Below are 115,343 nucleotides of genomic sequence, written 5' to 3' on the forward strand. Positions count from 1 at the left end.
TGGTAAAGAATGCGAAAGATATGGCTAGGATTGATGTTAATGGGCTTAACGATAATAACATTGCTGACCGCTGGAATGGCCTCTTGGGGCGCTACAGGGAAGATAGAACTGCGGCCGAAGGGGTATCAGCTCCAGAATGAGGCCTATGTTGTGCCTGTTGCCGATGGGCGCGATACGGTGGAGATGATAGAAACACAAAATGCCGAACTAGGAGCCCTCAGAAGGCATATAACTGTGCAGGACGGGATAGTTGATGCCATTAGCTCGGATATTGTGGCTCTGGAGGCCTCTGTGGCGGCTGAACGTGAAGCATGGGAGTCAGGTGTTGAGAAGCTGCAGAAGGCAAACAAGAGGCTGCGCTCTCCGTGGTCGCTAGGGATATTTGGCGGGTATGACGCTGTTGGCAGGGAATTTTGTATAGGTGCGGGGATTACGTATTCGTTCCTTAGGTTTTGAAAATGTTACTATAAAAATAGCTATAAATGGAATTCAATCTTATTTTAGTTAGTAATAGCATAGGTCTATTGTTGGAGTTCGATTCTCCGCGTCTCCACCAGACTTTATATCGAGCGCAGGCTCGTTGACATATTCCCCTCGTAAGAGGGGAATTTTTATTGCAGGCCTCAAAGTGTGCGCCGCACGCCAAATCTCTGTAAAATATACCTCAGCTCTCTAGCATTCCAATTAGTTTTATGTCATACTTAAATACGCACTTTATTGAAAGTCGGAGGTGACGGGGCGGCGCCCCTGTTATGAAGAAAGAGAATAAAATATTGATAATCGACTGCGGATCGCAGTATACGCAGCTTATTGCCCGCCGAGTGCGCGAGCTTGGCGTTTATAGTGAGATACTTTTTTGGGACTCGCCCGCTGAAAAGCTCATGGAGGCGGCTCCGTCTGGGATAATAATTTCCGGCGGCCCGCGCAGCGTGCTTGACGCCGACGCTCCGTGCGTGCCGATGGAACTGTTTGAGACGGGCGTTCCTGTGCTTGGCATCTGCTACGGTATGCAGCTGCTCGCCCATCAGTTTGGAGGCGCGGTCGAACGCGGCGAGTCCGCGGAATACGGGCGCGCCGAGGTGCTTGTCGACAAGGGTGCGCTCTTTGGCCGCATAAAAGACGAGAAGGCGCTTCAGGTGTGGATGAGCCACTGGGACGAAGTGAAATCGCTTCCTGCCGGCTTTAAGGTGACGGCGCGCAGTGAAAGCGGAGCTATGGCCGGTTTTGAATCTCCCGATGGCAAGGTCTTTGCCTTGCAGTTTCATCCAGAGGTCGCGCACACGCCGAAGGGACAGGATATACTTGCCGCGTTTGTATTTGATATATGCGGATGTGTGGCCGACTGGACGCTTGGCAGCGAATGGATAGAGCGCGAAATAGAAAAGATACGTTCAAAGGTCGGAAATGGGACTGTCATCTGCGGGCTCTCCGGCGGCGTCGATTCAACCGTGTCGGCCGTCATTACGCAGAGGGCGGTAGGACCTCAGCTTCACTGCATTTTCGTTGATCACGGGATGCTGCGCAAGGACGAGGGAAAACAGGTGATGGAGACCTACCGTTCGCTCAATCTTAATGTACATTATGTTGACGCCGCGGATAAATTTCTTACGGCCCTTGACGGCGTCACGGAACCGGAACGCAAGCGCAAGATAATCGGAGAACTCTTTATCAGGGTCTTTGAAGAGGAGGCGCGCCGTCTTGGCGGCTCCGACTGGCTGCTGCAGGGTACCATCTATCCGGACGTCGTTGAAAGCGGACACGGCGGCGGCGGCGTCATAAAGAGCCATCACAACGTGGGCGGACTTCCCGACGATATGAAGATGGGGCTGCTTGAACCGCTGCGCGACCTTTTTAAGGACGAGGTGCGCCGCGTTGGGCGTACGCTCGGCATCGCGCCGCATTTTCTCGGACGCCATCCCTTCCCCGGCCCCGGACTTGCAGTCCGCTGCCTCGGCGAGCTGAAAAAAGAACGCCTTGACGTCCTTCGTGAGGCGGACGCCATCTTTATTGAAGAGATACGCAAAGCTGGCCTCTACGACGATATATGGCAGGCCTTCTGCGCGCTGCTTCCCGTGCGCAGCGTAGGCGTCGTGGGCGACGTGCGCACCTACGGCGAAACGATAGCGCTGCGCGCCGTATCGTCGCTTGACGCGATGACCGCGGAATGGTCGCGGATGCCTTATGAACTGCTCGACACCGTTTCGCGCAGGATCTGCAACGAGGTGCCGCAGGTCAACAGAGTGGTGCTCGACGTTACGTCAAAACCGCCGGCAACTATTGAATGGGAATGACGGCGTCGTCGGAAAGCGACGGTGTTTTGATTGACTAAAGCGAGGTATATAGCGGCCGCCCAGAAAATACGTTCAAGCGTCGTGCCGTTCGTCGTGCTCTTTGCATTTTTTATGGCGATATCGTGGTATCTGATAAAGCCGCTTGCGATACCGCTGCTTTGGTCGATGTTGTTTTCCTATTTCGCCTATCCGCTCTTTAAATTTCTGCACGAGAGGCTTTTTTCCGGCAGATATAAAAATATCGCGGCGGCCATAAGCACCGGAGTTATTCTGGTCTTTATCGCGCTGCCGCTTCTTTTGCTTAGCATATTTGTTACAAAAGAGGCCGTCCGCATCAGCCGTCAGTTGGTGGAAAGCGGCATCCTTACCGGCTCATACCGCGAGATATTGGTGAATATCAAGGGGCTGCCTATTTTCGGCGGCTTTGTCAATGAGCTTGACCTCATTACGGAACTGCCAGTCGTCGATTCGCTCATACGCGACAGCGCGCGCATAGTCACCTCTTTTCTTACCATTGTCTCAAGCCAAGTGCTGGAGAGCCTCTTGAAGCTTCTCTTTATAATAATGATAGTGGCTATCACCTCCTTCTTTCTTGTCCGCGACGGAAAGAGCATGATAAATTACATCTCTGATCTGCTGCCGCTGCGAGATGAGGAGCGCGGCGCTTTCGTGCGCCGCACCGCCGTGATGCTTCGCGCCGTCGTCTGCGGCATCATTATGACGGCCGCCGTCCAGGGAACTTTGGGCGGCTTGGGCTGGTGGTATGTCGGGCTTTCGCACCCGGTATTCTTTGGTTTCTGCATGTTCATGACGGCGATGATACCGTTCGTAGGCACGCCTTCTATCTGGATACCGGGCGCAGGCGTGCTGTTTTTGCAGGGAATGTACATGGAGAGCTTCGTGCTCTTTATGTGGGGCCTTTGCGTCGTAAGTTCCATAGATAATTTTATAAAGCCCATCTTTATCTCTGAGGGCAGCAAAATACACATGCTCATTATTTTTATAGGTCTGTTTGGCGGCCTCTACGCCTGGGGGTTCCTCGGCGTCTTCGTAGGGCCGCTCATACTTTCGCTTGCGCTCTTCGTGCTTGACATCTATCACAGCATCGTTGCGGCGCGCTGCGACGACGGCGGGGAAGATGATGAATGATACGGATATTTTCTGTCTGCGGCTATAAAAACAGCGGCAAGACGACGCTCTGCCGCGCGCTTTTGAAAGAACTTGCGCTTATGGGAGTACGCGTGGGCTACATCAAACGGACCTCCGAAGAGATAATGGAGACGCGCGCTACGGACACAGCGTCCGTTCTGGCGATGGGGATAACCTCCGCGCTCTGGGGGCAGGACGGCCTTCGCGTCGAAGAGGGCGACGGTGTGGAACTCACGCCAGAGCACATAGTGGCGCGCTATTTTCCAGACGCAGAGATAGTCATTATTGAGGGCGGGAAGAGGCTTAATCTTCCGAAGATCTGGGTGGAAAATGAAGAGCCTAGAAATGGTGTAGACGGGGTGTTTATGGTCTACGACCGCGCCGCCGCGGGCGACGGGAAACTGCGTTTTGGCGCGGGCGACGAGCCGCTGATGGCTCAAAAACTTGCCGCCTCTGTTCGCGGGAAATTTTATCGCAGCTCAAAGATATATATCGGCGACCGCGCTCTGCCGATGAAAGATTTTATTGCGGATTTCGTGCGCGGAGCGGTGCTTGGTATGCTGGCCTCTTTGAAGGGCGGCAAAGACCCGAAGGCTCCGATTAGGATATATCTGGACGGCGATAAAAAAGAGTGACGTGTAAAAACCTAGCGGCGATCAATGATATCCGCAATAAAGAACGGCCCCGCGTAAAAGCGTGGCCGTTTGCGTTTTAGCCGCGCTGCAAAATAGCGCAGGAAAATGGTTGCGCAGTTGAGATTGATTGTGTTAAAGTAAGCATGTGTACTCTTGTAAGGTTGGCAGCTCTTTTGACGATAAGGATAAAAGAGATGGAAGGACTTGCTCTTGTATGAAAAAACGCTCCGCCGCCTTGTTGCTTGTTTTTTTGTTTTGCCTTTTAGCATCGCCGCTCTATGCGGCCCCCCCAAAAAACCTCTCCCTCTCCACGGAGGAGATGGAATATTTTCAACAAAAAAAGGTGCTGCGCGTTTCTATGCTGGAGGACTGGAGACCGTTTTCCTTTCGTGACGCGAAGGGCCGTTGGTATGGACTTCCGGCCGCCATCATAGAGCGTCTTGCGAAGGCCGCCTCTGTTTCGGTCGATTTCGTTCCGGCCCGCAGCTACGCCCAGTCTCTTGAACAGCTTCGCGCCGGCTCCGTTGACATGGCCGGGGTGCTGATGCTCTATCCTACTGAGTCAACACAGACCGCCGCACGCGGCATAGTGCCGGTATGTCACTATCTCACCTCGCAGACGATGCTGCTCATGCATAAAGACGCCGAGCGGGCGCCAAGCGCTGTAAACCGCTTGGCCGACGTGAGCGGACGCATCGGCTACACTCACAACAAAAAAAATCCTACCGTTTTTTACGAGACAATGGAAGAATGTCTGGACGCAGTGCGGAGCAGGCAGGCGGATATCGCGGCCTGTGATTTTTTCACAGGCTCCTATATGATGCGGCAGTACAAATCGCGCGAACTCATCTCCATACCCACCGTCGTAATGATGGAATTCTGGATGGGCGTGCTGCCGGGAACCGACGCAAGGCTTGCCTCTGCGCTTGTTAAAACGGTGGCGAGCTTCCCACGGAGAGATTTTAACAACGCGCTTGTCTTGGGGCAGATGCTTGCCGAAAAGGCCCCTCTAGATTTTATATATTCCTATCCTTTTGAGATACTGTGCTTTGGCGCGTCTGTCATGTTCGTCATAATCCTATGCCTTGCAACCTATACGAAAGTGCACGTGAGGCAGCATCAGCTCCTTCAGGGCTATGAGGAAAGCTACAGGCTGCTTGCCGACACCTTTGGCGAAGCGGGGATAGAATATGACTATCTCAACGACCGCCTCACGGTCTTTGGCAAAAAGTCGAACCTTGACATCGACGACGTTGTTGATGATTTCAAAGACAAGCTGAAAAACAACAATATCCGCCTTTCGCTGACGCCCGAACAGTTTGAGTCGCTTTTGCACGACGGCGCGGCCGGAAAATCTTTCAGCGCCGAATTTGAATGCGGCGTCAAATCCGGCGGCTGGATATGGTACAAACTCATCTATACCGTCATCTGCACGACGGAATCGCACAGCCGCCCGACGCGTCTTGTCGGCTGTCTTACGAACATTGACATAGAACACGCGGAGAGGGAGCGGCTGCTTGAGCTAAGTTCAAACGATCCGCTGACGAAGCTGTACAACAGACGCACAGGGGAAAAGCTCGTCAGCAATCGTCTGAAAGAGGCGGGCGACGCGCTCTCGGGGCTTTTCATAATGGTCGATATAGACTATTTTAAAAATTTCAACGACGAGCGAGGCCATCTATGCGGCGACGGCGTGCTGCGAGCCTTCGCCGACGCGGCGCGCGAATGTTTTTCCAGCGACTCAATCCTCTGCCGCTGGGGCGGAGACGAATTTTTCTTTTTCCTGCCAGAAGAGGAACGAAACGGCATAGAGCCGCTCGTCCGGCGCATAGACCTGCTTCGTGAAAAGCTGCGGTGCTATTGCTATCAAGGCGACGCCTGCCCCGCCTCCATCAGCGTGGGCGCGGTAAGGGCATATCCCGGATGCAGCTTTGAAACGCTCTTTGAAGAGGCGGACAAGGCGCTCTACCTTGCGAAAAAGAATGGCAGAAACAGGCTCTGTTTTGCGGACGGGACGGGCGCAGGACCGGACGCGGAAAACGGGGGCGGGCGCAGCTGATGTCGCGCGGGGAAAGCGAGCGCCAGCTCTTCGGCTCAGGCCTCTACGAATACGCTTTTATTCCTGTGCCGCAACAGCAGCGCAAAAATTCTACGGGGCTTTTTTATGTGCTGGCCGGATACACCAGCGCGCTTTCATGTCTTGTGCTTGGCGCGAAACTCGGCGCCGCGATGCCGTTCTGGCAGGCGGTGGGCGCCTGTTTTGTCGGAGACGTTATGCTCATCATGCTAGGGGCCGGCATGGGGATACTATCTGCGCGCAGCGGCTGGTCGACGGCCTTTCTTGCAAGAGAGGAGCTAGGGCAGGCCGCCTCCGTCATTTTTTCTCTGCTCATCATCACATGCAGCATCTTCTGGATAGGCTTTAACGGAAAATGTTTCTCTTCCATGCTGATCGCGGTATTCCCTGAGTGGCGCCTTCCCGAATCTGTGACGTCGCTCATCGTGATCGCCCTTTGGGCGGCCTCCGCCTCCGGCGGCTGGCGCACTCTGGAGATGGCGAGCCGCGTCGTCGTTCCGTGCTCACTAGTTCTGCTCTTCTACACGATGTTTCTGCTTGCAAAACAGATGGACGGCGCCGCGTTTTTGAACGCCGCGCCGGTCAACGCCCCAGTGACCTTTGCCGCGGCCTCCACAGCGGTCATCGGAAACTTTATCTTCGGGTGCATCATCACGCCTGATACCTGCCGTTTCGCCCGCTCCTCCAGATCTGTCGTCGCAGTCTGCTCAAGCGGCTACGCGCTAGGCCTTTTTTTGTTTAACGTCTGCGGCGTAGTGCTTGCGAAAGCGGGCGGTTTTGACGACGTCACGCGCTGCGCCTCCGCACTTTCGCTCCTCGTTCCGCTCTTGCTTTGCTCTATATTCTGTCTTGGGACGACGCAAAACATCAACATATACGGAGGCAGTCTCGCGCTGCAAAATATTTTTCGCGGGACGGCGCTTGAAGGCAACGTCTCTCACAGAGTCTCAGTCTATCTTATAGCGGGGTTTGCGTCGGCAATCGCCGTCTCAGGCGTCACCGCAAGCCTGCTTTCGATGGTCTCATATTTTTCCATCCTGATGGTGCCGCTGCCGGCCATGCTCTTTTGTGAGGCGCTGTTTTTCCGCGGCAGAAAAAAGACACCGGGCTTTCAGATGCGTGCGGCCGCCGTGTGGGGGACGGGAAGCTTCGTCGGCTATATTCTTCTGCACAGCGGCGTGGCGGCCGTTCCCTTCTGGGAACTGCTTTGGACCGGCCTCTTGTATATTTGGTCCGACCGTTTGAGGCTGCTGCAAAAAATCTAAGAAAACACTGTTTTATATGTTGAAATGCCGTATTTATTGTTTATATGCCCAAATCACGGCGCTTAATTAGGTTGCTTATTGTCGCTGTTGCGGATATAATAATTGACTGATTCGACGGATCGTCGATAAATAAAAACACCTTCAAGGGGGTCGCTTCAACAATGAATATTTTAGCCATTGTAGGAGGAATAGGAGTAATTGCACTGCTCTACGCCGTATACGCGTCGAACAAGATCAATAGTTTTACGATTGAGAACGAACGCGTTCGCGAGCTGTCGCATATCATTCAAAGCGGAGCAATGGCATTTCTCTACAGAGAGTACAAGGCTCTCGTTCCTTTCGTCATTATCGTAGCCGCGCTGCTGGCCTGGAAAATCAGCGTTCCCAGCGCAATCTGTTTCGTAGTTGGTGCTCTTTGCAGCGCCTTTACCGGATATGTCGGCATGAAGGTCGCCACAAAATCCAACGGTAAGACCGCGTCAGCCGCTATGCACGGCATGAACCAGGCGCTTACGGTCGCCTTCACGGGCGGCAGCGTCATGGGTATGACCGTCGTAGGCGTCGGCCTTATCGGCGTAGTCGCAATGTTCTTCCTCTTCCACAACGCTGAAGTCATCACCTCGTTCGGCTTCGGCGCAAGCTCCATCGCGCTCTTCGCGCGCGTCGGCGGCGGCATCTACACCAAGGCTGCCGACGTAGGCGCAGACCTCGTAGGCAAGGTTGAGGCCGGCATTCCCGAAGACGACCCGCGCAACCCCGCCGTCATCGCTGACAACGTAGGCGACAACGTAGGCGACATCGCTGGCATGGGTGCGGACCTTTTTGAGTCATACGTCAACTCCATCATCGCCGCAATGGCGATCGGCGTGGTAGCCTTTGAAGTGGCCGGAGTCGTTTACCCGCTCCTGCTCGCCGCGATAGGCATCATCGCCTCTATACTCGGCACATTCTTCGTCCGCGTCAAAGAGGGCGGCGACCCTGCGAAAGCGCTTCGCTACGGCCTCGGTTCAACAGGTATCTTCATGATAATAGGAACATTCTTCCTCACAAGATGGATATTCGCAGACCTCACCCTCTTCTATGCGGTCGTCTCCGGCGTCGTCTCCGGCATCCTTATCGGAGCCGCGACTGAATACTACACATCCGGCGACTATCCCAGCGTAAAAGAAATAGCCGCAGCCTCAGAAACCGGAGCCGCGACAAACATCCTGGCCGGACTCAGCGTCGGCATGAAATCAACTGCTATCCCCGTAATACTGGTCTGCTGCGCCATCATTGCCGGCGTCTACTTCGGCGGCCTTTATGGAATAGCCTGCGCGGCCGTTGGCATGCTTGCCATCACAGGCATGGCGCTTTCAGTTGACGCATACGGCCCCATCGCGGACAACGCGGGCGGCATCGCCGAGATGGCGGACCTTCCTGAGGAAGTCCGCGTCATCACAGACAGACTTGACGCCGTAGGCAACACGACGGCGGCAGTCGGCAAAGGCCTCGCCATTGGATCCGCGGCGCTCACAGCCCTTGCGCTCTTCGTCGCGTACGCCTCCGCTACGCGTCTTCAGGTCATCGACCTCAGAGACCCGTACGTAATGGTCGGCCTCTTCCTCGGCGGTCTGCTTCCCTTCGTCTTCAGCGCGCTTTCAATACAGGCTGTCAGCCGCGCCGCTGAAAAGATGATAGAAGAAGTTCGCCGTCAGTTCCGTGAGATCCCCGGAATCATGGAGGGTACAGGCAAGCCTGAGTACGAACGCTGCGTAGACATCTCCACGGCGGCGGCTCTCCATGAAATGATCCTTCCCGGACTTATGGCGGTCATCGCCCCCGTCCTCGTCGGATTCCTGCTCGGCCCCGCAGCTCTTGGCGGACTTCTCGGCGGTTCCATAGTCACGGGCGTCATGATGGCTATATTCATGTCAAACGCCGGCGGCGCTTGGGACAACGCGAAGAAATACATTGAGTCCGGCAACTTCGGCGGCAAAGGCACACCGGCGCACGGCGCAGCCGTCGTAGGCGACACCGTAGGCGACCCGTTCAAGGATACAGCCGGCCCCAGCCTCAACATCCTCATCAAGCTGATGTCGGTCGTTGCGACAGTTCTTGCTCCGCTCTTTGCGCTATAACGCAATAAAAACAGAAAAAATGTGATAATAGTTTAGAGGGAGAGACAGATACGATCTCCCTCTAAATTTCTTTATCGAAACGGGGAGAGCCATGGCCGCTGACGAAATACATGAAATAAAATCCAGGCTTGACATCGTTGAGATCGTCGCTGAATATGTAAAATTGAAAAAAAATGGGCAGACCTTCTGGGGCTGCTGTCCGTTTCATAATGAAAAGACGCCCTCGTTCAGCGTATCGCCTCAGAGGCAGTCCTTTCACTGTTTCGGCTGCGGAAAGGGCGGAGATATTTTCACCTTCATAATGGAGATGGAACATCTCGAATTTAAAGAGGCGCTTGAAAAGCTCGCAGAACGCGCCGGAGTTACGATCACAAGACGCGCGGAAAGGCCGAAGACGGCGGCGCTGGACATAGGCGCGGCGGCGCTCGAATATTTCCAAACGTCGCTTACGGGCGCGGGCGGAGAGGCCGCAAGAAGTTATCTTGAGCGCAGAAAGCTCACGCCGGAGGAGTGCGCCAGATTTGAAATAGGCTGGTCGCCTACCTCGTGGGATGGGCTGGTGCGCGCGCTGCAAAGAAAAGGCTTCACCGGGCCGCAGCTTGCGGAAAGCGGGCTTGCCTCGCCTGGACGCGACGGAGGATATTTCGACCGTTTCCGCGGTAGGGTCATCTTTCCCATCCGCGCCATAACGGGAAGGCTCGTCGGTTTCGGCGGCAGGATACTTGACGGTGAAGGCGCAAAATATTTGAACAGCCCGGAAAGCAGGCTCTTTAACAAAAGGCACAACCTCTACCTGCTTGATAAGGCAAAGACTGCTATGAATGCTAAAGGGTGCGCGATACTTGTCGAAGGATACATGGACGCGATACGCGCGCATCTTTTTGGATATACAAACGCGGCGGCCTCATTGGGGACCGCCCTTACAAATGAACAGGCGTCATTGATAAAACGGATGACCGGACTCTGTTATGTGTGCTATGATTCAGATTCCGCCGGACAGGAGGCGGCGCTTAAGGCAATGTACATTCTCCACGCCGAGGGCGTCACGGCCAAAAGAGTTCTCTGGCAGGGCGGAAAAGACCCTGATGAAATACTCCTGCTTCCAAACGGCGTCGAGCTCTTTGAAAACGCAATAAAAAACGCGCTTCCGCTTCCGCTCTTTCACGCGCAGCTGCGGCGCGAGGCGTTAAAAGATCCTCTTAGAGCGCCTGAGGCAAGACGTGACCTCTTCGACGGCCTCTCCACGCTATCCGTCTTTGACGTAATGCCGTACATGGACGAGCTTAGCGCGGCGCTTTCGGTCTTCCCGCACGAAATGCAGCGAATGATCGAGGAACAGAGAAAGTCCGGCGGGGGAGAGCGCGTCCTGGAACGCCCGCGCTATTTCACGAACGACGAGGAACCAAACGCGCAGTCTGAGCCGGTGCAGTTCGGAGACGACCTTGAATATATGCTGTGCAGCCTGCTCTGGGGAAGGGGCGAGCTCCGCTCCGAATATGACGCGGAAGAGATAATGCGCTATATAAAGGACCCCGGCGTGCAGAATATAGTTTTCGCGCTTTTGGGAGGCGAAGAGCCCTCCGATATGGAGCGGCGATGGCAGCAGATGGGGGACCGGACGGGGCTTCAGATAATCGCAAGAGGCGACGGCCTGCTCTCAAAAGAGGGCATCATAGATGAAACCGCCTCGAAATTGATAGAAACGATGCGTCAGAATTTTTTAAAGAGAAAAATCTCCTCTTACGTAAAAAAGATAAAGGTCGGAGCCATCTCCGAAGAGGAATACAGCGATTATCTAAAATACAACAGATTATTAAAAGGAGGGAACATTAAGGCATGAAAAAAACAAAGGTAAAAAAAGAAGAAGCAATGCCGAAAGAGAAGTCCCCTGTCAATGAGAAGATGCCGGAGATGTTAGAAAACGACCCTGCGGTGGAAGAGCAGGAAAACGATGTTGAGGTCATTGAAGACGCGGATATCGAAAAAATAAATCTTGAAGACGAACCGGTGATCGACGAACCGGACCTGCTTGACGCGATAGCTCCCATCGACGACCCTGAGCCCATTCCGCAGGCCGTAGCCGGAGACGATCCTGAAAGCGCCGACTACAGCGCCTACATAGACAACGTCCGCGACCTCCTTCACGAAGGCAGGGAAAAAGGCTTCGTCACCTACGAAGATATAGAAAAGAGGATGCCGAAAGACTTCCTTACTGCAGACATACTCGACAACCTCTACATGAACCTCATGGAGCTGGGAGTCGACGTGCTCGACGAACCGAAGACCAAAGTAGAGCCCGGAGACGGAGAGACGGCGCTTCCCACTTCCGCGAACACGGAGGATATGGGCGACCTCGAAGACCTTCCGCTCTCCGACCCTGTGCGTATGTACCTGAGAGAGATAGGCAAAATACCGCTGCTCACCTCGGAGGACGAAGTCTCCCTTGCGAAGGGGGTAGAGGCGGGCGACGTTGCAAGCAAAGACGCGCTCGTTGAGGCAAACCTCCGCCTCGTCGTAAGCATCGCAAAAAAATATATCGGACGCGGAATGCTCTTTCTCGACCTCATTCAGGAGGGCAACCTGGGACTTATCCGCGCGGTCGAGAAGTTCGACTATCACAAAGGATATAAATTCAGCACATACGCCACGTGGTGGATACGCCAGGCGATAACGAGAGCAATAGCTGACCAGGCGAGGACCATCCGCATCCCGGTCCACATGGTAGAGACTATCAACAAACTGATACGCGTATCGCGCCAGTTGGTCCAGAGGCTGGGACGCGAACCAACAGCAGAAGAAATTGCGGCCGGCATGGAGATACCGTCCGACAGAGTGGAAGAGATCCAGCGCATTGCGCAGGAGCCGGTCTCGCTTGAAACCCCTATCGGCGAGGAAGAGGACAGCCAGCTCGGCGACTTCCTCGAAGACAAAGACCTGCCAAGCCCGGAAGAGGCGGCGGCAAGCCAAATACTGCGCGAACAGCTCGACGAAATGCTCGACGACCTCACCGACCGCGAACGCGAAGTGCTTCGCCTGCGCTTCGGCCTTGAGGACGGACACGCCCACACGCTTGAAGAGGTGGGACGCCGTTTCGGAGTAACGCGCGAACGCATCAGGCAGATAGAGGCCAAGGCGCTGCGCAAACTGAGGCACCCAAGCCGCAGCAAGAAACTTAAAGACTTCCTCGAATAAAACATAATGACAAAAGGCATCCGTGCGTCAGCCGGATGCCTTTTTAAGAAGCTTCATAAATATTGCGCTTAGTAAGATAAAGCATTATACTTCTTCAAAAGCGCACTTTTAAGCGTTGGGGACGGATTTACATGAGAATAGATAAATATTTAAAATTATCACGGCTGATAAAGCGCAGGACTGTAGCTCAGGAAATGGCCGAAGTGGGAGCCGTCCGCATCTGCGGCCGCCAGTGCAAGCCGGCCTCTGAAGTGAAGCGTGGCGACGTCGTTGAGATAGCTTATCCGCGCCGCATCCTCACCATCAAAGTCGAAACGGCGGAGGAGCAGGAGCTGAAACATGGAGTTCCCGCCTACAGCGTCGTTGAGGAGAAAGAGGCGGACAAGAGTGAAAGGCCCTGGTAGCCAGCGGCATTTTTTATCAAGGAGGAATAATGATGGCACGTATTGAGAATATCCACGCCAGAGAGATATTGGACTCCCGGGGTTATCCCACGGTAGAGGTCGAAGTGAGGCTCGACTCCGGCACAATAGGCGGCGCGAGCGTGCCGTGCGGCGCGTCGACGGGAAGGTACGAAGCCTTTGAATTAAGAGACAAAGACAACGGCCGCTACGGCGGACGCGGGGTCCAGAAGGCGGTCAAAAATATAAACGAGGCCATAGCTCCCGCGCTTAAAGGCGTAGACCCGTCGGAACAGGCTCTGGCCGACGGCATAATGACGGAGCTTGACGGCACGATGCACAAGGTGCGTCTTGGCGCAAACGCCATACTCGCGGTCTCCCTGGCCTGCGCGCGCGCCGCGTCCAATGAGCTTGTCATCCCGCTTTGGCGCTACCTCGGAGGGCTCAACGCCTCTTTGATGCCCGTGCCTATGATGAACATAGTAAACGGCGGAGCGCACGCCGACAATAACATCAACATCCAGGAATTTCTCATCGTACCGCACGGAGCGCCCTCCTTCTCCGAATCCCTGAGAATGGGTTCTGAGACCTACCACGCGCTGAAAGCGATCCTAGCGCGCGGCGGCAAGCCGACCGGCACGGGAGACGAAGGCGGCTTTGCCTGCGATTTCCGCGACCCGGACGAAATACTCGACACTATAATGCTTGCCATCAGAGAGGCCGGCTACCAGCCCGGAAAAGAGATCTCAATAGGGCTCGACGTGGCGGCGACGCAGTTCCTAAAGGACGGCGCCTACTGCTTCCCCGATGTCAAATGCCGATACACATCGGGCGACCTCATCGACATGTATGAAAACATTTGCTCAAAGTATCCCATCATCTCGATAGAAGACGGACTTGCCGAAGACGACTGGCAGGGCTGGGTCTCGCTCACGGAGCGCCTCGGCAAAAAGATACAGCTCATAGGCGATGACCTCTTTGTGACGCACACCGACAGGCTCAAAATGGGCGTTGAAAAGGGCGCGGCAAACTCCATACTGATAAAGCCGAACCAGATAGGCACTCTTACGGAAACTCTCAACGTGGCCGAGCTTGCCGCGCGTTCCGGATACAATATCATCATATCGCACCGGTCGGGTGAAACCTCCGACTCGTTCATCGCTGACCTTGCGGTGGCGACCGGCGCGGGACAGATAAAGGCCGGTTCTCCGCACGGCATGGACAGAGTAAGGAAGTACAACAGGCTGATACGCATAGAAGAAGCTCTTGGAAAGCGCGCCGTCTTTGCCGGCAAGCCTTCCTTGAGGGGATAGAGGAAGAATAATGAGGGTAGCGGAACCAACTGTAGAAAGACTGATCCAGTACTATCGCCTGCTCACGCTGATGAAGGAAGAGGGGCGCAAAGTCGTTTCGTCGCTTCAGATGGGCGAGATGCTTGGAATAAAGGCAAGTCAGGTGAGGAAAGACCTTTCCTATTTCGGAGAGATAGGAAAGCGCGGCGTTGGTTATCATGTGAATCGTCTCTGCGCGCACATCGAAAACATACTTTCATCTCCGCGCGTCTGGCACGTGGCGCTCGTAGGCGTCGGCAACCTTGGAACGGCGCTCATGGGACACACGGCCTTTCAGAGCTACAAGTTCACTGTAGAGGCGCTCTTTGACGTCGACCCTGACAAGGTCGGCAAAAAGCTGATGGGCGTCGAGTGCTTCCACACCGACGACATCGCCGCTGTAATGGAAGAAAAAAATATCGAGGTGCTGCTGCTGGCAGTTCCCGCGGCCGCGGCTCAGGCCTGCGTCGACAAGGCCGCGCTTTCGCCGACCTTAAAAGGCATATTGGCCTTTACGCCGGCCACGGTAGTCGTGCCCGACCGTATCTTGTTTTACAGAGTTGACATCTTCGTCGAGCTTGAAAAGCTTCTTTTCTTCTTGAAGGAGCAGGAAAAAACACCGTTAAATTAAAATGAGATAGGCACAAGCGCCCATCTCATGATAAAATAACCGTTGTGGCGGCAATTAAGCTAATTGAATATCAAGATTTGTAAGGAGGAATTGTTTTGGGTCAGCAGGGCGGTTTGATGGGGATGATGTTGCCTCTCGCAATGTTTGCGGCGATTTTCTATTTTATGATTATCAGGCCGCAGAAGAAAAAGCAGAAGGCTCACGATGACATGCTTGCCAATATCAGCAAAGGCGATACAGTCATCACGGCCGGAGGATTTTTCGGCGTAGTTCGCGAGGTGCTCGACGACAGCTATATCATTGAGCTTGACGAAGGCGTGAAGGCGCGTATCCTCAAGAGCTCCATATCAATGAAGAAGTCCGACGGATCTGCGGTAAGCGCGCAGCCAAAGAAGAAAAAGGCGAAGAAGCAGGACGGCGCTCAGGACGATGTGAAACCGGCTGAACTGGAATCACAGGCCGGCGATGCTCAGGCCATAGAGGCCGCGGCGACAGACGGCGCTCCCGCCGAAGCCGTTATAGAAGATCAGATCATCGATTCAGAAGCAAAAGCTGATGAAGCAAAAAAAGAGGCTTAACTTCAGCCTGAGCTAAAAAAGTACTCTGTATCCAGCGGAGAGGACATTATTTTTATAACAGTCCACTCCGTTTTCTTTGTAAGGAGGCGCGTGTGAATGCTAAAGAGAGACAAATGGCGGCTTATATTTGTCATAGCAGTAATTTTGATTGCCGCGGCAGTTGCATTTCCAATAAAAGGCAAGGTCCGTCTCGGGCTTGACTTAAGAGGCGGTGTACATATCATTCTGCAGGCAAAGGGGACTCCGGAAAATCCGCTTACCCCCGACAGCCTTGAAAGGCTGCTCGTAGTTCTTCGTTCCCGTATCGACCAATATGGCATAGCGGAGCCCGTTATCCAGCGCGAAGGCGACGACCGTATAGCTGTCGACCTTCCCGGCATCGAAGACCCGGAAGCGGCGCTTGATCTCATCGGACGCACCGCGGTGCTGCAATTCCGCCAGGTGCTCGGAGAATCTCCGCACGTTCCCGCAAAACCGGTGCGCTCAAACTACGACAGCGACGAACAGTTCAAAACTGCGCAGGAACGTTGGACCAAGGCTAAAGCTGAAGTCGACGTTTACATAGACCAGATGAAAGAGGCCGTCAAAGGCAACGCTGACATGATGGTCGCAAAGGGCGAAAACAGCGGAGCCTACCTCCTCGGCAAGCAGTATGTTGGAGGCGCGGAGCTTACAAAGGCCGAAACAAACTTCGACCAGTTCGGCAAAGCCGCGGTATCGCTGAAATTCAACACGGACGGCGCAAAGCTCTTTGACGAAGCGACGGCGGTCAACATAGGCAAGCAGATAGCCATCGTGCTTGACGGCGTAGTGATCTCAGCGCCGGTCGTACAGCAGCGCATCTCCGGAGGAGAGGCTCAGATAACAGGCTCCTTCTCAACGGAAGAGGCGAACAGGTTGGCCATCATGCTCCGCGCGGGCGCACTTCCCGTCAACGTCGAGATACTTGAAAACCGCTCTGTTGGGCCGACGCTCGGCGCGGACTCCATCCATGAAGGCGTGAAGTCCGGCCTCATAGGCGCTGCGCTCGTCGTAGTATTCATGATAGTCTACTACGGACTGCTTGGCATCGCGGCCGACATCGCGCTTGCAGTCGCAATGCTCCTGGTCGTGGCTACGCTCATCGCGCTTAAATCGACGCTTACTCTGCCAGGCATCGGAGGCATGGTGCTTACGATAGGCATGGCGGTCGACGGCAACATTCTCATATACGAAAGAATGAAAGAGGAGTTCCGTTCCGGCAAGACCCTTATGGCGGCGCTTGACGCCGGCTTCCGCAAGGCGCTTGTCGTCATTCTGGACTCAAATATCACGACCCTCATCGCAGCCGCGATACTCTTCTACTTTGGAAGCGGCCCGATCCGCGGTTTCGCTGTAACACTGAGCATTGGCGTCGTGGCCTCCGTCTTCTGCAACACTGTGGTGACACGCACGCTGCTTGGCATAGTCCTTTCAGCGCGCAAGAATCACACCTTATAAGAAAGGGAGGCAGTAAAAAATGGCTACATTTGACGCTTCAAAATTACATTTCCCATTTATGAAATACCGGATGGTGCTGCTTGGCATCAGCCTTGTCTGCATAATCGCGTCCCTTGGGCTCTTCTTCGCCAAAGGGCTGAACCTGGGAGTCGACTTTACCGGAGGACTTGTCCTTCAGGTGAAATTTGAAAAGTCCGTAGACGTAGCGGAGGTCCGCGCGGCGTTAAGCGGCATCGGACAGGGCAACGCGACGATACAGGCCTTTGACAACAGCGACATACTCCTGCGCTTCCAGGCTCAGGATGATAACGTCCGCAAGCAGGTGCTTGAGACGCTGAAAGAAAAAATCGGCCCCTACAAGGTGCTGCGCATCGACAAAATAGGCCCGGTGGTCGGAAAAGAGCTTCGCGCTCAGGCGGCCTACTCGCTTCTGCTCGCTCTTGCCGGCATCCTGCTGTACATGGCCTATCGTTTCCGTTTCCGTTTCGGAGCCGTGGCGGTAGCCTCGCTCATGCATGACGTCATAATCATGCTTGGCGTCTACAGCCTCACAGGAAAAGAGGTCTCCGTCACATTCATCGCGGCCATCCTCACAGTCGCGGGCTACTCGTTGAACGACTCCATAGTCGTCCTCGACCGTATCCGCGAAAACTGGGGCAGCATAAACAGCAAGGGCATCGTGGCGCTCGTCGACAACTCCATCAACCAGACGCTGTCGCGCACCATCAACACCTCGCTCACGACGCTGCTTCCAGTCATTTCGATGTACATCTTCGGCGGCGAGGTAATAAGCAACTTTGCCTTCGCCTTCCTGATAGGCATCGGCGTCGGCACCTACAGCTCCATCTACATCGCAAGCTCGCTGCTTGTGGAATGGTATATAAGGTCGCCGAAATATAAATAACCGCATTACGCTTTACTACTAAAAAATCTCTCCCTCGTAATTTGGGAGAGATTTTTTTTATTTTATGTTGTATCATATTGAATGTAAATGAAGATGGGCGGGGCCTCAAAGGCCTTTGCCGCGGGAGGAATTTTTTTGAAAAGCTATATTCTTGCGATCGTTGTTACTATGTTTCTCTCTGCGCTTTTTGCCTTTCAGAACATCGGAGAGGTGACTGTAAGGTTCCTGTTTTTTGAGTGGACTTTGCCGCAGGGGGTCTGGGAGGTAGTGCTCTTCTCGTCGGGCGCCGCCATAATGTGGTTCTTCTCGCTGTTCTCTGTATTTGAAGTTCGTTCCAAGTATAAAAAAGAATTAAAGGCGAAAGACGAAAAGATAGCCTCTTTAGAACAGGAAAAGAAGACTATCCTTGAATCGCTGACAATGAAGGCCCACACGGCGCCGCTGGATGAAAGCGAAACGCAGCAGACGGGCTCCGCCACGGGAACTGAAACGGCAGAATAAAATTGGTAGTTCGCTGCACCAGAGATGAACTGAACATTTTTACCCAGTCCGAGGTCTCAGCGGAAATAGCGGCGAAATTTAATTGTTCTCCATTTCAGGCGTCATTGCTGGAAATGCGCGGCCTCACAGCCGATGTAATGCCGCGTGAAGTAGAAAATTGGCTTTCTCCCCATTTACCGCACCTGTTGGAGAAACTTGACCTGGGCGCAACAAACAATAAGGCGGCAGAGCTTGTGAGAAAACTTTCTTCAAGCTCCGATGTCGTTGTATACGGAGATTACGACGTTGACGGTATCTCATCCACCGCCATAGCTATGGAACTTGCGCTTTCCTACAAGGCGCACGTAAGATATTTCATCCCTCACCGCTTCAATCAGGGTTACGGGCTTCATAAAGACGTGGCGGAGACGATCGCAAAAAGAAAGTGCGACCTCGTCATCGTCGTCGACTGCGGCTCTCAGGACGCGGAGGCCGTAGAGATATTAAAAAAACACGGCATCCCCGTCGTAGTATTCGACCATCATCTCGTTGAGGGAACTGTGGCTGCGTGTGACACGATAGTGAACCCGCAGATAGCGGGGGACGCCGCGGCAAAAAGGCTCTGCGCCACCGGCGTGATATGGAGCTGGATATGGCAGAACGAGCTTCTTCCGCAGAAACAGCTTTTAAAGCTGCTCGACGTGGTCGCGCTTGCTACCATCGCGGACTGCGTTTCGATGGCCTCGTCGCTGAACAGGGCGCTAGTTCGTGAAGGACTGAAGTCCATACGCGCAAACGCAAGGCCCGGCCTCAACATATTGATGGAACAGCTTGGGATAACTCCCGCCGCTATCGACACGGAAGACCTCGCGATGAAGATAATCCCGTGTCTCAACGCGGCGGGCCGCCTCTATCTGGCAGACCTCGCGGTCGACATACTCTTTCCGAGCACACATCTGGAAACCAACGTAGGACGCCTCATTGCGTTAAACCGCAAAAGGCGGGAGCTTTCGTCGAAGATTCTAGAACAGGTGGACGAGTTCAGCAGCGGCCGCTTTAAATACGTGCTGACAAACGACGATTGGTCTGTCGGCGTATTGAGCAGCGTCGCAAGCAGGATATGCGGCGAAAGGAACACTCCCGTGGCTCTTGTAGCCGCGGTCGGCGAAATAATGCGCGGAACGCTGCGTATGCCGGCGGGCGGAGACGCGGTCGGCGTTTTAAAACGCCTCGCCCCGATGCTCAACACATGGGGCGGACACAGGCTCGCCGCAGGCTTCAGCGTTAAAATGGAAAACTGGGAGCCTCTGCGCGAACAGATGGAGCGGATGCTCTCTGAGATAAAGGTCGTCAACGAAAAATGCGACCTGCTTTACTGGAACCCGGTAAATTTGAATATAGAGACATGGCATGAGGCTGTGGCGCTCGGCCCCTTCGGAATGGAAAACCCGGCGCCCCTGCTTTACGCGCCCTACGGCGGGCAGATGAAGCTGCTGCCGCTTGGTAAGACAGGAAAGCACGTCAAGATAGAGCTTGGCGCCGCTTCGCTTCTGGCCTTCGGCGCGGCCGACATGCTGCGCGAAGAGCGTCCTATCGACGGATGGGTCTATAAACCCCGTTTGGATACGTGGCGGAATGTGACGTCGCTGCAATTCGTACTTGAAAAAATCGTCACACACGATGGATAATATGCGCGGCGGTGATGAAAAGATGAATACGGAGAACAATAACAAAAAAGCGCCGGCACCTAGCGTGCGATCGGCGCACCTCACAGAGATCGCGAACATGAGCGGTTTTTCGATGGGCGAAAAAGAAAGCCGCGCGTTGATGGAGAGCTTCTGGGGCCGCATCGCCGAGGAGCAGCGCGTCCCGTCGCTGCGTCTTGCGTGGCAGGACCTCTGGAGCAAGGCCGCGCTCTACCTGACAAAAGAAGATATGATGACAGTAGGCGAGACCTTCGTCTATTCCTCAGTGGCGCACGGCGCGCAGCGCAGGTACACAGGCGAACCGTACATAATACACACGGTGAGCGTCGCCGCCATCCTGTGCAGCATGGAGATAGACCGAGTCACAATAGTGGCCTCGCTGCTCCACGATGTGCTCGAAGACACGCCCATCACGCCGGAGCAGCTCAAAGAAAAATTCGGCGAAGAGGTCGTCACTCTTGTGGACGGCGTAACGAAGCTCGGCAAGCTGCAGTTCAAATCTCTTGAAGAATATCAGGCTGAAAACATTCGCAAGATGTTCGTCGTCATGGCGAAGGACATCCGCGTCGTCCTCATCAAACTGGCCGACCGCCTGCACAACATGCGCACCATCTCCTCCCACAGGCGCGAAAAACAGCTGGCCATAGCGCACGAAACGATAGAAATATACGCGCCGCTTGCGCACCGGCTTGGCATCTATCACGTAAAAAGGGAGCTCGAAGACCTCTCCTTCCGTATACTTGACCCAGAGATGTATTACGACCTCAAACGACGCGTGCGCAAAAAACTTCCCGAACGCGAGCTAATCATAAAAGAGGCGATGGACATCCTTACAAAACGCCTCATGGAAGACGGGGTGGAAGTCTCCGTCAAAGGCCGTCCGAAACATTTTTACAGCATCTACGAAAAAATGCGCCGCAAGAACCTGTCGCTCGAACAGCTCTACGACCTGCTTGCTCTGCGCGTGGTGGTGAAGACCATCGGCGAGTGCTATCAGGTGCTTGGCATAGTACACACCATCTGGAAACCTATCCCCGGGCTTTTTGACGACTATATAGCAAATCCGAAGAGCAACATGTACCAGTCGCTCCACACCACGGTGGTCGGGCCAAACGGCGACCCGCTTGAAGTGCAGATACGCACGCGCGAGATGCACTACCTGGCGGAGTACGGCATCGCCGCGCACTGGAACTACAAAGAGGGCGGACAAAAGGTCGACAACCTAGACAAAGGGCTTACCTGGATACGCAAAGCGCTCGAGACCGCGCCCGACAGCCACGACGGGGAGGGAGACGGCGTCCAGTTCCTCGACAACCTCAAAACGGACGTGCTTTCAAGTGACGTCTTTATCTTCACGCCGCAGGGCAAGGTCGTTTCAATACCGAACGGATCCACCTCGATAGATTTCGCCTACGCCGTCCACACGCAGATAGGCCATAAATGCGTAGGTACGATGATAAACGGCCGTATCGCGCCGATGGACCAGCAGCTTCAAAACGGCGACATCGTGCGCATCCTCACCTCGCCGCAGGGCAAACCGTCTCGTGACTGGCTCAAAATAGCAAAGTCAAGCCGCACAAGGTCAAAAATAAAATCATGGTTCAGGCAGCAGGAGAGGCAGGAGCGCGAAGAAAAACTAAAGCGCGGCCGCGAAATGCTCGAAAAAGAGGCAGCCCGCCGCAGCCCCGCCACGCCGAACCCGCTTGAAGCGATAACATCGCAGCTTACGCACGTAGCCCGCGAACTTGGCTATCTGAACCTTGAAGAACTGATAATCTCAGTAGGTTCAAGCGCCCATTCTCCTTCAAGCGTGCTTGGGCGCATCTCGCCGGAAGAGCCGAAGCCTTCGCCCGAGACGCTGCCGCCGGCCCCGCCCCAGCGCAAAGAGGCGGATTCCGAAATCATAGTTGAAGGCACGCAGGGGGTGCTCGTAGCCTTGGCCCAGTGCTGCCGCCCGATACCGGGAGACCCGATCACAGGCGTAGTCACTCAGACGCACGGCATCTCCGTCCACAGAAAAGACTGCAAGAACATTGAAAAGGCCGACCCGGCAAAACATGTCACAGTCTCGTGGGGCATCGCTAAAAACACGCGATACACCGCGCGCATCAAGGTGGAAGGCATCGAAAAGCAGTCGCTTCTTGGCGACATAGTGCAGACCATCACGACGATGGACGGCCTCATCGCAAACGTCAAGGCGAACGTCGTCAACAACACGCGCACGCGCGTAACGGCAGACCTGCAGGTGAAGGACTTGGAACACCTCTACCGCATCATAGCGAAGCTCAATAATATTTCAGGCATTTTAGAGATAACCAGGGGGTAGATTTTTTAATGAAGGCGCTCTTGCAGAGAGTGACGAAAGCCGGAGTATCCGTAAGCGGAGAAGTGATAGGCGAGATCCAAAAAGGCATAGTCGTGCTTTTGGGAGTTTATCCTGATGATACGCAGCAGGATATAGATTGGCTCTCAGAAAAAATAATAAATCTTCGCATTTTTGACGACGAAGATGGTAAAATGAATCTTTCAGCGGCAGATATAAGAGGGGAAATTCTTGTAATATCTCAGTTCACCCTCTGCGGCGAGTGTAAGAAAGGCCGCCGTCCGTCATGGGCCAAAGCGGCCGCGCCGGAGTTTGCCAATGAGATGTACGAAAAATTTATTGATTCGGTCAAAAAGAGCGGGCTTTTCGTCGCGCATGGACAGTTTCAGGCCTATATGGCCGTAGACATCCACAACGACGGGCCTGTGACCCTAATGATAGATACTAAGGAGTGAATCAAATGAACATTAAGAGATTTCCGCTGGGGGCTCTGTGGACCAACTGTTATCTGATATGGGACGATAAAGGCGACGGCTTCATTGTAGACCCTGGCGGCCCGGCGGAAGAGGTGGAAGATTTTATCCGCAGTCACGACATCAAACTCCAGTGGATACTTTTGACGCACGGGCACAACGACCATATCGGCGGCATTCCCGGCCTGCGCAACCTCTCGGATAACGGCGTAGCGGTCCACGCGGACGACGCTGAGTGCCTGACAAGCGCCGAAAAAAATCTCTCCACCTACATGGGAGCCTCTGTTGAGATGCCGTCAGCCGACAGGCTGCTGCACGACGGAGACAAACTCAAGGTGGGCAGCATGACGGTCGACGTCGTCCACACGCCGGGCCATACGCTGGGAGGCGTCTGCCTGCTCGTCACAGACACCGCGAAGGACGAACAGTTCCTCGTTTCAGGCGACACGCTCTTTGCCCGTTCCGTAGGCAGAAGCGACCTTCCCGGAGGAGACGAGAACGTCCTCATCGAATCGCTGAAAAAACTTGACGGGCTTCCCGATAAAATGCGCGTCTTCCCAGGCCACGGCCCAGAGACGACGATAGGAGCCGAAAAGCGTTATAATCCCTACTGGCCTAAATAGAGGCGCCGCGTGAACATCTCCCAGATCCCCTCATGCGAGCGTCCGCGCGAGAAGCTGATCGAGCATGGAGCGGAGTCGCTGTCGCTTGCGGAACTTCTCGCCGTTCTTTTAAGGACCGGCCTTCCGGGTGAGGACGTCGTCACGATGTCGCAGAACCTGCTGAATAAAATGGGCGGACTTGAAGGCATGGCAAGGGCGGGAATGGCAGAACTGATGCGCGAAAAGGGACTTAAGGCTGCTAAGGCGGCGTCGCTTGCCGCGGCGCTGGAACTTGGAAAGCGCATGGTGCTGCAAAACGACGCGGAAAAGGGAAAATGGGAGCACAGGCTGCGCACTATAGCCTTTGAAACTAAATACATGGAACGCGAGGGGATATACGCGCTCTTTTTAAGCGCGAGGGACAAGCTGCTTGGCGAATCCCGGCTCTCTTACGGGGGGCTTTCAGGCGCGTTCCTCGACCTGCCGGTCTTTTTCAGGCAGGCGGTGCGCGTCGGCGCGGTGAAGGTGGTGCTGCTTCACAACCACCCTGACGGAATAAAAGACACAAGCGCGGACGACAGGAAACTTACGGAATATGTGGAAAAGGCGCTTCGTTTTTTGGGAATAGAATTAAAGGCGCATTACATCGCAGCCGACGGCGAACTTTTTCTGATAGGACGCGCAGTTTGCGAACCGGAAAAAGGAACGCCGCTACGCGCGGCGGATTAAGAGGCACTTGCAACTTGCAATATATTTGAAAGCGGGGGTTAAATTTGTTCAATTTCAGACCGAACCTTTTCAATAACGAAATCGGCATTGACATTGGAACGGTAAATACAGTCATATATGTAAAGTCGAAGGGCGTAGTCATAAACGAACCTTCCGTCATCGCGGTGCGCAACATAAACCGCAAAGGACAGAAGGAAATAATAGCACTAGGCTCAGAGGCAAAGAAAATGGTCGGACGCACGCCGGTGGACATCACCACGGTGCGCCCTCTTTCCCACGGCGTCATTGCGGACTTTGAGATGACGCAGCACATGCTGCGCCACTACATGCAGCTCGCGGTCGCATCAAGCGGGATGTTCTCGCACCCGCGCGTGGCCGTCTGTGTTCCGGCAAGCGTCACAGAGGTAGAAAAACGCGCCGTTGTAGAGGTTACGCTCGCGGCCGGCGCAAAAGAGGCCTTCGTAGTCGAGGAGCCGCTTGCCGCGGCGCGCGGCATAGGGCTGCCGATTGACGAAGCGCAGGGCAACATGGTTGTAAATATGGGCGGCGGCACCTGCGACGTGGCGGTGCTTTCTCTTGGCGGCATCGTCATAAACCAGTCCGTCCGCGTGGCGGGAGACGCCATCGACGAGGCTATCATCATGATGCTTCGCCAGAATTACACGCTTGCCATCGGCGACACCACCGCCGAAGAGATAAAAATCGCAATAGGTTCGGTCATTCCTATTGATCAGGAACTTAAAATGGACGTAAAGGGCCGCGACCTCGTGGACGGCCTGCCGAAGGTCATAAGCATCTCCTCCGAAGAGGTGCGCGAAGCGATAGAGCCCATCATCATGCAGATAGAGGACACCATAAGGTCTACCCTAGAACGCACTCCGCCGGAGCTTGTCCGCGACGTCGTCGATCAGGGTATAGTGCTCTCTGGAGGCACAGCGAATTTAAGAGGCCTCAACATCCGCTTTGCTGACGCGCTCAACGTGCCGATACATCTTGCGGAACAGCCGCTCTTTTCTGTGGCGCTCGGCCTTGGTAAAATACTCGAGATGCCGCAGGATAAAAAGCGTCTCTCCATCGCCGTTGAGAAACAGGGAGCATGAGGGGATTAAAAAATAAATGCGTCTGTTAGTCAGAGGCGTCCGTCCGGGCGTGAGCGGATTCATCTCAGTGATCGCCGGCATGGCCATACTCTTTTTCATGACCGCCGCGCCTTCTGTCAAATACGCGGCCATTGAGGTGGTAAACGCCGCCCTCACCTATCCTGAAAAGCCGGTGCTTTACGTCCGCAACATCGTAAAGATAAGCGGCAACTGGGTGCTGGAGAGGGCGAGCCTTCAGGAACGCGTGGCGAAGCTCGAATTAAAAAACCAGGCGTTTGCGGAGGCGCTCCAAAAGGCCGGCATCGCGAAGCCCGCGCCCAAGGTCTCCTACATAAGGGCCGTAGTGACGCTGCGTTACCCGCAGGACTGGTGGCAGGAGTTTCGTATCGACAAAGGAGCTAAAGACGGCGTGCTTGAAAAAGCGGCCGTCACCTCGGAGGGCTATTTCGTCGGCCGCGTCACGCGCGTCGGCGATAATTACGCGTGGGTCGAGCTGATCACCTCCGCCTCATTTCTTTTGGCGGCGGCGGTCGACCAGACGCGCGACCTGGGCGTCGTAAACGGCGACGACTTCGGACGCCTGAAACTGCTCTACGTGCCGGAGGAACGCCAGCTTAAAAAAGGCATGACCATCTCCACCTCTCTTATGAGCGACCTCATCCCGCCGGGGCTTCCCATCGGCACGATAATAGGCGCGGAGGACAACAAAGAGGGCTATACGGAGATGCGTCTTTCGGCTGGCGCGCATTTGACGCAGCTCTACAATGTAGAAGTCTTTACTGGAAAGGGCGTGGAACGTCAATGACCTTCCTGTTCGTTATATGGCTCCTTCAGGACTTCGCGCAGCTGCTTTTGATGGGCATCTGCATGGTGCCCGACGTCTTCTTGCTTGCTATACTCTTTATGGCGCTTCTTCCCGACACCACGTGCAACAGGCAGACTGCGCTCGTATGGGCGGCCTTCATAGGCGGCGTAATATGGGACCTTAGGTGGACCAACCTGCCGGGGCTTACGGCGGCTATCGGCGGCGGCGTAGTCGGCCTTGCCTGCTTTCTGTGGCAGAAGACGCCGGCGCAGGGACGTTCCGCCGGGCTCTTTGCCACGATGTGCATCTTCTGCGAACTGCTCTACGCCGGAGTTCATTTCTTTTTCTGGACGATTCCCAGTCAGACGGCGATGCGCCAGTTTATCGTGCAGCAGCTTATGGCGGTACCGCTTATAATCCTTTTCTCGTGGCTGTTCTGGAAGGTCTCTTTAAGACATGCATAACCCGCAATACACAAAATTTGACGCCGTCCGCCGTCTGCGTTTTTTGCAGTCGGCAGTCTTCGTCTCTTTTTTGCTGCTTGCTTCAGGGCTTTTTTTCTTTCAGATAATACAGGGCAACGACTACATAAAACTTGCTTCCAACAACAGGCTTCGCATACTTAGGATAACGCCTCCGCGCGGCAGCATCGTAGACGTAAACGGCGCTCCTCTTGCCGTAAACGTCAGGACCTTCAACATCAACGGCTATCCCATAGATTTGCAGAAGGAGGAAAACATCGCCTCCATCACGTCGCTGCTTCAGCGCAACGGCATCCCGATGACGCAGGAAAAATTCCGCGAATTGGTCGCAAAACAATACTCCGCGCCATACCGCGCCATCACCGTCGCCACAAACCTCACCTTCGCGCAGGTGGCTGAGATAATAATGGACAAAGATTTTAAAAAGACGCTCTTTCTAACCTCCGTCTGGCGGCGCACATATCCCGCTGCGCAGTACGCGGCGCACGTCGTGGGCTACGTCGCAGAGATAACCAAAGAGGAGCTGGAGGCAAGAGATTCCGAGTCCTACATGGGCGGAGACATGATAGGCAAGAACGGCATCGAGGGAAAATACGAGGAGCGGCTAAAGGGCGCGGCTGGCGAAGAAGTCATAGAGGTCGACTCCAGAGGCCGCAAGCTTCGCAATGTGAGCTACCTCAAATCCACCAAGGGCGACGACATGACGCTCACCATCGACATAGCGGCGCAGCGCTACGCGGCGGAGCTTTTGGGTGATTTTCGCGGCGCCGTCATCGCGATGGATGTAAAAACCGGCGCGGTGCGCTGTCTTTACTCGGCTCCAAGCTACGACCCGAACCCGCTCACCTGGGGCATAACAAACGAAGAATGGCGCGCGCTGAACGACAAAACGAAGCGCCCCATGATGAACCGCGCCATATCGGGGGCCTATCCTCCCGCCTCCACCTTCAAACTTATAACAGGCTCCGCAGTGCTTGAGACTGGAACGGTAAATCAGTACACGAGCGTCTACTGCCCCGGCTACTACGAACTGGGCAACAGACGTTTTCGCTGCTGGAAACACAGTGGACACGGGCGCGAGACCATAGTGACCGCGCTCAGGGACTCATGCGACGTCTATTTTTATCACTTCGCCTACCAGATGGGCATAGACCGGCTGCTTAAGACCGCCGAAAAATACGGCGTCGGAGAAAAAACGGGGATAGACCTTCCCGGAGAGGTATCGGGCACTCTTGCCGGTCCCGACTGGAAGAAGAAAAGAATAAAAGAGAACTGGTACGGCGGAGATACTGTAAACTATTCGATAGGGCAGGGATATGTGCTGATGACGCCGCTGCAAGTCCTCAGGGCCTACGCAGCGGTGGCGAATGGTGGTAAACTTTTAACGCCCAGGCTGAATGCCGCGGCTCCAGTGGAGAGCGCTCCTCTTGATATATCGTCAAACGTCATGAAACTCATACAGGGCGGTATGCAGGAGGTAACAAAGAGCGGCACCGGTAAAAGGGCCAGCTCATTTGGCGTGGCCGTCGCTGGAAAGACCGGCACGGCGCAGAACTCGCACGGCGAGGACCACGCGTGGTTCGTAGGCTTCGCTCCCGCCGACGACCCGAAGTATGTCGCCGTGGCAATAGCGGAGGCCGGCAAAGCCGGCTCGTCTGTAACTGGGCCTATAGTAGGTAAAATGCTGAATTTCTTGATAAACGGCAAAAAATATGCACAGCCGTCCGATACGGCGGGGGTCGCCTACCCCGCGCCCGCCGGAGGCCAAAGCAGAGGTGCTGAAAGATGATACAATTAAAGGGCAGGCAGGCCGGTTCTCTGAAATGTATAGTGCCGGCCGACATGAGCGAACGTCAGATGTTCGATGGATTTGCTTCGCTGCTTTCTACGGGCAGCAGCCTGTTGAACGGCAGCGAGATAGTCATCGACCTGCAGGAGCGCAGATTTTCTCCGTCCCTTCTGACGAAGATATGGAAAAGTTTCATCGAGCCAAGCGGTTCTTCGATATCGTACTGGATTGTGACGGACAATGATTCTCGCGCCTCTCTTGAACGGATGGGCTTCAAGGTCTCTCCAGAGGACGCGACTCCCGTGGCCGTCCCAGTAAGGTCCGACGCTTTGGGTGTAGACGCGTGCGTCTATTTTGGCACGCTGCGCGGCGGCCAGAAGATATCGCACACAGGCGACGTCATCGTCATAGGCAACGTAAATCAGGGCGCGGAGATTGCGGCCAAAGGCGACGTCACGATAATAGGCCGGCTCAACGGCCTTGTTCACGCCGGCTGCTGCGGCGACGACGCCATGATAATTCTTACCAGATCGCTTGAAGCGGGGCAGATAAGAATCGGGACGAAAGTTGGTATAATAGACAGGGATTCTCCGTACTGGGGCAAAGAGGTATCTATCCAAATATCAAATGGAAACGTGCAGGTGCTCCCATGGCCGGCACTATAAAGGAGGACAACGGTTTGGCTTGCAGAACTATAGTCATCACTTCAGGTAAGGGCGGCGTCGGCAAAACGACGACGACGGCAAACCTCGCAGCATCGCTTGCCGCGGCGGGCCTAAGAGTGGTCGCCATCGACGGCGACGTGGGGCTCAGGAATCTCGACGTCATTATGGGCCTTGAAAACAGGATAGTGTATACGCTCATCGACGTCATTGATGGCAACTGCCGCCTGAATCAGGCGCTCATCCGCGACAAAAGGTTTGACAATCTTTTTCTCATTCCCACCGCGCAGTCAAAGACAAAGGACGCCGTATCCTCCGAGCAGATGATAAAGCTGTGCGCCGACCTGCGCCGCGATTTTGATTTTATTTTGATAGACAGCCCCGCCGGCATAGAATCCGGTTTCAAGAACGCGGCGGCCGGAGCGGACGAAGCGCTTGTCGTGACGACGCCCGAAGTCTCCGCCGTGCGTGACGCTGACCGCATCATAGGGCTGCTTGAGTCTATGGGCAAAGCGCCGATACAGCTTATTGTAAACAGGATACGCCCCGACATGGTCAAGCGCGGAGAGATGCTCACCATACAGGACGTGCTTGACATACTGGCGGTCGACTTGGTCGGCGCCATTCCTGACGACGAATCCATCGTCATCTCGGCAAACCGCGGCGAGCCGCTTACGCTCTCTGGCGAATCACGCGCGAGCGCGGCATACGGCAACATCGCAAAACGCCTTTGCGGTGAAGAGGTCCCCTTCTTGGACCTTTCAAAGCCCGAGGGCGGCCTCTTCGCCTCTCTGCGCAGATTCTTCACAAAGGGCTAGGTGTGAACTATGGGCATTATTGACGTTATCAGCGGCCTTTTTGGAAAAAACAAGAGCAGCTCGGTTGCGAAGGAACGCCTGCAGCTTGTGCTCATCCACGACAGGAACGACATTTCGCCTGAGGTGCTCAACGCGCTGCGCGGCGAGATGATCAAAGTGATAAAAAAATACCTCGATATAGACGAGACCGGAATCGAACTGGATCTGAACAGGGAAGACCACTCCGTGGCGCTGCTTGCCAGCATCCCGCTGAAAAACCTTCAGCGACCGGCTAGGGGACACAAAAGGACAGGCGAGACAAAGAATCAATGATTTTCGCCGGAGGAACCAGGTTTGCAATAAATGGCTGAAAAATATTCAACGAGCTGGGCCGACATCAGATCCTACATGGACTGGAGCCTGCTCATTTTTACGCTGATACTGTTTGGCTTCGGGCTGGTCGCCATATACAGCGCAAGCGCCTCGTTTGCGCGCGGCGGCGCGCCCGTCTCGGACTTTGTCGTAAAGCAGACGCTCTGGGGCGCGATGAGCGCGCTGCTTTACGTCGCCGTCTTGAAAACGGACTACCGCAACATCATAAAATATGCGTGGTTTTTCTTTGCCGCCATCATTGTTATTTTTATAGTGCTGCTCGTCATAGGCCATACGGCTAAAGGTTCTCAGCGGTGGTTCAACCTGGGCTTCATTCGCTTCCAGCCCTCGGAGCTGGGAAAGGTCGTATTTGCGCTCGCTATTGCGAAACTTTGCTCAAACCTCCCGCCGAACACCGTGCGCGGCATCGGCACGGCGCTGCTCATGGCGGGCTCCGTCATCGGCCTCATCATGATACAGCCGGACCTTGGAAGTTCGCTCGTCTACGCGGTGATGCTCTTTGCCGTTTTTATCGCGGCTGGCGCGCCCGTCAAGATACTGCTGGGGATGGTCGGTTCTTTGCTTGCGCTGCTGCCGGTGGGCTGGATGATATTAAAGCCGTACCAGCGAATGCGCCTGCTTGTCTTTCTCGACCCGACTGTGGACCCGCAGGGCGCGGGCTACAACGTCATCCAGTCGCGCATAGCTGTAGGCTCCGGCGGCATCTTTGGAAAGGGCTTCATGCACGGCACTCAGGGAAAGCTGCATTTTCTGCCGGAGCCTCATACAGACTTTATATTCAGCGTCTTTTCGGAGGAGTTCGGCTTCGTCGGATGCTCCGTCGCCCTCATCCTCTTTGGGCTGCTTCTTTGGAGGATACTCTCCATCTCGCAGTACACCAAGGAGATGGAGGCAAAACTTCTGTGCGTCGCGATAGCCGCGTGGATATGGTTTCAGATAGTTGAAAGCGTCGCCATGAGCATGGGGCTGGCGCCTGTGACGGGGCTTCCGCTTCCTCTTTTCAGCTACGGGGGAAGCTCGCTGCTCGTCATCTCCATAGGGCTCGCGCTCGTTCAAAGCGTGAACATCGTAGCAAGGCGGGAGCGCTTTTAATACGGCATGGCGCGGTAAATAATTACTTTTAATGTTGAAATTACGGCGGGATTATTTGCAAACCTGCCTTTTTATAAAGATTTAGGGGGATATTTTTATGTATGCAGCACTAGATGAGACGCGCCTAAAGAGGCTTTTGTCCTCTGTAAAGCGTCCGTCGCGCTATATCGGCGGCGAATGGGGGAGCGGCCCTGTAAAAGAAGAGGCCGGCCTCGTTCGTATATGTTACGCCTTTCCAGACCTCTACGAGGTCGGGATGAGCTATCTTGGCTTTCAGATACTCTATCAGCTTACAAAATCGCTGCCCTACGCCGACGCGGAGAGAGTTTACACGCCGTGGCCCGACATGGAGGCGGCTATGCGCGACAGCAAAACGCCTATATGGGCGCTCGAGAGCAAACGTCCTCTCAAAGCCTTCGACGCAGTAGGCTTCACACTTCAGTACGAGCTTTCGTACACGAACATACTGACTATCCTGGACCTCGCCTCCATTCCGTTCCGCGCGGCGGACAGAACGGAAGAGGACCCGATAATTTTGGCGGGAGGCCCCGGCGCGCTTGCGCCTGAGCCGACGGCGCCGTTCATCGACGCCTTCCTTGTAGGCGACGGCGAGGCGCTGATACCCGATGTCTTAAAATGCCTGCACGAGCTTAAGGGCGCGCCGCGCGCGGAAAAACTTGCGGCGCTTGCGAAAATTGAAGGCGTATACGTCCCCGCGCTTTTTTCCGGCGGAAGGATACGCCGCCGTATAGTGGAGCGGCTTGACGAGGCCTTCTACCACACCTCGATGATAGTTCCAAACACGGGCATAGTGCACGACCGTGCTACGATGCAGGTCTTCAAGGGCTGCACGCGCGGCTGCCGCTTCTGTCAGGCCGGCATGATAGACAGGCCGCTGCGCGAAAGAAGCGCGGAATCGGTCTGCGCTCAGGCGCGTCAGATACTCGCCTCGACTGGCTGGGAGGAGACGGGGCTGCTTTCGCTCGCCACCTGCGACTGGCAGGGGCTCGCTCCCACCATGGAAAATTTAAAACCTGTGCTTGCGGAGAATCAGATAAAACTTTCCCTGCCGAGCCTGCGCGTAGACGCCTTTTCCGTAGAGCTCGCCGCGGGGCTTGAAAGCATGAGAAAGGGCGGCCTCACCTTCGCGCCCGAGGCCGGCTCGCAGCGTCTGCGCGACGTAATCAACAAGGGCGTCACGGAAGAGGCGATAGAGGACGCGCTTTCTTCGACCTTTGAACACGGATGGGACCGCGTGAAGCTCTATTTCATGATGGGGCTTCCGACGGAAACTCAGGAGGACCTTGCCGGCATACTCGACATCTGCAACAAGGCCGTCTCTATAGCGAAAAGAAACAAACGGCGCGGCGACGTCAACGCCTCTGTGGCTGGCTTCGTCCCGAAGGCTCATACGCCGTTTCAGTGGGAGGCGCAGGCGACGATATCCGAGCTTCGCGAGCGCGGACGGTGGCTCAAAACGACGCTGCGCAACCGCAAAGTTTCTCTCTCCTACCACGAGCCGGAGCAGACGTTCCTTGAAGGAGTCTTCGCGCGCGGAGACTCGCGCCTTGCCGCTGCAATCGAGGAGGCGTGGCGCCGCGGCGCCCGCTTTGACGGATGGAGCGAATTTTTTAACATCGAACGCTGGAACGAGGTCTTCCGCGATCTGGATATAGACGCAGCCGCCTACACGGGCGCGCGCGGTGTGGACGACGTTCTTCCGTGGGACCATATAGACAGCGGAGTTTCAAAAGAATACCTGCTGCGCGAACGCGCAAAGGCGCTTGCGGGCTGTGTTACGGAGGACTGCCGCCTTTGCTGCAACGGCTGCGGCTGGCAGGGAAAAACGGAGGTGTGCCGCAATGCCCAGGATTAGGATAATTTTTGAAAAGTGCGGCCTCTTTACCTTCGTAAACCACATGGATCTGCCAGTCATCTTTGCGAGGGCGGCGCGCCGCGCGGGGCTTTCGCAGGAGTTCACGCAGGGTTTTTCTCCCCATCCGAGGATAAGCCTGGCCGCTCCTCTTGCCATAGGCGTAGAAGGCTTCTGCGAGCCGGCGGATTTCTGGTTTGAAAAATGGGAGGCCGGCTCTCTTGAACTCTGGAATGAAATGCTTCCCGAAGGCTTGAATATATTAAAGGGCGCGGAAGTGCCCGACGGCGCGGCTCTTGCAAAGTTCGTTGACGCCGCGCTGTACCGCGTGACGTTTTGCCGCGGAGTTCTGCCGCTTCTGGCAAAAGAGGCGGCGGAGAACGCGGCAAACGCCATAGGCGCGCTTCGCGGCTGCGAATACAACGACGGCGTCCTGCTCATATCGGTAGGCGACCTGGAGCGCTGCGGAGGCGGCTTTTTTGTAAAGGTATTCACCGAGGCCGGTCTCATAGAGGGTTGGTCCGACCTTTGCATTGAGAGGCTTGTGACGGGCGCCTGGGACGAAGAGACGAACTCCGTCAGACCGCTCTTATAGGAGGCGTAAGATATGGCAGGTTGGTCAAAAAAGATAATAGCAAATCTTATAGACCCTGAAGAGATCAGGATAGCCATAATTGACGAACAGGGTAAACTCTACGAATTTTTTGTCGAACGTATGCTTGAACACCAGCGTACCGGCGAGATATATAAGGCGCGCGTGGACAGCGTCCTTCCCGGGATGAACTCCGCCTTCCTGAACCTGGGCGACGGCAGAAACGGATTTCTCTATCTGGACGACGTCAGATGCGGCGAGGTAAAGCCCGGCATGGAGATGCTGGTGCAGGTGGTGAAGAACGCGCGCAAAGGCAAGGGGGCGCGCGTCTCCCCGCGTATATCCATCGCGGGCCGCTACATGGTGCTTATACCCGGCGGACACGAGACGGGCGTCTCAAAGCGTATAGAAAACGACGACGAGCGCGAAAGGCTGCGCCTCATCGCAAAGGAAATTCGCCCAAAGGACTTCGGCATAATCATTAGGACCGTGGCCGAAGGCTGCGACGCGGAGAGCCTGCGCTGCGACGTGGAGGACCTCGTTTCGCAGTGGCGCGCCATAGAACACAGTGCGAAGCAGAACAGCGCGCCCTGCCTCATCCACCGCGACCTTGGGCTGATAGAGCGTGTGCTGCGCGACGAACTGACGGAAAACATCGACGAAATTGTCGTCGACAGCGAGGAAGAGGTTGAAAATATCCAGGCCATCGTCAGGAAATTCTTCCCGGAACGCGACCCAGAGGTCAATTTCTTCCGAGGAAAGATACCGCTCTTTGACGTCTACGGCCTTGAAAGCCAGCTCGCGGAGCTTATGGACAGAAAAGTGTGGCTCTCATCCGGCGCCTACCTTGTAATAGACCAGACGGAGGCGCTCACAGTCATTGACGTGAACACCGGTAAATTCATCGGGTCAAAAAATTTGAACGACACCGTGCTTCAAACAAACCTGGAGGCCGCCGTTGAGATAGCGCGTCAGCTCAGGCTTCGCGCGCTCGGCGGCATCGTAGTCGTGGACTTCATAGACATGGAAAACGAAGCGGACAATCAAGCGCTGGTGCAGAAGTTACAGGAGCTGTTCAAAAGCGACAGGTGCAAGGCGCGCGTCTACGGAGTGACGGGCCTCGGACTGGTCGAAATAACGCGCAAACGCGCGCGCACGGACATTCGCGCGGCCATGTCCCGTGGCTGTCCCTTCTGCGGAGGGCTTGGCTCCGTCGAAAAAGAAGAAAGCGTAGCCATCCAGATAAAGCGCTTCATCCGTAAAATAGTGCTCTCGTCAAAATCGGAGGCGCTTTTGATAGAATGCCACAAAGCCGTAGCTGACTACATCAGCGAGACCTTCCTAAGTGCGTGGCAGGAGGAGTTTGACAAAAAAATCTTCCTGCGCGGCAGCCAGGAGATATTTTGGAGCAAGTACCGTTTGGAATGTCAGGGCACGCTTGCCCAGGTGGAACATAAAATAAACGCACTACAGAAAAGAGAGGGCTGGGCAGTTGTATATCGGTCGCCTTCAGCTTAAAGGTTTTAAGAGCTTCGGCGGCTCGCACGACCTGATACTCTCATCAGGCTTCACCGCCATAGTTGGGCCAAACGGCAGCGGCAAGAGCAACCTTCTTGACGCTCTGCGCTGGTCGCTGGGCGACACCAGTGCAAGCAGCATCCGTGTGAAAAAACAGTCTGACCTGCTCTTCAACGGCTCCCAGAGCCGCGACGCGGCGAAGGAGGCAGAGGTGACGCTCCACCTCAAAGAAGAAGACCGTCTCTGCGTCATAAAGCGCCGAGTGACCGCGCCGGACGGTGCTACCAGCCTCTTCGTAGACAACTCGCGCAAGACGCTCATTGAACTGGACGAGGTCAAACGCGGCTGGAAACTCGAGGGCGCGCGCTTTGCCTTCATAGGGCAGGGCGAGATACAGGCGGTGCTTAAGCAAAGCCCCTCCGAACGCAGGATGCACCTCGAAACGCTCTTTGGCATAGATATATACAGGAAAAAAAGGATGGATTCGCAGAACCGCCTGCAAACGGTAAAAGAAGAATACGACCAGCTGCGGCATCTTATGGGCGAATTATCGGCGCGCCGCGAGGAGATAGCTCCGGAGGCGGCGCGCGCGGCGCAGATGCGGGCTATACTCGACAGCATCGAGGACGACCGCAAAATGCTCTATTGGCTGCGGCGCGCCTCGTGCGAACAGGCGCTTGCTTCGATAGTCCGCGAGATAGAGGCGGCGAACGCGCTCTGCGAGGGGACGATTTTCTGGTCGCGCTTCTGGAAGAGCGCGGCGCAGGAGATAGAAAGAAGAATAGGGCAGGCGGCGCAGCAGCATCAGCAGCAGAGCTGGGAGCTGGAACAGTGCCGAAACCGCTTTGCCTCCCTCACTAAATCCGGTTATTCGTCGGCCGCCACGCTTCGCGGCGCGAACGCGCGCCTCATAGAGGCGGGAAAAGAAAACGCGGAGACGAAAAAGCATTACGAAGAACTTTTGGCGGACCAGAAAAAAGGTCTTGCGGAAAATAAAAAGGCGCGCGAAGAGGTTGAGCGCGCGCAGCGCACACTTGAAGAGGTCGATAAAAAATGGGCGCTCTACAACGAACGCCTCGAACAGACCAAGACGGAACGCGAAAACTGGAACAAAGAAAAGGGCCGTCTTGACGGAGAGCTGCAAAAATGCAAAGCGAAGCTCGGCTTCCTTGGCAAAGACCTGCTTGAACTTCGCACGAAAAAGACAGACGCGCCGGAAGAACGCAAAGATATAGATTTACAGATAAAGCTGCTGGAGGCCGAATGCGAAAAGGCTAACGCCGAGCAGGAGGTGCTCGTAAAGGAGCATACGCGCCTTTACGCGCTCTGCCAGACGATAGCGCAGGAGATGCAGCGCGCGAAGCGAAATGCCGTGACGCTGCGCTCAAAGCTCAACGACACGGTTGAAGCGCTGCAGGCGGGCCTTTATCCCGGCCCCGTAAAGCATCTGCTCTCCGCGGCGAAGCTCAAAAGACTTGACGCCGACCCGCACGCGGTGATAGACGTCTTCTCTGCGCCTGCCTCGCTTTCCGCCGCACTTGAAGCCTACCTTGGCGGACGCCAGTTTCAGCTGCTCGTAGAGAATATGGACGAGGCGGGGCGCTGCATAAACAGGCTCAAACAGAACGCGGCAGGAGTCGCCTCATTCCTTCCGCTTGAACGCGCGAGGCCGCGTTTTCCGAACAAGGCCGCGCGTCTTCCGTCACGCGGCGTCGTCGGCTGGGCCATCGAACTTATCCGCGTGGAGCCTCACTGGCTTCCCGCCATAGAACACATCATGGGCGACCTGCTCATAGTAGATTCCTACGACGTCGGCAAAGAGCTAGTCCGCGGCGGCTTCAAAGGCCCCATCGTCACAACGGAGGGCGACGTATTCCAGCCCGGCGGCACAGTAAGCGGCGGCCGCAGCCAGAAGAGCGGGCGCGTGCTTGAAATGAAGGCGCAGGCGGCGAAGCTTGAAGAAGAGGCACAGGCGGCGCAGCGCGAGGCCGACGAACTCTCAAAGAGCTTCAAAGAGGCGGAGGGCAAAGAGATAGCGGCCTCCGAAAGTAAGGAAACATATACAAAAAAAATACGCGAACTGAACGGCAGAGTGGCGCTTCTTGAAGACCAGCGCGAGTCCATCGCAAAAGAACAGCGCAGAGCCGCCGGAGAAAAGAGCCGCATTCTTGAATCTATAAAGCAGGAGGGCGCTAACTGGACCTCCATCCTGAAATCACTGGAAGAGCTAGAGGTAAAGCGCGACAGCGCGTCGGACGTCGAGGACGACCGCCATCTCATTGAGGAGCGCGAAAGATGCAAGTCCGAGGCCTCCGTCGCCGCAGGGAAACTCTCTTCCGGTTTTGCGATAATGGAGCGCATCAGAAACGAAGTAAAATCCGCGGAAAACAAGCTGCGCCGCCTCGAAGAAGAGATGAGCGAGCTTGACCAAAACTGCGTGCGCGAACGCGCGAACCTTGCGCGCGTAGGCGGGAGCTGCCTTGAAATACACCTTCGCCGCAAAGAGCTGCTTGCGGAGATGGAAGAACACGGCGGCCTCTACGCGAAGCTTGAAAAGGCGCGCGGCTACATAAGCGACAGAAAAAGCGGCGCCGACGCAAGAATGCGCGGAGAGTCCGAAAAATTCTCGCAGGCTCAGGCAAAGAAAAACGAAAACGAACGCGAGATAGACGAACTTATAAATACCTGGGAAGAGCAGTATCCGTACCCCGGCGCGGCAGAGCTGCCGACGGACCGCGACATGGAGGAGCTGCGCCGCAAGATACGCGACGGCGACAGAAAAATAAAGGCCTTCGGCGACGTCAACATGGGTGTGCTCTCCGAGGATCAGAACCTAAAAGACAGGCTCGCCTTCCTCGGCGAACAGACCGACGATGTGCGAAAAAGCGCGCAGGAGCTGGAACGCCTCATAAACGAAGCCGACGCGATGGCCTACAAACAGTTCTCCGAGTCGCTTCTTAAAGTTGACGAACGCTTCTGCTTCCTCTTTAAAAAACTTTTCGGAGGCGGCGAGGCGCACCTTGTCATGACGGAGGGCGAGACCATTTGGAACACTGGCGTTGAGATAGACGCGCGGCTGCCCGGAAAACACGCGCAGGTGCTGAGCCAGTATTCCGGCGGCGAAATATCGCTCATCTCCGTCTCGCTGCTCTTTGCGACGATGGAGGTCGCCGGCTCCCCGATAGCGGTGCTCGACGAGGTAGACGCCGCGCTTGATGAATCGAACCTTCGCCGTTTCAGCGAGCTTACGAAAGAATACGCAAAAAGCCGCCAGATACTTGCCATGACGCACAGGCGCGCCACAATGGAACGCGCCGACGTGCTCTACGGCGTCACGCTCCAGGAGCCGGGGCTTTCGCAGGTTGTCGGCGTCAAGCTAGACGACTGGACCAACTGATGACAGCCTGCCACGACCTTCTGTACGGCGTTTTAAAAATAATCCAGCCCGAAGAGGGGCGCGGGCTTCGCGTCAACGTCGATACGATATTGCTTGCGCACTTCACGCGGCCCAGACGCGGCGAACGGATACTCGAAATAGGCTGCGCACACGGCGCGATTTCGCTCATCCTTGCAAAAAGAGGTTTTGCCGTGGAAGGTATAGACATCCAGCCCCATCTGATAGAGCTTGCCGTGGAAAACGCAAAACTGAACGGCCTTGACGCAAAATTCCGCACCGCTGACATTCGGTGTTACAAACAGATCGCCGAAGCTCAAAGCTTCGACCGGATAGTGGTCAACCCGCCCTACGACGAGGCGGCAAGAAGCCGCCCAAGCCCCAAAGAGGCGCAGGCGGCCGCCATGCACGGCGCCTGCTGCGCTTTGAGCGATATAATAGAGGCGTCGCACTACCTGCTGAAAAACAGGGGACGGCTAGACATCGTGATGCGCGAAGACAGGATAGGCGAACTTTTTGAGCTGCTGGGACGCGCCAAGACGCCGCCTAAAATAATGCGCTGCGTCCACCCGAAGCCGCATGAAAGAGCCTCCGTAGTGCTGGTGGAGGCGATGCGTTCAGGGCGGCACGGCATCGTAATAGAGCCGCCGCTGTTTATAACGGCAGAGGACGGCGAAGAGACGCCGGAGCTCAAAGAGGCCTACGTGATAAAGGAGGATGCGCAATGCCGCTCATAATCGTACCGACGCCCGTCGGGAACCTTGAAGACATGACGCTTCGCGGTCTGCGCGAACTGCGGGACGCGGACGTCATTGCCTGTGAGGATACGCGGCATACGCTGCGACTGCTCAACCATTTTGAGATAAAAAAGCCGCTATTTTCGTGCCACGAACACAACGAAAGCGAACGCGTCGAAATGATGCTGGCCCGTCTTGAGGCGGGGGAGCGTGTCGCGCTCGTCTCTGACGCGGGCACACCGGGGCTTTCAGACCCAGGCGGCATCATAATCAAGGCCGCGATGGAACGCGGACTGCCCTGCTCCGTGCTGCCGGGCGCAAACGCGCTTTTGCCTGCGCTTCTGCTATCGGGCATGGATATGACCTCATTTGTGTTTGTCGGCTTCCTGAAAGGAAAAGAACAGGAAAAGAAAAAACGTCTGGAAGAACTGAAAGATATAAAAGAGACGCTGGTCTTCTACATGTCCCCGCACCGGCTACTGAAAGAGCTGAATCTTATAGGCGCGGTGCTGGGCGACAGGCGCGCTTCGCTCGTTCGCGAGATAAGCAAGATACACGAAGAGACGCTTTCTGGCACGCTGCTTTCATTTTGTGATACAATTCCAGAGGAAAAAATACGCGGCGAGTTTGTCTGCGTAGTAGAGGGCGCGCCCGCGCGCGAAACGCCTCTCTGCGAAGACGACTGGAAAGAAGAGGCGCTCCACCTTGCCGCGGAGGGCGAACCCGTGAAGAAAACGGCCGTGCTGCTTGCCGAAAAATACGGCGTTCAGCCCAATAAAGTCAAAAAGTTTTTAATAGAAAATCGCACTGGGGAGGAAGCATAATGTCAGATAACAATTTTTACATCACTACGCCCATTTATTATGTAAACGACGTGCCTCACATAGGCCACGCATACACGACGATAGCGGCGGATGTGCTGAACCGCTGGCACAAATCTGGAGGGGACAAGAGCTATTTCCTGACCGGAACGGACGAACACGGGCAGAAGATACAGACCGTCGCCGAAAAACGCGGCATCACGCCGATTGAGCTCTGCGACGAGGTCGTACAGAATTTCCAGAAACTCTGGACGGCGCTTGACATCAAAAACGACGACTTCATCCGCACCACTGAGCCGCGCCACGAAAAGGTCGTGCAGGAAGTTTTCCGCCGCCTGATGGCCACAGGCGACATCTACAAAGGAGAATACGAAGGCTGGTACTGCGTGCCCTGCGAGACCTACGTCCCAGAGGCGCAGATGGGCGAGGGAGAGACCTGCCCCGACTGCCACAGGCCCCTTACAAAAATGACGGAGGAGACCTACTTCTTCCGCCTCTCAAAGTTCCAGGAGCCGCTGCTCAAATTCTACGAAGAAAACCCGGATGCCATCATGCCCAAGAAGCGCTACAACGAAGTTGTCAGCTTCATAAAGAGCGGCCTCCGCGACCAGTCTATATCACGCACCACGCTCAAATGGGGCATACCTCTTCCCGGAGATGAGGCGCACGTCATATATGTTTGGTTTGACGCGCTCATCAACTATCTCTCCGCTATGGATTTCCCGCAGCCCGGCGGCAAATGGGAAGATTTCTGGCCCGTAGTGCGCCACCTTGTAGGCAAAGACATCATCCGCTTCCACTGCGTCATTTGGCCCGCGATGCTGATGGCGCTCGGAGTGAACCCCCCAGTTCGCGTCTTCGCGCACGGCTGGTGGACGGTCGAAGGCGAAAAAATGTCAAAATCGCTCGGCAACGTAGTAGACCCGTTTGAAATGGCGAAGCTCTACGGCATCGACGCCTTCCGCTACTTCCTGCTCCGCGAAGTTCCCTTCGGCCACGACGGAGACTTCTCTGAACTGGCTATGGTACAGCGCATAAATTCCGACCTCGCAAACGACCTTGGCAACCTGCTCTCGCGTTCGCTGCAAATGGTTGAAAAATTCCGCGCGGGCGACGTGCCTGCGGCCTACACTGCAACTGCGCTCGACAAAGAGATAGAAGAGCTCGCCAACAAAACCGCCGCCGAAATGGATTCGCTCGTCGATCGCTTTGCCTTTGACGACGCGCTGAAATGCCTCTGGAACTTCATCAGCCGCGCCAACAAATATATCGACGAGACGGAGCCGTGGAAACTTGGCCGCGAAGGCGACGTAGAGCGTCTTGACGCCGTGCTGCGCACCCTTTGGGAATCGCTCCGCCTCTCGGCCGTGCTCATCGCGCCCTACATGCCGCAGACGGCTGACAAAATCTGGCAGCAGCTTGGACTTTCCGGCGATCCGCTTGACGGCGGACGCGCTTCGTGGAAGTGGGGAGAGATGCCGGCACCCGTCAAAGCGGCGAGAAGCGGTATACTCTTCCCGCGCATTGACATAGAAAAATGGAAGGCCGAAAAAGAAGAGCGCGACATTGAAAAGCGCGCCCAGGCAGACCCGACCGCCTATTTCAAATATCTTGAGCCGAAGCCGCAGATAGAATACGACGATTTCGCTAAGCTCGACCTGCGCGTGGCGCTCGTTGAGAAAATAGAGGTAGTGCCAAAGGCTGACAAGCTCTACATCCTGAACCTCGACCTCGGCTATGAAAAACGCGTCATCGTTTCAAGCATCCGCGAATTTTACAAGCCCGAAGAACTCGAAGGTAGAAAGATACTCGTCCTCGTAAACCTGAAGCCCGCGAAATTCCGCGGAGTGCAGAGCAACGGAATGCTGCTCGCCGCCGAAAGCCCCGAGACAAGACAGGAAATATTGACGCTCGTCACCGTAATGGACGACAGCATCCCGGTAGGTAGCCGCATAAGCTAAAGGCCGAAAGCCGCGCGATAAAATAATAAAAAAGACGGGAGAAAGCCGAAGCGAGCACGCAAGCCGGCTTTCTCCCTATTTATTGAAAAGTTCAGCGTGGGCAAAAGAGATCTCCCCGCGGCTGCGGCTCTATCTCTGTCTTTATTGTATAATAGGCGGGTATATTTTATTTTTGCATTGAGAGGAATACAAAATGTTTTTAACGGACGCACATTGTCATTTAAATAAAGAATATTTTCCTGACGGACTGGACGGGGTCTTTACCCGCGCTGCGGAAAACGACGTACGCAGGATGCTCTTTGCCGCGTCGGACGTCGCCTCAAGCCGCGAGGCGCTCTCGCTTGCCGAAGAAAAACGCCGTTTGCCTGAGATATACGCGCTTGTCGGAGTGCATCCACACGAGGCGTCGAAGGTCTCTTGCGGCTACCTTGACGAGCTTGCGCAGCTGGCAAAAAGCGACAGAGTCTCCGCGATAGGCGAGATAGGGCTTGACTATTTTTACGACAGCTCGCCGCGCGACGTGCAGAGGCGGGTATTCTCGGAGCAGGTGGAGCTTGCTAAAAAAATCGGCAAGCCGATAGTGATACACGTGCGCGACGCGGCAGATCGCGCCGCCGGCCCCGCAAACGAAGAGCTGCTCGCTATGCTCAAAGAGCAAAACGCGGCCTCCGTAGGCGGCGTCATACATTGCTTCTCCGGCACGGAGGAGGACGCGGCGGCGGCGCTTGCGCTTGGCTTTTACATCTCCTTCGCCGGCCCCATCACATACCCAAAAAATCAAAGGCTGCGCGAGATCGCTATGAGCGTGCCGCTAGACCGCCTTCTCTGCGAGACGGACTCGCCCTACCTGGCGCCTCAGGGCTTTCGCGGCAAGGCGAACGAGCCGCGCCACGTCCGTTCCGTCTACGAGTATCTTTCGATGCTCAAAAAGATGCCGCTTGAAGAATTCAGCGCGGCGGTCAAGGAAAACGGCGAAAGACTATTTGGATGGAGCAGATGATATAAAATGTTTGAATATAAATTGATTGCGGAATGTCCAGAAACCGGCGCGCGCGCGGGAGAGTTCACAACGCCGCACGGCGTTATCAAGACGCCCGTCTTCATGCCGGTCGGCACTCAGGCTACTGTAAAGTCGATGACGCCGCCGGAGCTTGAAGAAATGGGCGCGCAGATAATACTGGGCAATACCTACCATCTGAACATGCGGCCCGGTGAGGATATCGTGGCGGAGGCTGGCGGCCTCCACCGCTTCATGGGCTGGAATCACCCGATACTGACCGACAGCGGCGGCTTTCAGGTATTTTCGCTCTCAAAGCTCAACAAAATCGGCGAAGAGGGCGTTGAGTTTCGTTCGCACATCGACGGCAGCAAACATTTCATGCGCCCCGAGGATTCTATGGCGATACAGGAGAAGCTGGGAAGCGACATAGCGATGGCCTTTGACGAGTGCGTCTCGCTGCCGACGACGGAAAAATATTCGCGCGAGGCGATGGAGCGCACGATACGCTGGGCGAAGCGCTGTTCAGATTTTCACAGCCGCACCGACCAGGCGCTCTTTGGCATCGTACAGGGCGCGCTATACGAGCACCAGCGCATTGAATGTATAGAGCGGCTAGAAGAAATCGGCTTTCCGGGGTACGGCATAGGCGGGCTTTCCGTCGGCGAGAGCCACGCGGAGATGTACCGCGTGCTTGACGCGCTTTCGCCGCACATGCCGAAGGCAAAGCCCCGCTACCTTATGGGCGTGGGGTTTCCGACCAACCTCGTTGAGGGAGTGGCGCGCGGCATAGACATGTTCGACTGCGTCCTGCCTACGAGAAACGGGCGCAACGGCCAGGTGCTGACGCGTCTTGGAAAAATGAACATAAAAAATCAGGGCTTCGCGCGCGATTTCACGCCTGTAGACCCAACATGCGGCTGCTACGTCTGCCGCAATTTCACGCGCGCCTATCTGCGCCACCTATACACGGCGGGCGAAATGCTCTCAGCGCGCCTGTGCAGTTGGCACAACCTGCATTTCTTGGTCAACCTCATGCACGACGCGCGGGCCGCCATTATTGACGGAAGATTCCCCGCCTTCCGCCGTCAGTTTATGGAAAATTTCATGGAGGGCGCCTATCTTAATGAGTGATATCGAAAGCCGCGTAAAGAAAAAAATCAATACGCTCACCGGCGAACAGCGCGAAATAATAGAGCGCGGTTCTAATATCATAAAATCAGGCGGACTTGTAGCCATCCCGACAGAGACAGTCTACGGCCTTGGCGCAAACGCGCTTGACGCCGCGGCCGCCTCACGCATATACGAGACGAAGGGACGGCCCTCGGACAATCCGCTCATACTCCATGTTTCAAGCATCGAAATGACGGAGCGCCTGGTTGAGATAACGCCGGGCGCGCGCAGGCTCATGGAAACATTCTGGCCCGGCCCGCTTTCGATCGTTTTGACCGCAAAAGAGATAATACCGCTTCGCACTAGAGGCGGCCTTGCTACAGCCGCCGTGCGTATGCCGGACAACGCCTTCGCTTTGGCCCTCATAGAGGCGGCGGGGCTTCCGATAGCGGCGCCCTCCGCCAACATAAGCGGACGTCCCAGCCCGACGGACGCCGCCACAGTGTGGCAGGAGATAGGCGGTAAAATCCCGCTCATAATAGACGGCGGCGAAACGAAATTCGGCGTAGAGTCCACAGTGCTGGACATGACGGGAGAAAACCCAGTGCTGCTTCGCCCCGGCGGCCTTGCGAAAGAGGAGATAGAGGCGGCGCTCGGACGGCCGGTGCTGCTCCCGCAGGATCAGAAAATGATAAAACGTTCCCCAGGCACAAGATACCGCCACTACGCGCCATCCATCCCGCTGCGCCTTTGTGCGCCGGAGGAGGCGCCGCAAAACGCGCAAAATTGGGCGTGGATAGGGACTGCCGTCCCCAACGGCACGCCCGCGGTAAAAATAATATTCAAAGACGACGCGGAGTACGCAAAAGAATTATTCCGCGCGCTGCGCTCCATTGAAAAAAGCGGAGCGGAGATCATCTACGCGCAGAGGCCCGACGAAAAAGGCATAGGCCTTGCGCTCAAAGACAGGCTGGCAAGAGCCGCCGGAGCCTGACGCAAATGCTGATAATAGAAGAAAAGAAGGATAAGACGCGCTTTCTGCCGATTCTTATAATTGGCGATGAACAGCTCAGCATGATAGAAAAATATATCAACACAGCGTCGCTTTTTGTACTCTATGACGACGAACCGCGCGCCGCAGCCGCAGTATGCGACAACGGCCACGGCGTTTACGAGATAAAAAATATCGCCGTCAAGCCTGAATATCAGAGACGGGGATATGGGAGCGCGCTTATAGATTTCATCTGCCGTTGTTATGCGCTGGAGATGCAAAAACTCATATTAGGCACAGGAGCTGGCACCTCCGTAGTAGATTTTTACAAAAAGCTTGGGTTCTCAGAATACGGGCTTATCAAAAATTATTTTTCTGACAACTACGATCTTCCAATCATAGAAGACGGCATACTCCTTCGCGACATGGTGTTAATGGAGCGGACGGCAAAAAGTCTATAGCACCAGACGCCCCATTTGTTCTTTATCCGGTAGAGGGCCGTCGTCGAAGGCTCTTGCCGCCGCAATGAAGGCTTTGAGTGAGTCTGTAAGATATTTGTTCTTGTGATAGGCGAGCGAGAACACCCTCTCCCAGTCGCTGTGCGGGCCGCAGATGGCGCGCACTCTGCCGCTTTTTAAGTGCGGGGCGAGCAGCCGTATAGAGGCCACGCCAAGACAGCCTTCCTCTGTCACGGCGCGGAGCGTCGCGTCAAAACAGGCCACCTCCCATTTTATCTTCAGCTTGCCTCCGTGCGCCATTACGAAATCTTCAAAAATGGCGCGCGTGCCGCTGCCGTGCTCGCGCATGACGAAATATTCCGCGCAGGCCTCATCCAGCGTCACCGTCTTCTGCTTTGCGAAGGGGTGAGCCGCCGCGCAGAAGAGCACGGTAAAATCGTCCATCAGCCTCTCCGTAACGAGGTCGGGGCTTTTGACGCGTCCCTCGACCACCGCTACGTCCAGTTCTGACGAAAGAAGCATCGACTCGATAGTCTCCGTGTTGTTGACGAAGCTGTATATCTCCGTCTCGGGCATCCCAGCCGCGAAATTCTTTAAGACTTCGGGCATCACGCACATGCCTACCGTGACGGAAGAGCCGACGCGCAGCCTGTGCCTGCGTTTTTCAGGCAGCATCGCGTATTCAAGCTCCTCAAAAGAGAGAAGCACACGGCGCGCCTCCTCCAAAAATTTTTTGCCCTCTTCCGTTATGTATATTTTTTTTGCCAGCCGTTCAAACAGCCTCACTGAATAATGCTGTTCAAGCTCCGCGATTATCTGGCTCACCGCCGGCTGTGAAAGATGCAGCTCGCGCGCGGCGGCGCTCATCTGTCCGCTTGCGGCGACTGCTGCAAATACCCTTAAATGGTTGAGCGTCATAGTTTCTACCTGCCTTGATATAAGTATAAATTATATCTATCATTATATTTTATAAATATTAATAATCAATAAGAGGAGCTATAATCTTTTCAACAACTTATTTGAAGGGCGTGAAAGAATGAAAATTTTAGTCATCGGCGGAGTGGCGGCTGGCACAAAAGCGGCGGCGAAGCTCAAACGCGAAGACAGGTCGGCGGACGTGCTGATACTTGTAAAAGATGAAGAAATATCATACGCGGGCTGCGGCCTGCCCTATTATCTGAGCGGCGTCATAGAAAACAGAAGCTCGCTCATCGTAAACACCCCTGAAAAATTTTCAGCGCTGACGGGCGCTCGGGTGCTCACCGGCAAAGAGGCCGTGGCTCTAGACAGAACGGCCAAAAAAGTCACCGCCGTTGACGTAAAAAGTGGTCAAAATGAAGAATATTTGTACGATAAACTTGTCATAGCGACGGGCGCTTCCCCGATAGCTCCGCCCGTTCCCGGCCTCGACCTTAAAAACGTCTTCTTCATGCGCCGTCCCGACGACGCAGAGGCGGTACGCTGCGCTATGGCGGGCGGAGAGATAAAACGCGCCGTCGTCTGCGGAGCCGGCCTCATCGGCCTTGAAACGGCGGAAAACTTGGCGGCGGCTGGAATAAAGGTGACCGTCATCGACATGGCGCAGCAGATACTGCCCGGCTTTGACCCTGAGATAGCGGGGTACGTTGAAAATCATCTGGCCGCTAAGGGAGTCGTCTGCCTCACAGGAGCTAAACTGCTGGAGATAACGGGCGCGGATAAGGCCGAAAAAGTTGTCACCGACAAACGCTCGCTCAAAGCCGACGCCGTGATCCTCTCGCTCGGCATCCGTCCGAACACCGCTTTTTTGAACGACAGCGGTATAGAGCTGCTGCCCAATAAAACCATAAAGGTGAACCGCCAGCTCATGACAAACGACCCTGACATCTACGCCGTCGGAGACTGCGTCAGCGTATCCAGCCGCCTCACCGGAGCCTCCGCGTGGTCGCCGATGGGCTCCTCCGCAAATATAGAAGGACGCCTTGCCGCGCAGAGCCTGGCCGGAAAAGAGGTGGCATACGCTGGCGTGCTCGGCACCGGCATTTGCAGCCTGGCCGGCCTCAACGTCGGGCGCACGGGGCTTTCGGAGGCCGCAGCAAGGGCCGCTGGCTGGGACGTTGTATCCGCTGTGAGCGTTGTGGACGACAAAGCCCACTACTATCCCGGCGCGTCAAACTTTATAATAAAGCTGACCGCCGACAGAAAAACTGGAAAATTCCTGGGCATACACGCGCTGGGCACAGGCGCGGTCGACAAGCTGATAGACATGGCTGCGGTGGCCCTCACAATGAACGCCACCCTTTCGGACCTTGAAAACATGGACCTCGCCTACGCGCCGCCGTTCTCCACGGCGATACACCCGTTCGTACATGCGGTCAACGTTCTTATAAACAAAATAAACGGCGACTTTGAGACCTTCACTCCGCTTGAATACGCAAACGGAGCCGCCTCCGACTACAGGACGATAGACGTATCCATCCAGCCGTCGCTCAAAAACGCGCCGTATCTGGACCTGTTGAAGATAAACGGCCCGCTTGAAGAATATAAAAAAGATGAAAAACTGCTGCTCGTCTGCGCGAAGGGCAAGAGGGCCTACCTTGCGCAAAACAGGCTCAAATTTTACGGATACGTAAACACAAAGGTGCTTGAAGGCGGACACACCTTCAACGAAATCAAAAACGAAGACTAAGGGGAAATGACGATGGCAGCGTGCATAGTGACGCCTGAACAGGAAAAGGCCGTAAAGGCGTTAGGTTTTTTAAGGAACAAGGGGACGGATAATTTTTCAGCCAGGATAATCACCGTCAACGGCAAAATAACAGCCGACCAAAACATCCGGCTCTCTGAGGCCGCAAACAAATTCGGAAACGGCGTCGTCACCATGACCACGCGCCTGACGCTCGAATGTCAGGGCGTCCCATTTGAGAAGATAGAGGACTTCCGCGCCTACATCGCCGAGGCCGGACTTGAGACCGGCGGCACCGGCTCCAAAGTGCGCCCAGTCGTCTGCTGTAAAGGCACCACCTGCCAGTACGGTTTGATAGACGCCTTCGCCCTCTCCGAAGAGATACACAAACGTTTTTACAAAGGATACAGGAGCGTGAAACTGCCCCATAAATTTAAAATAGCCGTCGGCGGATGCCCCAACAACTGCGTCAAGCCGGACTTGAACGACTTTGGCATAATCGGACAGCTTGTACCGGCCTACGATGAGGACGATTGCAGCGGCTGCAAGAAGTGCGCGGTAGAAAAGGCCTGCCCGACGGGTGCGGCAAAACTTACGGACGGAGCGCTCAAGATAGATAAAACGCTCTGCAACAACTGCGGCCTCTGCGTTGGCAAGTGCGTCTTTGACGCAATAGAAGACGGCGCGCGCGGCTTTAAGGTGTATATCGGCGGCAGATGGGGAAAGAACGTCGCCGTCGGACGCGCGCTTTCAAAAGTTTTCACCACAAAGGAAGAGACGCTAGAGGTTCTCGAAAGAGCGCTTCTGCTTTATCGTGAGCAGGGCAGAACGGGCGAACGCTTCTCCTCGACAATAGCGCGCCTTGGCTTTGACTACGTGGAAAAGGAAATCACCGAGGGAGAGATCCTCGCAAGAAAAGATCAGATAATAGAGTCCGAGCTGCACGCAACGGGCGGCGCCACCTGCTAAAATAAAAAGCATGCGAAAAGGGGACCGCGCAGGCTGCGCGCCGCTCTTTTCGCATGCTCTATAAATGGGCCGCGCGCCGTTTATGTGTCGGCGCGTTCAACCACTCCGCGCTTGGCGCAGCCGTCATAATCTTTTCCTTTGAACGTCAGGACGGAGCTGTATTCATTCTCAAATCCGTTGTCGTCCTTTGATTTGGTGAAAATTATCTTAAGCCCCACCTCGGCCTCTTTACTTGCCTCATTCGCTCCGGGCAGTTTACCTGTAAAAACTTCGCCGTTTTCTATGCTTTTACGTTCAACTGTCAGCTGTTCAAGCGGGGAAGTCCCAAACTCAAGCTCCATAATGTCTCCGCTTATCGTGGCGCGCCACAAAAATTCCCCGCTGTAAGCGGTGTAGGCCGCAGGCGCAGCAACGCCCGCCTCTTTGCCCGCCTCCTGAGTGCGGAAGAAACAGAAAACCGCAAACATCAGCGCAAGCGCCGCCACGATCCGCAATATCTTTGTTTTATACATCGTACACCTCCTTGACTGTTTATTTATTATTATACGTAAAAGTCAAAGAGCGTCAAATGCTTTTAAGCTGCTTTTGTCTCTGTATTTTATATATTAAAGTTTTCTAAAGCTTTTGCGATGTTAAGTATAAGAATCATATAATACTTGCTGTACTGGAGCTTTTGGGCCGCTCTATAAATTAGAGCGGCCCAAAATGAACTTAATTATTTAAACCGGACGCAGGATTTCCCATTATCTCGTTTGCGATTTTAAGAATAACTTCATCCCCGCCTACGTGCCCCGTGTATGTGGTGTAATCTGCGTCCTTAGTAGTGGTCTCCCACATTCCATCACTATCGTTACCAAGCAAATCAGTCAACTTTACAGCATCACCGTTCTCTCCGTTGATTGTGAGGGTATGGCCGCTGTCCGTCATGTCAAGCACATCTTTCGCGGAGAGGTGGTCTAAGGTATGGTCTCCATTTCTTAAGTCTATTACCTCGATGTTTTTGATATTTACACTGCCGTTGAAATCGATGTTGTTATTAGTGAGGTCAGTATGATAATTCGGCATCACTAGAGTATCACGGCCTTCGCCTCCGTCATACGCAGCGGCAGCTCTGCCTTTATATATAAGCATATCGTCTCCATTTCCGGGAGCGGCGTTTGATATTTCAACATCAAATTTCTCATATCCGCTATGAGTGGAGACAGAGGTGCTAGATCCTTCTACAGTCCAGATATCCATATACGCCTCTTTTACGCCACCAGTTGCTGTATGCAGGAATTGGAGATCGCCGAGTCTCTCGTGCTCTATGCCTGAGACTGTGTAAGCGTCAGTTGCTGAATCATAGGTTGCGGTCAGAAATACATCGTCATGCGAATTATAGAAAGAGACTCCATCGCCAAGCCCCTTTATGCTGATGCTGACCGTTTCAGAGCCGTCGGTGTCGATGACTGTAGCGTTGGGGTTTAAGTTTATAAAGCTGCCCTCCATGCCTACGGCGCGCGTTGGCGCAAACGATGAGATACCGTCGGCGACCGCTTCAAATGTAATCTGAAAGTTATCAGAATGTGCAGAGGCTGCGGGGAGCAGAGCTCCTTCGCCGGAGAGCACGGAAAGCGTCAGATTTTCCACCCCGCTGTAGTTGTCAAGCGATTGGACAAAGACGTTTGGAATAGAGCCGTCTGCGTTTAATTTTATTGACCATACATATTCAGTGCCGTTCCACATCTTTGAGGCAATTGTCGCGCCTGCGCCGTCGTCCGAGTCGCCGTACCATACGGTATACTTATCGGCATTGTCGCTGAATCCGGAGAGCACCGCGCTGTACGCTTTTTCTGAGCCGTCGTTGTCTATGAGTCCAGTGCTTGTGATATTGAGCTTTATAAGCGCGTCTTCTTTGCCGGAGGCATCCGCAGTATGAATGTCATAGCCGCTGTCGATTGGTGCTACTTCGATATTCAGCTTGTTGCTTATTGAGGTCACAATATCAGTATTTGAAGCTCCCTGTTCCTGTACGAGCAGCATTGCCGTAAGCACAAACGACCCTGAATAATAATCGGCCGGCTGGTAGGTAAAGTCAATGGAGCTTCCTTTTGTGACGCCCTCAATTACATAATACGAGCCGTTAGCAATGCCGGATACGCCGGATACTGTCTCAAGAGCATATATTGTGCCGTTATAGACAAGCGTGTCTGAGGCGCCGGCTCCGTCCATCTTGATATATAATTTTCCCCCGTTCACTATATTGCTATGCGTACCGTCGGGGCCGTCCTGAAGGTTGAGCGAAAAATCAATTTGGTGATTTTCGCCTTTTTGGTTCTCAGCAACAGATGTGTTTGTTGATGTGAGTTGAAGTATCATGGCGTCGGTGACGGGGGCGACGTCAGGTTGTATAACAACGCTGCCGCTCTGTTCCAGTCCTCCATTGTTGGCGGTATCTCCGTCGTTATCCCAGCCATGAGTGGACCATTCGATATTTAGGTTTGTAGCGCCGTTGTTTGAGTTGAAATCTTCAGGCAGGGTCACCTTCAGATTTTCAAGAACGCTCTGTAGATCGGCATTGTTTCCGCATCCCGTGATAATGTATTTGCCGCCGGTGACAGCGCTGCCGTTGATCTCCGAGCCGGTCGGCAGGCCGTTCACAGTTATTTCAAAACGGTAGACTCCACTGTTGTCAACGTCGGTTGTTCCGTCTTTGACAAATTGCGCTTGGAAGAGAGTCCACATCGTGGTATCCGATGAATCTTCGATTGTTCCGGTGCCTTTGATGAGCATGACGTCTGGAGCCTGGATATCAACGCCCTTGTCACCAGTGGGGAAGTTGATATGCAGATTCCACGATGCGTCCGTGCCTGTATCCAGTTCCGCTCCCGTAAGCGAGCCGGAGCTGTCCTGCGTCACGCCTGTCACCGTGATCGTCGCATCTTTGCCGTTCCAGGCCCAGAGGTTTCTGTTGCTTTCATCGACAGCAAACTGGAGCGTTTTTTCTATTGAATCATTGCCATTAAATTCGTTTCCAGTGCCTTGGTACTTCAAGACCCAAACGCCGGTATTTTTTCCGCTGCCGTCGTCGCCAAGATATGTACCGCCAACAAGTCTTACGCCGTCTGGTATGCCTTCAACGCGTATCATCACGAGCCGTTCGCTTCCGTCTTGATCGACAGGCGGCTTCACGTCTACAGTGATATCAAACGACGCGGAGCCAGTGACGGTGACGTCGTTGTCTGTTGCTGTAGCTTTGCCTGAGCTAACAGTGATGTCGCCGTCATTGATGACATCCATATTAGCTTCGTCCGTTACCGGTTTGACTGTGACCTTGTATCCGTCGGTCAAATCAGATTTGATGGTCACAGAATCAATAGTCGCTGTTTGCTCCGCATTTTTGAAGTCGGTGATGCCGTACTTTACTTCAAATGTTTCCGAGCCGGACCAGTCCTGAGCGCCCTTAATAAATATCTTGCCCATTGCGTCGCCGGATATTTTATAATAGCCGTTCTCTATGGTTATTCCTGTTATGTTGCCTGCGGCGGCAGCGGCAAGGCTTTGGCCTGTCGTTCCGTTCTCGGAATATGAAAGAGTAAAATGTTTGCCGCCGTTTCCGTCTACATCCGTTATCTTTAGGAGCACATAGGCCACTGTTTCATCCGTATCGCCATTGTTATGCACTACGTCAAACGATACTTGCGTCAGCACATCCTCCGACGCCTCGACAGACGAATGTATCGCTGCCTCCGGCGTTGGAGTTACAACCACTGTCACGTCGGTCATGCTAGATTGTTTCGAATTACCGTCGTTTTCTGTGGAGACTGCCTGGGCCTGGAATTTTATCTCTCCGCTGAAGTTTGGAGGGGTCGTAATGAAATCCTTGTCTGTAGGATTGGTGACGAGCCATGACCTGCCAGCTCCTGTACCGCCGAGGAACTGAACGTTGGCTCCCGAAAGAGAAAAGCCCTCCTGAAGCCCCGTGATCCTCACGGTCACTATTTCTGACGTATCCGTTTTGTCCGCCTGCTTGACGATGAAGCTGCTGATAGGGATGCCGCCGGTCTCAGCCTGAGCCTCTGTAAACGCTGTGGTTCCGGACGCGACGGGGTTATTTACGACAGTAACATCGTCGGCCACGCCTACTACGTCAACATGGAGCGTTATGCCGCCAGTTGCAGGGTATGGCGTGGAGGTTGCTGCGCCGTCCACAGATACGCCCGTTACCGTAAGATCAAAATCTACGTTGCTGTCCGTTGGCGGCCTGATAAAAAGCTTAGTGGTATCAAAGTTGTCGATAGTTATTTTAAACGAACCGTCTGCGTTTTTAACAACCGTTATTCCACTTCCGCTTACATTTGGGCTTGTGGCAGTATACTCAACGCCGTCGTATTTAATGGTCGCGTCTTTTGGTACTCCGTCTATCGTCACATTGAAAGTCTCCGACGGGTCTACGCTGGCGGGTTTGATGGAAAGGTTTATAAAGGTGTCCTCTTCGCCTTTGGCCTGCGCCGCCGCTATTGTATAAATGCCGTCCGGAACAGGGGCAATGACGATGTCAGTAAGTTCTGCGGCGCCCGAAGTGTTTGTCACTTTGGTTCCAGTATCCGCGTCGAAATCTTCCGTATATGCCTGCATTCCGATTTTAAAGGTTCCAGAGACGTTATCGGGAGCCTTGAATTCAACGGTGTCCAGATATTGTGACTCTATTTTGATCGGCTCGCCTGTATATTTTATTTCTATCCATGTTATCCCGCCGTCTGTGCTGTATCGAAAAGAGGAGCCAATAGCGCTCTCTCCGGCAATTCCGTTGGTTAGAAGAACAGGAGTAAACAACGCATAAGTCTTTTCCGCCCCAGAGTTATCGGTATCTAGGTTCTTCCACGGAGTTTTTAAATCCACCCCGTCAGTCTTAAGGTCAAACCATGTGTCTTCAGTGCCGGGAGTGGTGTATGCGTGGTTGCCATTCATCGTAAGCTCATGATTGCTGTCAGCCGGCGTCGGGTCGCCGGTTCCTTGCACCCTTTCGGCTATCGGCGTGACAGTGACTTCGATATCAAGAGCTTTGTCCGCTGTGTCCGTTTTGCCATTTCCGGTGTCTTCTGTGCCCACTGTGATGTTAAGCTTGGCGTCGGCGCTTGAATTTTTGGGCGGCAGGATCTTATAGTCGGCGTATTTATTTCCGGTTATATCTGCTGCGGCAATGGAATAATTTTTTGCGCCGTCACCAGTAAACACAAGATTCCCGGCGCTATCATATATTGCCCAGCCAGCGGGCACATCATTGACGGTTATGGAGGTTATTTTTTCGCTGTTGTCACCGTCGGTGAGTTTCAGGTTTTTCAGGAAATCAACGGCGGAATCTTCTGTTGTTGTCACATCGCCTGCGCTGACGTCGCCTGCCACCGGATCAACATGGATAACCAGCGTTATAGAGTCTGACTCTGTAACTGTCGTCACGGTTGAATCGCTGTCGGTGTCTTTTGCACTAAGCGTAACTGTTATTTGAGAGAAGTCGCCGCTGAAATTTTTCCCGGGCGTAACTTGGATATCTGGCATAGCGCCATCTTTGCCCAGGGCGGCACTCCATGTCCCGTTGTCTATGTTTATTGTGGTTCCGTTGATGGCTGTTCCTTTCGGGATGCCGCTTAGTGTGATGGTGCGGCCTTCGCTGCCGTCGGTATCGTTGAATGTCTTTGTAAGAAGATCTTTTAGGTTGAATGTCGCGTCCTCTTTTATAGTCAATATGCCCTTATCGGAGGTGCTGGAGGCATCTATGACCACGCCGCTACTTGTAGCTCCTGGGTTAAAGTCAAGTGCAACGTCGTCCGTTACAGCCTGCACTTCAACGTGGATGTCGATGGTCGTATTTGCGCTGTTTGCCGGAGCGAGCGGATTTCCGCTTTTGTCGACTTCGTAGCTGTCCACTTTGAGCTTCATGTCTACATCATTATGGCTATCTGCCGCTGGGATGAATTTTAGAGCTGCGAACTCCTCCCGCGTCAGGAAGATTGCACCCGTCGTGTCTATGCCGCTGTAATGCAAAGTTGTGTCCGCGGCCGTTGTGCCTGATGTCCCGACGATGATTATCTTCACAGAGCCGTTATCTGAGGGGCTTGTATATAAAGAAGTTCCGTCAGCCTTTGTCAGCTTGCATCCGTTGTCTATGCCGTCTATGGTTATAGCTCCAAGCCTTTCTCCGTTCAGAGAATCGGAGACGGAAGGACATGTGAGGCCTAGCGCGACAGCAGTATCTTCCGGCGTCGCTTTGTCGATATCAACAAGGCTAGGTGCATCTGCCTCGGGATTTATCGTTATTGTCAGCGTTGAATCAGCTGTGTAGTAGGTATCAACAGAGGCGGAAAGGCCGTTCGTCACCGTATAGGTCACTACAGGCACAGAGCCATGATAGTTTTGGACTGGCGTAAAAGTCCAGCTTCCGTCTGCCTTTAATGTGAGGCTGCCAACCTTATCTATTGTGACCGTCTCTCCGGGAGCATGTTCGTTTAAGTCGCCTTCAACTCTAAACTTTGTGACCACAAGCCCTTCTCCATAATCAGGGTCGTCCGTGTCATTGGTCAACACGTTGCCGCTTTGAGTGACATCCTCATCGGCGTTGCTTGTATCTGGCGCTACGGCGGGCGCGTCATCTGTTCCGGTTATCGTTATGGTTATGGTCTGCGCGTCATTGTTATTTGCCGCGCTGGAATCATCCGTCGCCTTGACTACATATTCAATGACGATAGTTTCACCCTTCGGAAGGAAGTTAAAGGTCTCCGTTCCGGAATTGAAATTCCAGTTGATAGTCCCGTCGTTGGCAGTATTTCCAATGACGGCCGAATTATCCACAGCAAGCATCGACAGCAGTTTGTTTAGTGTCTCCTGCGGTATTTTTGTAGCGTCGAAAGTTCCGCTGTTCGCAATTTTGACCTCTGTCACGGAAGGTGTGACGCTGTCTTTAGTGTCCACATCGGAGACGGAGAGCGTGCCTGCTGTAGTGAGAGCCGCGTTTGTTTCTGTAAGGCCCGCACTGTCGCTGTCTGTTCCGGACAGAGAAATCACAGGCGCGTCGTTTGTCCCTGTTATGGTTATAGTAAGAGTCTCGCTTGCCGTGGCGCCATGTTCGTCTTTTATCACTACATTGAACGTATCTGTTATAGTCTCTCCAACGCGCAGAGCCTGTACATTGGCGTTTGCGTTGTCGAGGTCGTATGTGTATGTTCCGTCAGCTTTTATAGTGACGGAGCCGTAGACGCCCGTAACGGCGTTGTTTACGTTGGCTTCACTGTCTGCAACTTTGAAGACCGTTAACGTATGCGCGTTGTCTACGTCCGCGTCGTTTTTAAGAATGTTCCCGTCGGAGGTCGTATGACTTTCGTTTGTTATGGTTCTCGTATCCTCGACTACCGAGCCCTCGTTGTTGACAGCGGTAGGCGCGTCGTTGGTGCCGTGTACGGTGACGGTTATTGTCTGGTCTGTGGTTCCGCCGTGGCCGTCCGAGACTGTGACCGTAAATACCTCGTCATGCGTCTCGTTTTCAGCTAAAGCCTGAACGTTGGTGTCGTCGTTGCGCAGGGTGTATTTATACGAGCCGTCAGCGCTGATTGTAATATCTCCATACGCTCCATTGACTACGGAGCCGACTTTTGCAGCCTCGCCGTCAACGGCGCTTATAGCATGTATATCGCTTACGTCTACATCCGTAACGTGGTCTGTTATTACGTTTCCAGAGACGAAGAGCGCATCGTTTTGCGCAGCCGTTTTGTCTGCGTCCTCTGCGACCTCTCCTGTAATAGCGGAGACAATCGGCGCGTCGTTTGTGCCGGTTATTGTGATTGTTATTTGGTGGGTGTCGGAGGCGTTTTGGCTGTCGGTGGCCTGGACTGTGTATGTTAGTTCGAGCGTTTCACCGTTCGCTAGATAATCGAATTTTTCGTTTCCGGCGTTGAAGTGCCATGTGAACTGTTTGTCTGTATCTCCGTCCCCGAGCACCGGCCCGGAGGGCAGTCCCAGCATTGATTTAAGGGCGTCGTTATCTGACGGCAGGCCGTTCGTTACGCCGTTTGCCTTTACTTCAATGACTTTGACATGTACTATATCTTTTACATCTACGTCTTTAAGCGTCAGCGTATGGCTGGCGGTCAGAGGCGCGTCCTCTGTCAGGGCGTCCGAATCGTTGTCTGTGGTGGCAGGTTCTACTGTGATTTGCGGCGCGTCGTTCGTGCCAGTTACTGTTATGACGATGGGAATGTCTACAGAACCGCCTTTGCCGTCTGAAATCGTCGCCGTGAAGATATCATCTGTTTTTTCTCCCTCTTCCAGCGCGTTGATTTTTGCGTTGCTGTCGCCTGTGTCCGCTTTGTATGTATAGTTTCCGTTTTGATCTATGGTCAGCTTTCCGTATGCGCCTTGTAAATAGGTGCTGCCGTCTACGACCCCATCAGTGGCCCCGTATTTTATTCCAGTCGTGGTGAAGCTGTTGTCGCTGATGTCCGCGTCTGTAAAGTGTTCGCCGCGGGCAAGCGTCCCTGTAGTTGATGCGCTTGCCGCCGCGTCCTCTTTTACTGCGCCGACAGCGTCCGATTTCCATAGCGGCGCGTCGTTTGCTCCGTCGTAGGTTACCGTTACGGTGGCGGTCTCTGTGTTTCCGGCTATGGTCGTTACTGTGTAGGTGAAGCTGTCGGTCTGCGATTCTCCTGCGGCGAGGCTTTGGTCCGTCGGCGTGTATATGACTTTGTTGTCGGCGGTTATCGTTATTGTGCCGTGGCTGCCCTGTGTCACTTCGGTGATTTTGGCGCCGTCCGCGAAGGTGTCGTTTTTGAGGAGGTCTATTGTGATGGGGGTGTTTTCGTCGGTGGAGCCCGCGTCGTTTGTCGTGTCGGAGACGGAGCCTACGGTGACGCTGACCTCGGAGGTGTATGTCCTGTTTGACTGGTCGTGGAAGACGCAGGTTATTGTGTCTTCTCCGTGGAAGTCGGGGTTTGGCGTGTAGATGAGCGCGCCGTCCGCGCCTATGGAGACTTTGCCGTGCGCGGCGTCGGCGGTGGCTGCGGTGAGGCTGAAGCCGTCCAGCCGTTCGTAGTTTTCAAGCGGGTTTATCCTAACGAAGCCGTCTTCCAGCGTGCGCACGGCCATGCTGTGCGGCGTCGGAGGGTTTATTCCCGTGTCTGTGGATATGGGGCGTTCCAGTTCTTCGTATGAGGGGCGCATTTTTTCGCCGCTGTGCCAGCCGTCGTCGCGTCTTCCCTCAAAGTCGCGTATGGGGTCGTGGTATGAGGTGGTTTCTTCTGTTATGGAGGCGTTGTAGGCAAATTTCACGCGCGGGTTGAGGGTAGCGCGGCCCGCCAGCTCTTCGGTGGTGTTTACGTCGCGTCCGTAGCCCAGGTTGAAGTCTTCTTTGTATTCTATGCGGGGCGTTTTTACAAATGAGTGCGCGGTGCCGTCTTCCATGGTTTGCGGGGCGCCATCCTGCTGCGCGTCGTCTGTTTTCTGCCGCTGGTCTGGTTTGTCGGGTATCTCGGGTGCGGTTTTCGCGTCGATGTCGTCTGGCACGGTTTCCTGCACGCCTGCGTCGCCAAGGATGACGTCGGCGTTTGGCGCTATTTCGCGCGTGGCTCCGTTAGGGTCTTCAAGTTCTATATGGCCGTTTTTTGTGATTATTTCGTCGCCGTCTTTGAGCCTCTGTCCTGCTGTTATGCGTGAGATGCGCCCTGTTTCGTCTTTTATAAAAACTTCGCCTGTTACGATTTTTACTACGTATTCGTTTGCCATGTCAATTCCTCCTCAATTTTAATGTTCTCTGAACGCTTTTTCTTTCGCCCTCATAAGAGGCTTGAGGAGGTACGAAAGTATTGTTTTTTTGCCTGTGATGATGTCGACCTGCGCCACCATTCCCGGAAGTATCGGTTTGTCCGCGCCAAATTCTTTTTTTGTGGTCTTGATGCGCACCGTGTAGTAGGTGTTGCCTCGTTCGTCTGTTATCGTGTCTGGGCCTATGTATTCTACTGCGCCGTCCAGTCCGCCGTAGACGGCGTACTCGTAGGCTGTGAATTTGACTATGACTTTTTGTCCCGCGCGTACGAAGGCTCTGTCGTTTGGCGAGAGCTGCGCTTCGACTACGAGTTCGTCTTCGTCTGAGACTATTTCCGCTACGGAGCCTCCCGGCATTACGACCGCGCCGGTGGTGTTGACGAAGAGCCTTTTTATTGTGCCGCTTATGGGCGCTTTTATTTCGGCCTGTGAGACGCGGTCTACGAGCGCTTTGTTGCCTTCGGTGAGGCTTTCAAGTTCGCGCAGCGTCGCTGTCAGTTCGTTGCGCCACGCGTTTGTGAAGCGAAATTCGGTTTCGCGCAGTTGTCCGTCGGCTTCGTTGATGGCGGCTTTTGTTCTGGTGAGCTGGGCCTGCGCCTGATTTCTGTCGCCTATGGCGCGCGCGCTTTCTTTTTGGAGGCGTATGACTTCCAGTTCGGAGACTGCGCCTGAGGCGAGCAGGTTTTTTGTGGCTTTGAGTTCGTCTTTGGCCAGTTCGCAGGCGCTTGTGAGCTGCGAGAGGCGTGCCGCGGCCTCTACGAGTTCCTGTCTTCTTTGGTTTGCCTGTTCCCGCGCGACGCGGAGGTTTGAGCGGAGTTCGTCTATGCTTGTCTGGTACAATTTTCTTTCGTGTTCGACGATGTTGGGCACGGCTTTTATCACTTCCTGCGCCGGCTCGAAGGGATGGCCTTTTGTGAGCGCGTCGAGGCGCGCGGCTTTTGCCATGAGCGACATGACCTGCGCCTGGCGTTCGCCGAGCGAGGAGGTGAATCTTGTCGGGTTTATTTTTATTATGACGGCGTCTTTTTGGACTACGTCGGATTCATGGACAAGTATCTCTTCTACCATGCCGCCGTCTACGGCCTGTATCACCTGGGTGCCGGAGGTGGGTTTTGCCTTGCCTGTGCCGTGGACCACTTCGTCAAGCGGCGCAAGCGCGGCCCAAAGCAGCAGTATGAGGAATATGGCGCATATTATGTAGATGAGGAATCGGGTCTTGACCGGTTCCTGAAGGCTTTTCGCAAGTCCGGCCTCCGCGGGCCAGTCTTTGCGGCTTCCGTCGTCGGCTGCGCCGAAGAGGCGCGCGAATATTTTTCCCGTCAGCATCTCTCCGAATCGCTCGGCTTTTGATATGGCTTTGCCTGTTTTTTCATAGGCTCTTTTTTCCATCAGGCAGGCCTCCTTATCTGTCCCTGTTTGAGCGCCGCAAGGACGGCCTCTTTCGGCCCGTCGGCTATGACGCGCCCTGAGTCAAGGATGATTATTCTTGTAGCGAGGTCGAGCAGAGATGATTTATGCGTTACCAGAAAGAGCGTTCTGCCTTGCAGATAGCTCATGAGGTTGTGCTTTATCAGCTCTTCGCTTGTTGAGTCCATTGAGGAGGTCGGTTCGTCGAGTATGAGCAGGGGCGGCTTTTTCAGCACGGCGCGCGATATTGCGACCGCCTGCCGCTGTCCGCATGAGAGGCTTGCGCCTCTTTCGCCGACCTGCATCTCAAAGCCTTTTGGATGGCCGCCGACGAAGGCGCCGAGGCCGCCGATGCGCGAGGCTTCAAGCAGCTCCGCGTCGCTTGCGCCGGGGCTGCCCATTAGCAGGTTTTCTCTGAGCGAGCCGAAGAAGAGCATGACGTCCTGCGGAACGACGCCTATGTTTCGTCTGAGTTCCGCCGGGTCTAGCTGGCGCGTCTCTATGCCGTCGACGAAGACTCCGCCTTCTGCGGGCTGGTAGAAGCCAAGCAGCAGTTTTGTCAGCGTTGTTTTCCCTGAGCCTATGGGGCCTATGAAGGCGACGCGCTCTCCGGGGTTTATTTTGAAGCTGACGCCTGTGAGCGCCGCTTTTTCCTGTTCAGGGTAGGTGAAGGTGACGTTTTTAAATTCCACGGCGCCGGTTATCTCCGGTTTGCTGAGGAAGGAGGAATCATCAGGATGTTCAGTTTCTTTGTTCATGATGTCGTCGAGCGCGGCAAGCGATCTTGCGGTGGAGTAGTACTGCATGAGGAGCCCAGCCACGCGGCTGATGGGCGCCATTGCGCGCGAGGAGAGCATGTAGGCGGCGATTAGGCTGCCCATGCTTATGGTGTTTGTCTTTATTTCGTATACGCCTATTATCATTGTCGCGATGGAGACGGTGAGCTGCACCCACTGAGTCCAGTTGACGACGGAGGATGAGAGCAGGTGGAGCTTGATGTTGATATCTTCAAGGTATTCGACGGTCTTTTCCCAGCGGTTCTGCATCTGCCCTTCGGCGCCCTGAGTTTTTACTGTGTCTATGGCGACGAGGCTTTCTACGAGCGTTGAGTTTTTGAGCGAGCTTGCGCGGTTGGTCTTCTCGGAAAGTTCGCGCATCTGTTTCTGTACGAGGACGGCGTGCAGCAGTATGAGCGCGGAGCCTATGAGCAGCGGCACTGCGAGCGGCCACGCTATTATGGCGATGACTGCGAGGAAGAATATAGCAAAGGGAAGGTCTACGTAGGCGAATACGGTGGCGGAGGAGATGAAGCTGCGCACGCTTTCGAAGCCCTGCACGCTGTGTATGAAGGAGCCGACGGAGGCGGGGCGCTCTTTTGTGCGGAGGCCGAGCACCTGCCGCATCATGTCCCCGGAGAGGCGTGAGTTTGTGCGGGCCGCGGCTACGTCCACAAGATACCCGCGCGCCATGTGGAGCACGAAGTCGGCCGTCACCATTATGAAGACGCCGACCGCCATCACCCAGAGGGATTCTATGGCGTTGTTCGGCACGACGCGGTTGTAGACGTTCATTACAAAAAGCGGCATTGCAAAGGCAAAGAGGTTGCTGAGGACGGAGGCAAGGATGATGTCGCGGTAGAGCGGCCTTTGAAGGGATATTTTCTCCCAGAACCAATGGCCCTTCTTCTCTTTTTCGTAGCTTGGCGCTCTTTCGTCAAATTTGAAAAGCGGAGCCATGTAGACGGCGTAGCCGCTGAAGCGGGAGGCCAGCTCTTCAAGGCCGACTGAGACCTCTCCGTCTTCGACCTCTGGGAATACGACGCGGGCCGCGCCGCGTTCGGTGTCTACGGAAAAAAGCACGCACGACGAATCTTCTTCGAGCAGCAGCACTGCGGGCATGAGCAGGGGGTTGAGCCGTTCTATCGGCCCCTGGACGAAGCGCGCGGTCAGCCCCGCCTTTTCCGCGGCGCGGCAGAATGACGACGGCGTAAGCAGGCCGCCTTCAAGAGGGAGGCCCGCCAGCATCGCGTCAAGCGATATGCGCCTGCCGTGAAAGCGCGCGACGGCCAGCAGCGAGGAGGCAAGCGGGCCGCCGTATTGCGTGCGGCACTTGCCTCCTTCTGCACAGCCGCTGTTGCTCACTTCGGCCCCTGTGGTAGGAAGTTCTTCATTTGGCATTATTTAATCCTTGTTTCCCAGCTCTCTCACTATTCTGTCCATGTCTATGCCGGCCTTTTGCGGCTCTGGCATTTCGACTTTTTTGATGTCGTAATAGGAGAGGAGGCGGCCTACCGAAGTGAGATAGTCCGCCTTCATTGAGGAAAGGTTATAGAGAGCGTTGACATAAGCCAGCTCCGATTGAAAGGACTCGTTTTCAGCGTCGAGGACGTCGAGCAGCGTGCGTCTGCCGGCCTCGAACTGTTTGACATAGGCTGTGCGCATTACCTGCGCCGCCTTTTTATGTTCCTCAAGGTTCGGGATCTGAAGTTCGATATTTTTCACGTCGTTATACGCTATCAGCACGGCCTGTCTGACGTCGCGCTCTATTTTTTTGAATACCTCTTCGGATTCCTGATACTGTTCCTCGGACTTTTTTATATTGGCTTTGTCTATGCCGCCGTTGTAGAGGTTGTAGCGGAACATGAGCTCCACCCATGATTTATCGCGGCGTCCCTTGTTGCCGTCTGTGTCGTGATCGAGATTCACTCCGGCGCGGAAATCAAGCTTCGGCCTCATGCGCGACGCCTGCTCCTGTATGGCGTGCCGCATTGAATTGGTGTTTTCTTTGTACGACGCGACCTGCGGGTTGCCGGTCAGCGCCTCTGTCACGCAGGCCTCTGGCTGCTCGGGCAGAGTCACTTCGATGACGGCCTCTTCCATCTGCTCTGCCGGCTCTATTCCCGTGACGCGCACATACTGCGTTATTGTGTCGTGCAGGTTGCTCTCCTCCGTCAGGCAGTTGACCTTTGCGAGCGCCAGACGTCCCATCGCGGTCTCAAGGTTGACCTTGCTGTCTACTCCGGCGATGGCTCTCTTTTTGACCTTTGCCAGCAGTTCTTCGTGGCGCGCGACGTTGTTTCTGGCCATAGCGACCGCCTTGCGGTATCTGATGACGTCCTGATGACAGCGGAAGCCGGCGTAGGCCACCTCTTCAAGCTTTGCCGAAAGGTCGAAGTAGCGCATGTTTTTAGCGTATTCGTAGCGCCGCACCTGGCTGCGCGTCAGATTGCCGTCGTAGATCGGCTGGGTGAGGATGAGCGAAGCGCCGTCTCTTGTATAGTCGAAAAGGTCGCTCCCGTTGTATCCCTCGCCGTCGAGGTTCTCTCTTCCGATGCCGGCGTAGGCGTCCAGCTTCGGCCTGTATCCGCCGAAGGCGGCCTGCCAGTCCCGCAGCGAGGCTCTAAAGGCGTGAAGCTTCGCCTGCGCCTCGGGATTTGTATCAACGGCCCTCTGTATAGATTCCTGCACGGAAAGGCCTTCCGCGGCGGCCGGAGCGGGGCAGCTCAGAACAAGAGCGGCGGCGCTAAAAACGCCCAAGAACAACGCAATTTTTTTCACAGTGACAAACATACGGCAACACTCCCACAGAATTAAATAGCACTATATAGATGCGGCGACGCCTCTAGCGGCGGCACCAAAATAACGTCTCGCGTAACGAGACATAAAAGACAATATAAACAACACTTCGCAGCGAACTGGGCAGATAACAAAAAAACAATGCCGCCACAGCCGCGCTGTGTCAGGGATACAATATGGGGTTTTTGGGGGGAAGGGCCGTCCTTATGAGGACTCCCTTAATTCAAACAACAGTTAAGCCTAACTATAACTATCGTTAGTAAGGAAGTATATCACTTTAGGCACTGATAAACAAGATGATGTCTATAAAATAAATGTTATTTTATGTTCTGACGCACAGAAAACACGTTGTTTTTTAACTTAGGCGTCACCGACGCGCGCGAATGAAGTGCACGAAACTGATACGGATAAAATGAAGGATATTTTTTACAATTTTGCGCAAACAGTATATAAAAAACTAATTTATATGCTAAAATACCTGAAACATAAATTTACGGGGAGTGAAAATATTGGAGAACAATAGCGTCAACGCGGTCTATGATTATGATGATTCGATACTGAGACTGCCGTGCGCTATTGCCGTCGTCGCCATCGAACGCGGCGGCCCCGCGCTGCGCTCTGTAAGCGACGGCTTCTGCCGTATGTTTGGCTTGCCCAGGGACGCGATATTCGCGGCCTGTAAAACAGATTTTTTTGCGCTGCTGCATCCCAACGATAAAGAGGCCATCCGAAAAAAATTTACCCTGCACTGCCGCGCAAGGGAAGATTTCAGTATGCAGCACCGGATACTGGACGGGCGCGGCCGCTGCGTATGGCTTTTGGTGAGCGCTCAGATCCTCCCAAATGCTGACGGCGCGGTCTATTTTGTCAACTTCGCCGACATAACGTCCGACAAAGAGCAAGAGGACTCCACGCTGATGACCCAGAAAAAATACCGCACGGCGCTTCAAAAGGCGGAGGTAGATATCTGGGACTATGACATGGAGCATCGCAGCGTCACAAGAAAAAGTTATACGCAGGACGGCTCCTGCGTTGACAAAGTGATATGCGACGTGCCGGAATCCGTAATAGGATATGGGTGGGTTCATCCCGACAGCATCGAAAAATATCGAGGCCTCTACGCGAGGCTGCACCTCGGCGAAAAAGAGCCGTTTGTCGACATATTGGGTAAAAACGATGGAGGCGCCGGCTTGGAGTGGCGCTGGAAACGGCTCAGATACATGACCGTATCTGACGGCGGCCCTGTAAAGCACGCGATAGGCGTTGGGCTGGACATCACGGAGCAAAAGGCAGCGGAGGATCGCTTTCAGAGCGAACTTGCCTATCGCGAAGAAATGTTCAAGGATAAAAATATCATGTCGATGAGGCTCAACCTTACGGCAGACGTCATAGAGCACGCCTCGCAGCAGTATCAGCCGATACTTAAAGGCAATTACAGCTACGACAACTTCATCAGCAACGTCATATCCAGTTCTATTCCCGAAGAGACGCAGAGAGAGCGTTTTATCGAGACCTTCGCCAGAGAAAATCTCCTTAACTCCTACAACGCGGGGGGGGGGGGGGGTATCCTCTCTTATTCAGTGCGAATATCAGAGATTCATGCCGGACGGCACGCTGAAATGGGTGACGACGGTCATCAAAATACTTACAAAACCGTACACCAACGAGGTCATCGCGTTTACCACGACCGCTGACACAGACATGGAACATATCTCAAAGGAACTTCTTGAGAACGTGGCAAGCCATGATTATGACTATGTGATATATCTTGACGCTAAAAACAACAGCTACCGCATGTTCGCCTCAGACAGCAAAAACACCCCGCTGCCGCCGCAAATATGTTATGACTACGAAAGCGCGCTGAAAGTCCACGCCTACAAGTACGTGATACCTGAAGACATTGAATATACCATCCAGTGTATGCTGCTGAAAAACCTCTTTGAACAGCTTGAAAAGAACGACGTCTACGAATTCACCGTGAGCTCGGTAGAAAAAGACGGCTCCGTGCGCATGAAAAAGGTCAAATATTCCTACCTCGACAAGAAAAACAAGATAATGATCTTAAGCCGCACGGACGTCACCGATCTGTACCACCAGCTTCAGGAATACAACAAACTTAGGGAGCTGGCAAACAGAGACAGCCTGACCGGGCTTTACAACAAGAACTATTTTTACGCGAACCTTGCGCGTGAGGTCGGCACACCGGACGCCAAATGGATATTCTTCATCGACCTTGACGATTTCAAACGCGTGAACGACAAACTTGGACATTTGATGGGCGACAGGATCATCAGGGGCGTTGCCAATATACTGCGCGGAATATTCGGCGAAGAGGCCGTCGTTGGACGCTTCGGCGGCGACGAGTTTTTCGTCCTCCTAAAAAATGTTTCAGAGAGGATCGTCAGAGAACGCGCGGAAGAAATTTGCAGCAGCCTGTGCTTCCGCTACGACAATAACGCAAAACGCGTTGAAGTCCACGCAAGCGTCGGGGTATTCATGTTCAGCGAAAAAATGGAGGTCGAAGAGGTAATGCACTGCGCCGACGAGGCGCTCTACCACGCCAAGGCCGAAGGAAAATCAAAATACGTCCTTTATCACGAAATAACGAACCACGTCCCAATAGGGAACGCCCCGCGCCTCTCCAGAGGACAATAACGGGCGTCACGCCAGCGCGCGTCTTGGCGAATACTGTCATGCGCCCGCGGCCCTTACGTACTGACGCAGTGATATTACTGATGACATTAACGATAAAAATGTATAGTCATTTGAGAAATTAGCATAGCCGGTATGGAGGCAATAAAGTTAAAACTAATGTATAATCTATTTTAACGAGCATTGGTCATCATCGTATTGCGTGGGTTTAGCAATGTCGATATGATAGGTTTTTTTTAGATAAAGGGGTAGGATACGGTGATAAAAAAGTTTTTTTCGATAAATTTAATAATTTCCGTCATTATTATAAGCGGCTTTCTGTTGTCGGGACTGTCGTCGTTTTTTTCGTTCCAGGAGCTTTTTAAAAAGGATATAGAGGCCGTCTCGGAGCTGACTTCCGAGAATATTTTTGTAAATATAAACAATCTGATGGACAGACCCATCAATGTCTCTACCGCCATGGCGCACGATACGTTCCTTCGCGACTTTGTCAAGAAGGAGCAGCCGGGAGGGCTTTCACGGGAGCATCTGCTGGAGATGAAGGATTATCTGGCCTCGTACCAGAAGAAGTATAATTTCGATTCTGTCTTTTTCATTTCCACAAAGACGCACGCCTATTATCATTATAAAAACGGGCTGGACCGCCTGATGGGCAAGGGCAACCCGGAAAATATCTGGTATTACGCTTTTTTGAATGATCCCGCGGAAGTTTCTCTGAACGTGGACAATGACGAGTCGAAGAACGACGTTATTACGATTTTCGTCAATTATAAGCTCTACGACGAGGAGAAAAATCTGCTGGGCGTGGTGGGCGTCGGTATGGAGACGCCTTACATCCAGAAATTTTTGATGGAGAATGAAAACAAGTTCGGGGTGCACGCCTATCTGATAGACGCGGCGGGGAACGTGCAGCTTTCGTCGACGATTACGGAGTTTGAGGGCGTCAATCTTTTTAAAGACAAGGTGTACGCGCCTATGGCGGCGGCGATAAATACGCTCGGGGCTGGGAGCGATCATCGATGGTATCACACGAAGCAGTCTGACGGGTATATTATCACGCGCTATGTGCCCAATCTGAACTGGTATCTGGTAGTTGAGAAGAGCACGATGGAATTCCAGAGGAAGATGCTTACACAGTTTGCGGTGAGCCTTGCGTTTATGCTTTTCGTCATCTTGGTGGTCATAGGGATAACGACTGGGCTTATTAAAAAGTACAGCCTGAAGCTCTCGCATCTTGCTGAGATGGACCAGCTGACCGGCATAAAGAACCGCAGGAGTTATGAGAGCGAAACTGCGGCTTTTGCGGCGCATTTGGATAAGTTTAAAAGTTTTGGCATCGGTGTGCTGGACCTGAATAATCTAAAGGCGACGAACGACCTGTACGGCCATCAGGCGGGGGACGAATATCTTAAGATTTTTGCAGAGCTGCTTTGCGAGACTTTCCGCGGCTGTCCCGTTTACAGGATAGGCGGAGACGAGTTCGCGGTGGTTTTCCGCGATGTGCCGGAAGAGACGGTGCGAAGCGACTGGGACGCTCTGCGTCGCAGGATAGAAGTCATTAAGAGCGAGCAGGGACATTCTATAAGCGCGGCTTTTGGATACGCTTTCTGGGACGCAAGCGGCCTTGATACGATAGAAAAGGTCTTTAAAGAGGCCGACGACAGGATGTATCTTCACAAGAAACAGATACGCGGCGAGGCGAAATAGCGAGCGCGCCCTATAGCCGCGCCCGCGGTTTTTGCGCGCGTGCGGTAAGAAGAATAAAAAACGGGTCCAAGACTTCACCGCCACGGTGCTCCGTCTTGAACCCTTATTGATTCTTCTCCTGCGCTGTTGTGAGTTGAGCCTCAAAATACTGGAAAGATTTAACTCTGAGCAGAGCCCAGCAGTGGAGGCTCTTTACCGTCAAGACGTCTTTGTCTTTTAATAAAAGCGTCGGCTTCTAACCTAATAATCTGTTGTTGCAGTGGCAGCGTTATAGCTGCTCTCACCGACAAACAGGGCACGCCGTGTATTTCTTGGTCAGGCATATTGAAGCAGACAGCCCGAAGGCCGCTTAGTTGTCATTCGTAATGTTCCCACAGGCTCAGTATCTTGACTGTTCGCTCCTTGGCGTAGACCTGATAGACAAGCCTGTGCTGGATGTTGATACGCCGTGAATAGCCGCCTTTAAGGTCGCCCACCAGCTTCTCGTAGGGCGGATAAGGTTCAAATGGATCATGCTTCAATAAAGCGATAAGCTCTGATATTTTTTCACCGTACCCCGCCGCTGTCGCGGTCCTCTTGTCTTTTAGCCCTTGCTTAGTGTAGAGGATTTTCCAGGGCTCATTCATCGTCAGGGTCTTCCACGCACTCTTCAAGAGGAGTCTTCAAGCCTTCTATCAGCTTTTCTCTCATGCCCGGAATAGATAAAAGGAAGAGGGTTTCGTTTATTGCTTTATAGTCGCTCTCTGACAGCATGACGACGTTGCCTTTTTTTGTTGTGATGTACGCCGGTTCCTGCGTAGCTATAACATCGTCTATCACACTATAAAGATTCTGGCGTGCGTTGGTTGCGTTTAAGATCAAAAAATCATCCCCTTTCACTTATGGCATTATCGTACGCTATAACGTACGTGTCAAGCGACTAGTAAGAGCACTTGAACCTGCTATGTAGGTTTACCATACCTCTGTTACAGACTCAATAAAAAAGCAGCAGACCGTACAGCTAACTGTTAAGATTAAAGCGCTAACAATAATCGACAGGGGACTGCGGGTCTGCATGAAGAAGTTAACACAGGATGTCAAGTTTAGGCAAGCACTGATTTTAACGCTCAAAAGCACGGAGTAACAAAGGCCGCTATACGCTATAAGACTAACAGGCAATACGTTTACCGGTGGAAAGGAAGGTACGACGGCACATCTGAATCTCTAAGAGACAGGTCGAGCCGCCCCAGACATCACCCAAACGAGCATCAGGAGTCTGAATTGAAACTGATAAACGACATGTACAGACGGAATCAACAATGCGGCCTTGTGGTCAAGCTGAGAAATCGCGGATACTCAAGAAGCATCTCTGCACTTTATCGTGTTCTGAGGAAAAGGGGACTGACAAGGAACAAACCGGAGAATCCGAAATATATACCTAAGCCTTATCAAACTATGACGCATCCTGGAGAACGTATTCAGATAGACGTTAAATGCGTGCCAGCGGTATGTATGGCGACTGGCGTGTCTGACAAAAAGTTCTTCCAATATACGGCCATAGACGAGTGTACGAGGTTCCGGTATTTGGAGGGTTTTGATGAACAGAGCCAGTATAATTCATCCGTTTTTATAAGTCATCTTATAAAGCGCTTCAAGTTCAGGATAGAGTGCGTACAGACGGACAACGGTGTTGAGTTCACTAACAGATTCACTTCAGACAAAGACAAGCAGAGCTTGTTTGATAAGACGCTTGAGGCCTTCGGCATAACCCACAAGCTGATAAAGCCCTTTACTCCGCGTCATAATGGCAAGGTAGAAAGATCTCATCGCAAGGACAATGAATATTTTTATGCAACGCATAAGTTTTACTCTTTAAGTGACTTTAATAAACAGCTGGCTGTCCACTGTGGTAAATACAATAACTTCCCGATGAGACCTCTTAAATGGAAATCTCCACGGGAAAGCTTAAAAGCTTTTTTGGTTGCCGTGTAACAGAGGTTTGACAAACCTACAAACTTTTCTCAAATGGCCGCAGAGCCGTTCTCGTCTCTGCGTTCAATGAATTTTCTATATGGCAAAAATATATTTCGCAGCGGCGGTAGCGGCTATCTCTGTTATAATTTTACAAGGGAGTGATTGTTTATGAAAAATAAATCGTTGAGATACTTGCTTACTGCGGCTTTTTTGATCTCTTTATTTGGAGTGGCTGACGCGATGTCGATTCGGATAACGGCGCCTGCACAGCAGCCTATTGCGCCTTTAAGAGATTTTTACGTCACGGGCGACATTGACAGAACAGGCGCGCCCGTATCATTTGACGTAAGCGTAAAGCTCTTTGACGTCGCTGGAAATCTGATACGCATTGCCAAGAGCCCCGGCGTCACTGACGCGGGCGTCACCGGCACGAACGCCGTTTCTATGGATTATCCCAATCACGGCTATTGGTTTGACTCGGTGGCGGGCAGCCGTGATTTGCTTGGAAAGAACCCTCCTCCGGATCTTATCTTTGACCCAACCGACGCCTCCTCCTTTTATAAACAGGAATGCAAGGTGGCGGTGACGGATAAAACATTCGGCGCGCTCATCTTTGGCGGCGTTTCTAAAAGCTTTGACGTCGACTACGCAGCTCTTGCTCGCTCGGGCGATATCGGCGCGGGAAGCTATACAATAGTTGCAAGCGCACTGTCAGGCGGCGTGGTGCTTGCAAGCGACGACAAAAAACTTACCGTCGCGGTGGTGCAGGACAAAATGCTGACTCGCTTCTCCCCCGCCGCGCATACGCAGGCCTACACCGCATTTGCTGACGCACGCGGATACAGGCTCTATATGGATTACTTTCCAGGCTACTGGCCTCTTGACGCAAAGACTAAATACGAGATACCGGCGCGATGGCGCCAGAATGACTCGCTGGAATATGACGGCGGCAATGTGCATACGATCCTCTATAACATCGATAACAAACGCTGCGCTACGCAGAAGGTGGAGATTGGATATCTTGTAAAACGAGGCGACATATACGCAGAGCGCCTGCATTTTTACGTCTATGATATCGGAGAACCCTACGTTTGGTCGGGCGGAACGAAGCTTTCTGGGAAGCTCAAAGAGGTCGACAAAGAGAAAAAATTCGTCCTGCTGCGCGCAGAGACGCGCGAGCCTGGAATATCTACGGAGGACAATGTCTGTTATGTATACGACATGTCAAAAACTGTAATGCCCATAGAGGGTGGGGTGATCCGCGCGAAGCCGGGAACGACTCTCTCTCTTTTTGGTGCTACAATGCCGCAGGCGGCCAATGTCACAGTAGGCTCTGTGCTTAGCGACGACGTAATGACCTATAATGTTGATAACCTTATAGAGACCGTCCGTTATGAACTATACGATGGTACAAAATTGATTGCGCGCGCGGAGAAAAGCGTTGGGCTTGACCGCTGGCTTTCTCCGCCCTCTGAGACTAATAAATGGCCCGAATATAGGTCAGTATACGAATACAAGCATGATTTTATAATTCCGGCGGATATGGCGGGCAAGAGGCTGACTATGACTATGGCCGCCTACGCCTCAAACGATAAAATAACGCCGGTCGCACTACGGCAGCTTGACATCAAGGTTGACGGAGCCTCTTCCTCGGGCGGCTGCAATGCCTCGGTACCTTCCGGTTTGGGCGCGGCTGTATTGCTTCTTGGATTTATGAAGAAAGTTGCGGCGAAGTAGAGACGCCGCACCGTCGTACCTTTGGACCGCATAAGTTCCATGACTATCGCGTATAATGGGATGTAAACTGTTTATAGGGAGGCGGAATTTTGTCATTTGGACCGGAACTTATCTGGATTTGGACGCGCAGGCTGTCGTCGCTTGCAGGAAGGCGCGCCCAGCGCGTTGACGGCGTGAACAATTCCGCCCTTATCTCATTTGGGTCGAGCGATCTGCTTCTTTCATGGGGCGCGCAAAACTGCGGCGCCGCTTTGATCTCGCCGCGCGATAAAAAGGCGCTTATGGCCTCGTCCACGCAGACGCCGCCAATCACCAACGCAATAAAAAGCCACCTGACCGGCGCTCAGCTTTGCGCAGTAGAACAGCTTCGGCGCGACCGTGTGATGCGTTTTGCTTTTCAGAAGACCGTAGGGGCGGGTTTTACAACGACGAGACATCTGATACTAGAGGTGATGGAGCGCTACAGCAACCTATTGCTGACGGACGAAGATGGCGTCATTATCGAAACGGCGAAGCACATCCACCCGGCGGACAACGCATTCCGCACAGTGCTTCCCGGCCTCTTGTATCATTTGCCGCCAGAGTTTGAGGGAGTTTCACTAGAGGAATGGCTTGCCGCGCCCTCTTCTGAAACGCTGCCAAAGGTGGCGGGCTTTGGCCGGCCGCTATTGAAGATGCTTTCCGCATGGGAACCGGAACGCGCCGCCGCTCTGCTTGCCGGTTTTTATAAAGACGGCGGTACGGAGGCCTATATAACGCAGAAGGTCGGCAAATACTTCACAGCGCTGCCGCTGCTGCTTGATGGGGCGGAGGCGGTGGACGAAGATTCAGGACGCGCCGCGGCGCTTGCGCCTCTGAAAGATTCCGCAATAGAAGCCAGGCTGAAAAAAATAAAACAGCATCTAAACAAAGAGATCGTTAGGCGGGAGCGTCAGTGCGCGGACATAAAGGAGCTGCTTTCCTCCGAAGGTGCGGAAAAATACAGGCGCTGGGGTGAACTGATCGTGGCGAACCTATGGCAGATCAAGCGCGCGGAGCCAGAGGTGCTGCTGGAAGGCTATGACTCGGAGGGCCGCAAGATTGAGGAGACGGTGCCGATAGAGGCAAGGTATTCAGTCGCCCAGAACGCGGAACGGTACTTCGCTAAGTATAAAAAAATGACCTCCGCCAAAGAGCACGCGGCAGAACTGCTCGTTGCGGTGGAGGCGGAGCTTGACGATTTAAACGAAGAGTACGAACTTGCCTGCTGCATGAACGAGGCGGCCGATATAGAAATGATGGAAGAGGAACTGGGGCTTGCGAAGCTAAAGCCGCAGAAACGCGGGGGTGCGAAGAAAAAAGAGACGCTGCCTCCGCACAAGCGGTTTGAGTTTGAGAATGCGATAGTATTCGCCGGCCTTTCCTCAAAGGGCAACAGATACGTTACCTTTAGGCTTGCGCAGCCCGACGACGTGTGGTTCCACGCACAGGGCGTACCGGGTTCGCACGTCATCCTGCGCCTTGCCGCAACCCCCTCCGATGAAGAAAGAGAACGTCTCTATCTGTTCTGTGCCTCTGTAGCCGCCTATTACAGCAAGGCGCGTGCAAACACGCGCCAGAGGGTAGATCATACTCTTAGAAAACATGTGAGCGCTATACGCGGCGGAGAGGCCAATGTGACCTATAAGGAATTTTCCACGATAATTGCAGACCCTGACGAATGGACTCGTGAAACCAAAGAGGAATAAAGATATAAAAAACTGCCCGCCGCCATATCAAGTATGGCGGCGGTTTGTTATTTCCTTGCCTCTTGCAGGAAATCGCTCAGTTCCTTTGGCAGAGGCTGCGTAAAAAGCATCTGTTCTCTTGTGCGCGGATGAGTGAAGCCGAGCTTCCACGCGTGCAAAAAGAGCCTTTCCGGGCCGAATGGCGACTGCCGGGACGGCACGTAGAGCCTATCGCCAACCAGAGGACATTTTATCGCCTGCATGTGTACGCGTATCTGATGCGTGCGTCCGCTGTGAAGGATACATTTGACGAAAGAATAGTTGTTTCTGCTCCATAACTGAACGTAGTCCGTCCAGGCCTCGCGGCCGTCCTCCACGCAGGCCATGCGCAGCCTGTTGTGCGGGTCGCGGTCTATCGGGTATGTTATCGAGCCCGCTGCGGCGGGCGTCTTGCCGTAGGCCAGCGCAAGATATTCTTTTCTTATGCGGCGCTCTTTAAAGTCGTTGAAAAGCCCCTCCTGCGCGAGGCCGTTTCTTGCGACGACCATCAGGCCTGAGGTCGTTGCGTCAAGCCTGTGTACGATGCCGGGGCGTTTTACGCCGTTCAGCGTCCCCAGGTCGGGATACCTGAACAAGAGCCCGTGAACCAGCGTGCCGGTCCAGTGCCCGGGCGCGGGATGGACGACGAGGCCGGCTGGTTTGTTTATAACGATGAGGTCTTCGTCTTCGTAGACCGTTTCAAAGGCGACGTTCTGCGGCTCGAGATCCAGCGTCTCCGCTGGCGGAATTACTACTGTCAGAACGTCTCCTTCGTTCACCTTTATAGACGGTTTTATCCGGCGTTCTGGCGAAAGCAGCGCATGTCCCTCTTTGATAAGTTTTTGCGCAAATCCGCGGCTCAAACCCATAACGCGCGAGAGCGCGAAGTCAAGCCTGTGGCCCTGCATCTCCGCTCCCAGCTCAAAGCGCTGAGGCTCGGAAGAGGGGGCGGCGCAGAGCCCCTCCCCCTCTTCCGGAATAAATATACTGCCAGGATTACAGATTGTGGACGACATCGGCGCAGCGGGCGCAGATACCTTTCTCAGCTACTTCGGGGCGTCTCTTCCAGCAGCGGGGGCACTTTTCCCACGCCGATTTAGAAACCCCGATGACAAGGCCGGTCGTCTCGTCGTTGTAGACGATCTCGGCGTCCTTCACCTCGTCGACCACTCTCGCCGACGAAACGATCAGTATCTCTTCCCATGTAGTGTCGCTGATTTTTCCGGCAAGCGGATTGTAGTATTCGCTAAGCTTGATCTGAACGTCCGCGTCAAGAGGATGTCCTATGATGCCCTTGCCACGCGCGGATTCCAGTCCGCGCTGGACGCCCTGACGCGCAAGCATCACCATGTCCCATTCGGTCTCTACGGCTGGGTCGATGCCCTCGCTGAGTTTTTCGGGCCATTCTGTCAGAAGCACGCTCTGGACCAGTGAATCGTCCATTTTGCGCATGTTCTGCCAAATCTCCTCGGCGGTGAATGAGAGTACCGGCGACATCATCTGCGTGACGGCTTCAAGCACCTGCCACATGACGGTGCGGATGGAGCGGCGGCTCTTGTCGTCCTTCGCGTCAGCGTAGAGCTTGTCTTTGCTTACGTCGATGTAGAATGACGACATTTCCGTATCGCAGAACTGATGGATGAGCGTCATCGGCTGATGGAATTCGTATTCGTCAAAGCCCGCCGTTACGCGCGCGCGCAGGCGTTCCAGCTTCAGCATGACATACTGGTCGACCGGTGCGAGCTGGTCGTGCGGCAGGATGTCGTTCTTCGGGTCAAAGCCGTCAAGGTTGGCAAGAAGGAATCTCGCCGTGTTGCGGATACGTCTGTATGACTCTATGAGGTTGCGGAATATCTCTTCCGAGATGCGGACGTCGCCGCGGTAATCAGAGGAGGCTACCCAGAGGCGCAGGATGTCCGCGCCGTTTTTGTCGATTATTTTTTCGGGTTTCATGACGTTGCCGAGAGATTTTGACATTTTCTGACCGTCGGGGCCCATTATGAATCCGTGCGTCAGCACCGTTTTGTACGGGGCTGTGCCCTGCGTCGCCACGCTGTTTAGCAGCGACGTCTGGAACCATCCGCGGTGCTGGTCGCTGCCCTCAAGATAGAGGTCCGCGGGCCAGCTGAGGTCTTCCCAGTTGTTGAGGACGGCGGTATGGCTGGTGCCTGAGTCAAACCAGACGTCCATGATGTCCTCGTCCTTGCGGAGATGGCGTCCGCCGCATTTCGGGCAGACCGCGAGGTCGCCTACAAGCTCTTCCGGCGTGAGCTCCCACCAGCAGTTGCTGCCGTGTTCGCGGATCTTGTCCGCCACGCGGCGCACGCGGTCGCCGGTCAATATGACCTCGCCGCAGTCTTCGCAGTAGAAGGCGGGAATCGGCACGCCCCATGTGCGCTGACGGCTGATGCACCAGTCGGAGCGGTCTTTTACCATATTTGAGATGCGGTCCTTGCCCCATTCCGGCACCCATTTCACTTCGTCGATGCATTTAAGCGCTTCGTCGCGGAAATTCGCCACTGCGATGAACCACTGGTCCGTCGCGCGGAAGATTACGGGCTTTTTGCAGCGCCAGCAGTGCGGGTAGGAGTGCGTTATTTTGAGCTTGCCGAGAAGCCTCTGTGATTCGCCAAGCAGCTCAAAGACCTTTTTCTCTCCGTCTGCAAGCGACATGCCGCCGAATATCGGCGTCTCTTTGTAATAATGGCCGGTCTCGTCGACGGGGTTGTATATTTCTATGCCGTAGCGAACGCCTGTTTCGTAGTCTTCCGTACCATGTCCGGGGGCGGTGTGTACGCAGCCGGTGCCCGCTTCGAGCGTGACATAGTCGGCAAGCACGAACGGAGTTTTGCGGTCGTAGAACGGGTGCTGCGCGTTTGTGCGCTCAAGCTGCGCGCCTTTGCAAGAGAGGATGGGGTCGCCGAAGGAAAGTCCAGTCGCCTTCTCCACTTCCGCCTTCATGCCCTGCGCGATGAGGTAAATTTTTGCACCGACCTGATAGAAGCCGTAATCATAGCGCGGATGCACGGCTACGGCCATGGAGGCCGGCAGCGTCCATGGAGTGGTGGTCCAGATTATGACGTCTACGTCTTTTCCTGCAAGTTCGGGGAAGACCTTCGCCGCGTCCTCGTACTGGTAGGCTACGAAGATGGAGGGCGAAGTTTCGTCGCCGTATTCGATCTCCGCTGCGGCAAGCGCCGTCTGGCAGTCCGTGCACCAGTAGATAGCCTTGCGTCCTTTGTAGACCAGGTTCTTGTCTACCATCTCGGCGAAGCCTTCAAGCTGCGTCGCCTCGTAGGCGGGAACGAGCGTCATGTATGGATGGTCCCAATCGCCGATGACGCCCAGACGCTTAAACTGCCCTGTCTGGATGTCCGCAAACGAGCGGGCGTAAGCGGCGCATTTTTCACGAAGTTCTACGGACGAGATCTGGTCTTTGTCGAGGTTCAGCTCTTTTAAGACTTTGAGCTCGATAGGCAGACCGTGCGTGTCGTAGCCGGGAACGTATGGCGTGAAGTTGCCGCGCTGCCATTTATATTTGACGACGAAGTCCTTAAGGATTTTATTGGTTGCGGTACCGATATGGATGCTGGCGTTTGCGTAGGGCGGACCGTCGTGAAGTATAAATGACGGTTTGTCTTTGTTTTTTTTCTTAAGCTCGCCGTATACGTCAATGTCATACCAGAATTTCAGAAATTCCGGCTCTCTCTGCGAGAGGTTCGCGCGCATCGGGAACTCTGTCTTGGGAAGGAACAGCGTATCCTTGTAATCGTTGGCCATAAAAAAACCTCCATTTAAAATAAACGGAATTCCGAAAAGAATTCCATAATGTACAACTTATGTATTATAGCAGAAAGCCATAAAAAATGATATTTTCGCAAAAATGGGAGCTACGCGGCTTTCAAATTATACTATTTCGCCTCTCTGTTATATAATTAGGCCGAAACAAAAAACAGGTTAGGGTGAAACGCGTGGAACAGTGGAAAAACAGAGGACTTTTCGCAAAAACTCTCTATTCTTTGAACGGGCTTTACAAGGCCTTCGTCACAGAAAAGGCTATACGCCACGAATGCGTCGGCGTGGCTTTGGCTCTGGCGCTTGCCGTAACAAAGGGCTGTCCTCCCCGCGAAATATTCCTAGTGCTTTTTGCCTCCGCATTTCCCATCGTGGCGGAGCTTATAAACACCGCTATAGAACGCATGATAGATACGCACTGCGGCCCAACTTACCGCGAAGAGGTGCGTATCCAGAAAGATATTTTATCGGGCGCCGTGTTTATGAGCCTCATCATCGGCTACGGCTTTTGTTTGGTGATTATCTTTATGTAAACGGCTCCATAAACGACGGGCGCCGGTCGCCGGCGTATCGGCCGGTAATCCGCGCCAGTCGTTCTTTGCGCTACGCTTTTGCCGCGAGCCTGTCCAGCAGCATTGCAATGAGCTTATAAGACATAACCTTCACCTTTGGCGAGACCACAGATTCCCTTATCTGCCCCGCCTGCTTTTTGATTTCAGAAAACGCGGCTTCAGTCAGTCGTTCGACGTCAGAAATATTTTCGTCAAGCAGCGTCGCCGTCTCTTCAAGTTCTACCGGGACGGCGCCTACTGCTCCGGCTACGACCTTTGCGCACCTTTTTTCTGATGGGAGCCTCACCGCGAAGTTGACAAGCGGAAAATCTATAGAGGCGCGCACGCTGTATTTAAAAAAACAGCTTTTTTCATCAAGAGGCGCCTTTTTGACGCGTATCGCCGTGATGATAAAATCGCTGTTTTCCTCAACAAGTCCGTTTCTCTCACTGTGTCTTGCTATCAACTGCCCTATCGGAACGACAGAACATTTTCCATCTTCTATCATCTCAACCTCAGCGTCGTACAAAAGAAGAGCCGTGGCAGTGTCGGAATAGTAGATGGCTTTACAGGTCTTTGAGTTGGGTATCTGGTGGCACTTGTCGCCGCCGGTTTTGAAACAGGGCGGAAACGAACTTCTCCACTCGCGTGACTGATTGAAATAGACGCACCTGCGGTCCTGCATTATGTTGCCGCCTATGGTCGCCGTGTTTCTTATCTGCGGGGACGCCGTCTCCTGCGCGCTTTCTGCAAGCGCCGGAAGATTTTTTCTGATGCCGTCGTTTTCCGCTATCTGTGCAAGAGTGACGCAGGCGCCTATCGTAAAGGCGGTTTCGTCGGACGTTATCGTTTTACATTCCGCAATGCCGCTTATGTCTATCATATCCGTCCGCGGTTTCACTCCGAGGTGCAAAAGCGGCATAAGGTCGGTGCCGCCCGCTATTACTCGGCCGTGATATTTTTCGTCTGTAATGTCCTTTAGCGAATCCACTTTGATATACAAAAAATCACCCCGCTATATTTTGTTGGGCAGCACGATGAACTGCTCGCAGAGAGGAAGGTTTGTGACCTCCTGCCCGCTGGCTCTTCTTACCGCGTTTACGATAGCTGGCGCAATTGGCACCGTGCTAAGTTCTCCTACGCTCTTTGCTCCGTAAGGGCCGTCCGGCTCCCAGCCTTCGGCAATGAGCGCGTGGATGCGCGGCATGTCGGCCATCAGCGGGATCTTGTAATGCAGAAGGTCTGTTGACATAGGCTTTTTTGCGAAATTGTTTATCTGTATCTGCTCCGTGAGCGTGTATCCCACGCCCTGCGCCGCGCCGCCCTCTATCTGTCCCTCTACGGTGAGCGGGTTTATCGGCGTGCCTACGTCGACGGCCTCTATCAGGTGCAGGAGGCGTATCGCGTTGAGTTTTTTATGATATTCCGCCTTGACCATGCAGACAGAGAACGGATTGGGACAGGCCGCCGCTTTGTAGTCTCCCCTGCCGATTATCGTTCCGCCGCGCTGGTTGAAGAAGACCTCTTTTGCCGCCTCTTTTACGCTGAGATTTTTTTCGCCTGCTATGAACCGGCCCTCTTCAAAGAGCACGGGAGCGTTTGATATGCGCGAAAGCCTTTCCTGGATCGTGGCTATAAGATCCTGCCCCGCCCGGAGCACGGCGTTTCCGCATATAAAGGTCTGGCTGCTGCCGAATGTGCCGGTGTCGTACGGAGTGAATTTTGTATCCGCCGCGGTTACTGTGATATCCTCAAGCGGTATGTCCAGCGTCTCCGCCGCTATTTGCGCAAGCATAGTTTCGCTGCCCTGTCCGATGTCGGAAGAGCCAACCTGGAGTTCCGCGCTGCCGTCGTCGTTCATTATGATAACAGCCGAGCTGAGTCCCTCTTTTGAGGACGGGCCTGATCCGTGGCAGGCGAAGGCGACGCCCCACGCCTGTTTTATATCGTCGTTTTCTATCGTAGCTTCGTTTTTTTCTATTTCATTTTTTTTATCAAGGCAGAGTTTGACGCACTGCTCTATCTCGCAGCTAGTAAGCGTCAGCTCCGAGCCGGGGAAATGTCCGCCAACGCGGACGTGGTTTTTCAGCCGCAGTTCGATAGGGTCCATATCGAGCTTTTGCGCGAGCCTGTCTATTATCACCTCTCTGGCGAAGGCAAGCTGCATGTTTCCGTAGCCTCTGAACGCGCCGGCCGTCGCGTGGTTTGTAAGCACGCACCGTCCGTCAAAGAAGTAATTTTTGATGCCGTATTGAAATTTTCTTGCGCCGGCGCACAGCACGGTCGGCCCGTGCGTCGTGTATGGGCCGGTGTTTAATTTATAGTCCGCGTAAAAGGCCTTTATCTCGCCGTCCGCGCCGGCGCCTATCCTCACACGCGCCCTTGCGCCGTGGCGCACTACCGTCGCGGTCAGCTCCTCTTCGCGTGTGTTCAATATCTTTACGGGTCTTTTGATCTTCTTTGAGAGAAAGACCGCAGCGGGCTGCGAGTGAAGTTGCTGACGCGCGCCGAAGCCTCCACCGACCGCGGGCTTTATTATTCTTATTTTATTTTCGCGAAGTCCGCAGAGTTCGCTTATAATTCGCCGCTCCTGAAAGATCGTCTGCGAATTGCTCCATATTGTGATCTCTTTTCCGCTGCTGAAGTCACAGATGCAGCAGGTCGGCTCAATGGCGGTGTGCTGCATAGGCGGGATGTTGAAGGTCTCTTCAAGGATAATGTCAGATTCCAAAAAGCCATCCTCAACGCAGCCCTCCGTCACCTCTCTCTTCCAGATGACGTTGTCCTCTGAAAGATGCGGCTCAATAGTTTCCGCGCCCTCTTTAAGCGCCTCATCTATTGAAAAAAGCGGCTTTTTTTCCTGATATTCTATCTTTACTGCGCGGCAGGCCGCTTCGCAGGCCTCGGGCGAGTTCGCGGCGATGCACAGTATCCTGTCGCCCGCGCATTTCGGCTGCATAGTAAGTATCTTTTCATCTTTTAAGAGCAGCGCGGAGGGCGGGTTGCCGGAACAGTTGTACAGCGTCTGCGGCACCTCGTCGGGAAGCAGCGCCGCGATATATCCTGGCACCTTTTCAGCCTCTTTAAGGTCGATTGCGAGTACGAGGGCGTTTGCGTATTCGCTTCTTATCACCTTCGCGTAGGCCATGTTCGGAAGAGATATGTCGTCAGTGTATACTGCTTTGCCAGAAAGTTTATCGGCGGCTTCCAGCCTTACCGGCGAATGTTTTACAGTTTTAAAAACTTTTGTCATCAAACGCACCTGCTCTCCTTGATTCTTTGAGCGGCAAGCATGACGGCGCTTTCGATTTTCGTATAGCCGGTGCATCTGCACAGATTTCCGGCCATAGCCGCTCGCACTTCAGAGGGGGACGGCTCCGGCCTCTTTTTCAGGAACGCGGCGGCGGTGAGCACCATGCCCGGGATGCAGTATCCGCACTGTACGGCGCCCGCGTCGTAAAAGGCGCTCTGCACTATCTCAATTTCGCGAAAGGCGCCGGCTCCTTCGATCGTCCGTATGTTTGCGCCGTCTGCCTTAAGCGCCGGCATGATGCACGACAAAACTGGCTGGCCGTCTAGCAGCACGGTGCACGCGCCGCATTCGCCGCTGTCGCAGCCTCTTTTGCAGCCTTTAAGGCCGGCCTTTTCTCTTATCATATCCAATAGCGTCATATCTTCGGGGACTTCAAATGTAAGCGGCTTGTCGTTGAGGGTTACGCATATCTTATAATTCATATCAATGACCTCGAAATTAAAGAGGGCTGGGAGGCAGCCCTCTTTAAATGGATTTGGTGGCTCCTGCTACTTGATGATTTTCTCTTTGACCTCTTTGATAAGTTTGCCGCTTTTTACAAATTCGAACGCCTTCTGGATGTCGGGCGATATCGGCCTGTCATTCGTGTAAAGCGGTATCTCTTTTCTAAAGGCTTGATAGGCCAGTTCCGTGCCTTTGCCAAGCGTAAATTCTTCCTGCATCTTTCTCAGGTCTATCGCCTGACAGGCGTGGATCGTCTCCATGCCGTAGATGTACTGAAGATTTTCTACGATCTGACGCAGATGCTGCGCCACTATCGAGATGTTGTTGGCGTGGTCCTCGATTGAGCCGGAGAGCGAGAGATAGTCGACGCTGCACGGGTTGGAGAGGTGTCTGATCTCCGTGTCGAGAGAGGCGAATGTCTTCTGGAATGTGCCGAAGCAATGCGATTCCCCACCGTCATGGCTGAGGAAGCGCGGCAGTTTTGTGAGCACCGGGTTTGCCAGCCTGATCATACGGTAGCAGGACATGCGCGAGACGTGGGTCAGCACTATCGAGAGCATCTCCATCGCTGTGGCGAGCGTCGTCGTCTCAAAGTTTGAATTTGAGATGATACGCCTTTCGTCTAAAAGAACGCATGGATTGTCGTCTGTCGAGTTCATCTGGATGTATAGATATTTTTCAACGTAGGCGAGAGCGTCTCTCAGCGAACCGTTTACGTACGCGGCGCCGCGGAAACAGAGTGCGTCCTGTACCGGCTTGCCGGGGTAGGTTTTGTAAATGTCGCTGCCTTCGATGTATTTGCTGACGTTGGCAGCGCTCTCCGTCTGTCCGTCAAGTTTTCTGGCGGCCATAACGGCTGGGTCGAGCGGCGAGGTGTTGCCGTGCAGACCTTCGAGCGAGAGCGCGGAGATGATGTCTCCCATGTCCGCGAGCTCTCTCAGTTCTTTGATCGCAAGGGCCGCTTCGCCGGCAGAGAAGGAGCTTGAACTGACGATTGCAAGTCCGTCTTTCGGGCCGAGCGTCACCGGTTCCAGACCGGCAAGCTTGTGAGCCTCGGCTGACGGCATTCTGACGCCGTTGTAATTTACAAAGCCCTCGCCTATCATTGCAAGGCCGATATGGGAAAGCAGCGTGATGTCCCCTTCTCCGACGGAGCCTCTTTCCGGCATGACTGGGTGTATTCCGCAGTTCAGCAGCTCCGCGTAGCGTATCGCGATGGCGGGCTGAATGCCGGTGTAACCCTGCAGCAGGCAGTTGAGGCGTATCGCCATGATGGCGCGCACCTCTTTTTCAGAGGCTTCCGGCTTGATGCCGAGAGAATGCGAATATATGAGCTTGCGGTTGAAGGACTCAAAAAATCCCTTCGCAATCGTGTGGTCTTTGTTCCAGCCGACGCCGGTGTTGAATCCGTATACGGGAACGTCCGAGTCGACGAGATCGTAAACGAGCTGTCTGGATTTTATAAGTCTTTCCTCCGCGTCGGCGCTTACTTCAACTTTAGCTCCGTTTACAGCAATTTCCCATACTTTTTCGATTGTAAGGCCGTCGCCTGTAAGTGTAATAGTCATTTAATTATCTCCAATCATTTTTCAATGCGTTTTTTGATAAAGAATTATTCAGAGACCTTATCAAAAAAGAATACTTTGACGAACGATATGACTTGCAGCACAAATATGAAGAGCACTACGAAGCCGGCTGCCGCGGCAAGCGCCTTGACGCCGTCCACGCCCTGCGCGCCTCCGCCGAAGGCCGCCATGATGATTGCGACTATGCCGACAGATACGCCCCAGACAACCTTGACCTTCGCGGGAGGCTCTGTGCCTATCGGAACGTTTCTCATGCACATTGAACCGATGTTGGTGAGTGTCGCGTCAGCGCAGGTGATGAAGGAGGCGAGTATTACGAGGATGTTGATAGGCAGTACGATGTAGCCGAGTCCGAACGGAAGGTGCTTGAGGAACTCCCAGAGCGCCATTATAGCGCCGCCGCTGTTGATGGCGCCCACAAGGTCCGCGCCGCCGGTCATCTGCATGTGCATCGCGCTGCCGCCCCAGATGGCGAACCAGAATATGCCAAATACGGAGGGAAGGATCCAGTTTACGACCATGTATTCGCGGACGGTCCTGCCGTATGAGAGCATGGCGAGGAATATCCCTGTGACGGGAGCGTAGCCGACCCAGAAGGCCCAGTCAAAGAGCGTCCATGAACGTGTAAGCGCGGGGCCGCCGATGTCGATCGGGTCAAGTCCCCAGAGCCAGAAGTTGTGGAACCATTCCGCAAGCCCAGCGGTGCCGATGCGGACTATGAAGAGCGTAGGCCCAGTTACCAGAAGAAGGATGAGCAGTCCGTAGTAGAACCACGCGTTGAGCGAGCCTACGATTTTAAGTCCCTTGTCAAGCCCGACATAGGTCGAGAAGGTGAAGGCGCAGATTATAGCGGCGCCGATGCCGATGAAAAGAGGCAGGCTTTCGGCGATGCCGTATCCGCTTTTGAGGCCCGTGACGGTGAGGGTGATGCACATCGTAAGTCCGGTGGCGAGGCCTATCGTGAGGGCGAGCATTGAAAGCGTGTCGATTATAGCGGAGGCAAACGGCGTTGTGATACGGTCGCCGAAGAGGGGCTTCAGTGTAGCGGTTACGGTGAGGCTGTCCTTCTTATGGTAATAGATATAGGCGACGAGCAGTCCGCACATCGCGTATATGGCGTAGGGTACGAAGGTCCAGTTGTAGTAGGTACGGGCCATGGCGAAGATGGCGGCCTGTGTTGTGCCGGGCTTTATGCCAAGTGTGTTGAGCTCGCCCCAGACGTTGCCGTAGTAGATGAGCGGTTCATTGACGCCCCATGTTACGATGCCCGTCGCTATGCCGCCGGTGAGCGTCATTGCGAACCATGTCCAGAAGCCGTATTTAGGCTTCGCGTCTTTGCCGCCGATGCGCATCTTGCCGAGTTTGGTAAATGTGGCTACAACTACGAGGACGAAGCTTGCCATGATGGCGAGCTGGTAGAGCCATCCAAAGCTGTCGAGCGACCAGAAGAAAAACAAATTGCTTGCCTTTGTCAGCGCGTCCTTATCAACGATGCCGACTATTGCCGCGAGCGCCACCACTATGTAGGCGGGAATAAAAACCTCCCAGCGGATGGACTTTTTCAGGTCTGTTTCTTTCTTGCTTGGATCCATAAAAACAACCTCCTTAAGGCTTTATTGGATTATGAGGCTCTCGCCTCTTAACGCCTGGTTGATGCCGCTATCTTTGCCGGTGTGAGCGGAAGCTCCGTAAGCTCCGTACCGAGCGCTCTGTTTACCGCGTTTACGATGGCCGCAGATACCGGTACAGTGCTTATTTCGCCGATGCTCTTTCCTCCGTAGGGGCCGCCCGGCTCGCCGTCTTCAATGAGCATGATCTCCACATCCGGCATGTCCGGCGCGTTTATCATGTGGTATTTATCGAAGTTGCCCGCCTTCGGCATTCCATTTTTATCAAAGGCGAGCTCCTCGCAGAGCGCCATGCCTATGCCCATCTGGACGCCGCCGTATATCTGGCCGTCTACGAAATTTCTGTTGATGCTCTGTCCTACGTCGTGGACGGCGAGGTATTTGTCTATCTTCACCAGTCCAGTAAGTTTGTCCACCGTCACCTGTGCGAAGTGCACGCCAAACGACGCGGGGTTGCTTTCGGGCGCGTGTTCGTAATGCGCCTCGATGGAGCGGCGGCTTTTGAGCATTATCTGACGCACCGCCTCTCCTATCTCAATGGTTTTGCCGTCTATCAGCAGTTTTCCGTCAACAAGTTTCGCTGGCGCGTCGTATATCTTTGAAGCCTCGGAGCAGAGCAGCTTTACGGCTTCTTCGGAAACGAGACGTGCGCACTCGCCGCAGACGTAGATGACGCGGCTTGCCTGACAGCCTGCGTCGTACGAGCTGTAGTTTGTATCTCCCTCTGTCACCGTTATCTTTGAAAGCTCTATGCCTGTGGCCTCCGCCGCTATCTGCGCGATCGCCGTCAGCGTGCCGTTGCCCAGCTCGTGCAGCGCGGTGCGCAGTATCGCGGAACCGTCCTCCAGTATGCGCATGGACATCTGTGTGACGTCATGATAGATGGTTTTATAATAGCCGTTGCCGTGCGTGCAGCAGGCAAATCCGGCGGCTGTGGCAAAACGCCCGTCGGCGCTTACGATCGGCTTTTGCAGGTTCTCCCAGTCAAAGCGCCGCGCTCCGCGTTCGAGGCATTCGATGACGCGCGCTTTGCCTATATTGGAGGCGCCGCTTGGGTCGTTCTCCCATTCGTGAAGGAGGTTTTTCAGGCGGAACTCTACTGGGTCAAGGCCAAGCCTCGTACACATGAGGTCGGTGTGGATCTCGGTTATCGTATGTATCTGCGGCGAGCCGTATCCGCGGCACGCGCCTGCGGGCGTAGTCGATGTCCTGACGGTGCGCCCATGGTAGCTTAACGCCGGCACGCGGTAGAGGCGCGAGGCCTTTTTGCCCATCGCCATCATCACTTTTTTTGTTCCGGAGAGGTAGGCTCCCGCATCTGCCGTTATCTCAAATTTGCGGCCCGTTATTACGCCGTCTGCGTCAAGCGCCGTTGAGACAGTGCCCAGCACGGCGGCGCGCGTCCTTGTGGAATGCATTGTTTCCGTTCTGTTCGTCGTTATGAAGACCGGACGCTTCAGCCTCCACGCGGCCCACGCGCAGAGCGGTTCAAAGACGCTCTCCTGTTTTCCGCCGAATGTGCCGCCCATGTTTGCCTTTATGACGCGTATCTTTGAAAGAGGTATAGGAAGCACCTGCGCTATGGCGTGCTGTACTCCGAAAAGTATCTGACACGGCGTATGCACCTCTATCGCGTTTGCAGGACGCGGCATCGCCAGGACGCAGTGCGTCTCCATCGCCGCGTGATGTATTTTTGGAGTGTATATGGTGTCTGTTTCAACGTGGGCTGCCGATGCGAACGCTGCCTCTGCGTCTCCGTAGCCGAGCGCGCCTTCAAAATCATCCATGCCGTCTTCGTGCAGCCTATCTGCGTTTTTGCCGGCCTCTTTTATGTCGACGACGGCAGCCAGCGGTTCGTATTCTACCTTGACCAGTTTGAGCGCGCGGCGGGCTTTTTCTTCCGAATCTGCCAGCACAAGCGCTATCCGGTCGCCGACGTGTCTTGCGTGGCGAGTGAGGATGGTTTCGTCGGGAAAGTCGTTCTGCCCCGGAAACCATTCGCCGCTGTTGTATTTATTCTGCGGCGCGTCAAGAAAGGTGAGGACGATAGCACCCTCTTCTTGTGCAGAAGAGGCGTCTATTGATTTGACGATAGCGTTTGGATATTCTGAAAGCAGCGGAACGCCTACGAGCGTTCCCGCCGGCAGTTCGTCCGCAAGATAGGTATAGCTGCCGCGCGCCTTTTCCTGCGCGTCGTCGCGCAATATTCTTTTTCCGATATATTTATAATCAGCCATTGTTTTCAGCCTCCTCCGCCCTTTTGAGCAGTTCGGCGTAAATATCCATTGCGAGCGCGCGAAGGGCAGACTGTTTGTAGGCGAGCGTCGGGCGTCCAGGTATCTGACGCGCCGCAAATGAGGCAAGGGCGTCGGCAAGTTCCGTATGCGCGCCGCGGCAAAGCGCCTCTGAGGCCTCTTCGCTGAATCTGGCGGCGGCGCCAAGCGTGCCGACAAATACTTTTGCCTGCGTGAATTTGCCGCGCGAGCATACGGCGCAAGCCGCCATGTTTACGCGGGAGATGCTTACCTGTCTCCTGCTGCCTATTTTCATAAAGGCGGAAATTGATTTTTGGTCTATTTCGATGAGAAATTCTTTTATCACTTCGCCTGGCGCAAGCGGAGCTTTTCCGCTGCTGGCAAGTTCTGATACGGGCGCGCGGCGCGCGCCGTTCTTTGATACTATGACGGCGTATGCGTTAAGCGCGCAGAGCGCGGCGGGAGTATCGGCCGCGGGAGAGCCGTTTGCCACGTTTCCGCCTACTGTGGCTCTTGCGCGTATCTGCTCTGAGCCCATCACGTAGGCGGCGTCAGAAAGCGCTGAGGCGTATCTTCTGACGAGCGGGCTTTTGTGGAGCGCCGTCATTGTCTCCGAGGCGCCTATTCTGAGTTCTCCGTTTATTATTTCTATTCCTTTAAGTTCGTTTACGCAAGAGATGTCGGCGCAGAGCGTATCCTGCGTCAAATTTGAGCGGCGGGCTATCATCCAGTCCGTGCCTCCGGCTATAAGTTCCGGCGCATCATATTCGTATGAAAAAAGTTCTGTGAGCGACGAGGGGCGTACCAGTATGCTCATCAGTTTTTCGCCTCAAGGCGGTTTGCCGCCTCTGTTACCGCGTTTATGATGGGGACGTATCCGGTGCAGCGGCAGATGTTGCCGGCCAGCGCGCGTTTTATTTCGTCTTTTGAAGGATGTGGGTTTTTCAGCAGCAGCGCCTTCGCCGACATTATCATCCCTGGAGTGCAGAATCCGCACTGGATCGCGTCACAGTCGATAAAGGCCTGTTGGATGACGTCAAGCTCGCCGCTTTTCGCAAGTCCCTCTATTGTTGTGACGGAGGCTCCGTCCGTCTGGACGGCCGGTACAACGCAGGAGCATACCGCCTCGTCGTTGAGCAGCACGGTGCACGCGCCGCATTCTCCGGCTCCGCAGCCCTCTTTTACGCCTGTGAGTCCGAAGTCGTTTCTTAACATATCTATGAGGCGTGTATCGGCCTGCACTTCGGCGCTTCGCAGTTCTCCGTTGAGTGTCAAAGAAATAAGCATAACATTCCCCCCTGCCCCAATTTTATATTATGGCCGTCTATCCATCGTCAAATTTTTATGAACTGTTTTATTATTGTGGTGTGAGATAGAAAAAGTATTGTTATAATTGACAAAGAATTTAGTACGGAGGAATAGGCATGAAACTAGAACTCGCGCTCTTTGGCGAATGCGAAATAATATATGAAGGCAAAAGGGTTCAGTTTAAATTCCGTAAGGCGGAGGCTCTTTTTTACTATATCGCCTTAAACGGCGGCGCTTCCCGAGACGAACTTAAGACGCTCTTCTGGCCTGAGATGAGCGAATCGCAGGCCTCGTCAAATCTGCGCAACGCGCTCTATCTGATAAAATCCCAGATGCCGGAGGCGCTTTTCGCGGACCGTCAAAATGTTCGTGCCGCTGCGTTCGACGACGGTCTTTTTGCGCTCCAAAGGCTGTGCAGCCCAAAGACGCCGCTACCGGAGATGATATTTTCCACTCCGCTTCGAGACTACTGCGCAAATTCCGAGCCGCTCAGCGAATGGCTTGAAGGCCGCCGCGCCAAAATAAACGCGGATATCGTAGAGATCATAAAAAAACGCGCCGATGCAGCATACGAGAGCGGAGAGACTGAAGCTGTGCGCACCGCGCTGGAAGCAGAGAGAAGGCTTGACCCGTTCGACGAATGCTCGATGCTGGAGCTCATGGAGCTGTACCTCAAGAGCGGAGAGCGCGGCAAGGCGGTTTTAGTTTATAAAAACTTCGCGGCGGCGCTTAAGGAAAAACTTTCTCTTGAACCCTCCGACCGAGCGCAGAAATATTACGCCTCTATAGTGAACCCCGAGCCCGCGCCAAACGAACTGCTGCGCTTCAGGTGCAGAAAGCGCGAGCTTGCGCTGCTTACCGACGGACTTTCAAAGGACAGAAGAGAAAAAAATATATTTCTTATAGAGGGAGAGGCCGGCATCGGAAAATCAGCCCTCGTAGACGAAGCGTTAAGGACCTTGCAGCATGACGCGACGCTTGTACTGGCTACTAAGGCCACTCCGATAGGCGAAGGATGCGGCTATTCCGCGTGGAATAATTTCATGACGGAGGCGCTCTCCGCCTGCGCGGAGCGAGGCGTCGTGCCTGAAACAGGCGCGCTTGCGGTGCTTGGCGCCATCTTCCCGTGCATCCTTCAAAACGGCGGCGCCAGCTTCAACGCGGACATCATGCGTGCCGCTGAAATAAACCCCGTCACCGTGGCGTCGCTCATCGCGGAACTTTTAAGGCCGCTTTCTTCTCTCTCTCAAATAGTCTTTATCTTTGAAGACGTGCACTGGTTTGACGACGAATCGTTCAAATTGATGGGCGCGCTGCTTTCCGCCGCGAAATATCCGTATAAGGCGCTCATCACGGCGAGGCCTGAGGCGGCGGCCGGCGCTTCGTCTCTTCTGCGGCAGCTGAACGCCGGAGCAAGGATCCACGAATTAAAACTGCGCCCGTTCAGGGACGACGAGATACTTTTTATAAGCCGTTCGCTTCTTCCTAAAAGCACAATGGAACAAAAGGGCGACGCCTACTTTATACGCGAGAGCGAAGGGCTTCCGCTAATGCTCTTTGAGATGCTGCGAGCGCTGCGCGAGGACCCGCGTTCTGAATGCGAAAAAGGACTGGGCGTCATGGTTTGGAACAGGATAGGGACGCTCGGCGCCGCGGAAAAAAAGATACTGTCGGCCGCCGCCGTCTGCATCAGCGGCACTCCGGCCGTTATTTCAGAGATGACCGGCATGACTCAACAGCGCGTCATATATTCGGCAAACGCCCTCATTGCGAGGGGCCTGCTCTGCGAAAGGCAGGAGGGACGGCAGACCGTATGGGGATTTTTACACCAGAAGCTCCGTGAATGCGTCTACGCCGCGATACCGTATGAGAACCGCAGGGAGCTTCACGCAAAGGCCGCGGCCGCGCTCAGCGCGCGCTACGCCCCGCAGCGCTGGGACCCGGCGCTTGGCGCTATGCTCTGTCATCATTACATCGAGGCCGGAGACCGCGTCTCCGAACTGAAACAATATCTTAGCGAATTGATATTTGAGATAACGCTGAACCACGACATTTTCCCGACGCTCTCCGACAGGCTTTTCCTCTCATGCTCCACGCCGTACAGCAGCCGCGAGGAGACTGAAAAAAAGATAGGGCGCGTCATTGACATACTGGACGAGCTGCGCTGCGAGAACTCAATGAAGGAAGAGGACTTCGCCCGTCTGGAAGCCACCTCCTATGAGCTGGCCGGCGGCTTTCATATCTTTTGGGGCGAATATGAAAAGGGCAAGGTCTTCACTAGAGAGGCGCTTTCAATCACAAAGAGATACTGCCTCGACGAGACCTCCGTCTACTGCCTCAAACATTACTGCTACATGTATATCCAGATAGCGGACACAAAGAACCTGCGCCGCGCGGCGCGCGAGCTGCTACGGCAGTCAAAAAAGGCGGGGCTTGGGCAGTATTTCGCGACTGCGATAAGGTTCATCGGAATGGCCGCCTTTATGGAATCGGACTACGACCTGGCTGAAAAGATATTCAGGCACTCAATAAAAAAGTTTGACGAACTTCGACTCATTGGACGGCGCTACACTCTCGGCATACTCGTCGCAAAATGCTACCTAGGAGAGATAGCGCAAAGACGCGGCCTCTTTGAAGAGGGTGCCGCCTTCTTTGCTGAATGCGCCGCGAAGTGCGAAGAGATGAAGCTTTTCTGGGGCAGGAGTTATTTTCATATGGCCGCAGCGAACATAGCCGTCGATATGAACGACATGCCGGAATTTTTCCGTCAGATAGACGACGCGGTCTCGCTCTTTGAAAGCTGCCGCGGAGGACGTTGCGGCTCGATACTTTACAGCCTGAAGGCGATCGCAGACGCCGAAAGGCTCGATTTTGCCGGCGCAAAACGCGCCTACGAAAAGGCGGAGCTGCTGATAAAGCATGTACCGAGAATAGAGTGGATGGCGGCGCAGCACTTGGCCGCCGCGTGGATCGCAAGGCTTTCAGGGTACGATGCTTCGGACGACGCGGCGATGGCCGTGAAGCTGTATGAAAAAATAGGCTTTACGCTGAGGGCGCGCGCGATACGCGAAAAGTTCGCGCTGGCGCAGGAGCGCTGAGACGGCCTTTTTATAAACAAAAAAATCAACGCAAAAGCGGCGGGCCGGAAAGAAAAACTTCTTCCGGCCCGCCGCTTTATTTGTTATGGAATTATTCGGCCCAGTAGTTAGGAGCCTCTTTTGTAATAACTACGTCGTGCGGATGGCTTTCCTTCATCGAAGCGGAGGTCACCTGTACGAACTGCGCATTATCGTGCAGCTCCTCAAGCGTGGGCGCGCCCACATATCCCATGCCGGCGCGGATGCCGCCGACCATCTGATAGATGACGCCCGAGATGGGGCCTTTGTGAGGAACCATGCCTTCAATTCCTTCGGGAACGAGCTTGTCCTCAGAAGTTCCCTCCTGGAAGTAGCGGTCTTTGCTGCATCCGCCCTTCATAGCGCCAAGCGATCCCATGCCGCGGTAGCTTTTGAACGAACGGCCCTTGTATATTACCGCTTCGCCGGGGCTTTCTTCTGTGCCCGCGAAGAGCGAGCCTATCATTACCACGTCGCCGCCCGCAGCGAGCGCCTTCACGATGTCGCCGGAATAGCGTATCCCGCCGTCCGCCACGACTGTTTTGCCTCTTTTATGAGCCGCTTCCGCTACGTTCATCACCGCCGCCACCTGAGGCACGCCGATGCCGGCCACGATGCGCGTCGTGCATATAGAGCCAGGGCCAATTCCTACTTTGACTCCGTCCGCACCGGCGTCTATAAGCGCGTCGGCGGCGGCCGCGGTCGCTATGTTTCCTCCGACGAGCGGAAGATCCGGGTAAGCTTTGCGTAGGTCTGATATCATGTCCAGCACCATCTTTGAGTGACCGTGCGCGGTATCTACGATGATGACGTCGACTCCGGCCTTCACCAGTGCGGCCGCTCTGTCGCGCGCGTCGTGCCCGACTCCGATAGCGGCTCCGACGCGAAGGCGTCCGTGCGAGTCCTTCGTGGAGTTCGGGAAGGCCTTTGCCTTTAAGATATCTTTTATCGTGATGAGGCCCTTGAGCCTGTTTTCCTTGTCAACTATAGGAAGCTTCTCCACCTTCGTCCCCATAAGGATGTTCTTCGCGTCGTCAAGCGTTGTGCCGATGGGCGCCGTTACAAGGTGCTCCTGCGTCATGATGTTCGATATAGGCTGGTCGAGGTTCGTTACGAAACGAAGGTCGCGGTTCGTTATTATTCCGACGAGGCGAATCTGGTCGTCTACGACGGGCACGCCGGAAATGTGATAGTGCTCCATCAGCGCTACAGCCTCGCGCACAGAATCCGACGGGTGACGGTAGAACGGATCGACGATGACGCCCGACTCGGAGCGCTTTACCTTGTCTACCTCAATGGCCTGCTGTTCTATCGGGAGGTTTCTGTGAAGTATGCCGATGCCGCCCTCGCGCGCAAGAGCGATGGCAAGACGCCCTTCTGTTACAGTGTCCATCGCGGCGCTGCAAATAGGGATGTTCAGCTCTATCTGCGGCGTGAGCCTTGTTGAAACGCTGACCGCCGCCGGCACTACTTCGCTGTAGTTAGGAACGAGCAGCACGTCGTCAAATGTGAATCCCTGATAGTCGACAAATTTCGAATTGTGTTGTTTTTGCATTTTTCAAAAGGCCTCCAGAATGAATTATATGTGTAAACCGCGTCTTTAACAGGCTGACGTTCGTGATATGGTGGCCACTGCGTGGCATATCATACACTCGCTCCGGCCTGCGCTTCCGCAGTGTTCTGCCGATTTTACCTTGATGTTGAATAATCTCTCCCCGGGACCTGCGCCCAGCTCTTTGTCCATTTTTTCTATAAAGGCCGGCACAAGCGCGCCGAGCTTTGGTATTTGCGCGTTCAGCGTGGCGTCTATCCATTCCGGCCGCCAGCCTTTTGCTGCAAGCCGTTCCAGAACGAGGCGCAGAAGCTCTATGCTGTCGGCGCCTCGGAATTTCTCCGAAGACGCGGGAAAAAGCGTACCGATGTCCGGTTCGCCCGCCGCGCCGAGCATCGCGTCCATGACCGTATGTGCTACGATATCCGCGTCCGAGTGGCCCAAAAGTCCGTATCCGGTATCTTTTATCTCTACGCCAGCTATTATGAGCGGACGCCCAGCCGCGAGTTGGTGAATATCATACCCGTGTCCCGTTCTTTTTTCAACAAGTTTTTCGGTCAAAGATTTTGCCATCTCCCAGTCAAACGGAGTCGTTACTTTGAAATTGTGGTCCAGCCCCGCTACGTGCGCTAATTTTCTTCCGGCGGCAAGCCACGCGGAGGCTTCGTCTGTTACGCCGGCGCCGGCATCGTCCAACGCCGCAGAAAGCAGCGCTTTATCGAAGGCCTGAGGCGTCTGCGTCCTGAAATAGAGGCTCCGATCCTCCTGTGTCATTGTTCCGTTTTCGATTTTTTTTAGTGAATCGGTCGAAGGAAGAAGAGGGACGGCGCCGCCTGTCTTCTCCGCCGCCGTCATAAGTTCTTCGCAGAGCCCTTCGGTTATAAAAGGGCGGGCCCCATCGTGAACAAGCACGTGCGACCCGCTGCATTTCTTTAAACCGTTTTGGACAGACTCCGCGCGCGACGCTCCGCCCTGAGTGATCGTAAGCGTCAGCTCTTTTGCGGCCTGCGCGTACTGCTCTTCGTATCCGCGCGGGACGACGAGCACAATGTCCCATATGAGTCCCCTTTTGCGCAAGCTGTCCGCTATGTCAAAAGACCAACGCCACAGCGGCCTGCCCAGAAGGCTGCGAAATTGTTTCGGCTCGCCTCCGATACGGCTGCCGGAGCCGCCCGCTGCTATTAAAAAGGACCACGCGGCGCCGGTCGTCATATTTACGGATGTATCCTTGCGAAGACCATTCTGCCGGCGGAGGTCTGCAGCATGGAGGTCACCGTAACCTTTACCCTTTCGCCGACGTGGCGGTAGCCGTCTTCGACTACGAGCATCGTGCCGTCGTCAAGGTAGCCTATGCCCTGGTGGTTTTCACGTCCTAGGCGGATTATGTCTATCTCGACCTTTTCGCCGGGAAGGAGCATCGGCTTAAGTGAGTTTGCCAGGTCGTTTACGTTCAGCACGTCGACGCCCTCTATCTGAGCCACCTGATTCAGGTTGTAATCGGTTGTTATTACCTTGCCGTTGAGCTGCCTCGCAAGCACGACGAGCGCCTCGTCCACCTTTTCTCTTTCAAGTTCGCGCAGCGTCACCTCTGGTATCTCGATGGTGAGGCCCTTGACCTTCTGGAGCTCCGTCACCACGGAAAGTCCGCGGCGGCCGCGCGTGCGGCGCAGCGAGTCTGTCGAGTCGGCGACGCCCTGAAGCTCAGCCAGGATGAAGCGCGGCAGCACTATTATTCCCTCAAGGAATCCAGTCTGCGCGACGTCCAGTATCCTGCCGTCGATAATTGCGCTCGTGTCCAGTATCTTCGGGAACGAAAGCTCCGTGTGGGCGCTTGCTATCATCTCGACCTCGCCGTTTTCGCCCTTTTTCTTTCGCGTCAGCTTTGATTTAAGATCCATGTTCATTATCATGCTCCAGAAATCGTCGCCGCGTTTAGCGAAGAAGCGCAGCCCCCAGTAGCCGAGCGCTACGTTGAGCAGCACCGCTATATATACCCCTATGCCTCCGGGGATCTTTGAGAGCGGTATCGCTATGAGGTTTGCAAGCAGAAGGCCCAGTATGAGGCCGACCATGCTTACGATCAAATCCGCCACGCTTACGTTTTGAATCCTGGATTCGAAAAACTGTCCAAATTTAATAAGCGCCCACCAGAATAAAGGTGCGAGGATAAAGCCGCATGCTGCTGCAAGAGCCACTACAAAAATGCTTGTGCCGATGGGATGGATGCTTGACATCGAAGGGAACCAGTTCTCGGTCAGCATAAGCAGTGAAAACTGATAGCCCGCTGCGCCGCAGATGAATACCATGACGGCGGTTACAAGTCTTTTCATAACTTTCGATAGTTCTATATCATGACGCATCTTAAGTTCCTCCTTTCTTGATTGTCCTATTTATATTTCACCGTTGCCGCAAATCTTCCGCTGTTATCTTTTGGCCGTCCCGCTAATTTGGCGAGGCGAGCCTTGCCTTTTATTCCATCTCCTTTCTGGCGTCCATTGCCATGTGAAGCGTCACTCTGTCGGCAAAGCCGATGCTCCCGCCTACTGGCAGGCCGTAGGAGAGCCTGGAAATTTTGACCTCAATGTCTCTTAATGCGTCCTGAACTGAGTACGCGGTCAAATCTCCCTCTATGCGCGGCGCCGTGGCCAGGATGATTTCTTTTATTTTTTCATCCTCTACGCGCTCGCGAAGCCTCTCAATGCTTTCTGTCGGTATTTCTTCGTCATCAAGCGGTGAGAGCCTTCCGCCAAGCACATGATAGAGGCCGTTGTATATTCCCGCCTGTTCTATCGCGACGCAGTCCTCTTCGCTTTCGACCACGCAGAGCATCTCTCTGCTGCGCGTCATGTCGGTGCAAATCGGACACGGATCCACATCTGTGAAGGCTCCGCATACGGAGCAGCGTCTGATGTTTTCCGTAAGCGCGATGACGGCCTCTCCGAAGTCCCGTATCCTCTGCCTGTCTTCTTTAAGAAGATAAAAAACCATCCTCCGGGCGGTTTTTTCACCTATGCCCGGAAGGCGGCTCCACTCTTTTATTAATTTTTGAACTGGCCCCGGAAGTGACACGAGGAGCCTCTACATAAGCCCTGGGAATCCGCCCATGCCGCCGGTAAGCGCGTTCATTTTGTCGTTTGACAGAGCCTTAGCCTTGTCGATAGCGTCTTTTACGGCGCCAAGCACGAGGTCTTCTAGCATCTCGGCCTCTTCGGGATTTATTACGTCCTTTGAGATGCTGATAGCTGTGATGTCGCCATGCCCGTTTGCGGTGGCCTTCACCGCGCCGCCGCCAGCAGTTCCCTCAACGACGGTGGTTCCAAGCTCCTCCTGCGCAAGCGTCATCTGTGCCTGCATCCTCTGGGCCTGTTTTAAGATTTTATCCATTTTCATAATTCTTCATCCTTTCACTTTTATCAAATGTTCATTAAATTATCACGTAAGAGCGTTAATTTCAACTGTTTTCTACTTATCTACACTTATATCTTCGTCTTTGTAGTTGTCAATGTGAAAATATGTCGCAGCAAGACGCAATACAAAGACGGGCAGTTTCGTCAGTCTCTTCCAGCGCCACGGCTCCTGTATGACTCTGTATAGCCATTCCATGCCGACCTTCTGCCACATTTTGGGCGCACGCGTCAGCTTGCCGGAGATTACGTCCATGCTGCCGCCTATGCCCATTCCTATGACCGCGCCTGTCGCCGGCAGATATTTTTCAAGCCAGTACTCCTGTTTGGGCACCCCAAGGCCGACAAATAAAATATTTGTACCAGCATCCTTTATGCGCGCGCAGATGTTTTCGGTCTCCTCCTGCTTGAAAAAACCGTCGCAAGTGCCTGCGATTGTAAGGCCTGGATATTTCTGCACGAGCTTTTCGGCGGCGCAGGCGGCGACGGTCGGCGCGCCTCCCAGCATCCAGACGCGCCAGCCTTCGTATGCGGCGCGTTTGCAAAGATGTTCCGTGAATTCTACTCCCGGTATGCGTTCCTGAATGGGCGTGCCTATTAGTTTCAGCGCGCCTATCAGTCCCGCTCCGTCAGGAAGCACGAGCGAGGCGTTTTTGACTATTCTGCGGTAGTCTTTGTCGGTGCGGCTTCTGAGCGCGGCGAGCGCGTCGGGCGTTACGATTATATGCGAGCCGCCTTCGGTGTTTATCCAGTGCTGTACTTTGGCAAGCGCGTAGTTGAGCGAGATGTTGTCCACTTTGACGCCCCAGAGGACGGGATTGCGGCATTCCTCAGCCATGACGACCCGTTTGTATTTAAAGGTGTAGAATAGCCACACCACGCCAAATATCGCGGCGACCGCGGCAAGCAGATAGAAGAAATCCGGTACGCCAAGCTGTATCGCTGAGACCAGGCAGCCGGTGAAGGCGCATATTGTGACTACGAGATATATTGCGACCGGGTGCGTGAATCCGCGTGTGATAAGTTTTCTGTAGAGCATCAGATTGCCGGCAGGCTTCGGCGAAAAGGCGGCGCTGATTACGCCCATCGAGGTTTCCGTTATGGGCAGGGCAAAGAATCCGAGCGGAAGCAGCGCCAGCGTGTAGAAGGTGATCCCCTTGCTGACGCCTAGTATCGAAAGCCCGGCAAAGAGAGTGCCCCACAAGGCGGTCAGCGGCTCCGTGAGCCGCCGGTAGGCGTACATGTGCCGGCTCCAGAAGACGAGCAGGAAGATGAGGCCGATTATGCAGACCTGAGAGGCGTCGTGCAGGCTTTGCGACGACGAAAGTATGACGACTGAGATCATCGTCCAGCTTACGGTAAGAAGCAGGCCGCACAGCCCCGGTATCTCGTCGATCTCCTGAAAGAATATTGGAAATATCCCGACCCAGAGAGTGCTTAAGACGATCGAGGCGAAATAGGAGAGATAATAATATTCTCCGTCGGTAAATTCAATGAAGGCGATGCGTGGGCCGAAGAGCGAAAAGACGAGCCCGACGAGAAAATATAGGAAACGGAGGTTTTTGCCCTTTGTCGCCTTCTGACAGAAGCCGATACAGGCGGCGGCTACGCCGGCTGCGATGGTGATGCGCAAAGGACCATCCGGCATCCAGATGCCGCACAGGGCCCAGGCGCCTATGAGTGTTATATCCTTTAAATAATAATACTGGTCGCTCTCGAGGTACTTTTTAAAAAATTTCTGGATGACTATACATATTAGAGCCACCATCGTTATCATTATTACAGTTGTTCCGTATGAGCTGCTGAACATATAAGGCCAAACTCCAATCTGAAAAATAACGCCATAATATATTCTTTATATCCTATCATAAAAAGCGGAAGCCGCAAGTGAAATCTCACTTTTGGCCTCCGCCGGTATCAAACTATCATAAATAATTTTAGCCGCGCCGCGCGCTTTATAAGGAGATTTTTTCCATGCCGCCGACGTACGGGCGGAGCGCTTCTGGGACGGTCACCGTGCCGTCTTCGTTTTGATAATTTTCGATGATCGCGATGAGCGTGCGGCCGATGGCAAGTCCTGAGCCGTTGAGCGTGTGTACGAGGCGCGCCTTGCCTCCGTCAGCCGGCTTGTATTTTATGCCCATGCGGCGCGCCTGAAAATCTTCGCAGTTGCTGCATGAGCTGATCTCGCGGTATGTTCCCTGTGACGGCAGCCATACTTCGATGTCGTAGGTCTTCGCCGATCCGAAGCCCATGTCTCCGGTGCAGAGCACGATTACGCGGTACGGGATGCCAAGCAGTTCAAGTATTTCCGCTGCGCAGTTCGTCATATGTTCAAGCTCGGCGTAGCTGTTGTCAGGCAGCGCAAGCTTTACCATTTCAACCTTGTCGAACTGGTGCTGGCGCAGCATACCACGCATGTCTCGCCCAGCGCTTCCAGCTTCGCGGCGGAAACAGGGCGTGTAGGCGCAGTAATATTTCGGAAGGTCGGACTCTTTGAATACCTCTCCCGAATGCAGGTTGGTCACGGGCACCTCGGCGGTTGGGATGAGCCAGAGGTCGTCGCAGGCGCAGCGGTAAAGGTCGTCCGCGAATTTTGGAAGGTTGCCTGTGCCGGTCATCGTCTTTGTGCTGACCAGCGCCGGCGTCGCCACCTCGGTAAAGCCGTGCTGCGTCGTGTGCAGGTCGAGCATGAAGTTCATGAGCCCGCGCTCGAGGCGCGCGCCCGCGCCCTTTAGCACGGTGAAACGGCTGCCGGAGAGTTTCACGCCACGGTCAAAGTCCATTATGCCAAGCGCTTCGCCCAGCTCCCAATGCGGCTTTGGCTCAAATTCAAACTGGCGCGGCGTTCCCCATCTGCGCATCTCTATATTGTCGTTTTCATCCTTGCCCTTTGGAACGCTGGCGTTGGGACGGTTCGGTATGCGCAGAGCGAGGTCGTCCAGCTCAGCCTGGATCGCGTCGGCCTTTTCGTCGAGGGCGCGTATCTCGTCTCCAAGGGCGCGTATCTCGTCCTGAAGCGCTGTGGCGTCCTCGCCTTTTCTTCTTTTTTCGCCGACCTCTTTGCTGCCGGCGTTGCGTTTTTCTTTCAGCTTATCGGCTTCAATGAGCGTCTCTCTGCGCGCTTCGTCAAGTTCTTTATATTTATCGAGCGGGAATGTATTGTTGCGCGAGGCGAGCATCTCCGCCAGTTCGTCATAGTGTTCGCGCACCCATTTTGTATCGAGCATTAATCCTGCGCCCCCTTGGAATTTCTGATCTCTTTCATGAGCTTTGCAGTTTCTAGCGCGGCAAGCGCGGCGTCCGCGCCTTTGTTGCCGGCTTTGCTGCCGGAACGCATCAGCGCCTGTTCGAGATTTTCGCAGGTCAGTATGCCGAAGGCGACGGGCACTCTGTGTTCGAGTCCGACCATGGCAAGCCCCTTGGCCGCTTCGCCCGCCACGTACTCGTGATGCGTGGTGTCTCCGCGGATGACGGCGCCCAGAGAAATGATGGCGTCGTATTTGCCAAGCAGCGCTATTTCCTTCGCGACGATGGGCTGTTCCCACGCGCCCGGCGTCCAGAATAGGTCTATATCCTGATAATTTACTCCGTGGCGCGTCAGCGCGTCTTTTGCGCCGTCGATAAGCTTTGAGGTGATCAGTTCGTTGAAGCGCGAGCCTATTATAGCGAACCTGAGGCCTGTTCCAAGCATATCTCCCTGATATGTACGCATTGATTATTCCTCCCGTGTCTTTCTAAATTAATGTTTATGCCCGCACTCTTTGCAGGAATAAACTTTTTCATTAAGGATGTGCCCCATTTTGCACAGCTTCGTGTTCATGTATTTTTCGTTATAGATGTTGGGCGGTATCTCTATCGGCACGCGCTCAGTTATTTCCAGCCCGTAGCCGGCGAGTCCGGTTATTTTGACGGGGTTGTTCGTCATGAGGCGCAGTTTTTTCAGGCCGAGGTCGGCCAGTATCTGCGCGCCGATGCCGTAGTCGCGCTGGTCCGGCGCAAAGCCTAGCGCTAGATTTGCCTCAACTGTGTCCATGCCGCTGTCTTGCAGGTCGTAGGCTTTGAGCTTTGCAAGAAGCCCGATGCCGCGTCCCTCCTGTCTTAAGTATAGCAGCACGCCCCTGCCCTCTTTTTCTATCATGGACATAGCCGTGTGGAGCTGCGGGCCGCAGTCGCAGCGCAAGGAGCCGAGCAGGTCGCCCGTGAAGCATTCGGAATGAACGCGCGTCAGCACAGGCTCGTCGCCCGACAGGTCGCCCTTTACGAGCGCCAGATGGACTGCACCAGGGTTGTCGCCGTACGGGCTGGTGTATACGTAGCACGAGAAGTCTCCCCACATTGTCGGCATGTGGACGACGACCTCTTTTTTGACGAATTTTTCACGGATGACGCGATAGCGGATGAGGTCCTCTACAGTGATTATTTTAAGTCCGTGATTTTTTGCGAAATCAATTAGCTGCGGCAGTCTCGCCATGCTTCCGTCGCAGTTCATTATCTCGCATATCACGCCCGCCGCATTGAGGCCGGCAAGACGCGTAAGATCCACCGCGGCCTCCGTGTGTCCGGCCCTCTGTAGTACGCCGCCGGGACGCGCGATGAGCGGGAAGATGTGCCCCGGCTTTCTGAAATCGCCGGGCTTTGAGGCTGGGTCCGCGAGCGCGCGCGCCGTGAAGGCGCGTTCTGCCGCCGATATGCCGGTGGTCGTTCCTTCAAGGTGGTCGACTGAGACCGTGAACGCGGTGCCGTGAGCGTCCGTGTTGTGTTCCACCATCGGCGAAAGTTCAAGCCGCTGCGCCTGAGCGCAGGATACGGGCACGCAGACAAGTCCGCGCGCGTTTGTCACCATGAAATTGAGGTCTTCTGTGCGGCAGAGATCGGCCGCCATTATGAGGTCTCCCTCGTTTTCACGGTTTTCGTCGTCTACGACGACGACCATTTTGCCCAGTTTTATATCTTCTATTGCCTCTTCAATTTTATTGAACAAACATTTCACCCCTAACGTTAATTCCAGCCATACTCAGATAGTTTATCCCAAGTGAGCGTATTTTTCACCTTATCTTCATCGTTTTGTGCAATATTTCCTGAAAATCGCGCGTCGAGATATTTTTTTATATATTTGCCCATCATGTCGGTCTCGATATTGACCGTATCTCCCGTGCGCAGAAAGCCGAGCGTCGTGTCGGCGAGCGTAGTGGGGATGATGCCGACAGAAAAGCCCTCTGGTTTCGCGTCAATGACGGTGAGGCTAACGCCGTCGATGGTTATAGAGCCTTTCGGCACTATGCCCTCCGCCGTCTCTTTCGACGTTTTAAAAAAAAGCTGGCGCGTTTTGCCGGCGTTTTCCACTTTTTCAAGCACCGCCATACCGTCGACGTGCCCCGCCACGAGGTGTCCGTCGAGGCGTGAGTCAAGGCGCATCGCCCGTTCAAGGTTGACAGAGCCGCCTGGCCTGAGGCCGCCCAGCTTTGTTCGTTTTAATGTTTCGGGCATCATTTCGACGCTGAATGTGCCGGCGCCGCACGCCGTTACGGTGCTGCACGCGCCCGATATGGCGACGGAGTCGCCGATTTTCAGCTCGTGAGCAATTTTGGGAGCGCTTATCGTAAGTTCCGTCACGTCGCCTTTTTTCTGCAAATTCGAGACTGTGCCTACGGTTTCTATAAGTCCGGTGAACATTTAAAAACACCTCTTGTCAAAAGGTCGCAGCCGACCTTTGTGTATTTTATATCTTTGAGAGCAGGCGCGTCGGATATCGCGCCGCTTTCAAAAAAGTCAGAAAACGAGGGCCCTGCGCCCAGTATCTTTGGCGCGGTAAAGAGCGCGAGCTCGTCCGCAAGCCCCGAGGCTATAAAGGCGGAGGTGACGCGCGGGCCGGCCTCCACCATAAGGTAATTGACTCCCTCGCGGCAGAGTTTTTTCAAAACGGCGGGAAGATAGTCCTCCGCTGCCTCTATTCGTTCTATCTGAGCGCCCGCCATTCGCAGATGTTCCTCGCGCCACTCCTCCGCGCCGCTTTGCGCGAAAATGAGCGCGCCGCCGCGCAGTATCTTTGCGCAGGTGGGCGTGCGCAGTTTTCTGTCCACGATGACGCGCAGCGGATTTTTACCTGGCGCGCTGCGGACTGTAAGCTCAGGGTCGTCGCTTAAAACTGTGCCTACTCCAGTGAGCACCGCGCCGTTTTCCGCGCGCATCGCGTGTACCCGTTCGCGGCTTTCCTCGCTCGTTATCCATTTGCTTTCGCCGTTTGCAAGCGCGATGCGCCCGTCAAGCGACGCGGCGCATTTTATCGTCACCCACGGACGCGAGAGCGTCATGCGCCTGATGAAGCCTCGGTTCATATATCTGCATTCGGCCTCAAGCACTCCGTTTTTTACCTCAATGCCAGCGTCGCGCAGTTTTAGAAGTCCCGCGCCCGCCACCTTGGGGTTTGGGTCCGTCATAGCGGTTATGACGCGCGCAGGGCGCTTTTCCAAAAGCATGTCCGCGCAGGGCGGCGTCTTGCCGTAATGCGAACATGGTTCAAGCGTCACATAGACGTCGGCGCCTTCAATGTCGCCGCAAGCGTCCGCTACTGCGTTTACCTCCGCGTGCGGGCCGCCGCATTTTTTGTGCCACCCTCTGCCGATTATCTGGCCGTCGCGCACTATGACGCAGCCGACGCGTGGGTTCGGGCTGCATTCAGCACCCTGCGCCGCAAGTTCGAGCGCGCAGCTCATATAATATTCGTCTATTTTACTCTTCGGAAGATTCATTGCCGGCCTCCTCGTAATTTTCGGCGCCGCTTGGCGCGTCGTCCTCTACCTCGTTAAATTCCTTTAATTTCGCAAGTATCCGCTTTGCAAGCGCGCGCCCTATGCCGGGAGCCGCCGCAAGCTCCTCTTCCGGCACGTCGAGCAGCGCACGCACGCTGCCGAATTTTGTGATGAGCATGGCCGCCTTCGCGCGTCCGATGCCCGGAACCTCTTCTATCTTGCTGCGTTTGAAACTCTTTCCGCGGCGCGTCCTGTGCGACGTGATGGCAAAACGGTGAGACTCGTCGCGCACATGCTGGAGCAGCCGAAGCACCGGGTCGGTGTGGTCGAGGCGTATCGGCTCTTTTCTGTTGGGAAGATAGACCTCTTCAAATTCCTTGGCAAGGGAGATTATCGGGATGTTGTGGATGTTCAACTCGTCCAGCGCCTGAATGGCGAATTCAAGCTGCACAGGGCCGCCGTCTATCAAGATGAGCTGCGGAAGAGGCTCCTGCCCTTCAAGGCAACGGCTATAGCGGCGCGTAAGCGTCTCCTTCATCGAACGGAAGTCGTCTATGCCCTCCACTGTCTTTATGTTGAACTTTCTGTACAGCGACGGGTTTGGATAGCCCTGTTCAAAGACGACCGCAACGCCTACCGTGAAATTTCCCGCGCTGTGCGAGATGTCGAAGCCGTCTATGCGCCACGGCAGTATGGGCAGTTCAAATGCTCTTTGCATCGAGTTTAGTATCTCAAAAAAGTTTTCTTCGCCGGATGGGATGTCCGGCATTGTGTGCTGCTGGCGGCTGACGCGCCATATCGCGCGTATGGTGTCGCGAAGGCGCGCCGCCTCCTCAAAGAGCATCTCGCGTGCCGCGCTGTCCATGCGCTTGCGCAGACGCTCGATAAGCTCCGCTCCGTGTCCCTGCAAAAGCAGTGCCACGTCCGCCGCGCGGTCTCGGTATTCGTTTTCGGTGCAGAGTCCGCAGCACGGCGCGAGGCAGCGGCCCAGCGAATGTTTCATGCAGGGGCGTCCGCCCTGCGCCTTGGGCTCTTCACCGCCGCATGAACGCAGCGGAAGATAGCGCTCGACGAGCCGCAGCAGCGCCCGCACCTCCTGCACGCGGACGTACGGGCCTATGTAGCGCGCTCCGTCGTCCATCTTGACGCGCGTCACTATGATGCGCGGATATTTTTCCGCTGTGATTTTTATGTAGGCGTAGCGTTCGTTCATTTTAAGGTCAACGTTGAAGAAGGGCTGATAGAGCTTTATCAGCCTGTTTTCGAGGATGAGCGCCTCTATTTCGCTTTCCGTCCGCATAGTGGAGATGTCGCGTATCGTGTCCACAAGTTTTTCAAGGCGCGGCGAGGCAAAATGCTCATGCCTGAAGTACGACGAGACGCGTTTTTTCAAAGACTTCGCCTTGCCGATATATATTATCTCCCCGTTTTCATCGCGCATGAGGTATACGCCTGGCTTGTCGGGAAAACCCTTTACAAATTTTATCAATTCTGCCTTGTTCAAATAAATTTACCCTTTCTGTCATTGCGGTCAGGCTTCACTTGGTATAGGATAGCATAAATATGTATATTAGCCGCATCGCCTTTTTCAAGGTTTTGCGGCATTACCGCGGAGGTGCGAAATATGTCATTAGCAGTATATAACGATCTGACAAGGACAAAAGAAAAATTTGTCCCCATCGAAGAGGGAAAGGTGCGTTTTTACGTATGCGGCCCAACCGTCTACAATTTTTTCCACATCGGCAACGCGAGGCCCTTCGTCCTTTTTGACGTATTCAGACGTTATCTTGAAAGCATAGGATATAAGGTCTTCTACGTCCAGAACTTTACCGACATAGACGACAAAATGATAAAGCGCGCAAACGAAATGGGCATCACCGTTGCGGAACTGGCTGACGAATACATCAAAGAATATTTCGACGACGCGGACGCGCTCGGCGTTCGCCGCGCCACGGTCAACCCCCGCGCTACGCACGAGATGCAGCCGATCATTGAGATAGTGGAAACGCTCATCAAAAAGGGACACGCCTATGAGGTAGAAGGCGACGTTTATTTTAACGTGGCAAGCTTCGGCGAATACGGCAAGCTCTCAAAGCAGAGCATAGACGAACTGCTCTCGGGCGCGCGCATCGACGTTGACGAACGCAAGCAGAGGCCGCTTGACTTCGCGCTGTGGAAGGCGGCGAAGCCCGGAGAACCCGCGTGGGAGAGCCCGTGGGGCCCGGGGCGCCCCGGCTGGCACATCGAGTGCAGCGCGATGTCTACAAAATATCTCGGCAAGACGATAGACATCCACGGCGGCGGAAGCGACCTCATTTTCCCGCACCACGAAAACGAGATAGCTCAGTCTGAGTGCGCAAATGAGATGCAGTTTGTAAAATACTGGCTGCACAACGCCTATCTGCTCATCGACAAGGAAAAAATGTCAAAGTCGCTGGGCAACTTCCTCACAGTCCGCGACATCCGCCAGAAGGTGAACCCGCTGGTGCTGCGTTTCTTCCTGATGAGCTCGCACTACCGTTCGCCGCTCAACTTCTCGCAGGAGGGCCTTGAACAGTCGAAGGCGGCGCTTGAGCGTCTGCACAACTGCTGGGGCGATCTTAACTTTGCGATGGAAAACCGCGACGCCGGCGCGGCGGACGAAGCACTGGCAGAGGCCGCAACGCGCGCATGGGAGGGCTTCACGGAGTCAATGGACGACGATTTCAATACCGCTGGCGCTATTGGAAATATTTTCGACCTTGTGAGGGCCGTCAACGTCCACCTTACTGAGCACGCGCAGATAGACGAAAAGGGCATAGCCCGCGCCAAAGAAATATTTGAAAAGACAAACGCCGTGCTGGGCTATCTGCCGGAAGATAAAAAGGCCGACGCGGATGACGCGGATATTGACGCGTTGGTAGCGGAGCGCACGGAGGCAAGAAAAAGCAAGAATTTCAAACGTTCCGACGAGATACGCGATCTGCTTGCGGCAAAGGGCGTCGTCATCGAAGACACGCCTCAGGGCCCGCGCTGGAAGAAAACGCTGTAGATATTTACGAAAAAACAGGGGCCTTTCGGCATCTCGAAACGTCCCGCGGCAAAAAAAAAGCGGAACCCTTTGAGGGTCCCGCCTTTTTGTTAGATTAAAGTCAGATAAAAGATGATTTACAGGAACGAGCAGGATGAAGAGGGAGCGCCGTATTTGATGCCGCTGATCTCGTCAAGCTTCTGTACGTTGTGGACCGCGTCGATGTAGCGGATGGTGCCGCTTTTCGCGCGCATTACCAACGACGATGTGTGGATGCCGTCTCCTGAGTAGCGAACGCCCTTCAGCCAGTCGCCGTCGGTTACGCCCGTTGCTGCGAAGTAGACGTTTTCGCATGAGACGAGGTCGTTCAGGTTCAGCACCTTATTGACGTCCATGCCCTTATCCTTGCACTTTTCGCGCTCTTCGTCGTTGCGCGGCCAAAGTTTGCACTGCATGTTGCCGCCTACACATTTTACGGCGCAGGCTGTGATGACGGCTTCAGGCGAGCCGCCGATGCCCATCAGGAGGTCAATGCCGGCGTTCGGCTTGCATGTCGAAAGCGCGCCCGCTACGTCTCCGTCGGGGATGAGGTGGATACGCGCATGGATGGAGCGTATCTCTTTGATGAGCTCTTCGTGACGCGGCCTGTCAAGGACTACGACGGTGACGTCTTCGACCGATTTTCTGAGAGCGCGCGCTACTGCCCTGATGTTGTCCGTGGGGCTTGCGTCGATGTTGATTGCGTGCGCGGCGTACGGGCCGGTTGCAATTTTGTCCATGTAGAAGATATGCTGAGGATCAAACATAGACCCTCTTTCAGCGAATGCCACGACGCTCACCGCGTTGGGAAGTCCAAGCGCTGTCAGGCGCGTTCCGTCGATCGGGTCTACTGCTATGTCTACCTGCGGATCTGTCCCGTATCCCAGCTTCTCCCCGTTGAAGAGCATAGGAGCTTCGTCCTTTTCGCCCTCTCCGATAACAACAACTCCGTCCATAGCGACATTGTTGAGTATGAAGCGCATTGCGTTTACAGCAGCTCCGTCAACGCCATTCTTGTCACCGCGTCCCATCCAGCGGCCTGCGGACATCGCCGCGGCTTCTGTCGCTCGTACCATTTCAAGCGCCATATTCCTGTCCGGTGCAGACATGTGCAACCCCTCCGTGTTTTTATTTTGAGGCGGCAGAGGCTTTCAGTTCGGGAAAGCGTGCGAATACCTCGTCGATATGTTTAAGATAATACCCCAAATCAAATAAAGATTCCAGCTCGGAAGAGGACATTTTTGTGATTCTTGCGTCCGATTTCAAAAGATCGAGCAGCGGCTTCTTTTCATCCCAGCAGCGCATCGCGTTGCTTTGCGCGATAGCGTAAGCATCCTCGCGGCTGACGCCCTCGCGCTCTACGAGTTCGATGAGCACGCGGCCGGAGAAAAGCAGCCCTTTCGTGATGTCGATGTCTTCAAGCATTTTATCTTCGTTGACGACGAGGCCACCCATCACCTTTATCATGATTTTAGTCATGTAGTGCGCAAGGTGAAAGACGTCCGGCCACATGACGCGTTCAACCGATGAGTGGCTGATGTCGCGCTCGTGCCAAAGCGCGATGTCTTCAAGCGCGGGCACCGCGTATCCGCGAAGAAGGCGGGACATCCCGCAGACTCTCTCGCAGAGGATGGGGTTCTTTTTATGGGGCATCGCGGAGGAGCCTTTTTGTCCCTTTTTGAACGGCTCAAGCGCTTCAAGCACCTCCGTGCGCTGAAGGTGGCGTATCTCAAGCGCCGTGCGTTCCAGAGTCCCTCCGCAGACGGCAAGGTCTGTCACGACGCGCGCGTGTCTGTCGCGCTGGATTACCTGAGTTGATACAGGGTCGACAGAAAGGCCCAGCAGTTCGCAGACTCTCGCCTCAACGTCCGGCGGGCAGTTCGCGTAAGTGCCGACTGCGCCGGAAAGCTTGCCGACCATCATCTCGGCCTTTGTGCGAGTCAGGCGTTCGATGTCGCGTCCTAGCTCCGCGTAGTGGTTCAGCAGCTTGAGGCCGAAGGTCGTGGGTTCGGCGTGGATGCCGTGCGTCCGTCCGGGGCACGGCGTCTTTTTGTATTTGACGGCCATTTCGCCAAGAAGCTTGTGGAGCTTTTTCAGCTCGCAGAGAACGACGTCGAGGCTTTCACCAAGAAGCAGGGAGGAGGCGGTGTCGATAACGTCGCTGCTCGTAAGTCCCAGGTGGACGAAGCGGCCCGACTCGCCTATCGTCTCTGCCACGCTTGATACGAAGGCTATGACGTCGTGCTGAGTCACCTCTTCTATCTCGTGGATGCGCTGCACCGTGAACCCGGCCTTGTCCCTGATGTTCTTGAAATCTTCGTCGGGCACGACGCCTTTTTCATTCCATGCCTGAGTCGCGGCAAGCTCGACGTCAAGCCATCTTCCAAAACGGTTCTCGTCTGTCCATATCTTTTTTATTTCCTGTGTCTCATAACGCGGTATCATCTATAGGCCTCCATATTGCAAAATATTTTCATTTTCAAATGATATGACGATGCGGCGCAAAAGCCTCAGCGGGCCAGCTGCGCCTCTTTTTTCCAGTCCTCGCGGACCAGCTCGAGCCAATCGTCGTACACGCCGCTTTTGAAATCCGGGAAGGTGTAAAAAAAGCTCTCCCAGCGTCCTTTTCTTCGGCATAGCGTCACTTCGCAGAAGATGCCGCGGCGCAGATAAACTCTGTGCGCCTGTCCCTTCGTTGAGGCGAGTAAAAGCCGCGCTCCGTCCACCGTGCCAGGGTCCAGGTTTACGCGGCGGCTTTCTCCTGTAAGTTTTTCTATCTCACAACTTTCGATTTTCCAATCGGGCAGTTTTGACATAGGGTAAAGCCAGGGTATGAGAAAAATATTCTATCGAGCTTTGGAGAGATATTTTCGTAATAATTTGTCCAGTCAAATGCAAAGGGGCGGCTCACACGCTCAGGGCTCCCCCATCGCGCCTTTAGCAGCTCCATTGCGTTTTGACATATATCTGGAGCGTCGTGAGGGACAAGCAGCGCGAGAATCTTTTTGACCAGCGGGTCTCGCGGATGCTTTGCTTCACACTCTTGCTGCATTTTATTTATTTTCTCCCGACGGCGCGCCAAGCAGCGTTTCTACAAAGGTGCGCGGCTCGAAGAGCTGAAGGTCGTCGATGCCTTCGCCGAGGCCGACATACCGTATCGGCATTTTGAGCTTGTCCGCAATGGCGATGACGATGCCGCCTTTTGAGGTGTTGTCGAATTTCGTGAGGACGACGCCCGTTATCGGCATTATTTTGCTGAAGGTCTCCGCCTGGATGAAGCCGTTCTGTCCCGTTACAGCGTCAAGCACTATAAGAACCTCCGCCGGGCCTTCCGGTATCTCGCGCTTTATAACGCGCGTCACCTTTGAAAGTTCCTCCATGAGGTTCGATTTCGTGTGCAGGCGTCCCGCCGTGTCCGCTATTATCACATCCGCGTCTGATGCCTTTGCCGCCATGATGGAATCAAAGACCACCGCCGCGGGATCGCTGTCCTGAGACTGCGCTATGACGCGAACTCCTGCGCGTTCCCCCCAGGCTTTGAGCTGTTCTATAGCGGCCGCTCTGAATGTGTCGGCCGCCGCAAGAATGACACGTCTGCCTTCTGCTTTGAGCTGCGAGGCAAGTTTGCCAGAGGTGGTCGTTTTGCCGCTGCCGTTTACGCCTATCATGATGACGACGGACGGTTTGTTTGCCAGCGAAAGCGGCTTGCCCATCCCGGGGACGGCTTCAAGGCGCGATATGAGCAGCTCCGCAAAGGCAGAGCGAAGCTCCTGCTTTTTGGTTATCCTGCGGTCTATGAGGACCTGTTTCAGCTCTGTGATGAGCGATTCCGAGGTGTCGATGCCTACGTCGCCGAGTATTAGGTTCTCCTCTAGCTCATCCCAGAAATCATCCGTCACAGGGTCGTCTGAAAAAAGGTTTGAGACGCTCTGAGTCCATTTATTTCCGGTATTTTTAAGCTTTTCTGCAAAACTTTTAAATATGCCCATCCCCTGCGCCTCCGTTCTTTATGCTTCCGTTGCCGCCGCCGGTTTCTGCTGGCTCGGTTTTCTTCTTCGCTGGAAGGTACGCTTTTGCTTCTCCGGCGCGTTTTTAGTTTCCTTCGGCGGCCGGTTCTCCTCCTGTGCGGGCTGCTGCTGCTGTTTTTGACGCGGAGGCTGCGCTTCGGCCGCCTGCGTCTGTGTCTGAGCCTGCGCTCCGTCGCGGTGTTCGTGCTTGCCCGTGTGCTTCCTGCGCTTTTTCTGCTGATGGTCGCGGCCGTCCTCGCGGCGTTGGTTTTGGCGCGGCGCGTCGTTATTCTTTGCGCCCTTTTCTTCCGACTGCGCCTGCTTCGCCTCGCAGCAGCATTTTCTTCCGTCGCCAGGCGTCCGCTGCATACACTTCGGGAAGATGTCGTCCATTTTGAGGCCCTGTTCTTCGACGGCCTCTTCCGGAACTATCCATTCTCCGCCGCTTGTCATCGTCGCTTTGAACTCTTCAAACCTGTCCTTTGGCACAATTACCTCGCCTTTGCCCGGTATATAGCAGCGCAGACTCTTTGTGGGCAGTTCTATGCCGGATACGATGACGTTTCCCGTTGGAGTTTTTATCTTTGAACCGGGGTTAGGGAAGCCTTCCCACGCCTCGTGATAGACCTCGTATTCGTAGCACATGCAGCACATGAGCCTTCCGCAGATACCGGATATTTTAGCTGGGTTGAGCGCAAGGTTCTGTTCCTTCACCATCTTTATGCAGATGGGCGCGAACTGATTGAGCCAGTAGCTGCAGCAGCACGGCTGTCCGCAGGGGCCTACTCCCTTTATGATTTTTGCCTCGTCGCGCACTCCGACCTGACGCAGCTCTATGCGCGTTTTAAATTCACGCGCGAGGTCCCTTACGTAGGCGCGGAAATCAACGCGCTGTTCCGACGAAAAATAGAAGAAGAGCTTGCGCTTCGCGCGCAGGAACTCAACGTCTATCAGCTTCATGTCAAGATTGTGCGGCTTTAATATCTTCTTGGCCTCAAGCAGTATATCCTTCTCTTCGTCGCGGTAGTCGTCGGCCATCTTTGAATCTTCGTCTGTCGCAAAGGAGATAAAAGCGAGGTCCGTCACCACCGGCTCCGAATTTTTAACCATTCCGTCCCCATGTTCCGAGGCGTTGCGCAGGAGCCTGTATTCCGTCTCCTGACGCGTGTCCACCTGACCTACAACTACGGCCAGCTCTTCTCCGCGCACCGACTCTACGATTATGCTGGAACCTTTTTTTATATCTCCGTCATACTCGACAAGCCCGATATATCGCGGCTTACCATAAATTGCCAAGTATTTGTTCATCCGAAACTTCCTCCTTGAATAGGGCAAACACCAAATCTTCTATTACAGCGACAGATAATCTGCGCTGCTGCATAACGCGAATAAACGAATCAAGAGCCGCAGCCCTTTCGTAATCTTTATGGTCGGCGAGGTGCCTTATCCATCCCTGCATCTCCAGATAGAGAAGCTCGGGAGTAGGCTTTCTTCCCGCGTCCATCCACTTTGCCCATTCAGCCGCGCTTTGCGGCACTGGGCGAGGCTCCGTCACATCCGCAGGAAGGTCTATATGCACCGACCAGACGCGGCTTTTTATCGTCGGAATGAGAGAATCCTCCTCCGACATGAAGAGGACGCTGCCGTGAGCCGGCGGCTCCTCTGTAATTTTCAAAAGGCAGTTTGAAGCCTCTATAGATAATTTATCCGCCATCCAAATGACGGCGAGGCGTTTTTCCGAAGCCACAGGATGCAGCGCAAGCTCCCCCTGAAGCCTCCGGCACTCGTCTATCGAAGGAGGCGCCTGCTGCGAACCGGCGCAGATGAGGTCGGGATGCTCACAGCCGTTCCACAGGCTGCTGTCGCCAAGGATGAGCCGTCCGTATGCCTCGGTAAAACATTCCTGCATGACGGAGGGGATGATCACCCCAACCGACTGCGGCAGCCGTGAGGAGCGCGCCGCGTCGCAAAGCTCGCGCCAGCCTTTTGCGGCCTCAATAAGCTGCATCGCCTCAGGCGTCAAGCCAGCAGGCCCCTTTCACAAAGCGCCCCTTTGAGCCTTTTAAAAATTTCATCCGGCCCGTCTTCGCGGCAGTCGATGACGAGCCACCGGTCAGGCTCCTTCGCGGCAAGAGCGGCGTAGCCCGCGTCTATTTTTTTCATGAAGGCAAGGCCCTCTTTTTCAAAGGCGTCGGGCCTTCCTCTTTTATTTACACGCGACAGCGCAAGTTCAGGCTCTATCTTAAAATAGACCGTGCAGTCCGGCGCGGGCAGCGCAAGCGTCGACGAAATGTCGAGCACGCGTGCAAGCTCCATGCCTCTTCCCCAGCACTGATAAGCAATGGTCGAATCCTGGTAGCGCTCGCATATTACGGGGCGTCCCTGCGCAAGCGCCGGCTCAATGAGCCTGGCGCAGTGCTCCGCGCGATCCAGCAAAAACAGGAAAAGCTCGCTCCACGGATGCTTGAGCCCTTTCTCCAGCACAAGCTCGCGCAACGCCGCGGCGCCGTCCCAACCGCCCGGTTCCCGCGTTAGGAGCGCTCCTTTATGCGCGAAAAGCTCATAAAGCATCTTTGCCTGTGTAGATTTGCCGCAGCCGTCAATGCCCTCAAGGGTAATGAACATCGTATCCCCGCCTTTACAATAGATAATCATAACATATAATTGAGAATGATACTTAATCTAAGAGTTCTTATTTTTATTGATTGGGGTGTAAAAAATGTACGAACTTATCCAATTGACCGAAAAAAGCTGGTATATAAAAAATCCCGCAAACGTAGGGCTGTACAGACTCGACGATAATAGCGTCTGCCTAATAGATTCCGGCAACGACAAAGAGGCCGCGCGCAAGATTTTAAGAAAGGTTACTGAGTCCGGCTGGACGGTAAAATATATCATCAATACGCACTCAAACGCCGACCATATAGGCGGCAACCAGTTCATACAAAGCCGCACCGACTGTTGCGTGCTCTCTACGGAGATTGAAAACGTCTTTGCTAAAAACACCATGATGGAGGCCTCTTTCCTGTGGGGCGGCTATCCCATAGACGAGCTGCAAAATAAATTTCTCATGGCCAAACCTACGGAAGATACGAAAAATATTGAGGAGAACCTACCTGGCGGCCTTGAAACAATAAAACTGCCCGGACATTATTTCGATATGATCGGTATCAAAACCGACGACGGAGTCTGTTTTCTTGCCGACTGCCTGTTCAGCGAAGATATAATAAATAAATACCATATATTTTTCATCTATGACGCCGCGGCCTTCCTTGAAACTCTTGATATGCTTGAGACGCTCGAGGCTAAAATTTTCGTTCCGTCGCACGCCGAACCTACAGAAAACATTGCGCCGCTCATCGCGGCAAACCGCGCCAAAATTTTAGAGATAGCCGCTCTTATATGCGATATATGCGAAAGACCGCGCGGCTTTGAAGAAATTTTAAAAGAGGTCTTTGCGCATTACGGCCTGTCTATGGACGCAAACCAGTACGTGCTGGTAGGGAGCACCGTCCGTTCCTACCTCGCATACCTTCATAAAATCGGCAAACTTGCCTTCTACTTTGAAGACAATCGTATGCTATGGCGCAAAGAAGAAAGAACGGAATAATTTTTGCGTAACTACATACAGACGGCAACTATTTAACGAAGCAGCGCCTCCGCCTGAACGCGCTGCGCCAGAGTCGTCATGAGGCGCGAGATCTTCTGCATGGACGATGATTTGAAACTACAGGATCGACATTCGCTATAATCATAGTTAATATTATTGACGTTACATCATTTTTCTTTCTTTTGGGGGCGGCGCTTAATGTCAAATAAAATAGCTTTGTTTGAAAATAAAAAGATACGTTCCGTCTGGGTAGAGGCTGAGGAAGAGTGGTATTTTTCCGTTGTGGATGTCGTTGAAGCGTTGACCGACAGCGCAGATCCTAAGCAATATATCAAAAAGATGCGCAGCCGAGATTCGGAGCTTAATGGCAACTGGGGTACAATTTGTACCCCAGTTGAGATGATCGCAGCTGACGGAAAACGAAGAAAAGTGCAGGCCGCAGATACACGTGGTATACTCCGCCTGATTCAATCAATACCCTCCCCCAAGGCAGAACCCTTCAAGCTGTGGCTCGCGCGCGTCGGCGCGGAGCGTATCGAAGAAACGGCGGACCCTGAGCTGGCAATCGACCGCGCCTTTGAAACGTATCTTAAAAAAGGTTACACAAAAGAATGGATTCATCAGCGGCTGCTTTCGATACGCATCAGAAACGACCTCACGGCTGAATGGGATACACGCGGTGTTACGAGGGGCATGGAATACGCCATACTCACCGACGAAATAACGAAGGCGTGGACTGGGATGACGACACGGCAATATAAAAGCCTTAAAGGACTCAAGAAAGAGAATCTTCGCGACAACATGAGCGACCTAGAGCTTGTGCTGAATATGCT

Annotated in this window: 89 protein-coding genes and 1 pseudogene (1 of these 90 running past the window's edge); 53 read left to right on the plus strand and 37 right to left on the minus strand. The window is 54.3% G+C overall.

Going from position 1 to position 115,343, the window contains the following annotated elements; translation table 11 throughout:
* The first annotated feature begins 39 nt into the window (after positions 1–39).
* The 40 genes from RRY12_00005 (at position 40) to RRY12_00200 (ending at position 45,944) form a co-directional block, all read left to right on the plus strand.
* Positions 40–456 carry a hypothetical protein gene (locus RRY12_00005; GenBank protein MEG2183051.1) on the plus strand — a complete coding sequence of 139 codons (417 nt, stop codon included), beginning with the start codon at positions 40–42 and terminating at the stop codon, positions 454–456.
* 296 nt (positions 457–752) lie between these two features.
* Positions 753–2,291 carry a glutamine-hydrolyzing GMP synthase gene (guaA, locus tag RRY12_00010; GenBank protein ID MEG2183052.1) on the plus strand — a complete coding sequence of 513 codons (1,539 nt, stop codon included), beginning with the start codon at positions 753–755 and terminating at the stop codon, positions 2,289–2,291.
* 30 nt (positions 2,292–2,321) lie between these two features.
* A complete protein-coding gene (locus RRY12_00015; protein MEG2183053.1) occupies positions 2,322–3,440 on the plus strand; it encodes an AI-2E family transporter in 1,119 nt (372 codons plus the stop codon).
* Positions 3,437–4,075: a molybdopterin-guanine dinucleotide biosynthesis protein MobB gene (locus RRY12_00020; GenBank protein ID MEG2183054.1), complete on the plus strand. Its 639-nt coding sequence runs from the start codon at positions 3,437–3,439 to the stop codon at positions 4,073–4,075. The genes RRY12_00015 and RRY12_00020 overlap by 4 nt, the downstream gene beginning before the upstream one ends.
* A 319-nt stretch (positions 4,076–4,394) precedes the next feature.
* Positions 4,395–6,134 (plus strand): GGDEF domain-containing protein, encoded by a 1,740-nt coding sequence (locus RRY12_00025; GenBank protein MEG2183055.1) that lies wholly within the window; start codon positions 4,395–4,397, stop codon positions 6,132–6,134.
* On the plus strand, positions 6,134–7,417 hold the full coding sequence (locus RRY12_00030) for a cytosine permease (protein ID MEG2183056.1): 1,284 nt from the start codon (positions 6,134–6,136) through the stop codon (positions 7,415–7,417). The genes RRY12_00025 and RRY12_00030 overlap by 1 nt, the downstream gene beginning before the upstream one ends.
* 161 nt (positions 7,418–7,578) lie before the next feature.
* Complete coding sequence (locus tag RRY12_00035; GenBank protein ID MEG2183057.1) at positions 7,579–9,537, plus strand: sodium-translocating pyrophosphatase; 1,959 nt, start codon at positions 7,579–7,581, stop codon at positions 9,535–9,537.
* A 91-nt stretch (positions 9,538–9,628) separates the two neighbouring features.
* The gene (gene dnaG / locus RRY12_00040; protein MEG2183058.1) at positions 9,629–11,377 is read left to right on the plus strand and encodes a DNA primase; all 1,749 of its coding nucleotides are present in this window, start codon (positions 9,629–9,631) and stop codon (positions 11,375–11,377) included.
* The gene (gene rpoD, locus RRY12_00045) at positions 11,374–12,729 is read left to right on the plus strand and encodes an RNA polymerase sigma factor RpoD (protein MEG2183059.1); all 1,356 of its coding nucleotides are present in this window, start codon (positions 11,374–11,376) and stop codon (positions 12,727–12,729) included. The genes dnaG and rpoD overlap by 4 nt, the downstream gene beginning before the upstream one ends.
* Before the next feature lie 131 nt (positions 12,730–12,860).
* Positions 12,861–13,133 carry a S4 domain-containing protein gene (locus RRY12_00050; protein ID MEG2183060.1) on the plus strand — a complete coding sequence of 91 codons (273 nt, stop codon included), beginning with the start codon at positions 12,861–12,863 and terminating at the stop codon, positions 13,131–13,133.
* Positions 13,134–13,165: 32 nt separating this feature from the next.
* Positions 13,166–14,443: a phosphopyruvate hydratase gene (gene eno / locus RRY12_00055; protein MEG2183061.1), complete on the plus strand. Its 1,278-nt coding sequence runs from the start codon at positions 13,166–13,168 to the stop codon at positions 14,441–14,443.
* 10 nt (positions 14,444–14,453) lie between these two features.
* On the plus strand, positions 14,454–15,092 hold the full coding sequence (locus RRY12_00060; protein ID MEG2183062.1) for a redox-sensing transcriptional repressor Rex: 639 nt from the start codon (positions 14,454–14,456) through the stop codon (positions 15,090–15,092).
* Positions 15,093–15,187: 95 nt separating this feature from the next.
* A complete protein-coding gene (gene yajC, locus RRY12_00065; protein MEG2183063.1) occupies positions 15,188–15,670 on the plus strand; it encodes a preprotein translocase subunit YajC in 483 nt (160 codons plus the stop codon).
* A gap of 96 nt (positions 15,671–15,766) precedes the next feature.
* Positions 15,767–17,149 carry a protein translocase subunit SecD gene (gene secD, locus RRY12_00070; GenBank protein ID MEG2183064.1) on the plus strand — a complete coding sequence of 461 codons (1,383 nt, stop codon included), beginning with the start codon at positions 15,767–15,769 and terminating at the stop codon, positions 17,147–17,149.
* A gap of 19 nt (positions 17,150–17,168) precedes the next feature.
* Entirely contained in the window at positions 17,169–18,053 is an 885-nt protein-coding gene (gene secF, locus RRY12_00075) for a protein translocase subunit SecF (protein ID MEG2183065.1), read from the plus strand.
* Positions 18,054–18,188: 135 nt separating this feature from the next.
* Complete coding sequence (locus RRY12_00080) at positions 18,189–18,554, plus strand: LapA family protein (protein ID MEG2183066.1); 366 nt, start codon at positions 18,189–18,191, stop codon at positions 18,552–18,554.
* A gap of 2 nt (positions 18,555–18,556) precedes the next feature.
* Entirely contained in the window at positions 18,557–20,221 is a 1,665-nt protein-coding gene (locus RRY12_00085) for a DHH family phosphoesterase (protein ID MEG2183067.1), read from the plus strand.
* 22 nt (positions 20,222–20,243) lie between these two features.
* Positions 20,244–22,565 carry a bifunctional (p)ppGpp synthetase/guanosine-3',5'-bis(diphosphate) 3'-pyrophosphohydrolase gene (locus RRY12_00090; protein MEG2183068.1) on the plus strand — a complete coding sequence of 774 codons (2,322 nt, stop codon included), beginning with the start codon at positions 20,244–20,246 and terminating at the stop codon, positions 22,563–22,565.
* Positions 22,566–22,573: 8 nt separating this feature from the next.
* Positions 22,574–23,017: a D-aminoacyl-tRNA deacylase gene (gene dtd, locus RRY12_00095; protein ID MEG2183069.1), complete on the plus strand. Its 444-nt coding sequence runs from the start codon at positions 22,574–22,576 to the stop codon at positions 23,015–23,017.
* 5 nt (positions 23,018–23,022) lie between these two features.
* Positions 23,023–23,658 carry an MBL fold metallo-hydrolase gene (locus tag RRY12_00100; protein MEG2183070.1) on the plus strand — a complete coding sequence of 212 codons (636 nt, stop codon included), beginning with the start codon at positions 23,023–23,025 and terminating at the stop codon, positions 23,656–23,658.
* A 9-nt stretch (positions 23,659–23,667) separates the two neighbouring features.
* A complete protein-coding gene (gene radC, locus RRY12_00105) occupies positions 23,668–24,366 on the plus strand; it encodes a DNA repair protein RadC (protein ID MEG2183071.1) in 699 nt (232 codons plus the stop codon).
* Positions 24,367–24,410: 44 nt separating this feature from the next.
* Positions 24,411–25,466, plus strand: coding sequence for a rod shape-determining protein (locus RRY12_00110; protein MEG2183072.1), 1,056 nt, complete (start codon positions 24,411–24,413; stop codon positions 25,464–25,466).
* Positions 25,467–25,482: 16 nt separating this feature from the next.
* Positions 25,483–26,271, plus strand: coding sequence for a rod shape-determining protein MreC (gene mreC, locus RRY12_00115; GenBank protein ID MEG2183073.1), 789 nt, complete (start codon positions 25,483–25,485; stop codon positions 26,269–26,271).
* On the plus strand, positions 26,268–26,735 hold the full coding sequence (locus RRY12_00120; GenBank protein MEG2183074.1) for a hypothetical protein: 468 nt from the start codon (positions 26,268–26,270) through the stop codon (positions 26,733–26,735). The genes mreC and RRY12_00120 overlap by 4 nt, the downstream gene beginning before the upstream one ends.
* Complete coding sequence (gene mrdA, locus RRY12_00125; protein ID MEG2183075.1) at positions 26,728–28,542, plus strand: penicillin-binding protein 2; 1,815 nt, start codon at positions 26,728–26,730, stop codon at positions 28,540–28,542. Before RRY12_00120 ends, mrdA begins: the two co-directional genes overlap by 8 nt.
* On the plus strand, positions 28,539–29,207 hold the full coding sequence (locus RRY12_00130; protein MEG2183076.1) for a septum site-determining protein MinC: 669 nt from the start codon (positions 28,539–28,541) through the stop codon (positions 29,205–29,207). The genes mrdA and RRY12_00130 overlap by 4 nt, the downstream gene beginning before the upstream one ends.
* Before the next feature lie 14 nt (positions 29,208–29,221).
* Positions 29,222–30,022, plus strand: coding sequence for a septum site-determining protein MinD (gene minD / locus RRY12_00135; GenBank protein MEG2183077.1), 801 nt, complete (start codon positions 29,222–29,224; stop codon positions 30,020–30,022).
* Between the two features lie 9 nt (positions 30,023–30,031).
* Positions 30,032–30,334, plus strand: a complete 303-nt coding sequence (gene minE, locus RRY12_00140) for a cell division topological specificity factor MinE (protein ID MEG2183078.1) — start codon at positions 30,032–30,034, stop codon at positions 30,332–30,334.
* Positions 30,335–30,364: 30 nt separating this feature from the next.
* Positions 30,365–31,486, plus strand: coding sequence for a rod shape-determining protein RodA (rodA, locus tag RRY12_00145; protein ID MEG2183079.1), 1,122 nt, complete (start codon positions 30,365–30,367; stop codon positions 31,484–31,486).
* 97 nt (positions 31,487–31,583) lie between these two features.
* Entirely contained in the window at positions 31,584–33,362 is a 1,779-nt protein-coding gene (locus RRY12_00150) for a TIGR03960 family B12-binding radical SAM protein (protein MEG2183080.1), read from the plus strand.
* Complete coding sequence (locus tag RRY12_00155) at positions 33,349–33,954, plus strand: TIGR03936 family radical SAM-associated protein (GenBank protein ID MEG2183081.1); 606 nt, start codon at positions 33,349–33,351, stop codon at positions 33,952–33,954. Before RRY12_00150 ends, RRY12_00155 begins: the two co-directional genes overlap by 14 nt.
* Before the next feature lie 12 nt (positions 33,955–33,966).
* Positions 33,967–35,469, plus strand: coding sequence for an Rne/Rng family ribonuclease (locus tag RRY12_00160; protein ID MEG2183082.1), 1,503 nt, complete (start codon positions 33,967–33,969; stop codon positions 35,467–35,469).
* Positions 35,444–38,866 carry a chromosome segregation protein SMC gene (smc, locus tag RRY12_00165; protein MEG2183083.1) on the plus strand — a complete coding sequence of 1,141 codons (3,423 nt, stop codon included), beginning with the start codon at positions 35,444–35,446 and terminating at the stop codon, positions 38,864–38,866. Before RRY12_00160 ends, smc begins: the two co-directional genes overlap by 26 nt.
* Complete coding sequence (locus RRY12_00170; protein ID MEG2183084.1) at positions 38,866–39,600, plus strand: methyltransferase; 735 nt, start codon at positions 38,866–38,868, stop codon at positions 39,598–39,600. Before smc ends, RRY12_00170 begins: the two co-directional genes overlap by 1 nt.
* Positions 39,588–40,424: a 16S rRNA (cytidine(1402)-2'-O)-methyltransferase gene (gene rsmI, locus RRY12_00175; GenBank protein ID MEG2183085.1), complete on the plus strand. Its 837-nt coding sequence runs from the start codon at positions 39,588–39,590 to the stop codon at positions 40,422–40,424. The genes RRY12_00170 and rsmI overlap by 13 nt, the downstream gene beginning before the upstream one ends.
* Complete coding sequence (gene metG / locus RRY12_00180; GenBank protein ID MEG2183086.1) at positions 40,424–42,382, plus strand: methionine--tRNA ligase; 1,959 nt, start codon at positions 40,424–40,426, stop codon at positions 42,380–42,382. Before rsmI ends, metG begins: the two co-directional genes overlap by 1 nt.
* Before the next feature lie 193 nt (positions 42,383–42,575).
* On the plus strand, positions 42,576–43,382 hold the full coding sequence (locus tag RRY12_00185; GenBank protein MEG2183087.1) for a TatD family hydrolase: 807 nt from the start codon (positions 42,576–42,578) through the stop codon (positions 43,380–43,382).
* 6 nt (positions 43,383–43,388) lie between these two features.
* Positions 43,389–44,513: a tRNA guanosine(34) transglycosylase Tgt gene (tgt, locus tag RRY12_00190; GenBank protein ID MEG2183088.1), complete on the plus strand. Its 1,125-nt coding sequence runs from the start codon at positions 43,389–43,391 to the stop codon at positions 44,511–44,513.
* The gene (locus tag RRY12_00195; GenBank protein ID MEG2183089.1) at positions 44,506–45,486 is read left to right on the plus strand and encodes an L-threonylcarbamoyladenylate synthase; all 981 of its coding nucleotides are present in this window, start codon (positions 44,506–44,508) and stop codon (positions 45,484–45,486) included. The genes tgt and RRY12_00195 overlap by 8 nt, the downstream gene beginning before the upstream one ends.
* Before the next feature lie 5 nt (positions 45,487–45,491).
* Complete coding sequence (locus tag RRY12_00200; protein MEG2183090.1) at positions 45,492–45,944, plus strand: GNAT family N-acetyltransferase; 453 nt, start codon at positions 45,492–45,494, stop codon at positions 45,942–45,944.
* Here the strand turns inward: RRY12_00200 and RRY12_00205 are convergent.
* Entirely contained in the window at positions 45,939–46,859 is a 921-nt protein-coding gene (locus tag RRY12_00205; protein MEG2183091.1) for a LysR family transcriptional regulator, read from the minus strand. The genes RRY12_00200 and RRY12_00205 overlap by 6 nt on opposite strands.
* A 118-nt stretch (positions 46,860–46,977) precedes the next feature.
* Here RRY12_00205 and RRY12_00210 point away from each other — a divergent pair, with 118 nt between their 5' ends.
* Positions 46,978–48,609, plus strand: a complete 1,632-nt coding sequence (locus RRY12_00210) for an FAD-dependent oxidoreductase (GenBank protein ID MEG2183092.1) — start codon at positions 46,978–46,980, stop codon at positions 48,607–48,609.
* Between the two features lie 12 nt (positions 48,610–48,621).
* Positions 48,622–49,575, plus strand: coding sequence for a (4Fe-4S)-binding protein (locus RRY12_00215; GenBank protein ID MEG2183093.1), 954 nt, complete (start codon positions 48,622–48,624; stop codon positions 49,573–49,575).
* An 80-nt stretch (positions 49,576–49,655) separates the two neighbouring features.
* On the opposite strand, the gene RRY12_00220 is transcribed toward RRY12_00215, so the two are convergent.
* The 5 genes from RRY12_00220 to RRY12_00240 form a co-directional block, all read right to left on the minus strand.
* Positions 49,656–50,087, minus strand: a complete 432-nt coding sequence (locus tag RRY12_00220) for a hypothetical protein (protein MEG2183094.1) — start codon at positions 50,085–50,087, stop codon at positions 49,656–49,658.
* 199 nt (positions 50,088–50,286) lie between these two features.
* A complete protein-coding gene (locus tag RRY12_00225; GenBank protein MEG2183095.1) occupies positions 50,287–59,325 on the minus strand; it encodes a VCBS domain-containing protein in 9,039 nt (3,012 codons plus the stop codon).
* Between the two features lie 18 nt (positions 59,326–59,343).
* Positions 59,344–60,753 (minus strand): HlyD family type I secretion periplasmic adaptor subunit, encoded by a 1,410-nt coding sequence (locus tag RRY12_00230; GenBank protein ID MEG2183096.1) that lies wholly within the window; start codon positions 60,751–60,753, stop codon positions 59,344–59,346.
* Positions 60,753–62,948, minus strand: coding sequence for a type I secretion system permease/ATPase (locus RRY12_00235; protein ID MEG2183097.1), 2,196 nt, complete (start codon positions 62,946–62,948; stop codon positions 60,753–60,755). Before RRY12_00235 ends, RRY12_00230 begins: the two co-directional genes overlap by 1 nt.
* A gap of 3 nt (positions 62,949–62,951) precedes the next feature.
* Positions 62,952–64,340, minus strand: a complete 1,389-nt coding sequence (locus tag RRY12_00240) for a TolC family outer membrane protein (GenBank protein MEG2183098.1) — start codon at positions 64,338–64,340, stop codon at positions 62,952–62,954.
* A 515-nt stretch (positions 64,341–64,855) separates the two neighbouring features.
* On the opposite strand from RRY12_00240, the gene RRY12_00245 reads away from it, so the two are divergent.
* The 3 genes from RRY12_00245 to RRY12_00255 all read left to right on the plus strand — a co-directional run bounded on the left by RRY12_00245 (position 64,856) and on the right by RRY12_00255 (position 68,705).
* Positions 64,856–66,040, plus strand: coding sequence for a PAS domain-containing protein (locus RRY12_00245; protein ID MEG2183099.1), 1,185 nt, complete (start codon positions 64,856–64,858; stop codon positions 66,038–66,040).
* On the plus strand, positions 65,946–67,001 hold the full coding sequence (locus tag RRY12_00250; GenBank protein MEG2183100.1) for a GGDEF domain-containing protein: 1,056 nt from the start codon (positions 65,946–65,948) through the stop codon (positions 66,999–67,001). The genes RRY12_00245 and RRY12_00250 overlap by 95 nt, the downstream gene beginning before the upstream one ends.
* Before the next feature lie 255 nt (positions 67,002–67,256).
* Positions 67,257–68,705: a diguanylate cyclase gene (locus RRY12_00255; protein ID MEG2183101.1), complete on the plus strand. Its 1,449-nt coding sequence runs from the start codon at positions 67,257–67,259 to the stop codon at positions 68,703–68,705.
* A 356-nt stretch (positions 68,706–69,061) separates the two neighbouring features.
* Here RRY12_00255 and RRY12_00260 read toward each other — a convergent pair whose 3' ends face one another.
* Both RRY12_00260 and RRY12_00265 read right to left on the minus strand, forming a co-directional pair.
* The gene (locus RRY12_00260) at positions 69,062–69,331 is read right to left on the minus strand and encodes a Txe/YoeB family addiction module toxin (protein ID MEG2183102.1); all 270 of its coding nucleotides are present in this window, start codon (positions 69,329–69,331) and stop codon (positions 69,062–69,064) included.
* Positions 69,324–69,584 carry a type II toxin-antitoxin system Phd/YefM family antitoxin gene (locus RRY12_00265; protein MEG2183103.1) on the minus strand — a complete coding sequence of 87 codons (261 nt, stop codon included), beginning with the start codon at positions 69,582–69,584 and terminating at the stop codon, positions 69,324–69,326. Before RRY12_00265 ends, RRY12_00260 begins: the two co-directional genes overlap by 8 nt.
* 381 nt (positions 69,585–69,965) lie before the next feature.
* On the opposite strand from RRY12_00265, the gene RRY12_00270 reads away from it, so the two are divergent.
* The 3 genes from RRY12_00270 (at position 69,966) to RRY12_00280 (ending at position 74,122) form a co-directional block, all read left to right on the plus strand.
* Complete coding sequence (locus RRY12_00270) at positions 69,966–70,676, plus strand: DDE-type integrase/transposase/recombinase (GenBank protein MEG2183104.1); 711 nt, start codon at positions 69,966–69,968, stop codon at positions 70,674–70,676.
* A 150-nt stretch (positions 70,677–70,826) separates the two neighbouring features.
* On the plus strand, positions 70,827–72,395 hold the full coding sequence (locus RRY12_00275) for a hypothetical protein (GenBank protein MEG2183105.1): 1,569 nt from the start codon (positions 70,827–70,829) through the stop codon (positions 72,393–72,395).
* Between the two features lie 89 nt (positions 72,396–72,484).
* Entirely contained in the window at positions 72,485–74,122 is a 1,638-nt protein-coding gene (locus tag RRY12_00280) for an NFACT family protein (GenBank protein ID MEG2183106.1), read from the plus strand.
* A 47-nt stretch (positions 74,123–74,169) separates the two neighbouring features.
* Here RRY12_00280 and RRY12_00285 read toward each other — a convergent pair whose 3' ends face one another.
* Positions 74,170–75,156: an RluA family pseudouridine synthase gene (locus RRY12_00285; GenBank protein ID MEG2183107.1), complete on the minus strand. Its 987-nt coding sequence runs from the start codon at positions 75,154–75,156 to the stop codon at positions 74,170–74,172.
* Entirely contained in the window at positions 75,137–77,920 is a 2,784-nt protein-coding gene (gene ileS, locus RRY12_00290; GenBank protein ID MEG2183108.1) for an isoleucine--tRNA ligase, read from the minus strand. The genes RRY12_00285 and ileS overlap by 20 nt, the downstream gene beginning before the upstream one ends.
* 191 nt (positions 77,921–78,111) lie before the next feature.
* Between ileS and RRY12_00295 the strand changes: the two genes are divergently transcribed.
* Entirely contained in the window at positions 78,112–78,468 is a 357-nt protein-coding gene (locus RRY12_00295; protein MEG2183109.1) for a diacylglycerol kinase, read from the plus strand.
* Between the two features lie 70 nt (positions 78,469–78,538).
* On the opposite strand, the gene RRY12_00300 is transcribed toward RRY12_00295, so the two are convergent.
* The 8 genes from RRY12_00300 to RRY12_00335 form a co-directional block, all read right to left on the minus strand.
* Entirely contained in the window at positions 78,539–79,489 is a 951-nt protein-coding gene (locus RRY12_00300) for an FAD binding domain-containing protein (protein MEG2183110.1), read from the minus strand.
* Between the two features lie 12 nt (positions 79,490–79,501).
* On the minus strand, positions 79,502–81,739 hold the full coding sequence (locus RRY12_00305; GenBank protein ID MEG2183111.1) for a molybdopterin cofactor-binding domain-containing protein: 2,238 nt from the start codon (positions 81,737–81,739) through the stop codon (positions 79,502–79,504).
* Complete coding sequence (locus tag RRY12_00310; protein MEG2183112.1) at positions 81,739–82,221, minus strand: (2Fe-2S)-binding protein; 483 nt, start codon at positions 82,219–82,221, stop codon at positions 81,739–81,741. The genes RRY12_00305 and RRY12_00310 overlap by 1 nt, the downstream gene beginning before the upstream one ends.
* Before the next feature lie 66 nt (positions 82,222–82,287).
* On the minus strand, positions 82,288–83,811 hold the full coding sequence (locus RRY12_00315; GenBank protein MEG2183113.1) for an aromatic amino acid ammonia-lyase: 1,524 nt from the start codon (positions 83,809–83,811) through the stop codon (positions 82,288–82,290).
* Positions 83,812–83,855: 44 nt separating this feature from the next.
* Entirely contained in the window at positions 83,856–85,421 is a 1,566-nt protein-coding gene (locus tag RRY12_00320) for a BCCT family transporter (GenBank protein MEG2183114.1), read from the minus strand.
* A 47-nt stretch (positions 85,422–85,468) separates the two neighbouring features.
* Positions 85,469–87,694 carry a molybdopterin cofactor-binding domain-containing protein gene (locus tag RRY12_00325; protein ID MEG2183115.1) on the minus strand — a complete coding sequence of 742 codons (2,226 nt, stop codon included), beginning with the start codon at positions 87,692–87,694 and terminating at the stop codon, positions 85,469–85,471.
* Positions 87,687–88,529 (minus strand): FAD binding domain-containing protein, encoded by an 843-nt coding sequence (locus RRY12_00330; protein ID MEG2183116.1) that lies wholly within the window; start codon positions 88,527–88,529, stop codon positions 87,687–87,689. The genes RRY12_00325 and RRY12_00330 overlap by 8 nt, the downstream gene beginning before the upstream one ends.
* The gene (locus tag RRY12_00335) at positions 88,529–88,999 is read right to left on the minus strand and encodes a (2Fe-2S)-binding protein (protein MEG2183117.1); all 471 of its coding nucleotides are present in this window, start codon (positions 88,997–88,999) and stop codon (positions 88,529–88,531) included. Before RRY12_00335 ends, RRY12_00330 begins: the two co-directional genes overlap by 1 nt.
* Before the next feature lie 137 nt (positions 89,000–89,136).
* On the opposite strand from RRY12_00335, the gene RRY12_00340 reads away from it, so the two are divergent.
* A complete protein-coding gene (locus RRY12_00340) occupies positions 89,137–92,118 on the plus strand; it encodes an AAA family ATPase (protein ID MEG2183118.1) in 2,982 nt (993 codons plus the stop codon).
* Positions 92,119–92,209: 91 nt separating this feature from the next.
* Here the strand turns inward: RRY12_00340 and guaB are convergent, their stop codons facing one another.
* The 12 genes from guaB to RRY12_00400 all read right to left on the minus strand — a co-directional run bounded on the left by guaB (position 92,210) and on the right by RRY12_00400 (position 105,348).
* Entirely contained in the window at positions 92,210–93,691 is a 1,482-nt protein-coding gene (gene guaB, locus RRY12_00345) for an IMP dehydrogenase (GenBank protein MEG2183119.1), read from the minus strand.
* 45 nt (positions 93,692–93,736) lie between these two features.
* Positions 93,737–94,900, minus strand: a complete 1,164-nt coding sequence (gene ispF / locus RRY12_00350; protein MEG2183120.1) for a 2-C-methyl-D-erythritol 2,4-cyclodiphosphate synthase — start codon at positions 94,898–94,900, stop codon at positions 93,737–93,739.
* A 2-nt stretch (positions 94,901–94,902) separates the two neighbouring features.
* Entirely contained in the window at positions 94,903–96,048 is a 1,146-nt protein-coding gene (locus tag RRY12_00355; GenBank protein ID MEG2183121.1) for a TRAM domain-containing protein, read from the minus strand.
* 109 nt (positions 96,049–96,157) lie between these two features.
* Positions 96,158–96,757 carry a recombination mediator RecR gene (gene recR / locus RRY12_00360; GenBank protein MEG2183122.1) on the minus strand — a complete coding sequence of 200 codons (600 nt, stop codon included), beginning with the start codon at positions 96,755–96,757 and terminating at the stop codon, positions 96,158–96,160.
* 9 nt (positions 96,758–96,766) lie between these two features.
* Entirely contained in the window at positions 96,767–97,078 is a 312-nt protein-coding gene (locus RRY12_00365) for a YbaB/EbfC family nucleoid-associated protein (protein ID MEG2183123.1), read from the minus strand.
* 72 nt (positions 97,079–97,150) lie between these two features.
* Positions 97,151–98,902 carry a WecB/TagA/CpsF family glycosyltransferase gene (locus RRY12_00370; GenBank protein MEG2183124.1) on the minus strand — a complete coding sequence of 584 codons (1,752 nt, stop codon included), beginning with the start codon at positions 98,900–98,902 and terminating at the stop codon, positions 97,151–97,153.
* A gap of 145 nt (positions 98,903–99,047) precedes the next feature.
* Positions 99,048–100,322: a serine--tRNA ligase gene (gene serS, locus RRY12_00375; protein MEG2183125.1), complete on the minus strand. Its 1,275-nt coding sequence runs from the start codon at positions 100,320–100,322 to the stop codon at positions 99,048–99,050.
* The gene (gene ribH, locus RRY12_00380) at positions 100,322–100,807 is read right to left on the minus strand and encodes a 6,7-dimethyl-8-ribityllumazine synthase (protein MEG2183126.1); all 486 of its coding nucleotides are present in this window, start codon (positions 100,805–100,807) and stop codon (positions 100,322–100,324) included. The genes serS and ribH overlap by 1 nt, the downstream gene beginning before the upstream one ends.
* Before the next feature lie 27 nt (positions 100,808–100,834).
* The gene (locus RRY12_00385) at positions 100,835–102,076 is read right to left on the minus strand and encodes a bifunctional 3,4-dihydroxy-2-butanone-4-phosphate synthase/GTP cyclohydrolase II (GenBank protein ID MEG2183127.1); all 1,242 of its coding nucleotides are present in this window, start codon (positions 102,074–102,076) and stop codon (positions 100,835–100,837) included.
* Between the two features lie 17 nt (positions 102,077–102,093).
* Complete coding sequence (locus RRY12_00390; protein ID MEG2183128.1) at positions 102,094–102,768, minus strand: riboflavin synthase; 675 nt, start codon at positions 102,766–102,768, stop codon at positions 102,094–102,096.
* Positions 102,750–103,844 (minus strand): bifunctional diaminohydroxyphosphoribosylaminopyrimidine deaminase/5-amino-6-(5-phosphoribosylamino)uracil reductase RibD, encoded by a 1,095-nt coding sequence (gene ribD, locus RRY12_00395; protein MEG2183129.1) that lies wholly within the window; start codon positions 103,842–103,844, stop codon positions 102,750–102,752. The genes RRY12_00390 and ribD overlap by 19 nt, the downstream gene beginning before the upstream one ends.
* Positions 103,825–105,348 carry an excinuclease ABC subunit UvrC gene (locus RRY12_00400; protein MEG2183130.1) on the minus strand — a complete coding sequence of 508 codons (1,524 nt, stop codon included), beginning with the start codon at positions 105,346–105,348 and terminating at the stop codon, positions 103,825–103,827. The genes ribD and RRY12_00400 overlap by 20 nt, the downstream gene beginning before the upstream one ends.
* A 120-nt stretch (positions 105,349–105,468) precedes the next feature.
* On the opposite strand from RRY12_00400, the gene cysS reads away from it, so the two are divergent.
* Positions 105,469–106,875 carry a cysteine--tRNA ligase gene (gene cysS, locus RRY12_00405; GenBank protein ID MEG2183131.1) on the plus strand — a complete coding sequence of 469 codons (1,407 nt, stop codon included), beginning with the start codon at positions 105,469–105,471 and terminating at the stop codon, positions 106,873–106,875.
* A 116-nt stretch (positions 106,876–106,991) separates the two neighbouring features.
* Here cysS and glpX read toward each other — a convergent pair whose 3' ends face one another.
* The 7 genes and pseudogenes from glpX to tmk form a co-directional block, all read right to left on the minus strand.
* Complete coding sequence (glpX, locus tag RRY12_00410; GenBank protein ID MEG2183132.1) at positions 106,992–108,002, minus strand: class II fructose-bisphosphatase; 1,011 nt, start codon at positions 108,000–108,002, stop codon at positions 106,992–106,994.
* A 19-nt stretch (positions 108,003–108,021) separates the two neighbouring features.
* A complete protein-coding gene (purB, locus tag RRY12_00415) occupies positions 108,022–109,338 on the minus strand; it encodes an adenylosuccinate lyase (GenBank protein ID MEG2183133.1) in 1,317 nt (438 codons plus the stop codon).
* A 65-nt stretch (positions 109,339–109,403) separates the two neighbouring features.
* Positions 109,404–109,945 (minus strand): annotated as a pseudogene (locus RRY12_00420) (DUF4416 family protein).
* A 1-nt stretch (position 109,946) separates the two neighbouring features.
* The gene (ftsY, locus tag RRY12_00425) at positions 109,947–110,882 is read right to left on the minus strand and encodes a signal recognition particle-docking protein FtsY (GenBank protein MEG2183134.1); all 936 of its coding nucleotides are present in this window, start codon (positions 110,880–110,882) and stop codon (positions 109,947–109,949) included.
* An 18-nt stretch (positions 110,883–110,900) separates the two neighbouring features.
* Positions 110,901–112,208, minus strand: coding sequence for a regulatory iron-sulfur-containing complex subunit RicT (ricT, locus tag RRY12_00430; protein MEG2183135.1), 1,308 nt, complete (start codon positions 112,206–112,208; stop codon positions 110,901–110,903).
* Positions 112,180–112,923, minus strand: a complete 744-nt coding sequence (locus RRY12_00435; protein MEG2183136.1) for a hypothetical protein — start codon at positions 112,921–112,923, stop codon at positions 112,180–112,182. The genes ricT and RRY12_00435 overlap by 29 nt, the downstream gene beginning before the upstream one ends.
* On the minus strand, positions 112,920–113,525 hold the full coding sequence (gene tmk, locus RRY12_00440) for a dTMP kinase (GenBank protein ID MEG2183137.1): 606 nt from the start codon (positions 113,523–113,525) through the stop codon (positions 112,920–112,922). Before tmk ends, RRY12_00435 begins: the two co-directional genes overlap by 4 nt.
* Before the next feature lie 94 nt (positions 113,526–113,619).
* Between tmk and RRY12_00445 the strand changes: the two genes are divergently transcribed.
* Positions 113,620–114,510: an MBL fold metallo-hydrolase gene (locus tag RRY12_00445; GenBank protein ID MEG2183138.1), complete on the plus strand. Its 891-nt coding sequence runs from the start codon at positions 113,620–113,622 to the stop codon at positions 114,508–114,510.
* A gap of 198 nt (positions 114,511–114,708) precedes the next feature.
* On the plus strand, positions 114,709–115,343 hold the 5' portion of the coding sequence (locus RRY12_00450; protein ID MEG2183139.1) for a Bro-N domain-containing protein. It continues 208 nt past the right edge of the window; the window shows 635 of its 843 coding nt (coding positions 1–635); it begins with the start codon at positions 114,709–114,711; the stop codon falls past the right edge of the window.

This window comes from Cloacibacillus sp., assembly GCA_036655895.1.
Classification (GTDB): domain Bacteria; phylum Synergistota; class Synergistia; order Synergistales; family Synergistaceae; genus JAVVPF01.

Bases quoted from the DNA above. Each gene is read 5' to 3' on its own strand.
- RRY12_00005 (MEG2183051.1), top strand. From the start codon at position 40: ATGGGCTTAACGATAATAACATTGCTGACCGCTGGAATGGCCTCTTGG.
- guaA (MEG2183052.1), top strand. From the start codon at position 753: ATGAAGAAAGAGAATAAAATATTGATAATCGACTGCGGATCGCAGTAT.
- RRY12_00020 (MEG2183054.1), top strand. From the start codon at position 3,437: ATGATACGGATATTTTCTGTCTGCGGCTATAAAAACAGCGGCAAGACG.
- RRY12_00025 (MEG2183055.1), top strand. From the start codon at position 4,395: ATGGAATATTTTCAACAAAAAAAGGTGCTGCGCGTTTCTATGCTGGAG.
- RRY12_00030 (MEG2183056.1), top strand. From the start codon at position 6,134: ATGTCGCGCGGGGAAAGCGAGCGCCAGCTCTTCGGCTCAGGCCTCTAC.
- RRY12_00035 (MEG2183057.1), top strand. From the start codon at position 7,579: ATGAATATTTTAGCCATTGTAGGAGGAATAGGAGTAATTGCACTGCTC.
- dnaG (MEG2183058.1), top strand. From the start codon at position 9,629: ATGGCCGCTGACGAAATACATGAAATAAAATCCAGGCTTGACATCGTT.
- rpoD (MEG2183059.1), top strand. From the start codon at position 11,374: ATGAAAAAAACAAAGGTAAAAAAAGAAGAAGCAATGCCGAAAGAGAAG.
- RRY12_00050 (MEG2183060.1), top strand. From the start codon at position 12,861: ATGAGAATAGATAAATATTTAAAATTATCACGGCTGATAAAGCGCAGG.
- eno (MEG2183061.1), top strand. From the start codon at position 13,166: ATGGCACGTATTGAGAATATCCACGCCAGAGAGATATTGGACTCCCGG.
- RRY12_00060 (MEG2183062.1), top strand. From the start codon at position 14,454: ATGAGGGTAGCGGAACCAACTGTAGAAAGACTGATCCAGTACTATCGC.
- secD (MEG2183064.1), top strand. From the start codon at position 15,767: ATGCTAAAGAGAGACAAATGGCGGCTTATATTTGTCATAGCAGTAATT.
- secF (MEG2183065.1), top strand. From the start codon at position 17,169: ATGGCTACATTTGACGCTTCAAAATTACATTTCCCATTTATGAAATAC.
- RRY12_00090 (MEG2183068.1), top strand. From the start codon at position 20,244: ATGAATACGGAGAACAATAACAAAAAAGCGCCGGCACCTAGCGTGCGA.
- dtd (MEG2183069.1), top strand. From the start codon at position 22,574: ATGAAGGCGCTCTTGCAGAGAGTGACGAAAGCCGGAGTATCCGTAAGC.
- RRY12_00100 (MEG2183070.1), top strand. From the start codon at position 23,023: ATGAACATTAAGAGATTTCCGCTGGGGGCTCTGTGGACCAACTGTTAT.
- mreC (MEG2183073.1), top strand. From the start codon at position 25,483: ATGCGTCTGTTAGTCAGAGGCGTCCGTCCGGGCGTGAGCGGATTCATC.
- RRY12_00120 (MEG2183074.1), top strand. From the start codon at position 26,268: ATGACCTTCCTGTTCGTTATATGGCTCCTTCAGGACTTCGCGCAGCTG.
- mrdA (MEG2183075.1), top strand. From the start codon at position 26,728: ATGCATAACCCGCAATACACAAAATTTGACGCCGTCCGCCGTCTGCGT.
- RRY12_00130 (MEG2183076.1), top strand. From the start codon at position 28,539: ATGATACAATTAAAGGGCAGGCAGGCCGGTTCTCTGAAATGTATAGTG.
- minE (MEG2183078.1), top strand. From the start codon at position 30,032: ATGGGCATTATTGACGTTATCAGCGGCCTTTTTGGAAAAAACAAGAGC.
- rodA (MEG2183079.1), top strand. From the start codon at position 30,365: ATGGCTGAAAAATATTCAACGAGCTGGGCCGACATCAGATCCTACATG.
- RRY12_00150 (MEG2183080.1), top strand. From the start codon at position 31,584: ATGTATGCAGCACTAGATGAGACGCGCCTAAAGAGGCTTTTGTCCTCT.
- RRY12_00155 (MEG2183081.1), top strand. From the start codon at position 33,349: ATGCCCAGGATTAGGATAATTTTTGAAAAGTGCGGCCTCTTTACCTTC.
- RRY12_00160 (MEG2183082.1), top strand. From the start codon at position 33,967: ATGGCAGGTTGGTCAAAAAAGATAATAGCAAATCTTATAGACCCTGAA.
- RRY12_00170 (MEG2183084.1), top strand. From the start codon at position 38,866: ATGACAGCCTGCCACGACCTTCTGTACGGCGTTTTAAAAATAATCCAG.
- rsmI (MEG2183085.1), top strand. From the start codon at position 39,588: ATGCCGCTCATAATCGTACCGACGCCCGTCGGGAACCTTGAAGACATG.
- metG (MEG2183086.1), top strand. From the start codon at position 40,424: ATGTCAGATAACAATTTTTACATCACTACGCCCATTTATTATGTAAAC.
- RRY12_00185 (MEG2183087.1), top strand. From the start codon at position 42,576: ATGTTTTTAACGGACGCACATTGTCATTTAAATAAAGAATATTTTCCT.
- tgt (MEG2183088.1), top strand. From the start codon at position 43,389: ATGTTTGAATATAAATTGATTGCGGAATGTCCAGAAACCGGCGCGCGC.
- RRY12_00195 (MEG2183089.1), top strand. From the start codon at position 44,506: ATGAGTGATATCGAAAGCCGCGTAAAGAAAAAAATCAATACGCTCACC.
- RRY12_00200 (MEG2183090.1), top strand. From the start codon at position 45,492: ATGCTGATAATAGAAGAAAAGAAGGATAAGACGCGCTTTCTGCCGATT.
- RRY12_00205 (MEG2183091.1), bottom strand. From the start codon at position 46,859: ATGACGCTCAACCATTTAAGGGTATTTGCAGCAGTCGCCGCAAGCGGA.
- RRY12_00210 (MEG2183092.1), top strand. From the start codon at position 46,978: ATGAAAATTTTAGTCATCGGCGGAGTGGCGGCTGGCACAAAAGCGGCG.
- RRY12_00215 (MEG2183093.1), top strand. From the start codon at position 48,622: ATGGCAGCGTGCATAGTGACGCCTGAACAGGAAAAGGCCGTAAAGGCG.
- RRY12_00220 (MEG2183094.1), bottom strand. From the start codon at position 50,087: ATGTATAAAACAAAGATATTGCGGATCGTGGCGGCGCTTGCGCTGATG.
- RRY12_00225 (MEG2183095.1), bottom strand. From the start codon at position 59,325: ATGGCAAACGAATACGTAGTAAAAATCGTAACAGGCGAAGTTTTTATA.
- RRY12_00230 (MEG2183096.1), bottom strand. From the start codon at position 60,753: ATGGAAAAAAGAGCCTATGAAAAAACAGGCAAAGCCATATCAAAAGCC.
- RRY12_00235 (MEG2183097.1), bottom strand. From the start codon at position 62,948: ATGCCAAATGAAGAACTTCCTACCACAGGGGCCGAAGTGAGCAACAGC.
- RRY12_00240 (MEG2183098.1), bottom strand. From the start codon at position 64,340: ATGTTTGTCACTGTGAAAAAAATTGCGTTGTTCTTGGGCGTTTTTAGC.
- RRY12_00250 (MEG2183100.1), top strand. From the start codon at position 65,946: ATGCCGGACGGCACGCTGAAATGGGTGACGACGGTCATCAAAATACTT.
- RRY12_00260 (MEG2183102.1), bottom strand. From the start codon at position 69,331: ATGAATGAGCCCTGGAAAATCCTCTACACTAAGCAAGGGCTAAAAGAC.
- RRY12_00275 (MEG2183105.1), top strand. From the start codon at position 70,827: ATGAAAAATAAATCGTTGAGATACTTGCTTACTGCGGCTTTTTTGATC.
- RRY12_00285 (MEG2183107.1), bottom strand. From the start codon at position 75,156: ATGTCGTCCACAATCTGTAATCCTGGCAGTATATTTATTCCGGAAGAG.
- ileS (MEG2183108.1), bottom strand. From the start codon at position 77,920: ATGGCCAACGATTACAAGGATACGCTGTTCCTTCCCAAGACAGAGTTC.
- RRY12_00305 (MEG2183111.1), bottom strand. From the start codon at position 81,739: ATGACAAAAGTTTTTAAAACTGTAAAACATTCGCCGGTAAGGCTGGAA.
- RRY12_00310 (MEG2183112.1), bottom strand. From the start codon at position 82,221: ATGAATTATAAGATATGCGTAACCCTCAACGACAAGCCGCTTACATTT.
- RRY12_00315 (MEG2183113.1), bottom strand. From the start codon at position 83,811: ATGACTATTACACTTACAGGCGACGGCCTTACAATCGAAAAAGTATGG.
- RRY12_00320 (MEG2183114.1), bottom strand. From the start codon at position 85,421: ATGGATCCAAGCAAGAAAGAAACAGACCTGAAAAAGTCCATCCGCTGG.
- RRY12_00325 (MEG2183115.1), bottom strand. From the start codon at position 87,694: ATGGCTGATTATAAATATATCGGAAAAAGAATATTGCGCGACGACGCG.
- RRY12_00330 (MEG2183116.1), bottom strand. From the start codon at position 88,529: ATGAGCATACTGGTACGCCCCTCGTCGCTCACAGAACTTTTTTCATAC.
- RRY12_00335 (MEG2183117.1), bottom strand. From the start codon at position 88,999: ATGCTTATTTCTTTGACACTCAACGGAGAACTGCGAAGCGCCGAAGTG.
- RRY12_00340 (MEG2183118.1), top strand. From the start codon at position 89,137: ATGAAACTAGAACTCGCGCTCTTTGGCGAATGCGAAATAATATATGAA.
- guaB (MEG2183119.1), bottom strand. From the start codon at position 93,691: ATGCAAAAACAACACAATTCGAAATTTGTCGACTATCAGGGATTCACA.
- ispF (MEG2183120.1), bottom strand. From the start codon at position 94,900: ATGACGACCGGCGCCGCGTGGTCCTTTTTAATAGCAGCGGGCGGCTCC.
- RRY12_00355 (MEG2183121.1), bottom strand. From the start codon at position 96,048: ATGCGTCATGATATAGAACTATCGAAAGTTATGAAAAGACTTGTAACC.
- RRY12_00365 (MEG2183123.1), bottom strand. From the start codon at position 97,078: ATGAAAATGGATAAAATCTTAAAACAGGCCCAGAGGATGCAGGCACAG.
- RRY12_00370 (MEG2183124.1), bottom strand. From the start codon at position 98,902: ATGTTCAGCAGCTCATACGGAACAACTGTAATAATGATAACGATGGTG.
- serS (MEG2183125.1), bottom strand. From the start codon at position 100,322: ATGCTCGATACAAAATGGGTGCGCGAACACTATGACGAACTGGCGGAG.
- ribH (MEG2183126.1), bottom strand. From the start codon at position 100,807: ATGCGTACATATCAGGGAGATATGCTTGGAACAGGCCTCAGGTTCGCT.
- RRY12_00390 (MEG2183128.1), bottom strand. From the start codon at position 102,768: ATGTTCACCGGACTTATAGAAACCGTAGGCACAGTCTCGAATTTGCAG.
- ribD (MEG2183129.1), bottom strand. From the start codon at position 103,844: ATGAATCTTCCGAAGAGTAAAATAGACGAATATTATATGAGCTGCGCG.
- cysS (MEG2183131.1), top strand. From the start codon at position 105,469: ATGTCATTAGCAGTATATAACGATCTGACAAGGACAAAAGAAAAATTT.
- glpX (MEG2183132.1), bottom strand. From the start codon at position 108,002: ATGTCTGCACCGGACAGGAATATGGCGCTTGAAATGGTACGAGCGACA.
- purB (MEG2183133.1), bottom strand. From the start codon at position 109,338: ATGATACCGCGTTATGAGACACAGGAAATAAAAAAGATATGGACAGAC.
- ftsY (MEG2183134.1), bottom strand. From the start codon at position 110,882: ATGGGCATATTTAAAAGTTTTGCAGAAAAGCTTAAAAATACCGGAAAT.
- ricT (MEG2183135.1), bottom strand. From the start codon at position 112,208: ATGAACAAATACTTGGCAATTTATGGTAAGCCGCGATATATCGGGCTT.
- tmk (MEG2183137.1), bottom strand. From the start codon at position 113,525: ATGTTCATTACCCTTGAGGGCATTGACGGCTGCGGCAAATCTACACAG.
- RRY12_00445 (MEG2183138.1), top strand. From the start codon at position 113,620: ATGTACGAACTTATCCAATTGACCGAAAAAAGCTGGTATATAAAAAAT.